The 111,158-nt window shown below is 72.4% G+C and carries 108 protein-coding genes, 4 tRNA genes and 1 pseudogene (1 of these 113 running past the window's edge); 59 read left to right on the top strand and 54 right to left on the bottom strand.

The window, feature by feature from the left end:
- The 5 genes from ACL03H_RS14545 to ACL03H_RS14525 all read right to left on the bottom strand — a co-directional run.
- On the bottom strand, positions 1-60 hold the beginning of the coding sequence (locus ACL03H_RS14545; RefSeq protein WP_412811745.1) for a hypothetical protein. Its footprint begins 294 nt before the window's first position; 60 of the gene's 354 nt are visible here — the first part of the coding sequence; the start codon lies at positions 58-60; its stop codon lies off the left edge, out of view.
- Between the two features lie 226 nt (positions 61-286).
- Positions 287-856 carry a TetR/AcrR family transcriptional regulator gene (locus ACL03H_RS14540; protein WP_412811744.1) on the bottom strand — a complete coding sequence of 190 codons (570 nt, stop codon included), beginning with the start codon at positions 854-856 and terminating at the stop codon, positions 287-289.
- Positions 857-929: 73 nt separating this feature from the next.
- A complete protein-coding gene (locus tag ACL03H_RS14535) occupies positions 930-1,886 on the bottom strand; it encodes a pentapeptide repeat-containing protein (protein WP_412811743.1) in 957 nt (318 codons plus the stop codon).
- On the bottom strand, positions 1,879-3,027 hold the full coding sequence (locus tag ACL03H_RS14530) for a pentapeptide repeat-containing protein (RefSeq protein WP_412811742.1): 1,149 nt from the start codon (positions 3,025-3,027) through the stop codon (positions 1,879-1,881). Before ACL03H_RS14530 ends, ACL03H_RS14535 begins: the two co-directional genes overlap by 8 nt.
- A 122-nt stretch (positions 3,028-3,149) precedes the next feature.
- The gene (locus tag ACL03H_RS14525) at positions 3,150-3,872 is read right to left on the bottom strand and encodes a lysozyme (protein ID WP_412811741.1); all 723 of its coding nucleotides are present in this window, start codon (positions 3,870-3,872) and stop codon (positions 3,150-3,152) included.
- 582 nt (positions 3,873-4,454) lie between these two features.
- Between ACL03H_RS14525 and ACL03H_RS14520 the strand changes: the two genes are divergently transcribed.
- Together ACL03H_RS14520 and ACL03H_RS14515 are read left to right on the top strand one after the other, a co-directional pair.
- Positions 4,455-6,569, top strand: coding sequence for a putative bifunctional diguanylate cyclase/phosphodiesterase (locus tag ACL03H_RS14520; RefSeq protein ID WP_412811740.1), 2,115 nt, complete (start codon positions 4,455-4,457; stop codon positions 6,567-6,569).
- A gap of 134 nt (positions 6,570-6,703) precedes the next feature.
- Positions 6,704-7,330: a DUF4232 domain-containing protein gene (locus ACL03H_RS14515; RefSeq protein ID WP_412811739.1), complete on the top strand. Its 627-nt coding sequence runs from the start codon at positions 6,704-6,706 to the stop codon at positions 7,328-7,330.
- 80 nt (positions 7,331-7,410) lie between these two features.
- Here ACL03H_RS14515 and ACL03H_RS14510 read toward each other — a convergent pair whose 3' ends face one another.
- The 3 genes from ACL03H_RS14510 to ACL03H_RS14500 all read right to left on the bottom strand — a co-directional run bounded on the left by ACL03H_RS14510 (position 7,411) and on the right by ACL03H_RS14500 (position 10,996).
- Positions 7,411-8,454 carry a glucose 1-dehydrogenase gene (locus ACL03H_RS14510; RefSeq protein ID WP_412811738.1) on the bottom strand — a complete coding sequence of 348 codons (1,044 nt, stop codon included), beginning with the start codon at positions 8,452-8,454 and terminating at the stop codon, positions 7,411-7,413.
- Positions 8,451-10,325, bottom strand: coding sequence for a glycoside hydrolase family 15 protein (locus ACL03H_RS14505; RefSeq protein WP_412811737.1), 1,875 nt, complete (start codon positions 10,323-10,325; stop codon positions 8,451-8,453). Before ACL03H_RS14505 ends, ACL03H_RS14510 begins: the two co-directional genes overlap by 4 nt.
- Positions 10,326-10,408: 83 nt before the next feature.
- A complete protein-coding gene (locus ACL03H_RS14500) occupies positions 10,409-10,996 on the bottom strand; it encodes a type VII secretion system-associated protein (protein ID WP_412811736.1) in 588 nt (195 codons plus the stop codon).
- A 287-nt stretch (positions 10,997-11,283) separates the two neighbouring features.
- Between ACL03H_RS14500 and ACL03H_RS14495 the strand changes: the two genes are divergently transcribed.
- From ACL03H_RS14495 to purM, 5 genes are all read left to right on the top strand, one after another.
- A complete protein-coding gene (locus ACL03H_RS14495) occupies positions 11,284-11,721 on the top strand; it encodes a PRC-barrel domain-containing protein (RefSeq protein ID WP_412811735.1) in 438 nt (145 codons plus the stop codon).
- Between the two features lie 377 nt (positions 11,722-12,098).
- Positions 12,099-12,914, top strand: coding sequence for a DNA-binding response regulator (locus tag ACL03H_RS14490; RefSeq protein ID WP_412811734.1), 816 nt, complete (start codon positions 12,099-12,101; stop codon positions 12,912-12,914).
- A gap of 63 nt (positions 12,915-12,977) precedes the next feature.
- Positions 12,978-13,358, top strand: coding sequence for a sterol carrier family protein (locus ACL03H_RS14485; RefSeq protein WP_412811733.1), 381 nt, complete (start codon positions 12,978-12,980; stop codon positions 13,356-13,358).
- A gap of 256 nt (positions 13,359-13,614) precedes the next feature.
- Complete coding sequence (gene purF, locus ACL03H_RS14480; protein WP_412811792.1) at positions 13,615-15,159, top strand: amidophosphoribosyltransferase; 1,545 nt, start codon at positions 13,615-13,617, stop codon at positions 15,157-15,159.
- Positions 15,160-15,403: 244 nt separating this feature from the next.
- The gene (gene purM, locus ACL03H_RS14475) at positions 15,404-16,528 is read left to right on the top strand and encodes a phosphoribosylformylglycinamidine cyclo-ligase (RefSeq protein WP_412811732.1); all 1,125 of its coding nucleotides are present in this window, start codon (positions 15,404-15,406) and stop codon (positions 16,526-16,528) included.
- A gap of 517 nt (positions 16,529-17,045) precedes the next feature.
- On the opposite strand, the gene ACL03H_RS14470 is transcribed toward purM, so the two are convergent.
- Entirely contained in the window at positions 17,046-17,228 is a 183-nt protein-coding gene (locus tag ACL03H_RS14470; protein ID WP_412811731.1) for a DUF3073 domain-containing protein, read from the bottom strand.
- Between the two features lie 254 nt (positions 17,229-17,482).
- Here ACL03H_RS14470 and ACL03H_RS14465 point away from each other — a divergent pair, with 254 nt between their 5' ends.
- Complete coding sequence (locus ACL03H_RS14465) at positions 17,483-18,361, top strand: hypothetical protein (protein WP_412811730.1); 879 nt, start codon at positions 17,483-17,485, stop codon at positions 18,359-18,361.
- A 3-nt stretch (positions 18,362-18,364) separates the two neighbouring features.
- On the opposite strand, the gene ACL03H_RS14460 is transcribed toward ACL03H_RS14465, so the two are convergent.
- The 6 genes from ACL03H_RS14460 to ACL03H_RS14435 form a co-directional block, all read right to left on the bottom strand.
- Positions 18,365-19,156, bottom strand: coding sequence for a methyltransferase domain-containing protein (locus ACL03H_RS14460; protein ID WP_412811729.1), 792 nt, complete (start codon positions 19,154-19,156; stop codon positions 18,365-18,367).
- 71 nt (positions 19,157-19,227) lie between these two features.
- Complete coding sequence (locus ACL03H_RS14455; RefSeq protein ID WP_412811728.1) at positions 19,228-20,187, bottom strand: asparaginase; 960 nt, start codon at positions 20,185-20,187, stop codon at positions 19,228-19,230.
- Entirely contained in the window at positions 20,184-20,744 is a 561-nt protein-coding gene (locus ACL03H_RS14450; RefSeq protein ID WP_412811727.1) for an RsiG family protein, read from the bottom strand. Before ACL03H_RS14450 ends, ACL03H_RS14455 begins: the two co-directional genes overlap by 4 nt.
- Positions 20,745-20,853: 109 nt before the next feature.
- The gene (locus tag ACL03H_RS14445; RefSeq protein WP_412811726.1) at positions 20,854-21,573 is read right to left on the bottom strand and encodes a 3-keto-5-aminohexanoate cleavage protein; all 720 of its coding nucleotides are present in this window, start codon (positions 21,571-21,573) and stop codon (positions 20,854-20,856) included.
- Positions 21,574-21,738: 165 nt separating this feature from the next.
- A complete protein-coding gene (ygfZ, locus tag ACL03H_RS14440) occupies positions 21,739-22,902 on the bottom strand; it encodes a CAF17-like 4Fe-4S cluster assembly/insertion protein YgfZ (protein ID WP_412811725.1) in 1,164 nt (387 codons plus the stop codon).
- A complete protein-coding gene (locus tag ACL03H_RS14435; protein ID WP_412811724.1) occupies positions 22,899-23,360 on the bottom strand; it encodes a Fur family transcriptional regulator in 462 nt (153 codons plus the stop codon). Before ACL03H_RS14435 ends, ygfZ begins: the two co-directional genes overlap by 4 nt.
- A 122-nt stretch (positions 23,361-23,482) precedes the next feature.
- Between ACL03H_RS14435 and ACL03H_RS14430 the strand changes: the two genes are divergently transcribed.
- Positions 23,483-24,331 carry an aminodeoxychorismate lyase gene (locus ACL03H_RS14430; protein WP_412811723.1) on the top strand — a complete coding sequence of 283 codons (849 nt, stop codon included), beginning with the start codon at positions 23,483-23,485 and terminating at the stop codon, positions 24,329-24,331.
- Positions 24,332-24,342: 11 nt separating this feature from the next.
- On the opposite strand, the gene ACL03H_RS14425 is transcribed toward ACL03H_RS14430, so the two are convergent.
- Positions 24,343-24,999, bottom strand: a complete 657-nt coding sequence (locus tag ACL03H_RS14425; RefSeq protein ID WP_412811722.1) for a heme-binding beta-barrel domain-containing protein — start codon at positions 24,997-24,999, stop codon at positions 24,343-24,345.
- 249 nt (positions 25,000-25,248) lie between these two features.
- On the opposite strand from ACL03H_RS14425, the gene ACL03H_RS14420 reads away from it, so the two are divergent.
- Entirely contained in the window at positions 25,249-25,998 is a 750-nt protein-coding gene (locus tag ACL03H_RS14420) for a class I SAM-dependent methyltransferase (RefSeq protein ID WP_412811721.1), read from the top strand.
- Between the two features lie 158 nt (positions 25,999-26,156).
- Here the strand turns inward: ACL03H_RS14420 and ACL03H_RS14415 are convergent, their stop codons facing one another.
- The 6 genes from ACL03H_RS14415 to ACL03H_RS14390 all read right to left on the bottom strand — a co-directional run bounded on the left by ACL03H_RS14415 (position 26,157) and on the right by ACL03H_RS14390 (position 30,332).
- Complete coding sequence (locus ACL03H_RS14415) at positions 26,157-26,462, bottom strand: DUF1416 domain-containing protein (protein WP_412811720.1); 306 nt, start codon at positions 26,460-26,462, stop codon at positions 26,157-26,159.
- A gap of 2 nt (positions 26,463-26,464) precedes the next feature.
- Entirely contained in the window at positions 26,465-27,310 is an 846-nt protein-coding gene (locus ACL03H_RS14410; RefSeq protein WP_412811719.1) for a sulfurtransferase, read from the bottom strand.
- Between the two features lie 46 nt (positions 27,311-27,356).
- Positions 27,357-27,797, bottom strand: coding sequence for a DUF4395 domain-containing protein (locus ACL03H_RS14405; protein ID WP_412811718.1), 441 nt, complete (start codon positions 27,795-27,797; stop codon positions 27,357-27,359).
- 407 nt (positions 27,798-28,204) lie between these two features.
- A complete protein-coding gene (locus ACL03H_RS14400) occupies positions 28,205-28,660 on the bottom strand; it encodes a TlpA family protein disulfide reductase (RefSeq protein ID WP_412811717.1) in 456 nt (151 codons plus the stop codon).
- Positions 28,657-29,463 (bottom strand): LmeA family phospholipid-binding protein, encoded by an 807-nt coding sequence (locus ACL03H_RS14395; protein WP_412811716.1) that lies wholly within the window; start codon positions 29,461-29,463, stop codon positions 28,657-28,659. The genes ACL03H_RS14400 and ACL03H_RS14395 overlap by 4 nt, the downstream gene beginning before the upstream one ends.
- Before the next feature lie 107 nt (positions 29,464-29,570).
- Entirely contained in the window at positions 29,571-30,332 is a 762-nt protein-coding gene (locus ACL03H_RS14390; protein ID WP_412811715.1) for an alpha/beta hydrolase, read from the bottom strand.
- A 192-nt stretch (positions 30,333-30,524) separates the two neighbouring features.
- On the opposite strand from ACL03H_RS14390, the gene ACL03H_RS14385 reads away from it, so the two are divergent.
- The 6 genes from ACL03H_RS14385 to pstB all read left to right on the top strand — a co-directional run bounded on the left by ACL03H_RS14385 (position 30,525) and on the right by pstB (position 36,468).
- A complete protein-coding gene (locus ACL03H_RS14385) occupies positions 30,525-31,268 on the top strand; it encodes a winged helix-turn-helix transcriptional regulator (protein ID WP_412811714.1) in 744 nt (247 codons plus the stop codon).
- 100 nt (positions 31,269-31,368) lie between these two features.
- Positions 31,369-32,319 carry a mycothiol synthase gene (mshD, locus tag ACL03H_RS14380; protein WP_412811713.1) on the top strand — a complete coding sequence of 317 codons (951 nt, stop codon included), beginning with the start codon at positions 31,369-31,371 and terminating at the stop codon, positions 32,317-32,319.
- A gap of 212 nt (positions 32,320-32,531) precedes the next feature.
- Entirely contained in the window at positions 32,532-33,647 is a 1,116-nt protein-coding gene (gene pstS / locus ACL03H_RS14375; RefSeq protein WP_412811791.1) for a phosphate ABC transporter substrate-binding protein PstS, read from the top strand.
- 148 nt (positions 33,648-33,795) lie between these two features.
- Positions 33,796-34,767 carry a phosphate ABC transporter permease subunit PstC gene (pstC, locus tag ACL03H_RS14370; protein WP_412811790.1) on the top strand — a complete coding sequence of 324 codons (972 nt, stop codon included), beginning with the start codon at positions 33,796-33,798 and terminating at the stop codon, positions 34,765-34,767.
- Positions 34,764-35,678, top strand: coding sequence for a phosphate ABC transporter permease PstA (pstA, locus tag ACL03H_RS14365; protein ID WP_412811712.1), 915 nt, complete (start codon positions 34,764-34,766; stop codon positions 35,676-35,678). The genes pstC and pstA overlap by 4 nt, the downstream gene beginning before the upstream one ends.
- 13 nt (positions 35,679-35,691) lie before the next feature.
- Positions 35,692-36,468, top strand: coding sequence for a phosphate ABC transporter ATP-binding protein PstB (gene pstB, locus ACL03H_RS14360; RefSeq protein ID WP_412811711.1), 777 nt, complete (start codon positions 35,692-35,694; stop codon positions 36,466-36,468).
- 151 nt (positions 36,469-36,619) lie between these two features.
- On the opposite strand, the gene ACL03H_RS14355 is transcribed toward pstB, so the two are convergent.
- The 6 genes from ACL03H_RS14355 to dusB all read right to left on the bottom strand — a co-directional run bounded on the left by ACL03H_RS14355 (position 36,620) and on the right by dusB (position 44,435).
- On the bottom strand, positions 36,620-37,477 hold the full coding sequence (locus tag ACL03H_RS14355) for a helix-turn-helix domain-containing protein (RefSeq protein WP_412811710.1): 858 nt from the start codon (positions 37,475-37,477) through the stop codon (positions 36,620-36,622).
- 257 nt (positions 37,478-37,734) lie between these two features.
- Positions 37,735-38,382, bottom strand: a complete 648-nt coding sequence (gene phoU, locus ACL03H_RS14350; RefSeq protein ID WP_412811709.1) for a phosphate signaling complex protein PhoU — start codon at positions 38,380-38,382, stop codon at positions 37,735-37,737.
- A gap of 173 nt (positions 38,383-38,555) precedes the next feature.
- Complete coding sequence (locus ACL03H_RS14345; RefSeq protein WP_412811708.1) at positions 38,556-41,441, bottom strand: LCP family protein; 2,886 nt, start codon at positions 41,439-41,441, stop codon at positions 38,556-38,558.
- 259 nt (positions 41,442-41,700) lie between these two features.
- Positions 41,701-42,591 carry a GGDEF domain-containing protein gene (locus tag ACL03H_RS14340; protein WP_412811707.1) on the bottom strand — a complete coding sequence of 297 codons (891 nt, stop codon included), beginning with the start codon at positions 42,589-42,591 and terminating at the stop codon, positions 41,701-41,703.
- 262 nt (positions 42,592-42,853) lie between these two features.
- Positions 42,854-43,279: a hypothetical protein gene (locus tag ACL03H_RS14335; RefSeq protein ID WP_412811706.1), complete on the bottom strand. Its 426-nt coding sequence runs from the start codon at positions 43,277-43,279 to the stop codon at positions 42,854-42,856.
- Between the two features lie 7 nt (positions 43,280-43,286).
- Positions 43,287-44,435 (bottom strand): tRNA dihydrouridine synthase DusB, encoded by a 1,149-nt coding sequence (gene dusB, locus ACL03H_RS14330; protein ID WP_412811789.1) that lies wholly within the window; start codon positions 44,433-44,435, stop codon positions 43,287-43,289.
- A gap of 126 nt (positions 44,436-44,561) precedes the next feature.
- Here dusB and ACL03H_RS14325 point away from each other — a divergent pair.
- A tRNA-Lys gene (locus ACL03H_RS14325) sits at positions 44,562-44,637 on the top strand.
- Positions 44,638-44,794: 157 nt separating this feature from the next.
- Here the strand turns inward: ACL03H_RS14325 and ACL03H_RS14320 are convergent.
- Positions 44,795-45,031, bottom strand: a complete 237-nt coding sequence (locus ACL03H_RS14320) for a tyrosine-type recombinase/integrase (protein WP_412811705.1) — start codon at positions 45,029-45,031, stop codon at positions 44,795-44,797.
- Positions 45,032-45,404: 373 nt separating this feature from the next.
- Positions 45,405-45,737 (bottom strand): annotated as a pseudogene (locus tag ACL03H_RS14315) (hypothetical protein); the annotation flags it as partial.
- 209 nt (positions 45,738-45,946) lie between these two features.
- Between ACL03H_RS14315 and ACL03H_RS14310 the strand changes: the two are divergent.
- On the top strand, positions 45,947-46,996 hold the full coding sequence (locus ACL03H_RS14310; RefSeq protein ID WP_412811704.1) for a BstXI family restriction endonuclease: 1,050 nt from the start codon (positions 45,947-45,949) through the stop codon (positions 46,994-46,996).
- Here ACL03H_RS14310 and ACL03H_RS14305 read toward each other — a convergent pair.
- Both ACL03H_RS14305 and ACL03H_RS14300 read right to left on the bottom strand, forming a co-directional pair.
- Positions 46,970-48,058 carry a DNA-methyltransferase gene (locus tag ACL03H_RS14305; protein WP_412811703.1) on the bottom strand — a complete coding sequence of 363 codons (1,089 nt, stop codon included), beginning with the start codon at positions 48,056-48,058 and terminating at the stop codon, positions 46,970-46,972. The two genes, ACL03H_RS14310 and ACL03H_RS14305, sit on opposite strands and share 27 nt — an antisense overlap.
- A 1,145-nt stretch (positions 48,059-49,203) precedes the next feature.
- The gene (locus ACL03H_RS14300; RefSeq protein WP_412811702.1) at positions 49,204-49,344 is read right to left on the bottom strand and encodes a hypothetical protein; all 141 of its coding nucleotides are present in this window, start codon (positions 49,342-49,344) and stop codon (positions 49,204-49,206) included.
- 505 nt (positions 49,345-49,849) lie between these two features.
- Between ACL03H_RS14300 and ACL03H_RS14295 the strand changes: the two genes are divergently transcribed.
- Positions 49,850-50,821, top strand: coding sequence for a ferritin-like domain-containing protein (locus ACL03H_RS14295; protein WP_412811701.1), 972 nt, complete (start codon positions 49,850-49,852; stop codon positions 50,819-50,821).
- 248 nt (positions 50,822-51,069) lie between these two features.
- On the opposite strand, the gene ACL03H_RS14290 is transcribed toward ACL03H_RS14295, so the two are convergent.
- Entirely contained in the window at positions 51,070-51,636 is a 567-nt protein-coding gene (locus ACL03H_RS14290; protein WP_412811700.1) for a sugar O-acetyltransferase, read from the bottom strand.
- Between the two features lie 124 nt (positions 51,637-51,760).
- On the opposite strand from ACL03H_RS14290, the gene ACL03H_RS14285 reads away from it, so the two are divergent.
- Positions 51,761-52,192, top strand: a complete 432-nt coding sequence (locus ACL03H_RS14285) for a VOC family protein (RefSeq protein ID WP_412811699.1) — start codon at positions 51,761-51,763, stop codon at positions 52,190-52,192.
- A gap of 363 nt (positions 52,193-52,555) precedes the next feature.
- On the opposite strand, the gene ACL03H_RS14280 is transcribed toward ACL03H_RS14285, so the two are convergent.
- From ACL03H_RS14280 to ACL03H_RS14270, 3 genes are all read right to left on the bottom strand, one after another.
- Complete coding sequence (locus tag ACL03H_RS14280; RefSeq protein ID WP_412811698.1) at positions 52,556-53,329, bottom strand: Crp/Fnr family transcriptional regulator; 774 nt, start codon at positions 53,327-53,329, stop codon at positions 52,556-52,558.
- A gap of 252 nt (positions 53,330-53,581) precedes the next feature.
- Entirely contained in the window at positions 53,582-54,382 is an 801-nt protein-coding gene (locus ACL03H_RS14275) for a Rossmann-fold NAD(P)-binding domain-containing protein (protein ID WP_412811697.1), read from the bottom strand.
- Positions 54,379-54,819 (bottom strand): nuclear transport factor 2 family protein, encoded by a 441-nt coding sequence (locus ACL03H_RS14270; protein WP_412811696.1) that lies wholly within the window; start codon positions 54,817-54,819, stop codon positions 54,379-54,381. The genes ACL03H_RS14275 and ACL03H_RS14270 overlap by 4 nt, the downstream gene beginning before the upstream one ends.
- A gap of 130 nt (positions 54,820-54,949) precedes the next feature.
- Between ACL03H_RS14270 and ACL03H_RS14265 the strand changes: the two genes are divergently transcribed.
- Together ACL03H_RS14265 and ACL03H_RS14260 are read left to right on the top strand one after the other, a co-directional pair.
- A complete protein-coding gene (locus ACL03H_RS14265; protein ID WP_412811695.1) occupies positions 54,950-55,804 on the top strand; it encodes a helix-turn-helix transcriptional regulator in 855 nt (284 codons plus the stop codon).
- Positions 55,805-55,881: 77 nt separating this feature from the next.
- Positions 55,882-56,505 carry a phosphatase PAP2 family protein gene (locus tag ACL03H_RS14260; protein ID WP_412811694.1) on the top strand — a complete coding sequence of 208 codons (624 nt, stop codon included), beginning with the start codon at positions 55,882-55,884 and terminating at the stop codon, positions 56,503-56,505.
- A gap of 3 nt (positions 56,506-56,508) precedes the next feature.
- Here the strand turns inward: ACL03H_RS14260 and ACL03H_RS14255 are convergent, their stop codons facing one another.
- Positions 56,509-57,636 carry a DUF418 domain-containing protein gene (locus ACL03H_RS14255; protein ID WP_412811693.1) on the bottom strand — a complete coding sequence of 376 codons (1,128 nt, stop codon included), beginning with the start codon at positions 57,634-57,636 and terminating at the stop codon, positions 56,509-56,511.
- A 97-nt stretch (positions 57,637-57,733) separates the two neighbouring features.
- Between ACL03H_RS14255 and ACL03H_RS14250 the strand changes: the two genes are divergently transcribed.
- Complete coding sequence (locus ACL03H_RS14250) at positions 57,734-58,333, top strand: TetR/AcrR family transcriptional regulator (protein ID WP_412811692.1); 600 nt, start codon at positions 57,734-57,736, stop codon at positions 58,331-58,333.
- Position 58,334: 1 nt separating this feature from the next.
- Here the strand turns inward: ACL03H_RS14250 and ACL03H_RS14245 are convergent, their stop codons facing one another.
- On the bottom strand, positions 58,335-58,955 hold the full coding sequence (locus tag ACL03H_RS14245; protein WP_412811691.1) for a YigZ family protein: 621 nt from the start codon (positions 58,953-58,955) through the stop codon (positions 58,335-58,337).
- 185 nt (positions 58,956-59,140) lie between these two features.
- Here ACL03H_RS14245 and ACL03H_RS14240 point away from each other — a divergent pair, with 185 nt between their 5' ends.
- Positions 59,141-59,341: a hypothetical protein gene (locus ACL03H_RS14240; RefSeq protein WP_412811690.1), complete on the top strand. Its 201-nt coding sequence runs from the start codon at positions 59,141-59,143 to the stop codon at positions 59,339-59,341.
- A gap of 39 nt (positions 59,342-59,380) precedes the next feature.
- Here ACL03H_RS14240 and ACL03H_RS14235 read toward each other — a convergent pair whose 3' ends face one another.
- Positions 59,381-60,493, bottom strand: a complete 1,113-nt coding sequence (locus ACL03H_RS14235; protein ID WP_412811689.1) for a 5-methyltetrahydropteroyltriglutamate--homocysteine S-methyltransferase — start codon at positions 60,491-60,493, stop codon at positions 59,381-59,383.
- Positions 60,494-60,677: 184 nt separating this feature from the next.
- Between ACL03H_RS14235 and ACL03H_RS14230 the strand changes: the two genes are divergently transcribed.
- Entirely contained in the window at positions 60,678-61,808 is a 1,131-nt protein-coding gene (locus tag ACL03H_RS14230; RefSeq protein ID WP_412811688.1) for an FAD-dependent monooxygenase, read from the top strand.
- Between the two features lie 159 nt (positions 61,809-61,967).
- Here ACL03H_RS14230 and ACL03H_RS14225 read toward each other — a convergent pair whose 3' ends face one another.
- From ACL03H_RS14225 to ACL03H_RS14210, 4 genes are all read right to left on the bottom strand, one after another.
- Positions 61,968-62,798, bottom strand: coding sequence for an aldo/keto reductase (locus tag ACL03H_RS14225; protein ID WP_412811687.1), 831 nt, complete (start codon positions 62,796-62,798; stop codon positions 61,968-61,970).
- Positions 62,799-63,119: 321 nt separating this feature from the next.
- On the bottom strand, positions 63,120-64,334 hold the full coding sequence (locus ACL03H_RS14220) for an MFS transporter (protein WP_412811686.1): 1,215 nt from the start codon (positions 64,332-64,334) through the stop codon (positions 63,120-63,122).
- 389 nt (positions 64,335-64,723) lie between these two features.
- Entirely contained in the window at positions 64,724-66,427 is a 1,704-nt protein-coding gene (gene ctaD, locus ACL03H_RS14215) for an aa3-type cytochrome oxidase subunit I (protein ID WP_412811685.1), read from the bottom strand.
- Positions 66,428-66,574: 147 nt separating this feature from the next.
- Positions 66,575-67,144, bottom strand: coding sequence for an SACE_7040 family transcriptional regulator (locus ACL03H_RS14210; protein ID WP_412811684.1), 570 nt, complete (start codon positions 67,142-67,144; stop codon positions 66,575-66,577).
- A gap of 91 nt (positions 67,145-67,235) precedes the next feature.
- Between ACL03H_RS14210 and ACL03H_RS14205 the strand changes: the two genes are divergently transcribed.
- Genes ACL03H_RS14205 through ACL03H_RS14195 form a run of 3 tightly spaced genes read left to right on the top strand, consistent with a single transcriptional unit; the run spans position 67,236 to position 72,080 of the window.
- Complete coding sequence (locus ACL03H_RS14205; protein WP_412811683.1) at positions 67,236-68,849, top strand: carboxyl transferase domain-containing protein; 1,614 nt, start codon at positions 67,236-67,238, stop codon at positions 68,847-68,849.
- A gap of 7 nt (positions 68,850-68,856) precedes the next feature.
- Positions 68,857-70,926 (top strand): acetyl/propionyl/methylcrotonyl-CoA carboxylase subunit alpha, encoded by a 2,070-nt coding sequence (locus tag ACL03H_RS14200; protein WP_412811682.1) that lies wholly within the window; start codon positions 68,857-68,859, stop codon positions 70,924-70,926.
- Between the two features lie 2 nt (positions 70,927-70,928).
- Complete coding sequence (locus tag ACL03H_RS14195) at positions 70,929-72,080, top strand: acyl-CoA dehydrogenase family protein (RefSeq protein WP_412811681.1); 1,152 nt, start codon at positions 70,929-70,931, stop codon at positions 72,078-72,080.
- 76 nt (positions 72,081-72,156) lie between these two features.
- On the opposite strand, the gene ACL03H_RS14190 is transcribed toward ACL03H_RS14195, so the two are convergent.
- Complete coding sequence (locus tag ACL03H_RS14190; protein WP_412811680.1) at positions 72,157-72,858, bottom strand: hypothetical protein; 702 nt, start codon at positions 72,856-72,858, stop codon at positions 72,157-72,159.
- A 661-nt stretch (positions 72,859-73,519) separates the two neighbouring features.
- On the opposite strand from ACL03H_RS14190, the gene ACL03H_RS14185 reads away from it, so the two are divergent.
- From ACL03H_RS14185 to ACL03H_RS14165, 5 genes are all read left to right on the top strand, one after another.
- Entirely contained in the window at positions 73,520-73,759 is a 240-nt protein-coding gene (locus ACL03H_RS14185; RefSeq protein WP_412811679.1) for a hypothetical protein, read from the top strand.
- Positions 73,760-74,081: 322 nt separating this feature from the next.
- On the top strand, positions 74,082-74,693 hold the full coding sequence (locus tag ACL03H_RS14180) for a TetR family transcriptional regulator (RefSeq protein ID WP_412811678.1): 612 nt from the start codon (positions 74,082-74,084) through the stop codon (positions 74,691-74,693).
- A 305-nt stretch (positions 74,694-74,998) separates the two neighbouring features.
- A tRNA-Glu gene (locus ACL03H_RS14175) sits at positions 74,999-75,071 on the top strand.
- Positions 75,072-75,087: 16 nt separating this feature from the next.
- Positions 75,088-75,164: transfer RNA gene (locus ACL03H_RS14170), tRNA-Asp, on the top strand.
- A 28-nt stretch (positions 75,165-75,192) separates the two neighbouring features.
- Positions 75,193-75,266 (top strand) — tRNA-Phe (locus ACL03H_RS14165).
- Positions 75,267-75,333: 67 nt separating this feature from the next.
- Here ACL03H_RS14165 and ACL03H_RS14160 read toward each other — a convergent pair.
- A complete protein-coding gene (locus ACL03H_RS14160) occupies positions 75,334-75,522 on the bottom strand; it encodes a hypothetical protein (protein WP_412811677.1) in 189 nt (62 codons plus the stop codon).
- 602 nt (positions 75,523-76,124) lie between these two features.
- On the opposite strand from ACL03H_RS14160, the gene ACL03H_RS14155 reads away from it, so the two are divergent.
- Positions 76,125-77,849 carry a CocE/NonD family hydrolase gene (locus tag ACL03H_RS14155; protein ID WP_412811676.1) on the top strand — a complete coding sequence of 575 codons (1,725 nt, stop codon included), beginning with the start codon at positions 76,125-76,127 and terminating at the stop codon, positions 77,847-77,849.
- 63 nt (positions 77,850-77,912) lie between these two features.
- Here the strand turns inward: ACL03H_RS14155 and ACL03H_RS14150 are convergent, their stop codons facing one another.
- The 3 genes from ACL03H_RS14150 to yczE all read right to left on the bottom strand — a co-directional run bounded on the left by ACL03H_RS14150 (position 77,913) and on the right by yczE (position 79,929).
- Positions 77,913-78,131 carry a hypothetical protein gene (locus ACL03H_RS14150; protein ID WP_412811675.1) on the bottom strand — a complete coding sequence of 73 codons (219 nt, stop codon included), beginning with the start codon at positions 78,129-78,131 and terminating at the stop codon, positions 77,913-77,915.
- Positions 78,132-78,388: 257 nt separating this feature from the next.
- Complete coding sequence (locus ACL03H_RS14145) at positions 78,389-79,285, bottom strand: hypothetical protein (RefSeq protein ID WP_412811674.1); 897 nt, start codon at positions 79,283-79,285, stop codon at positions 78,389-78,391.
- A gap of 8 nt (positions 79,286-79,293) precedes the next feature.
- The gene (yczE, locus tag ACL03H_RS14140) at positions 79,294-79,929 is read right to left on the bottom strand and encodes a membrane protein YczE (RefSeq protein ID WP_412811673.1); all 636 of its coding nucleotides are present in this window, start codon (positions 79,927-79,929) and stop codon (positions 79,294-79,296) included.
- A 62-nt stretch (positions 79,930-79,991) separates the two neighbouring features.
- On the opposite strand from yczE, the gene yczR reads away from it, so the two are divergent.
- Positions 79,992-81,428 carry a MocR-like transcription factor YczR gene (gene yczR, locus ACL03H_RS14135; RefSeq protein ID WP_412811672.1) on the top strand — a complete coding sequence of 479 codons (1,437 nt, stop codon included), beginning with the start codon at positions 79,992-79,994 and terminating at the stop codon, positions 81,426-81,428.
- A gap of 234 nt (positions 81,429-81,662) precedes the next feature.
- On the opposite strand, the gene ACL03H_RS14130 is transcribed toward yczR, so the two are convergent.
- The gene (locus ACL03H_RS14130) at positions 81,663-82,442 is read right to left on the bottom strand and encodes a hypothetical protein (protein WP_412811671.1); all 780 of its coding nucleotides are present in this window, start codon (positions 82,440-82,442) and stop codon (positions 81,663-81,665) included.
- Between the two features lie 224 nt (positions 82,443-82,666).
- Between ACL03H_RS14130 and ACL03H_RS14125 the strand changes: the two genes are divergently transcribed.
- The 4 genes from ACL03H_RS14125 (at position 82,667) to ACL03H_RS14110 (ending at position 87,571) form a co-directional block, all read left to right on the top strand.
- The gene (locus tag ACL03H_RS14125; RefSeq protein ID WP_412811670.1) at positions 82,667-83,797 is read left to right on the top strand and encodes a S8 family peptidase; all 1,131 of its coding nucleotides are present in this window, start codon (positions 82,667-82,669) and stop codon (positions 83,795-83,797) included.
- Between the two features lie 74 nt (positions 83,798-83,871).
- Positions 83,872-84,465, top strand: coding sequence for an RNA polymerase sigma factor (locus ACL03H_RS14120; RefSeq protein ID WP_412811669.1), 594 nt, complete (start codon positions 83,872-83,874; stop codon positions 84,463-84,465).
- On the top strand, positions 84,462-84,947 hold the full coding sequence (locus tag ACL03H_RS14115; RefSeq protein WP_412811668.1) for a hypothetical protein: 486 nt from the start codon (positions 84,462-84,464) through the stop codon (positions 84,945-84,947). Before ACL03H_RS14120 ends, ACL03H_RS14115 begins: the two co-directional genes overlap by 4 nt.
- Positions 84,944-87,571 carry a CHAT domain-containing protein gene (locus ACL03H_RS14110; RefSeq protein WP_412811667.1) on the top strand — a complete coding sequence of 876 codons (2,628 nt, stop codon included), beginning with the start codon at positions 84,944-84,946 and terminating at the stop codon, positions 87,569-87,571. Before ACL03H_RS14115 ends, ACL03H_RS14110 begins: the two co-directional genes overlap by 4 nt.
- 26 nt (positions 87,572-87,597) lie before the next feature.
- On the opposite strand, the gene ACL03H_RS14105 is transcribed toward ACL03H_RS14110, so the two are convergent.
- Positions 87,598-88,773, bottom strand: coding sequence for a pyridoxal phosphate-dependent aminotransferase (locus tag ACL03H_RS14105; protein ID WP_412811666.1), 1,176 nt, complete (start codon positions 88,771-88,773; stop codon positions 87,598-87,600).
- 178 nt (positions 88,774-88,951) lie between these two features.
- On the opposite strand from ACL03H_RS14105, the gene ACL03H_RS14100 reads away from it, so the two are divergent.
- A complete protein-coding gene (locus ACL03H_RS14100) occupies positions 88,952-90,160 on the top strand; it encodes a DUF445 domain-containing protein (RefSeq protein WP_412811788.1) in 1,209 nt (402 codons plus the stop codon).
- Between the two features lie 4 nt (positions 90,161-90,164).
- Here ACL03H_RS14100 and ACL03H_RS14095 read toward each other — a convergent pair whose 3' ends face one another.
- Entirely contained in the window at positions 90,165-90,701 is a 537-nt protein-coding gene (locus ACL03H_RS14095; RefSeq protein WP_412811665.1) for a CGNR zinc finger domain-containing protein, read from the bottom strand.
- Between the two features lie 119 nt (positions 90,702-90,820).
- On the opposite strand from ACL03H_RS14095, the gene ACL03H_RS14090 reads away from it, so the two are divergent.
- From ACL03H_RS14090 to ACL03H_RS14065, 6 genes are all read left to right on the top strand, one after another.
- On the top strand, positions 90,821-91,210 hold the full coding sequence (locus ACL03H_RS14090; RefSeq protein ID WP_412811664.1) for a VOC family protein: 390 nt from the start codon (positions 90,821-90,823) through the stop codon (positions 91,208-91,210).
- Between the two features lie 101 nt (positions 91,211-91,311).
- Positions 91,312-91,737, top strand: coding sequence for a helix-turn-helix domain-containing protein (locus tag ACL03H_RS14085; protein ID WP_412811663.1), 426 nt, complete (start codon positions 91,312-91,314; stop codon positions 91,735-91,737).
- A 5-nt stretch (positions 91,738-91,742) separates the two neighbouring features.
- On the top strand, positions 91,743-92,420 hold the full coding sequence (locus ACL03H_RS14080) for a hypothetical protein (protein WP_412811662.1): 678 nt from the start codon (positions 91,743-91,745) through the stop codon (positions 92,418-92,420).
- Between the two features lie 96 nt (positions 92,421-92,516).
- Positions 92,517-92,834, top strand: a complete 318-nt coding sequence (locus ACL03H_RS14075; protein WP_412811661.1) for a DUF2516 family protein — start codon at positions 92,517-92,519, stop codon at positions 92,832-92,834.
- 80 nt (positions 92,835-92,914) lie between these two features.
- On the top strand, positions 92,915-93,616 hold the full coding sequence (locus ACL03H_RS14070; protein WP_412811660.1) for an alpha/beta fold hydrolase: 702 nt from the start codon (positions 92,915-92,917) through the stop codon (positions 93,614-93,616).
- A gap of 33 nt (positions 93,617-93,649) precedes the next feature.
- Positions 93,650-94,222, top strand: coding sequence for a YbaK/EbsC family protein (locus ACL03H_RS14065; RefSeq protein WP_412811659.1), 573 nt, complete (start codon positions 93,650-93,652; stop codon positions 94,220-94,222).
- 13 nt (positions 94,223-94,235) lie between these two features.
- Here the strand turns inward: ACL03H_RS14065 and purU are convergent, their stop codons facing one another.
- From purU to ACL03H_RS14050, 3 genes are read right to left on the bottom strand one after another with little or no spacing between them, the layout of a single operon-like run.
- A complete protein-coding gene (gene purU / locus ACL03H_RS14060) occupies positions 94,236-95,105 on the bottom strand; it encodes a formyltetrahydrofolate deformylase (RefSeq protein ID WP_412811658.1) in 870 nt (289 codons plus the stop codon).
- A gap of 53 nt (positions 95,106-95,158) precedes the next feature.
- Positions 95,159-96,016, bottom strand: a complete 858-nt coding sequence (locus ACL03H_RS14055) for a class I SAM-dependent methyltransferase (RefSeq protein ID WP_412811657.1) — start codon at positions 96,014-96,016, stop codon at positions 95,159-95,161.
- A 49-nt stretch (positions 96,017-96,065) separates the two neighbouring features.
- A complete protein-coding gene (locus ACL03H_RS14050) occupies positions 96,066-96,584 on the bottom strand; it encodes a DUF2505 domain-containing protein (RefSeq protein ID WP_412811656.1) in 519 nt (172 codons plus the stop codon).
- Between the two features lie 37 nt (positions 96,585-96,621).
- Here ACL03H_RS14050 and ACL03H_RS14045 point away from each other — a divergent pair, with 37 nt between their 5' ends.
- From ACL03H_RS14045 to ACL03H_RS13985, 13 genes are all read left to right on the top strand, one after another.
- Positions 96,622-97,713, top strand: coding sequence for a UDP-N-acetylmuramate dehydrogenase (locus tag ACL03H_RS14045; protein WP_412811787.1), 1,092 nt, complete (start codon positions 96,622-96,624; stop codon positions 97,711-97,713).
- A 146-nt stretch (positions 97,714-97,859) separates the two neighbouring features.
- The gene (locus ACL03H_RS14040; protein WP_412811655.1) at positions 97,860-98,873 is read left to right on the top strand and encodes a chymotrypsin family serine protease; all 1,014 of its coding nucleotides are present in this window, start codon (positions 97,860-97,862) and stop codon (positions 98,871-98,873) included.
- A 297-nt stretch (positions 98,874-99,170) separates the two neighbouring features.
- Positions 99,171-100,334 (top strand): L,D-transpeptidase, encoded by a 1,164-nt coding sequence (locus ACL03H_RS14035; protein WP_412811654.1) that lies wholly within the window; start codon positions 99,171-99,173, stop codon positions 100,332-100,334.
- Between the two features lie 276 nt (positions 100,335-100,610).
- On the top strand, positions 100,611-101,900 hold the full coding sequence (gene mshA / locus ACL03H_RS14030) for a D-inositol-3-phosphate glycosyltransferase (protein ID WP_412811653.1): 1,290 nt from the start codon (positions 100,611-100,613) through the stop codon (positions 101,898-101,900).
- Positions 101,897-102,403: a type III secretion system chaperone family protein gene (locus tag ACL03H_RS14025; RefSeq protein WP_412811652.1), complete on the top strand. Its 507-nt coding sequence runs from the start codon at positions 101,897-101,899 to the stop codon at positions 102,401-102,403. Before mshA ends, ACL03H_RS14025 begins: the two co-directional genes overlap by 4 nt.
- An 833-nt stretch (positions 102,404-103,236) precedes the next feature.
- Positions 103,237-103,983, top strand: coding sequence for a phosphoglyceromutase (locus tag ACL03H_RS14020; RefSeq protein WP_412811651.1), 747 nt, complete (start codon positions 103,237-103,239; stop codon positions 103,981-103,983).
- Positions 103,984-104,241: 258 nt separating this feature from the next.
- Positions 104,242-105,540, top strand: coding sequence for a sensor histidine kinase (locus ACL03H_RS14015; RefSeq protein WP_412811650.1), 1,299 nt, complete (start codon positions 104,242-104,244; stop codon positions 105,538-105,540).
- Positions 105,537-106,217: a response regulator gene (locus tag ACL03H_RS14010; RefSeq protein WP_412811649.1), complete on the top strand. Its 681-nt coding sequence runs from the start codon at positions 105,537-105,539 to the stop codon at positions 106,215-106,217. Before ACL03H_RS14015 ends, ACL03H_RS14010 begins: the two co-directional genes overlap by 4 nt.
- Before the next feature lie 197 nt (positions 106,218-106,414).
- Complete coding sequence (locus ACL03H_RS14005; protein WP_412811648.1) at positions 106,415-107,473, top strand: Ppx/GppA family phosphatase; 1,059 nt, start codon at positions 106,415-106,417, stop codon at positions 107,471-107,473.
- The gene (locus ACL03H_RS14000; RefSeq protein ID WP_412811647.1) at positions 107,470-108,792 is read left to right on the top strand and encodes a hypothetical protein; all 1,323 of its coding nucleotides are present in this window, start codon (positions 107,470-107,472) and stop codon (positions 108,790-108,792) included. The genes ACL03H_RS14005 and ACL03H_RS14000 overlap by 4 nt, the downstream gene beginning before the upstream one ends.
- Before the next feature lie 57 nt (positions 108,793-108,849).
- Positions 108,850-109,740, top strand: coding sequence for a sugar phosphate isomerase/epimerase family protein (locus ACL03H_RS13995; RefSeq protein WP_412811646.1), 891 nt, complete (start codon positions 108,850-108,852; stop codon positions 109,738-109,740).
- A gap of 91 nt (positions 109,741-109,831) precedes the next feature.
- Positions 109,832-110,620 carry a thioesterase family protein gene (locus tag ACL03H_RS13990; protein ID WP_412811645.1) on the top strand — a complete coding sequence of 263 codons (789 nt, stop codon included), beginning with the start codon at positions 109,832-109,834 and terminating at the stop codon, positions 110,618-110,620.
- Between the two features lie 220 nt (positions 110,621-110,840).
- Positions 110,841-111,101, top strand: coding sequence for a hypothetical protein (locus ACL03H_RS13985; protein ID WP_412811644.1), 261 nt, complete (start codon positions 110,841-110,843; stop codon positions 111,099-111,101).
- Positions 111,102-111,158: the final 57 nt, after the last annotated feature.

Raw genomic sequence — 111,158 nt, 5'->3', positions numbered from 1 at the left:
CATGCAGGCGGCGGTGCCGGCGGTGGCTCCGGCGATGAGGCGGAATGCCTTCGAGCGCATGAGAGGTCCTCCCAGTTCGAGCCGATCTCGATCGATCGGCCGTGGCGTGTCGGGCGCTCCCTCGGAGCGCCGCTCACCGATGACGCTAGGCAGGGCCGGGACCCGGTATCCAGCCAACAATGAGCACGCCCGCTTCGTGGCCGAAGGCCCAATGTCCGCCAGGGCTCGGAACAATGTGCACAATGCGCTGATCTGGTGCGATGCGCGGTTCCGGGCGGAACCGCGCTCAGGTCCGGCGGAGTCCGTCGACGAGCAGGCCGACCACGTGGCGCGCGTCGTAGCGCGGATCGGTGCCCGCGCCGATGCAGAGGTTCCCGACGCCGCGCATGAGTTCGAGCGCCCGCAGATCGGAGCGGACCTCCCCGGCGGCTTCGGCGGCGGCGATCAGCTCGGCGCAGACCGGCACCAACCGGTCCAGGAAGTACGCGTGCAGCGCGTCGAACCCCGAGTCATCGGACTGCATCGCGTGCGCCAGCCCGTGCTTGGTGATCAGGAAGTCCACGAACTCCGCGATCCACCGGCGCAGCGCCTCGTACGGGGAGGTGCCGCTGGCCAGCAGCTCCGGCCCGGCTTCCGCGCAGGCGTCGACCTGGTGCCGGTAGACGGCGATGATCAGGTCCGACCGGGTCGGGAAGTGGCGGTAGATCGTGCCCAGCCCGACGCCCGCCTCCGCCGCGATGTCGCGCACGGGCGCGTCCACGCCGGAGGCGACGAAGACCTTGGCGGCCGCGTCGAGCAGCGTCCGCTCGTTGCGCCGCGCGTCCGCCCGCTTCGGCCGGGTCGTGTCCTCGTCCACCGCGCCGCTCCCTCCCAGCGCCGCCGGAGCGCTGTTCCGCTTCCCATGGTGGCAGAACCGGGAAGCGCGGCGGCTACCGCGGCGTCGGCCGGTGGGCCGCCGCGCTCAGCAGCGCGTCCAGCTCGGTGCCCTCGACGGTGGCGTCGGCGAACTTCGCCGCGCCCTCGAAGCGGCAGCCCGCGAAGCTCACCTCGGAGTGCAGCGCCGCGCCGTCGAAGTCGGCCACGCCGTGGAACACCGAGCGGTCGAACGCGGCCGGTCCGCCGAACTCGACCCCGGCGAACTGGGCCCGGCCGCGGAACACCGCGTCCCGGCAGCGGAACCGGCCGCCCGCGCGGGTGGACGCCCCGGTCAGCCACGCCGGACCCGTCACCTCGCACCGGCTCAGGTTGTTGTCGTGGAACAGCCGCGCGTGCCTGGCCACCAGGGTCCCGATCCGGCGCCCGGAGAGGTCGAAGTACTCCAGCGCCGCGTTCGTGAAGTCCAGGTCGTAGGCGGGCGAGTCCTCCTCGGCGGGCGGGAGCAGGTCGGTGATGAGCCGCTGCGCGGTCAGCCGCACCTGGAGCTCGCGGTCCGCCGCGTCGCGTTCGTCCCGCTCCCACTCGCCGTGGTCGTGGTGCGGATGCCCGAACGGTCGGCGCAGGTAGGAGCACAGCACGTCCAGCACGGTCTGGGTGTGGCCGGGAGAGCTGCGGGCCAACCCGGCCAAGGCGTGCAGCGCGCCCACCCGCACCTGGTCCGCCTCGTGCCCGAGCAGCTCCACGGCGCGGGCGAAGCGCTCGTCGGCGATGCGCTCCCGGTCGAGCTCGGTGCGCGCCCCCTCCAGCCGCTGCCTGCTCTCGTCGACCCGCCTCCGCCGGTCGTTGAGCCACAGCGCGTAGAGCGCGACCACCGAACCCGCCGCCAGACCGCCGGTGCGCAGCGCGTCCGCGCCGTTCACCCGGCCGTCGAACACCAGCAGCGCCGTGCTGACGCCGAACAAGGCCAGGGCCGCGAGCGTGACGGTCGCGGCCAGGCCGTGCTCACGCATTCGCCTGCTCCTGCCGCGCCCCGACGGAATCCCACTCGGCGGGGAGGGTGGAGCCCTCGGCGACCAGCAGGTCGTCGAGCAGCACCTCGCCCGGCGGAGCGCTCAGCCGCAGGTCGATGCCGCCGGTGAGCCGCGCCGAGCGCAGATCGACCGCACCGCCGAACTCGACGTCCCGGACGAACCACCGGCGCGCGCAGTTCATCCGCTTCAGGTCCGCGTTCCGCGCGAACCGCGCCCGGTCGAAGTCGCACGGCTCGACCGTGCGGATGCCGCGCAGCTCGACGGCGCGGTGAAAGATCGAATCCGTTGCCCGGATCCGGCCCAGGAACACCGAATCCCGGAAGTGCGCGTTGCCGTGGAACAGCGCGCGGCTCAGGTTCGTGGTGTGCCGGAACCGGCAGCGGTAGGCGGCGACTCGCCCGACCACGCGATCCGCCAGGCTAAAGCGCTCCAGCCAGGCGCGGGTCAGGTCGAGGTCGTAGATCGGCGGGTCCGGATCGTCCCGCGTCGGCAGCAGTTCGATGATCAGGCGCTGCGCGGTCTGCCTGGCGTGCCGCTCCCGCTCCAGCTCGGGCGCGATCGAGGGCTGTTCACCCTCGGGCAGCAGCTCGGGAAGCGTCCACTTCGGATGCCCGAACGGTCGGCGCAGGTAGGAGCACAGCACGTCCAGCACGGTCTGCGCGTAGTGCGGGCGGCCGCGCGCCAGCCCCGCGAGCGCGTGCATCGCGCCGACCCGCACCTGGTCCGCCTCGTGCCCGAGCAGCTCCACGGCGCGGGCGAAGCGCTCGTCGTCGGCGCGGTCCCGGTCGTGATCGGTGCGCCGGTCCTCCAGCTCCTGCCGCCTGCGCTCCAGGTCGTAGCGCTCCCGGTCGAGCTCCTGCCGCCGCTGGTCGAGTTCCTGCCGCCGCTCCTCGACGCGGCGCCTGCGGTCGTTGAGCCACAGCGCGTAGAGCGCGACGACCGAGCCCGCAGCCAGCCCGCCCGTGCGCAGCGCGTCCGCGCCGGTGCTGCGCTGGTCGAACAGCAGCAGCCCGGTGCTCGTCGCCGCCAGCACCGCGACGGCGAGCGCGATGGTCAGCACCAGCCCCGCGCGGCGCTCCCGCCGCACCGGTGCCCCGGAGCGCGGATCGACGTCACCCATGCGGATGATCATCGCAGCTCGACCGGCGTCGGCGGCGCGGATCCGGCGAACCGGGGCCCGCACGACGAACGCCCCGCCCGCCCCGGCGCGAGCGGGGCGGGCGGGGCGCGTCCGGGCGGCGATCAGCCGCGGGCGATGGCCTGCAGCTGCGCGTAGCCCCCGTTGAAGGCGTTCTGGTCGATCGGCGTCGAGCTGTACTGCCAGAAGGTGTGGAAGCCCCAGTTGTACGGCAGCGCGCCGACCGAGCCCGCGTACCGGGCGATCCACAGCGGGCTGGTCGAGCTGAAGTCCCCGCGCGCGCACCGGTCCCACCAGCTCGTGCTGGTGTAGATCACCGGGTAGCGGCCGGTGCGGTGGAAGTACGTGTCCGAGAAGTCCTTGATCCACGCGGTCATCGAGTTCGGCGAGTGCCCGTAGCAGGTGTCGCCGTAGGGGTTGTACTCCATGTCCAGCGCCCCCGGCAGCGTCTTGCCGTCCGGCGACCAGCCTCCGCCGTTGTCCACGAAGAAGTTCGCCTGCGCCGCGCCGCTGGAGACGTCCGGCAGCGCGAAGTGGTAGGCGCCGCGGATCATGCCGATGTCGTAGGACCCGTTGTACTGCTGGGCGAAGTACGGGTTCTCGTAGGTGGTGCCCTCGGTCGCCTTGACGAAGGCGAACCGCTTGCCCTGGTTCCAGTGGGCGGGCCAGTCCACGTTGCGCTGGTGGCCGCTGACGTCGATGCCCTCGACGGTCGCCAGCGGCGAGGCCTCGGGAACCGCGCGGGCTTCGCCTTCGCCTTCGCCCTCGTGCTTGCGGATCTGGGACCCCATCGCGTGATCAACGGGTTCGTTCACCTGGGAGCTCATGGCTTGCTCCATTCGGGAGGGAGAGGTGCCTGCGTGCGCGGGCACCGCGAGCAGCGCGCACGCCCAGGTGATCGAGAGTAGGGAGATCAGGCCGCGCCGGCGAGCGCGTCCACTCGAATGCGTCATCGAAGGGGCCCTCTCGGGGATAGGGGCGGGGGAAGCGCGGCAACTGGAACGGAAGTGTGTCGAATGGGGCTCGGGGCGGCACGGCGGAACGGGATGATTAGCCGGAACGGCGCAATCCGGACTGCGTGATCCTCCTGACGACATCTCAGCCCTGGTGAGGGGAATCCGCACTTCGTGCGCGGCCCGGACTCGACCGTCGGGTGAAACGACGTCCCGCCGACCCGCCGCGAGGGGCTGCTGGCCTGCCGGTTCGACGCGAATGGCTACCCTGGGTGGGCGGATGTGCATGGTTCGACCTCCCCTCGGTGCCGGTCGTATGCTCCGAACGACCCGTTCCACCAGGGCGAACCGGACCAGGGGCGAGGGGGCGAGCCGACGACAGACGAGCGGAGGGGCGCCACGCGCATGACGGGGTGGACCACGCCGCTCACCAGCGCTCAGGAGACGGAGCCGGCGGTGAGCAGAGCCGACCGCAGGCGATTCGCGGCCGACTGGGCCCAGGCGCTGATGGGCACCAGCTACGTCCCGATGACCAGCGCCGAGGTCGAGGGCAGGCTGCTCGGCTACACCGACCGCCTGCTCGAAGCGCTGCTGTCCGACCCGTTCGAACCGGGGCCCGCGCACGACGTCGGCGACGACCTCGTCGCCGTGCACTTCACCAGCGCCGATTCGCTGGCCCGCACCGTGGACCTGCTCGGCGACCGCTTCCTGGGCGCGCTGCACCTGACCGAGGACCACGAGCGGCGGCGGCGCATCGCGGCGTTGCAGGGCTCGCTGTGCACCGGGTTCGTGCAGGCCGCCCGCAAACGCACCCTCGACGAGCAGGAAGCCATCCGGCAGGCCGTGCTCGACGCCCGGGACGCGGTGGAGCAGGCGCTGCGCACCAGCGAGGCCCGGTTCCGGGCGATCTTCGCGGAGGCCGCGATCGGCATCTGCATCGCCGACATGGCCGGGCACGTGCTGGAGGTGAACTCCTCGCTGCGGCGCATCCTCGGGCGCGCCAGCGAGGAGCTGCGCCGGATGACCATGCACGACTGGCTGCACCCCGCCGACTCCGAGGGCTTCTGGCGGCTCTACGAGGAGCTGGTGCGCGGCGAGCGCGACCAGTACCGGGTGGAGAAGCAGTTCACCCGGCCGGACGGCACCCGCGCCTGGACCGAGGTCATCGTCTCGCTGGTGCGCGGCGAGGACGGGATGCCGCTCTACCAGGTCGCGATGGTCGAGGACGTCACCGAGCGGAAGCTGCTGCAGGACCGGTTGCGCTACCAGGCCATGCACGACCCGCTCACCGGGCTGCCGAACCGGGCGCTGTTCATGGACCGGCTCACCTCGGCGATGCGCAGCCGCCGGTCCGGCGACCGGGTCGCGCTCTGCTACATGGACCTCGACGGGTTCAAGGTCATCAACGACAGCCTCGGTCACCACGTCGGAGACGACCTGCTCGTCGCCGTGGCCGAGCGCCTCGCGCTCTCGGTGCGGGGCGAGGACCGGATGGTGGCGCGGATGGGCGGCGACGAGTTCGTCATCCTCATCGAGGATTCGACCAGCACCGAGCAGGCCATCGAGATCGCCGACGAGATCCTGGACGCGCTCGTCGAACCCGTCCGCATCGGCGGCCACGAGCTGTCCGTCTCCGCCAGCATCGGCATCGTGGAGCGCCCGGTGCAGGGGCAGAGCGCGGCCGAGCTGATGCGCGACGCCGACGTGACCCTGTACTGGGCGAAGGCCGAGGGCAAGGGGCAGTGGGCGCTGTTCGACCCGGAGCGCAACGCCACCGAGGTCGCCCAATACCGGCTGTCGGCCACCATGCCCGCCGCGCTGGAGCGCGAGGAGTTCTTCGTCGAGTACCAGCCGCTGGTCGGGCTGCGGGAGTTCGGCGTCGTGGGCGTCGAGGCCCTCGCCCGCTGGTGGCACCCCGACCTCGGCAGGCTCGGGCCGGACCGGTTCATCTCGCTCGCCGAGGAGACCGGGCTGATCGTGCCGCTCGGCCGCTGGGTGCTGCGGCAGGCGTGCCGGCAGGCGAAGGAGTGGCAGGACGAGTTCGGCGACGCGGCCCCGTTCGTCAGCGTCAACCTCGCGGTCCGCCAGTCCCGGGACCCGAACCTCGCCTCCGACGTCGAGGCGATCCTGCGCGAGACGCACCTCGATCCCTCCCGGTTGCAGCTGGAGCTCACCGAGAGCGCCGTGATGGGCACCGCCGACGAGCCCATCGAGACGCTGTGGGCGCTGACGAAGATGGGCGTGCGGATCGCGATCGACGACTTCGGCACCGGTTACTCGAACCTCGCCTACCTGCGGCACCTGCCGGTGCACGAGCTCAAGATCGCCGGATCGTTCATGTCCGGGCTGCGCGACCCGGAGAAGGCCGACCCGGTCGACGCCCGCATCGTCGGCACCCTCGTCGACCTCGCGCACACCCTCGGGCTCACCGTCACCGCCGAGGGCGTCGAGACCCACGCGCAGGCCCGGCGGATGGCCGAGATCGGCTGCGAGACCGGCCAGGGCTACTTCTTCGCCCGGCCCTGCTCCCCGGAGCGGATCCGGGCCTTCATCGCCGACCACGTGTCCTGAGCGGACCGCTCCGGTCCACATCGGAATGCCTCGGTGGAATCTTCCGGCCGCGGCGCAACCACTCCGCCGGGCGGACGTCTCACGGACGGAAGCGCGGGGAACACCGGCGCGCACGGCGACGAAAGGCTTGAACGATGGTGAAGCGGACTCGCACGGCAGTTGTCGCGACGGCCCTGGCCGGGGGCGCGCTGCTGCTCGCCGGGTGCGGCGGCCAGGCCGCCACGAACTCCGCGGCGACGCCGGAGACCCCGGGCACCGACGCCGCGACCAGCACCGCGGCCGGCGCGGGAGACCACGCGAGCGGGACCCACGACGACATCTCCGCGTCCAACTGCGCGGCGGAGGACTTCGAGATCACCCTGCAGCCCCAGCCCAACGGCGGCGTGTTCCTGCTGGAGATGAAGAACACCTCGGAGAAGTCCTGCGAGATCGGCGGCTGGGTCGACCTCACCCCGCTGAACATGGCGAACCAGCCGACCGACGCGGAGGGCGAGCGCCTCGACCACCCGGGCCCGCCGCAGGACATCACCCTGGAGCCCGGCCGGTCCGCCTTCTCCGGCGTCAAGGTCGAGCTCAGCGGCCAGGGCGACCCGGACGCGCAGGTCGCCTCCGGCTTCACCGCGGCCCCGTCCGACATGGCGGGCGAGGTGAACGTCGACGTGAAGGACCTCGACGGCGGCGACAGCCCGGTGGAGCTCCCGATCAAGAGCTTCCAGGTCGGCACGCTGCAGCCCTCCCCGCAGGGCGTCGTCGCGTTCTGATCCGGAACGCGGCGGGACGAGCCCGCGCCGGTCTCCGGCGCGGGCTCGCCGCGGCGCACCGCCCGCCGCAGGGAAGGCGATCAGGCCCGCAGATCCACCACGGGCTTCACGTCGGTGTCCTGCCGGGTGAGCACGTCGGTCCAGGAGCTCAGCGGCACCCGGCGGTTGATCAGGTCGCCGAGCCAGGACTGGTCGGCCTCGGCGAGGGCCCGCACCGCCAGCTGGTAGTGCCGCAGGTTCGCGTTGACGCTGCCCACCACCACGTCGTTGTCCAGCACCAGCTCGTCGTTGATCGCCCCGGCGGGGATCGGCAGCGTCCGGTCGTGCCCGGCGATGCCGGTGAGCACCGTGATCGCGTTGCGCGCGGTCCGGCGGAGCACGTCGAACACCACCTCGCCCGCCCCGGTCGCCTCGATCACCACGTCCGGTTCGCAGCCCAGGTCGTCCAGCGAGGTGTGGTAGGTCGCGCCCAGCCGCCGCACCAGCTCCGGCTTCGGGCCCTCGGTCATCCGGTCCAGCACGTGCACGTCCAGCCCGCGCTGCACCCCGAGCAGCGCGCCGAGCAGCCCGATCGCCCCGGCACCGGTGACCAGCGCGTGCCGCGGCGCGTAGTAGGCCCGGCGGCCGATCAGCTCGGCCTGCTCCCAGGCCTTCGCCACCACCGAAGCGGGCTCGGTGAGCACGCCCGCGTCGCCCAGCGACGCCGGGACCTTGATCGCGAAACGGGGTTCGATGGTCCAGCGCTGCGAGCCGAAGCCGTGCAGCTCCTTGATCCCGCACTCGGTGTAGCCGCCGTTGAGGCAGAAGTCCCACTGCCCCGCCGCGCAGGCCGGGCACGGCTCCGGGTCGGGGCGGCGCACCACGCCCACCACGTGATCCCCCTCGGCGAACCCGCTGATCGCGGGGGCGTGGCGCACCCGGCCGAGGGATTCGTGGAACAGCACCAACCGGTCCTGTCCCGGTGGCAGCGCTCCGTGCGAGGCGTGCACCACGTCGTGATCGGTCGCGCAGGAACCGGCCAGCAGGCCGTCCACCAGCAGTTCGCCCGCGTCCGGGCTCGGCTCCGGCAGGTCTGACACCCCCGCCGACTCCGGTCGGCCCGGCACCACCGTCGCCGCCTTCACCGCGACCCCTTCCCGTTGCGCCTGCTGGACTCGTCCCGAGTGTGCCCGCCGTGCAGGACCGCGGCCGAATTGACCAGTCCCAGGTGGCTGAAGGCCTGCGGGAAGTTCCCCGTGAAGCGGCCGGACTCCGCGTCGATCTCCTCGGCGTAGAGGCCGACGTCGTTGGCGAGCGCCACCAGCTCGCCGAACATCTCCTCGGCCTCCTCGCGGCGCCCGCTCAGCGCCAGCGCGTCCACCAGCCAGAACGAGCACGCCAGGAACGAGCCCTCCCGGCCGCTGAGGCCGTCGACCTCGTGGTCGCCCTCGGTGGTGGAGTAGCGGTCCACCAGCGGACCGTGCCGCAGCTCCCGCTCCACCGCTCGGATCGTGCCGAGCACCCGTTCGTCGTCGGCTGGCAGGAAGCCCACCGACGGGATCAGCAGCGTCGCCGCGTCCAGCTCGGTCCCGCCGTAGTACTGGGTGAACGAGCCGAGCTCCGAGTTCCAGCCCTTCTCCAGCACCTCGGCGCGCACGGCGTCGCGGATCTCCCGCCAGCGGTGCACCGGACCCGGCAGGCCGTCCTCCTCGACGGCGCGGATCGCGCGGTCGAAGGCGACCCACACCATCACCCGGGAGTGCGTGAAGTGGCGGTCCGGCCCGCGGACCTCCCACAGCCCCTTGTCCGGCTGCTGCCAGATCGTCTCCAGGTGCTTGAGCATCCCGCGCTGCAACGCCCAGGAGTCGGCGTCCTCGGTCAGGCCGCGCTCCCGGGCCAGGTGCAGCACGTCCATCACCTCGCCGTAGACGTCGAGCTGTCGCTGCCGGTAGGCGCCGTTGCCGACGCGCACCGGCAGCGAGCCCTGGTAGCCGGACAGCCAGTCCAGCTCCCACTCCAGCAGGTGCCGCTCCCCGCCGACCCCGTACATGATCTGCACGTCCGCCGGGTCGCCCGCGACGGCGCGCACCAGCCACCGCCGCCAGGCCGCGGCCTCGTCGGAGCAGCCGAAGTTGTCCAGCGCCAGGAGCACCAGCGTCGCGTCCCGCAGCCAGCAGTAGCGGTAGTCCCAGTTCCGGTCCCCGCCCGGCGACTCCGGGAGCGAGGTGGTGGGGGCGGCGACCATGCCGCCGGTGGGCGCGTAGGTGAGCGCCTTGAGCGTGGCCAGCGAGCGGAACACCGCCTCCCGGTGCGGGCCGTCGTAGTGGATGCGCTCGCTCCACTCGTGCCAGAAGTCCTCGCTGTCCCGGGTCTCCTGCGCGGGGTCCATCGGCGGCGGGATCTCGTCGGGATCGCTGCTCCACTGCATCACCCAGGAGCGGGTCTGGCCCTCGCGGAGCGTGAAGACGAGCTCGTGCGCCCGCTCGTTCGGCACCCGCTGCGGCAGCAGCTCACCGCGCAGCACCACCGCGTGCGGGCCCGCGAGGGCGAGCACGTACTCGTCGCGCTCCGGGCGGGCCTGGCGGACGTGGCTCACCCACGGGACCGAATCGCCGTAGGCGAAGCGCACGATCCAGCGCAGCCGCACGTCCACCTCGCCGGAGACGCCCTCCACGACCCGGACCAGGCTCGGCGGGTCGTGCTGGTTCTTCTCGTGCGGGGGCATGCTGTCGATCAGCCGGAAGACTCCGCCGTCGGTGTGGAAGCAGGTCTCGACCACCAGCGAGTTGTCCCGGTAGCGGCGGTGCACCTCGCGGATCGGCTCGGCCGGGCTGATCTGCCAGTGCCCGTCCCGGTCGTCGCCGAGCAGGCGGCTGAAGCAGGACGGCGAGTCGAACCGCGGCAGGCACAGCCAGTCCACCGATCCGTCGAGGCCGACGAGCGCGGCGGTGCGCAGGTCCGAGAGCAGCGCGTAGTTCTCGATGGGGCCGGCCGGACCGGCGGGGAGATCGCTCACCCCGCCGAGGTTAGGCACTTCGCACCCACCGGGTCAGCTGGGTGCCCCGTTCGCCGCGACCCGGGCGAACGGGGCACCGGTCGTCAGTTCGGGGCGGCGGTGTCGAGGAGGACGTGGTGCGGGATCACGGCGCGCACCGCGTCGTCCAGGTTCAGCCCCAGGTCCAGCCCGTCCAGCAGCTCCGGGAGCATCGCCCCGGGGACCCGGCGCGAGCCCGGCCAGCTCTCCGGCACCCGCTCCGGCGAGGTGCACGCCGGAACCAGCTGGGAGCCGTCGTCGAGCTCGGCGACGTAGACCGCGGGCTCGCCCGCGCCGTCCTCCGGGTCGTAGAGCAGCACGTCGGCGGCGAGCACGGCGGGCGCGAGCTCGGTGTCCGGAGCCTCGCCGGTGGCGATCCGGTGCAGCACCCGCTCCAGCTCGTTGACCGGCTCCGGCAGCGCGAAGGTGAGGTCCGAGGGTTCGTACTCGTCGTTGTACTGGAACTCCGGATCGATCTCGCCCTCGGCGTCGATGTGGTAGGCGCCGACGACGCCCTCCGGCGGGACGTCGTCGCCGGAATCCTGGTAACCGGGGTCGACGATGTAGAGCCAGCTGTTCGGAGTCTGCCTGGCCTGCTCCCGCATCTCGTCGGTGATCGGCGGCGGTCCGGGGCGGTCGGGTTGCTCTGACATGGGGCTGACGTCCTTCATCGCTGGGGTGGAGCGCTCGGTCCGGGTGGGCGGCCTGCCGCCGCTCGTGCACCCGTCGAGCGTGCCCAGTTCTACCGGCCGCCGCCGGGCGGAGGGCGCGCCGGGTCCGTCCATCCCGGCCGGACGCGCCGGATTCGCCTCCACCGCAACGGGTTCGCGCGCCGGGTCGAGACCACTCGTGCTGGTCGCGCATCCACCTTTCCGAGGTGCCGCCGCTACCGCCGCCGGGGCAGACTGGGCGGGCGGCGAGTTCGGGGAGGCGGTCGAGCATGATCGGTCAGCGGGAAGCACTGCACCTGTTCGGGTGCGAGGTCTTCGATCCGGCGGGGCACCGGGTCGGCATCGTCGGGCAGCTGTTCCTGGACGAGGACACCGAGCAGCCCGCCTGGATCACCGTGCAGACCGGCCTGTTCGGCACCAACGAGAGCTTCGTGCCGCTGGACGGCGCCGCCTTCGACGGGGACACGCTGACCGTCTCGGTGCTCAAGGACACGGTGCGCGGCGCGCCGCACGTCGCGCTCGACGACGGCGATCTGCTCCGCGAGCAGGAGCACGCGCTCTACCTCTACTACGGCCTGGAGTACGGCGTGACGCCCGTGGAGCCGGCCCCGGACGTCCCGGCGGCCCGGGACGAGCCGGCCGAACTGCCCGCCGAGTACGTGGAGGCCGTCCGGCTCAAGCTCCGCCGCTGGGTCGCCGCGACCTGATCGGCGGCACGCCGGTCCCCGCCCGGGGAGTCCCCGCCGGACCGGCGAACGCTCCCGGCTCCGGGCTCGCCGCGTTCGTCGACCGCTCCGGGAACCGGTCGACGACCGGTTCCGGCACGCCGGTCCCCGCGCGGTCCACCGCCGACCGGGCCGGGATCCGGCCCCTCGGGCGTTCGGCGCAGCACGGGGCGCCGCCGAATGGCGCTCCACAAAGGTTGACCTGCCCCCTACGGCAAAAGTGGGTTCCCGGAACGATCTCGGGATGGTTACGTTCGTGATCGAGGGGGCCGCTCGCTGCCTCTCGCAGAACTGGTCCAGACCAAGATCCGCTCGCGGTCCGACTGAGCCTGTGAAGGCACGTCACGAAGGGGTGTGCCGTGTTATCCGGATACACCGAGGCGCCTGAGCGCGCACAGCCGATCTCCCCGGACGGGGCCGTTCCCGCCCGGGCCGCTACCGACGCGGAACGCGCCGTCCGCTCCCCGGCGGAGGCGCGGGAGGCGGTCGAGTCCGTCGCCCGCGCCGCCAAGGCGCAGGCCGGCGCGGGCGGTGTCCTGCAGGTCGTGCACGGCGCGCGCCGCGTCGGCTGGGCCGCCTACGAGCTGCAACGCAGCGCCACCGAACTGGTGCAGGGCGTGGCCAAGCCGCCGTACGCCGCGACCGGCTCGCTGGATTCGCTGGAGGCCCGCAAGCTCGCCGAGGGCGTCGAGTACCAGGTGCTCTACGACCGATCGGCGCTGGCCCGCTCCCCCCAGCTGGAGCTGACCTCGCGGCTGGTGGCGCTCGGCGAGCAGGCCCGCGTGGTCCACGCGGCGCCGACGAAGATGATCGTGGTGGACGGCGAGGTGGCGCTGCTGCCGCTGACCGCCAGCGAGCAGACCGTGGAGAGCGCGGTCGTGATCCGCAGCTCGGCCATGCTCGTCGCGGTAACGCGGATCTTCGAGGACCTGTGGCGGTTCGCCGCCCCCTTCACCTGCGAGCGGGAACATCTCGCGGGCGACGACCAGCCTTCGGAGGAGGAGCGCTGGATCCTGTCGCTGCTGGCCTCCGGCGCCACCGACGACACCATCGGCAGACTGATGGGCTTCAGCGCCCGCACCGCTCACCGCCGGGTGCGGGAGCTGGTCGCGCGGCTCGGCGTCGAGACCCGCTTCCAGGCCGGGATGCAGGCGGTCAAGCTCGGCTGGCTCTAGACCGTCGCGGCCCGGCCGGGATCGAGGCCCGGGCCCGGCGGGGCGGATGAGAAGCTGCGGGGCATGGCTCGGCGGCGGGTGGACCCGCACGAACTGCGCGCGGCGATCGACGCGATCGGCCCGTGGCTGGCGGACGAGGAGGCGCGGCCGGCGCGGCCCGCGATCGCGGCCGCGGTCCGGCTCAGCCTGCGCACGCTGGAGGCGCTCGCGCCCGGCCGCTCGGTCGAGGTGCGGGTGCCGCCGTTCGCGGCCGTGCAGTGCGTCGCGGGCCCCGAGCACACCCGGGGGACCCCGCCGAACGTGATCGAGACCGATCCCCGGACCTGGCTGCTGCTGGCCACCGGGCGGCTGGGCTTCGCGAGCGCGGTCGCCGCCGGTGCCGTCAGCGCCTCCGGTTCCCGGGCCGACCTGGACCCCTGGCTCCCGCTGGTGCGCACCGGCTGACCGACACCGCCCGGCACCGACCGAGCACCCGTAGTGAGCGCCCGGAACGATGACCGGGGTCACAACGGCGCCGTCACGGCGGTGAAGGACCTGGTGGAGCGGGACGCGCGGGGCGTTCCGGAGAGGCGGGCGGTCATCGGGGCTTCGCGACCCGTTTACACTGAGGTGTAACTTCCGCCTCCGTCCTAGGGAGTTCCCGGTGGTCTTCGACCGGACAGACGGCAGTGCCTCCCCCGCGTCGGGCTCGGCGCCTCACATCGACCCGTTCGAGCAGGACGTCCCGCACGAGGAGTGCGGCGTCTTCGGCGTCTGGGCGCCTGGCGAGGAAGTCGCCAAGCTCTCGTTCTACGGCCTGTTCGCACTCCAGCACCGCGGCCAGGAGGCCGCGGGCATCGCCGTGGGCGACGGCTCGCAGGTGCTGGTCTACAAGGACCTGGGCCTCGTCAGCCAGGTGTTCGACGAGCAGGTGCTCGCCTCGTTGCGCGGTCACGTCGCCGTGGGGCACAACCGCTACTCCACGACCGGCGGCGCGAGCTGGGAGAACGCCCAGCCCACGTTCCGCACCACCGCCTCCGGCAGCGGCCTGGCGCTGGGGCACAACGGCAACCTGGTGAACACCGCGGAGCTGCGGGAGCGGATCGTCGCCGAGGGCGTCGACACCGTCTCCGCGAACAGCTCCTCGCCCGCCTCCGCGTGCGACCGGGCCACCACGGACTCCGACCTGGTGTGCGGGCTGCTGGCCGCGCGCGCCGCGGACAAGGGCATCGAACAGGCCGCGATGGAGCTGTTCCCCACCGTGCAGGGCGCGTTCTCGATGGTGTTCTCCGACGAGTCCACCCTGTACGCGGCCCGGGACCCGCAGGGCGTGCGGCCGCTCGTGCTGGGCAGGCTGGAGCGCGGCTGGGTGGTGGCCAGCGAGACCGCCGCCCTCGACATCGTCGGCGCCTCCTTCGTCCGCGAGGTCGAGCCGGGCGAACTGCTCGCGATCGACGCCGACGGGCTGCGCTCCCAGCACTTCGCGCACCCGAAGCCGAAGGGCTGCATCTTCGAGTACGTCTACCTGGCCCGGCCCGACACGGCGATCTCCGGGCGCTCGGTCAACAGCACCCGGGTGGAGATCGGCCGCAAGCTCGCCCGCGAGCACCCCGTCGAGGCCGACCTGGTCATCCCGGTGCCCGAGTCCGGCACGCCCGCCGCGATCGGCTACGCGCAGGCCTCCGGCATCGACTACGCGAACGGGCTGGTGAAGAACTCCTACGTGGGGCGCACCTTCATCCAGCCCTCGCAGACCATCCGCCAGCTGGGCATCCGGCTCAAGCTGAACCCGCTGCGCGAGGTCATCCGCGGCAAGCGGCTCGTCGTCGTGGACGACTCGATCGTGCGCGGCAACACGCAGCGCGCCCTGGTGCGGATGCTGCGCGAGGCGGGCGCGATCGAGGTGCACGTGCGGATCGCCTCGCCGCCGGTGAAGTGGCCGTGCTTCTACGGCATCGACTTCGCCTCCCGCGCCGAGCTCATCGCCAACGGCACCGACAACGACGGGATCCGCCGCTCCATCGGTGCGGACAGCCTCGGCTACGTCTCGCTGGACGGCCTGATCTCGGCCACCGAGCAGCCCCGCACCCGGTTGTGCGCGGCGTGCTTCGACGGGCACTACCCGATCCCGCTGCCGGAGGAGACCCAGCTCGGCAAGTACCTGCTCGAAGGCGTGCCCGGCGGGCAGGAGAAGGGCGTCGCGGGGCCGGCCGAGCCGGTCCTCAGCAGCGGCTACGGCGGCGCGGACGCGCTGCGCAGGCCCTGAACGACCGGTCGGTGCGGCGCGCCGCGTAGCGTGGTGCCGCCGTCCGGCCGACCCGGGCTCGGCCGTCGGCGCGTCGAGTCGGCGCTCACCGGGAATCCGCGCAGCGGAGCGGGGATCGGCGGGTGCGCCTGTGGTAGGCAGGGGTTCGGGGCCAGTGCGGGAAGCCCCACGTCGCCGGGGGCCGGGAGGCTCACCACCGCCGGGGCCGCGAGGACCGCGCGCCCACCAACAGCAAACGCACATCATGGAGTCAGTCGTGTCCGAAGACCTGCTCGCAGGTTCCAGAGCCACCGGGTCGGAGAAGGCCACCTACGCGAGCGCGGGGGTGAGCATCGAAGCGGGCGACGAGGCAGTGCAGCGGATGCTTCCCTGGGCGAAGCGGGCGAGCAGGCCGGAGGTGCTGGGGTCGCTGGGCGGCTTCGCGGGCCTGTTCCAGCTCAAGCTGGACCGCTGGACCGAACCGGTGCTGGCCTCGTCCACCGACGGCGTCGGTACCAAGCTCGCGGTGGCCCAGGCCCTCGACAAGCACGACACGGTCGGCATCGACCTGGTCGCGATGGTCGTGGACGACCTGGTCGTCTGCGGCGCCGAGCCGCTGTTCCTGCAGGACTACATCGCTGTCGGCCAGGTCGTGCCGGAGCGGATCGCCGACCTGGTCAAGGGCGTCTCCGAGGGCTGCGTGCAGGCCGGCTGCGCCCTGCTGGGCGGGGAGACCGCCGAGCACCCCGGCATGATGGCGCCCGGCGAGTACGACATCTCCGCGACCGGCGTCGGCGTCGTCGAGGCGAACGCGATGCTCGGACCGGACCGGGTCCGGCCCGGTGACGTCGTCATCGGAATGGGTTCCTCGGGCCTGCACTCCAACGGCTACTCGCTGGCCAGGCACGTGCTGCTGGAGCTGGCCCGGATGCCGCTGACCGGCCACGTGGAGGAGTTCGGCCGCACCCTCGGCGAGCAGCTGCTCGAACCCACCAGGATCTACGCCAAGGACTGCCTGGCGCTGGCCGCCGAGACGGAGGTGCGGACCTTCGCCCACGTCACCGGCGGCGGCCTCGCGGCGAACCTGGCGCGGGTCGTCCCGCCCGGGCTCACGGCCGTGCTCGATCGCGGGAGCTGGACCCCGGACCCGGTGTTCCGCCTGATCGCCCAGCGCGGCCGGGTCGAGACCGAGGAGATGGAGCGGACGTTCAACATGGGCGTCGGCATGGTCGCCGTGGTCACCGCCGAGGACGTGGACCGCGCGCTCGCGGTGCTCACCGCCCGGCACGTGCCCGCCTGGGTGCTCGGCGAGGTCGCCAAGCAGCCCTCGGTGGAGGAGGCCGACGAGGACCAGCGGGTCGTCCTCCGCGGCAACCACCCGCGCTTCTGACGCACTCGCTCTCCGGGACGGGCCGCGACCGCTGGTCGCGGCCCGTCCGCGCGTCGTGCGCCGGAATCAGGAGCGAGCGGGAATGCCGGGCGGGCTCGGCCCGTTGCAGGGATTGGTCGGTGTGCGCGTGCCCCCGGGCTCCAACTACCGCCTGCAGGGAATACCGCTCGGCTGGAGCCCTGCAGTGCCACCCGCCGAGAGGCGGCCCGCACACCGGCCCCTGCTTCTCCCGGGGCCGGGCTCGATCCGAGGTACCGGGAACGACATCGCGGTGAACGACCGGTGATTTCGCGCGCAACGCGCGCGGGGGATTGGCGAGATCATCGGCCTGCGGTGCCCGCGCGGTGCTCGCCCGGGATGAGATCACCCCGGATGGGTACCGCGCGGGCCTGTTTCGACAGGACCCACCAGCTGTTGCGTCTCGCCCTGCGGAGACGACGGGAAGGCTACGACGCCTACCGGCGACACAAGAGCACCGAGTGGACATCGTTCACGTCCACTCGGTGCGCACGTGTCGTCAACGCCGGTAGTCGTCGTACCCGTCGTCGTATGTGCCGTCGCGGTCCTCCTCGGACCAGTTGCCGCCAGGCGGCTCCGTGGACAGCTCCCGCTGCAATGCATCGACGTCCATGGTGGGCGAGCTGTACTTCAGCTCGCGGGCCACCTTCGTCTGCTTGGCCTTAGCCCGGCCGCGCCCCATGGCTCGACCCCCTCGCGCAGGGTGTGCGGGGCGGCCAGGGGAACGGCGGCCCCGCATGATCTCGACAACTTTTCCTGTAACTACCGTACCGTGCCGATGCGGTTCTACGCGACGTGGTCTCGTGGAGAGTGTCCGTGTCGCGCGTGACCTTCCCCCCAGATCGCGGATCGGCGGCCCGCGATCGTCGGGTGCTGGGCTCGCCGTGCTACGCGGGTAGCCGGAGGGACCAGCGGGGCGCATGGGACGATACTCCCGTGCCAGAACCGTTCGTCGCCTACCTGAGGGTCTACGAACCCCTGTCGTCGATCGATTCCCCGTTGCGCGAGCACCTCGCGGCCGTCGTGGAGCAGGGCGCGCTGAAGCCGTCCGTGGCCCCCACCCGGGAGCAGGACCGGTGGTTGCGGACCCAGGTGACGGCGCCGCCCCGGCTGCTGCCGGGCGAGAGCGCCGACGGTGCGGCCGAACCGCCCGCGGACGTGCTCACCCTCGATCCCGGGTCCGTGCCGAGCGGCCCGGCCGCGACGGTGGGCCCCGGCCCGCTGGTGTGCCCGCTGGACCTGCGCGGCCGCTCCGCCGCCGCGCTCGTCGGGTTCCTCGGCGCCGCCGAGGTGCCGCTGCGCTCGGCGGTGCTGGCGCTGCCGGTGGAGAAGGCGAAGAACCAGGCCAGCGCCGTGGTCAGCGAGCTCGCCGAGAGCGCGGTGCACGTGCTGTCGTCCACCTGGACCGTCCCGCTGCCGTGGTTCGTGCTGGTGGACCCGGTGGAGCGCGAGGTCGAGACCGGGGACGCGGGGCGCCGGGTGTGCTGGCGGGTCGCGATGGCCGACGCCCGCCGCCGGGTCGCGCGGGCGCACGCGGTGGCGCGGGACTCCATCGGGGACGGCGGGCCGACCAAGATCCTGCGCGAGACCGGCCGCTGGCTGGAGCGGTTCCACCCGCACTCGGCGGTCGAGCTCGACTACGGCGGCCTGGTGCAGATGATGAGCGAGGCCGACGTCGACGCCGACACCTCGGCCGAGGACGTGCACGCGATCGTCGACGCGATGGAGGCCGGGGACACCGTCGAGGTCGGTGAGCGCTACGAGGCGCTGCGGGACTTCTGGTCCGAGTTCGCGGCCCGCGAGCGCTACAACTGATCTTCAGCGGCGGCAGCGGATCTCGCCGTTGAGGACGGCGAACCAGGCGGCCTCGGACCGGGCCCACTCCCGCCAGGCCGCCGCCATCCGGTCCAGTTCGGCCTCGGTCGCCAGCTCGCGCGCGAGCGCCTGGTCCGCGAACCCGGACTCGCGGACCCGGTCCGCCCACAGGCCGCCCCACCACTCCCGCTCCGGTCCGGTGGCGAAGCACCAGGCGGTCGCGGAGCACGCCACGTCCGCGAAACCGGCTTCCCGCGCCCAGGCCAGCAGGTGCCGCCCCGCGTCCGGCTCGGCCCCGTTGCTCCGCGCGACCCGCTCGTAGAGGTCGAGCCAGTCCGCCAGCGCGGGGGAGCGCGGGTACCAGGTCATCGCGGCGTAGTCGGCGTCCCGCGCGGCGACGATCCCGCCCGGCCGGCAGACCCGGCGCATCTCGCGCAGCGCCGCCACCGGGTCGGTCAGGTGCTGGAGCACCTGGTGGGCGTGCACCACGTCGAAGGAACCGTCCGGGAACGGCAGCGCGTACACGTCCGCGACCCGGAACTCCGCGTTCGCGGGCGCCTCGGCGCTCGCCCCCGCCACGACCGCCGCCGCGTTGTCCACGCCGGTGACGCGGCCCGGGGAGACTCGCGCGGCGAAGTCGCGGGTGATGGTGCCGGGGCCGCAGCCGACGTCGAGCACGCTCGTGCCCGGTGCGAGATCGGCGAGCAGGTACGCCGCCGAGTTCTCCGCGGTCCGCCAGCGGTGCGAGCGCAGCACGCTCTCGTGATGCCCGTGCGTGTAGACGTCCTGAGCCACGAGTCCTCCCGGTGCGTGGAAACGATGTTCCGGTCCTGCTCCCCGGACCGCGGGACGGACCGGGGCGAGGTTCAGCCCAGGGCGCCTGGGACCACCCGGAGCACGCCGACCGGCTCGCCGCCGCCGAGCACCGGCTGCTCGGCGATCGCTCGGAGCTCCGGGCTCGCGGTGTCCTCGCCGAAGGCGCGCAGCACCTCGACCGCCACCGGGCCCCGCGCGCGGGAGGCCCCGTCGCTGATCTTCACCGCCGCCGCCCGGCCGTCCGGCAGGGCCATCGCCAGCACGCCCTCGGCGCCGATCTTCGACAGCAGTCCGGGGATCGCCGTCATCAGCGCGGTGTCGTCCCGGTCGGTCCCGGCGACCAGCCAGGGGTGCTCCCGCATCGCGTCCGCGACCCGGCGCGCCTGGCCGTCCGCCGTCACCAGGCCGCGGAACAACCGGGCCAGCCCGAGCAGCGAGATCGCGAACAGGGGCGCCCCGCAGCCGTCCACGGTGGTCAGCTCGACGCGGTCCCCGGACAGCTCCGCGACCACCTCCCGCGCGCCGCGTTGCAGCGGGTGCTCCGGGTCGAGGTAGTCGGCGGTGGACCAGCCGAGCTGCCGGCAGGTCGCGAGCATCGCCGCGTGCTTGCCCGAGCAGTTCATCGCCAGCCTGCCCGGCCCGGCGCCGCCCGCGAGCCAGCTCTCGCGGGACGGTTCGTGCATCGGCAGGTCCGGCGGGCAGCGCAGCGCGTCCTCGTCGAGCCCGTGCCGCGCCAGCACGGCGGCCGCGCGGGCCACGTGCCCGGGCTCGCCGTTGTGCGAGGACGCGCCCAACGCGAGGTCCGCGTCATCGGGCAGCTCCAGGCCCGCGCGCAGCATCGCCAGCGCCTGCGCCGGTTTCACCGTGGAGCGCGGGAACATCGGGGAGCGCGCGTCCCCGATCTCGGTCCGCACCGAGCCGTCGGCCTCGAGCAGCACCGCGGAGCCGAAGTGCACGCCCTCGCGCAGCCCGCCGCGCACCAGTTCGACCAGCGGAGCCGGAGCGTTCACCTGCGGTCCCGCTCGGCGGCCAGCAGGTCGTCCACGGAAGCGGCGCCCTCGCGGTAGCGGCGGGCGATCTCGGCGTTGAACCGGTCCACCACCGCCTGCACCTCGCGGCGGCGACCCGAGACCGAGTCCTCCTCGGAGGTGTAGGCGGCCAGCGCGGTGTCCAGCTTCGCGTCGGTCAGCGAGGTCACGTTCGACAGATCCACATCGGACACCAGCGCCTCGACGTGCCTGCGGTGCGCCTCGGCCCGCGAGGGCTCGGTGCTCTGGTAGCGACCGGAGCCTGCGGCGGGGCCGACGGCGTTGTCCGAGAGGATGCCGACCAGCTGGTCCACCACCGAGGTCGAGCCGTTCTCGGCGCGCCTGCGCTGCTCCGCGCGCACGATGTCGATCCGCGCGTGCAGCATCCGGCGCAGGTACGACAGGTCGGTCTCCTCCTGGGCCGCCTCGTCGCGCAGCTCGCGGACGTCTCCCAGCGGGCGCTCCTCGATCCCGTCGGCGTAGGCGGGGTCGAGCACCCGGTCGATCCGGCGGCGCCCACCGGGGCGGACTTCGATCACGTGCCCATCCTCCGTCGATCGTGCCTGCCGACGCTCGATGCCCCGGCGGCATCGCGGCGCCCGGCTCGGCTGGTGCGTCCAGTGTGCATGTCCTGCAAGTGCCCTCGCATCACGTCTTGATCCCGAGTGCGGCGGCGGCCCGCTCCGGCGGGAGCGGTGGCCGCTGCGCGATCTTCGCGACGCCCGCCGCCCGCGCGACCAGCTGCGCGTCGTCCCGAGCGGGCGTTCCCGGGGCGTAGTCCGGGGTGTCGGCCCGGCCGATCCGGACGTGCGCCCCGGCGGCGAGCGCCGTGAGCAGCACCGGCACCCCGGCCGCTCCGACGCCCGCAGCGGTCAGTCCGGTTCCCGCCGGGACCAGCTCCATCGCGGACGCGAACGCGGGCACGGTGCCGGGCAGGCCCTCCGGGGTCCCGAGCAGCAGCAGCACGTGCGCCGGGGCGGGGAGTTCCCGGAGCCGCGCCAGCTCGGCGGCCGTGCGGGCCAGCAGGTGCGGCGCCGCGCCGCGGTCCCGCGCCCCGTCGCGCACCTCGCGCAGCACCTCGGCGGGCGCGTCCAGCGAGCAGCACAGCGCGTCCGCACCGCAGTCCGACAGCTCCGCCGCCGAGTCGGCGGTGGCCCGCACCAGCAGGCCCGTCCGCTCCCGCACGGCGGCGACCAGCGCGGACAGCGGCACTCCTGGGAGCGGGCTCACGTCCACCAGTGCCGCCCCGACGCGGGCGCACCCGGCCGCGGAGCGCACCACTCCCTCGATCGCGTCCGGACCGGACACCGCGCCCGGATCCGGTGCGACGGCGAGGATCGTGCCCGTCGGTTCCGGCGACAGCGTCATGGGGTGATCTTGACACATCGCGGCGGCGGCGCGGTGATTCCGATCGGTTGCCCACCCATCGGACGGGTGAGGGAATCCCGCCGCGACCCGCACCGCGCGTCGTCGCCCGTGACGCGGCCGATCGCCGGGGCGCCGGCCACGCGGTCGGCAGCGCGCGGGCGCGCGTCAGCGCCCCCGCAGGCCCTGAGCGGCGATCCGCCCCGGCGGCTCGCCGGTGTCCGGGGGCACCGAGTCCGGGTCGACGGCGGCGGCGACCGCGCGGCCCTCCTCCGGATCACCCGCGAGCAGCTCCGCATCCACCGGCGCGGTCCGCTTCAGCAGCGCCAGCGCCACCGGGCCGAGCTCGTGGTGCAGCACCACCGACCCCACCCGGCCGACCTTGCGCTCCCCGTGCCGCACCGGATCGCCGACCTCCGGGCGGATCTCCACCGAGCCGTCGAGGTGCAGCAGTACCATCCGCCGCGGCGGCTTGCCCACGTTGTGCACCTTGGCGACGGTCTCCTGACCCCGGTAGCAGCCCTTGGCCACGTGCGCGGCGGTGTGGATCCAGCCCATCTCGTGCGGGATGGCGCGCTCGTCGGTGTCCAGCCCGACCCGGGGGCGCAGCGCTTCCACGCGCAGCGCCTCGTAGGCCATCGTGCCCGCCGGGCGGATGCCCACGTCGGTGAGCCGGACCCACCAGTCCACCAGGGACTCGCGCGGCACCACCAGGTCCACCGTGGGCAGCCCGCGGAACGGGACCGCCCGCGCGAATCCGCCGCCGGGCAGCCCGGTCACCTCGTACGGGCGGGTCGGCGCCGCGCCCGCGCCCGCCTTCGCCAGGAGCTCCGCCGCGTCCGGGCCGAGGACGCTGAGCAGCGCGAACTCCTCGCTGGCCTCGCGGGGCTCGACCTTCGACCAGAACCGCATGGCCTCCAGGTAGTCGAACAGCGGCTGCCGGCCGTCGACGCCCATCGAGGGCAACGCGCTGGAAGCCCGCGCGTCCGCCTCGGTGTCCAGGTAGACCACGCCCTCGTGGTGCGCGACGAGCACGTGGCAGTCGACGTGGCCCTGGCTGTCGAGCACCAGCGCCTCGGTCCCCGCGCCCTCGGGCAGCTCGGTGAGGTGCTGGGAGAGCACCAGGTGCAGCCAGCTCAGCCGCTCCTCGCCGGGGACCGCGATGATCCGGCGGTTCGAGCGGTCGACCACAACCGCCGCCCGCGTCGCGGACCGCTGCTCGGCGAACGGATCGCCGAAGTGCCACGCCACCCCCGCGTCGAGCGAGGTGTCCAGCGAGGCCTCCTCCGGAGCCGCGACGGCTCCGGGCAGCTCCAGCAGGGGTGAGTTCATGATGTCTCCTCGACCGCGCGGTCCGGGTGTTCCACGTCATCGGAGGCGCCGCAGGCGCGGCACGTCCCCGACAACGCCAGGTGCGTGGCATCCAGCTCGAACCCGCGCCGCTCGCGCAGCCGCGCCGCGAGGTCGCCCAGCAGCTCGCACGGCACCTCGTCGATCTCCCCGCACCGGTGGCAGACGAGGTGCACGTGCTCGTGCTCGTCGGCGGAGTACGTCGGCGCGCCGTGCCCGAGGTGGGTGTGGCGGACCAGCCCGATCTCCTCCAGCACGTCCAGGGCGCGGTAGATCGTGGTGATGTTCACCGTCTGCGCGGTGCCCTGCACCCGGCGGCGGACCTGCTCGGGCGTGGCGTGGCCGAGCTCGCGCACGGCGTCGAGCACCAGCTGGCGCTGCGGGGTCACCCGCAGCCCGTGCCGGTGCAGTGTGGTGCGCAGCGATCCCTTCTCACCCACTGCTGGCTCCTGAGCTCGACGGTGCTGGGTTGCCTCCCCGATCGTATGCCCCTCACCCGACCCGGGGGTGCACCCGCACCGCCTCCGGGAACGGGAGGCGAACCGGCGATTAAGCTGCGGGTATGCGTGTACTGGCTCTGTTGGACGGGACGTTGGCCGATCCGGAGGCGCCACTGCTGCGCGCGGACGACCTGGCGGTCACCCGCGGCGACGGCATGTTCGAAACGATCTTGGTGGTGGACCGCGAGCCCCGGGAGCTGGGGCCGCACCTCGACCGCCTGGAGCGCTCCGGGGAGCTGCTGGAGATCCCGCCGCCGCCCCGCGCCGCCTGGGAGCGCGCCGTCCGGGCCGTCGTCGACGCCTGGCCGTGGGAGTCCGAGCGGGAACTCGCCCTCAAGCTGGTGTGCAGCCGGGGGATCGACGGCGGCGACGGCACGCCCACCGGCTTCGCCCTCGGCACCCCGGTCGGCGCGGACGCGCTGCGCAAGCGCCGCGAGGGGATCTCGGCGATCACCCTGGACCGCGGCTACGCCCCGGACCTCAAGGACCGGGCGCCCTGGTTGCTGCTGTCCGCGAAGACGCTGTCCTACGCGGTGAACATGGCCGCGCTGCGGGAGGCGGAGCGGCGCGGCGCGGACGAGGTCGTGTTCACCGCGACCGACGGCTCGGTGCTGGAGGGCCCGACCTCCACCGTGGTCGTCGCGCGCGGCCGGACCCTGCGGACCCCGCCGCCGAACGCGGGCATCCTGCCGGGCACCACCCAGGGCGCGCTGTTCCGCGCGGCGGAGAAGGCGGGCTGGGAGACCTCGGTGGAGCCGATCGACCGCGCGGAGCTGTTCGAGGCGGACGGCGTGTGGATGGCCTCCAGCGTCCGGCTGATCACGCAGGTGCGCTCGATCGACGGCACCGAGATCAAGGCCACCGCCGAACTCCAGCAGGAGCTCGGCGACCTCTACGAGTCCCAGTACTGACGCGCGGCGCGTCAGCCGACGATGCGATCCAGCTTCGCGGACAGCCGGGGCTGCAGCTCGTGCTCGGAGGTGGCCCGCTCCTCCACGTAGGCCAGCGAGCCCTCGACGACGCCGTAGAGGCGGCTCGCGGCCGTCGCGTCCTCGGCGGTCGGGGTGCGGATCACCGCGTCCGTGGAGAGCTCCCAGGTGGTCTGGTTGCGCGGGCGGCCGAAGAACATCTCCGAGACGCCGGTGCTGTGCACCAGCAGCAGCTCGATCGTCTCGTCCTCCTGCGGACGCCACCAGCCGACCTCGCGGAACGCGGGGCCGACCACCGATCCGCCCTCGCCGTCGAGGCGCCAGGCGCGGCTCTCGTAGAACAGGAACGGCCGCCCGTCGTGGGCGAAGGTCACCTGCTGGAGGAACCGGTAGCTCTCGTCCAGGGACGGGTGCGCCGCCTCGCCCTCCCCGCGCCACACGCCGATCAGCGGCAGCAGGGGGTGGCAGGCCTGGTGCAGGTCCGGGCCCTCGCGCAGGTTCGCGGTGTCGCCGACACCGGGCAGGTCGTCGAAGAACGGCACGTTGCGGGAGCGGGTCTGCTCGGCGCGCTCGGCCGCGGCCTGCACGGCCGCGTCGCCGCTGCCGCGCTGCGGCCCGCCGGACTCCGGTTGATCAGGCGTCGTGGTCATCGGGTCCAGATTACCCGCGCCACCAGCGGTGCGAGCCTCGCGGGTCAGTCGTTGTAGAGCCGGAACAGCACGTACCCGGCGAACCACAGGACCGCGATCGTGGCGATCGCGAGCAGCGTGACGAGGCCGTAGTGCACGAAAGGTATGAGGTCCACGCGCAAAGGATAACCACCGGGAGCTCCCCGCGGGGTGTGGCGTCGGGCATGATTCGCAGGCAGCAGACCGCCAGAACAGGGGGAACCGGCCACCATGACCGACTTCGACGCGCTGCGCGACCGCGCGCTGGCCTTCCGCGAGGACCTGCTCGCGCGCAAGGAGAAGATCGCGCCCGCCGAGTTCGAGTGGTACCCGTACGACACGATGGCGAACGTCTTCCACCTGGACCGCCTGCTGTCCGGGGAGAACCGCTCGGTGTTCGGCTCGCTGGCCGGCAGCCGGATCGCGGACATCGGGGCGGCGGACGGGGACTTCGGCTTCTTCCTGGAGCAGGACCTGGGCTGCCGGGTCGACGTGATCGACAACGCGCCGACGAACTTCAACGGGCTGCGCGGCGCGCGGCGCCTGGTCGAGGAGCTCTCCTCCTCGGTCCGGGTGCACGAGATCGACCTGGACTCGCAGTTCGAGCTGCCCGCCGAGCGCTACGGCGCGGTGTTCTTCCTGGGGCTGCTCTACCACCTGAAGAACCCGTTCTACGTGCTGGAGGCGCTCGCGAAGCGGGCCGACCGGTGCTTCCTGTCCACCCGCGTCGCCCGCCAGGCGCCGGACGGCACGCCGCTGCGCGAGCAGCCGGTCGCGTACCTGCTGGACTCGGCGGAGGCGAACGACGACGCCACCAACTTCTGGATCTTCTCCGAGGCCGGGCTGAAGCGGTTGTTCGACCGCACCGGCTGGGAGGTCGTCGAGTTCGTCACCGTCGGCTGCCAGGAGGGCTCCGAGCCCGGCCGCGCCGACCGCGACGAGCGCGCCTTCGCCCTGCTGCGCTCGCGCACCGCCGCCTGACGCGCGGAACGGCCCACCCCCGCTCGGTGGCGGACGGGTGGGCCGTTCCCGCTCGGAGCCGACTGCTCGCCGGGTGTCCGGGTTCGCGGCTCCGCCGCCGCCCGGTGGGCGACGACACCGCCGGCGCCCGCCCCCGCGCGGGGGCGGGACGCTCCGGCTCAGGCCACCGCGATGTCGACGGGGTGCACGCCCGGGCCGGAGGCGGACACGTCCGACTGACCCTTGCCGTCGCGGTGCAGCGCGCGCACCGTCCACGAACCGGGCGCGGCGTAGAACCGGAAGTCGCCCTCCGGCGAGGACACGACCTCGGCGGTGAACTCACCGGTCGCGTCCAGCAACCGCACGAAGGCACCGCCGACCGGCGCCGCGCCGGAGCGCACCTTGCCGCTGACGACGACCTGGTCGGTGTCCTCGGCCACGGCGGTCGACGTCTGCTGCGGGGCTCCGCATCCGTCCAGGCTCATGCTCACGCTCCCTGCTGGCTGGGGTTCTCGACCGGCACGCCCACGAGCGAGCCGTACTCGGTCCAGGAACCGTCGTAGTTCTTGACGTTGGCGTGCCCGAGCAGCTCCCGGAGCACGAACCAGGTGTGCGAGGACCGCTCGCCGATGCGGCAGTAGGCGATGGTGTCCTTGGCCTCGTCCAGGCCGGCCTCGCCGTAGACCTTGACGAGCTCCTCGTCGGACTTGAAGGTGCCGTCCTCGTTCGCCGCCTTGCTCCACGGCACGTTGATCGCCTGCGGGATGTGCCCGCCGCGCTGCGCGGACTCCTGCGGCAGGTGCGCCGGGGCGAGCAGCTTGCCGGCGAACTCGTCGGGGGAGCGCACGTCCACCAGGTTCTTAGTGCCGATCGCGTCGACGACCTCGTCGCGGAACGCGCGGATCGAGGTGTCGGGCTCCTGCGCCTGGTAGCTGGTGGCGGCGCGGTTCGGCTCGTCCTTGACCAGCTCGCGCCCGTCGAGCTCCCACTTCTTGCGGCCGCCGTCGATCAGCTTCACGTTCGAGTGGCCGTAGAGCTTGAAGTACCAGTAGGCGTAGGCGGCGAACCAGTTGTTGTTGCCGCCGTAGAGGATCACGGTGTCGTCGTTCGAGATGCCCTTGGCGGAGAGCAGCTTCTCGAAGCCCTCCCGGCTGACGAAGTCGCGGCGCACGTGATCCTGCAGGTCGTTGCGCCAGTCCAGCTTGATGGCGCCGGGGATGTGGCCGCCGTCGTAGGCGGTCGTGTCCTCGTCCACCTCCGCGAACACCACGCCGTCGGTGTTCAGGTTCTTCTCGGCCCACTCGGTGGAGACCAGGACCTCTGCACGGCTCATCGAGCGACTCCTTCTCGTTCTCGTTCCTTGCACGTGTGTTGCGGACTCATCCGGTGGGGGCCCGGTTCGCCGGGGAGAACCGGCGCAGCACCAGGTACAGCTGGCAGCCCATGCAGTAGCCGAACGCCGCGTTGAGCAGCGCGGCCACCAGCGCGAGCGCGTTGGCCACCACGCCCACGGCCGTCCACTCCAGCGCGTAGCCGACGGTGGCCACCAGGGCGAAGGCGAACCCGACCCCCTGCGCGAAGCGCGCCGGTGCCGGGGCCTCCCGCTCGGATTCGGAGACCTCGGGCAGCCTCGGCGCCACGGTCGAGCGGTACACCGCGCCCCACGGGTTGAGGCCCATGCCGACGAAGGCGCACAGCGCGAACAGAACCGTCTGCGCGCCGAGCACGCGCCAGCTCCCGGTGACCAGGCCGACGGCCAGGATCACGGTCGTGACGGCGGCCGTGAAGCGGACTCCGCGCGGGTCGAGGGTGGCGGGCATGGGTGTCCTCCGTAGCGGTGCCGACTGGGATGGACCGGATCTCGGGGACCGGCGGATCGCCTGGTCGCCCCGGTGGTGCGGAGCGCGGGTCGCTGCGCGGGAGATCGCTCCCGGAGCGCCGCGGGCCGCCGCGCTACCGCCCGGTCAGCGGCTCGGACACAGGCTGCTGCCGACGCGGCAGAAGTCCACCGCGCGCCGTCGGGTCAGCAGTACGCGCACGCTTCGCAGGTTACCCGTCCCGGCCGATCGGCGGGAAGATCGTTCACTGGGTGAGACGCGGCGGTCGCTCCGGCGTGCGGCGAAGGCGGACCGAACCCGCAGCGCACGAGGAGCGTCCGGCCGTCGTCGAGGACGCTCCGGCGCGGGGCCGGTGCTCGCGCCGGGACGTCGTCCCAGCATTCGGGCGATCACGGCAGGTGCGGCCGGAGAGCGGCGGCGAGCTCCTCGCGGCGCGGCACACCGCCCACCCGGAACAGCTCGCGGCCGGCGCCGTCCAGCGCCAGCGTGGTGGGCGTGCGGTGCACCCGCAGCGGGGTGGACCACTCGGGGTGGTCGGTGAGGTCGACCTCCACGTGCCGCACCCCCTCGGTGCGCTCCGCGAGGTGCGACAGCAGCAGGCGGGTGTGGCGGCACGGCGCGCAGAACGCCGAGGACAGCTGCAGCAGCGTCACCCCGGCCCCGTCGCCGGGAGGACCGAGCCGGTCGCGCAGGCCGTCGGGCAGGTGATCGGGCACGGCCGGTGCAACGCCCGCCGCCGCGCCGTTCTTCCCGGCCGGGCGCACCCGACCCTCCCGGGACCGCCAGAACAGCCCGTAGCCGAGCGCCGCGGCCACCGCGACCAGCAGCGCGATCCAGCCGGTCATCCGGTGGTCACCCCGTCCGAACCGATCGTCACGTCGTTCGCGGTGCCCGCCATGACCAGCGCGCCGCGCTCCACCCGGACCGCGGTGGGGGTGACCTCGAAGGGCAGCGCGCCCGGGTCGATGGTGGTGGTGAACTGCTGGAGGATCGACTTCTCGAACACGTCCCCCAGCGGGATTTCTTCGAGAGCCTGGTCGGCGATGTCCAGCTTCTTCGGCTCGATGGTGAGCTGGCCGTTGAGCAGCGACAGCACGGCGGTCACCTTGACCCGCACGTCGTTGCCCGCGATGTCCAGCGAGCCGTCCAGCGCGACCGCGGCCCGGCTCTGGTCGCTCGTCCCGCCCTCGGGAGCGCTGCCGGAGCCCTCGTTGCCGTCCACCGGCTCGTCCAGCGCGCTCTTCGGCGCCGGGTTGATCGTGAGGTCGGTGATGCCGATGAAGCGGCCCACGTCGGAGGACTTCAGCTTCACCCGCCCGACCAGCTCGTCCACCCGGATCTCGTCGGCCGTCCCGGCGATGACGTCACCGAGCCCGATCCGCGCGTGGTGCAGGTTGGCCTCCACGCCGAGCTCGCTGAGCTGGCCGACCCGCACCGCCTTCGCCTCCAGCTCCACGTCCCGGTAGTCCCCGGCGACGGCCTGGGTGAGGAACGGGAAGCCGTGCACCCGCACCGACGGGTCCTCCTCCAGGTCCAGCTGCTCGCGGACCCGCTGCGAGACCTGGTACTCGGCCACCGAAGCCGCGCCGTAGTCGGCGACGATCAGCAGTCCGAGGGCGAGCACGAGGGTGACGACGAGCTTCTTCACCGCGAGCGGTCCGTTCTGTCGAGATCTCGGATCGGGTTGATCCCGTTCACCTTCGCACCCGCCGGGCCACCACCGACAGGTGCGCTGGGCAACAACGTCCCGGGAGCTCACCCGGCGCCGGTCGCGGGGACCCGGCTACCGACCCAGGCGGCGATCCGGTCCAGCAGCTCGGGGGAGGCGGCGCTCTCGGCGTGCCGCATCCCCTCCTCCAGCCACAGCTCGCCGCCCGCGGCGGCGTGCAGCGCCTCGGCGTCGGCCACCGGGAAGTAGTGGTCCGCGGTGCCGTGCACCAGCAGCGACGGGGTCGGTGCGAGGCGCCCGGCGAGCTCGATCGGCGAGGCCGGGACCTCCGCCCACTCCGCGCCGAGCCGCACCCCGAGCAGCCGCGCCGCCCACCGGCCGTGCGGCTGCTCCAGCAGCCAGTGCACCCGGCGCATCGCCGGGGTGTCGCGCACCCACCAGCGCGCGGGGCCGCTCACCGAGACCATCGCGTCCGGCCGGTCCGCCGGCGCGGCCAGCGCCGCCTGCCGCAGGGCGACCGAACCGCCCAGCGAGAACCCGATGCTCGCCACCCGCCGGTAGCCGAGGGCGCGCAACCGGGTCAGCGCGGCCGTCATGTCCTGCACCTCGGCCGGGCCGACCGAGCTGAAGCCGGCCGAGAGCCCGTGGCCCCGGAAGTCCACGGCGAGCACCGAGCCGTGCGCGGCGAGTCGCCGCAGCACGCGCCGGACGGCCGGTTTGCCGGTGTGGTTGGTGAACCCGTGTCCCACGGCGAACGCCAGGTCACAGCCCGGCGGGCCGTCCTGGAGCAGCCCGTGCAGCCGCACGCCGTCGGCGGCGGCGAGCGTGACCGGGCGCGGCCGAAACATCGGCGCAACACGGGGTCGCGGGGGATTCACAATTGTGACGCGGTCGGTTTCACCTGGGGTTATCGCACTCATCGGGGTTATTCTGCTTGGCATCCACAGGCAACGAAGCCGGGTCTACCCGGTCGCACGCGCAGGCCGGGAGACCCCCGCGAGCCCGACGCTTCGGTGCTGGGCCTGGGACGGGAGGCGCCCATGAGTTCCGAACTGCTGCTGTTGACCGGCGACCAGAACGGCGAAGCCGCGCTGCCCGCGCTGGCCCTGCTGCCGCACCGGGTTCGCGTGCTCCCCCCCGAGCCCGGCGCGATCCTCTCCGCGGGCACCCACGACGTCGTGCTGGTCGACGCGCGCCACGACCTCGCCGGGGCGCGGGACCTGTGCCGGGTCCTGTCCGCCGGGGACGCGCCGGTGATCGCCGTGGTGAACGAGGGCGGCCTCGTCACGATCAGCGCCGAGTGGGGCGTGGACGACATCCTGCTGCCGAGCTCGGGCCCGGCCGAGGTGGACGCGCGGATGCGCCTGCTGACCACCCGCCGCAGCAGCGAGGGCGCCCACTCCGACGGTTCGCTCGCGGTCGGCGACCTCGTGATCGAGGAGGCCACCTACACCGCGCGCCTCAAGGGCCGCGCGCTGGAGCTCACCTACAAGGAGTTCGAGCTGCTCAAGTACCTGGCGCAGCACGCGGGCCGGGTGTTCACCCGGGCGCAGCTGCTGCAGGAGGTCTGGGGCTACGACTTCTTCGGCGGCACCCGCACGGTCGACGTGCACGTCCGGCGGCTGCGCGCGAAGCTCGGCGCCGAGTACGACTCGATGATCGGCACGGTCCGCAACGTGGGCTACAAGTTCGTCCGCCCGGCCCGGTCCGGCCAGCAGGTCCCGGCGGTCAGCGGTTCCGCCGCGGTGACCGAGGCCGAGGCCATCATCGCCTCGCACGCCTGACCACGACCGCACCCCGCACCGCCCCCGCGCCGCTCGGCCCGGGGGCGGCGGTGCGTTCGCGCCGTGTGCGGCGGGGCCCGCGATGGGTAACGTCGGTGCCGTGCAGCTGACGTGGCGGAACGGACTGGACGAGGACGAGGTGGCCGAGGTGGTCGCGCTGCTCGGCGCGGCCGAGGAGGCCGACGGGGTGGCCCCGGCCGGTGAGCACGTGCTCATGCGGTTGCGGGCGCACCGGGACGTGATGCAGCAGATCGAGCCGGTGCAGGCCGACGTGCGCTCGGAGCACTTCGTGGTGCGCGACGCGGCGGGCGCGCTGACGGGTTACGCCCACCTGGACACCGAGCAGGAGGGCTCGGGGCCCCTGGTGGCCGAGCTCGCGGTGCATCCCGGGCACCGGCGCGCCGGGGTCGGCACCCGGCTGGTCGAGGCGCTGCTGGAGCGCGCGGACCTCGCCGCGGACGCGGCGGGGGATTCCGGCCGCCTGCGGATCTGGTCGCACGGCGAGCATCCCGGAGCGGTTCGGCTGGCGGAGCGGTTCGGCTTCGCGCGGCCCCGCGAGCTGTGGCGGATGGGCGTGGACCTGACCGTCCACGAGCCGCCGGTGGTGCCGCTGCCGGAGTCGGTGTCGATCCGGTCGTTCCGCCCCGGCGAGGACGAGGCCGCCGTGGTGCGGGTGAACCACCGCGCGTTCCGCTGGCATCCGGAGCAGGGCGGGATGACCGAGGCGGACCTGCGCGAGAAGGAGGGCGAGGACTGGTTCGACGCGGCCGGGTTCCTGCTCGCGGTGGACGGGCAGGACGCGCTGCTCGGCTTCCACTGGACCAAGGTGCACCCGGACGGCGCGGGTGAGGTGTACGTCGTCGGAGTCGACCCGGACACGCAGGGCAGCGGCCTCGGCAAGGCGCTGACCTCGGCCGGGCTGCGCCACCTGCGTGAGCTGGGCTGTTCCCGGGTGTTGCTCTACGTCGAGGGGGACAACGCTCCGGCCATCAAGGTCTACCAGCGGCTCGGTTTCGAGCGGACCGACCTGGACGTGCAGTTCGGGAGGTGATCCGTCCGTGCCGTCCCGATCACTGGTTGCGAACGACCGGATCGCAGGACGGTGGGTGATCACCCGTTGGAACGTGGCGCTGCTTACTAAGCGTGCCATGTTCACCTCTCGTTCACTTCCTGCATGACGCGCATCCACCCCCGCTGCTTAGCGTTCCCCTGAGCGCGGCGGCGTGCCGCGTCCACGGTGTTTCCTTGAGCTGGAGGAACGAAGTGAAGATCAAGCGGCACAGTGCTGCGCTCGGCTTCCTCGCGGCGGGCACGCTCGTGCTGTCCGCCTGCGGTACCGACCAGAACGTTCCCCAGGGCGGGGGAAACCCGGCCCTGGCGAACCTCGACGTCGAGTGCGGCACCAAGCCCGTCTCCGCGGAGGGATCCTCGGCGCAGAAGAACGCCATGGACGTGTTCGCCCGGGACTACGGGATGGCCTGCCAGGGCCAGCAGCTCAACTACACGAAGTCCGGTTCCGGCAAGGGCGTGGCCGCCTTCACCGCCGGGCAGATCGACTTCGGCGGCTCGGACTCGCCGCTGGACGAGGCGGACGGCGAGGTCGCCAAGGCGGCCGAGCGCTGCCAGGGCAACCAGGCGTGGAACATCCCGATGGTCTTCGGCCCGATCGCGATCTCCTACAACGTCGAGGGCGCCGACGACCTGGCGCTCAACGCCGACGTGATCGCCAAGATGTACCAGGGCCAGATCACCAAGTGGAACGACCCGGCGGTCGCCGCGCTGAACCCGGGCAAGCAGCTGCCCGACCTCGACGTGGTCCCCTTCTTCCGCTCCGACGAGTCCGGGACCTCGGACAACTTCCAGAAGTACCTGAGCACCGCCACCGGCGGTGCCTGGAAGGGCGAGGGCAAGCAGTTCCAGGCCGGCCCCGGCATCGGCCAGGGCCGCGAGGGCAGCGACCAGGTCGCCCAGTCGGTGAAGGCGACCCCCGGCGCGATCACCTACGTCGAGTGGTCCTTCCCGAAGAACCTCGGCCTGAGCATCGCCAAGATCGACAGTGGCGCGGGCCCGGTCGACCTGAACACCGCGAACGTCGGCAAGGCCATCGACGGCGCGCAGATCGAGGGCGAGGGCAACGACCTCCGCGTGAACCTCGACTCGATCTACGGCAACGACCAGCCCGGCGTCTACCCGATCGTGCTGAACACCTACGAGATCGTGTGCTCGAAGGGCTACGACCCGGAGACCGCCAAGGCCGTCAAGGCCGTGCTGACGGTGGCGGCCAACGCCGACGCCGCGCAGCTGGAGAAGGCCGGGTACGTCCCGCTGCCCGAGGCGTTCAAGCAGAAGGTGCTGGGCGCCGTCAACGCCATCGCGTGACGGTCGCCCTGAAATCGGCCCACCACGAGGTGAGAGGCTGCGCGTAGCAGTGAACGACTCGACCAGAGCCGATCAGGGCCCGGCGGGCACCGGAGGAACCGGTGCCCGCACGGGCGTTTCGGCGTCCCGTTCCGGACCGGAGGCCGTCATTTCCGCTCCCGAAGCGCCCGTCGCGGACGAACCGAAGAAGGTCGTCCGCATCGGTGATCGCGTATTCCAATCCCTGGCCACCGGATCCGGGGTCTTCGTCGTCGCGCTGATCGCGGCGATCGGGATCTTCCTGCTGGTCCGCGCGGTGCCGTCCCTCCAGGCGGACCAGGTCAACTTCCTGTTCAGCCGGGTGTGGAACACCTCCGACCCGGAGAACCTCCAGTTCGGCATCGCCGACCTGGCCTGGGTGACCGTGGCGAGCTCGCTCGTCGCGCTGGTGCTCGCGATGCCGGTCGCCTGCGGGATCGCCCTGTTCCTGACCCAGTACGCGCCCCGGTCGCTGGCGCGGCCGTTCGCCTACGTCGTCGACCTGCTCGCCGCCGTCCCCTCGGTGATCTACGGCCTGTGGGGCGTGCTGGTGCTGGGCCCGGTGCTCAAGCCGCTGGCGACCTGGCTGAACACCCACCTCGGCTGGGTGCCGGTCTTCGCCGACGGCAACGCGCCGGCGAACAGCGGCGCGAACGTCTTCACCGCGGGCATCGTCCTCGCCGTGATGATCCTGCCGACCATCACCGGCGTGAGCCGGGAGGTCTTCCAGCGGACCCCCAACGCGCACGTCGAGGGCGCGCTGGCGCTGGGCGCGACCCGCTGGGAGGTCGTGCGCACGACGGTGTGGCCCTTCGGGCGCAACGGCTTCATCGGCGGTTCGATGCTCGGCCTGGGGCGTGCGCTCGGGGAGACCGTGGCGCTGACCGTCATCCTCAGCTCGGTCAACAGCGGCCCGTCGTACAGCATCTTCGACGCGGGGGCGACCTTCGCCTCCAAGATCGCGCTCGGCTCCGGCGAGTTCAACAACAACATGCAGGTCGGCGCCTACATCTCGGCGGGCCTGGTGCTGTTCATCATCACCTTCGCGGTCAACGCGCTCGCCCGGTGGATCGAGAGCGCCAGCGGTAAGGGGAAAGCATGACAACGGGCTTGGCCGACGTCGAGCGGCCCGCGGCCACGCCGGCGTTCCAGCACCTCAGCTTCGGGCGCAAGTTCCGGAACCACCTCGCGACCTCGGTGTTCACCCTCGCGTTCGTGATCGCGGTGATCCCGCTGCTGTGGGTCCTGGCGACCCTGCTCCAGCGCGGTCTGGCCCCGGTGCTCAGCGCCGAGTGGTGGAGCCACTCCTTCAACGGGTTGCTCCCCACCGACTTCGGCGGCGGCATCAACCACGCGCTCGCGGGCACCCTGCTCGAAGGGCTGGTGTGCGCGCTGATCTCGGTCCCGCTCGGCGTGCTGGTCGCGATCTACCTGATCGAGTACGGGCGGAACTCGCGGTTCGCCAAGGCCGCCACCTTCACCGTGGACATCCTCAGCGGGTTGCCGTCGATCGTGGCCGGCCTGTTCATCTACGCGCTGTGGATCACGACGTTCGGCCTCAACCGGAGTGGTTTCGCGGTGGCCCTCGCGCTGGTGCTGCTCATGGTGCCGGTGGTCGTCCGGGTCACCGAGACGATGCTCCTGATCGTCCCGGACGAGCTGCGCGAGGCGTCCTACGCGCTGGGCGTGCCGAAGTGGAAGACCATCGTCAAGGTGGTGCTGCCGACCGCGCTCTCCGGCATCCTCACCGGCATCATGCTCGGCCTCGCCCGGGTGCTGGGCGAGACCGCGCCCCTGCTGATCCTGGTCGGCTACTCCAGCTCGATCAGCTACAACATGTTCGGCGGAGAGCTCGCTTCGCTGCCGCTGACCATCTACATGGAGCGCGGGACCGGCACGCCCGCCGGGGACGCCCGGATGTGGGGCGCCGCGCTCACCCTCGTTCTCGTCATCATGCTGATCAACCTCGTCGCCACGCTGCTGTCGCGGTTGTTCGCAGTCAAGACCAAGTAGGGGCGGATCCCACATGGCCAAGCGTCTCGACATCAAGGACCTCAACCTGTACTACGGCAAGTTCCACGCCGTGCAGGACGTGACCTTGCAGGTTCCGGCCCGCAGCGTCACCGCGTTCATCGGCCCCTCCGGTTGCGGCAAGTCGACCGTGCTGCGGTCGCTGAACCGGATGCACGAGGTCGTGCCGGGCGCCCGCGTCGAGGGCAAGGTGCTCCTCGACGGCGAGGACATCTACGGCGCCCAGGTCGACCCGGTGCAGGTGCGCCGCACCATCGGCATGGTGTTCCAGCGGCCGAACCCGTTCCCCACCATGTCCATCCGGGACAACGTGGTGGCCGGACTGAAGCTGTCCGGGGAGAAGAACAAGAAGCACCTCGACGAGGTCGCCGAGCGCGCGCTGCGCGGCGCGAACCTCTGGGAGGAGGTCAAGGACCGGCTGGGCAAGCCCGGCGGCGGTCTCTCCGGTGGTCAGCAGCAGCGGCTCTGCATCGCGCGGGCCATCGCCGTGCGGCCGGACGTGCTGCTCATGGACGAGCCCTGCTCGGCGCTGGACCCGATCTCCACGCTGGCGATCGAGGACCTGATCGCCACGCTGAAGCAGGAGTACACGATCGTCATCGTGACCCACAACATGCAGCAGGCGGCGCGGGTCAGCGACCAGACCGCGTTCTTCAACCTGCGCGCCGTGGGCGAGCCCGGGCAGCTCGTGGAGATCGACGAGACCGGCCGGATCTTCTCGAACCCCAGCCAGAAGGCGACCGAGGACTACATCTCCGGCCGCTTCGGCTGAGGTCGCCCGCGCCCGCGAACCGGCCGCGGCGGCGGTGCGAGGCGGCCGGGCCGCTCTCCGCTGCGCCGCTGCCGGGCGGCGGCACCAGCCCCGCCCGGCAGCCCGATCCCGGCGCCCGCCTCCCCGCGGAGGCGGGCGCCGTCGCGTGCGGTCAGCTCTTCCAGTCGTCGGCGATGGCCGAGATGAACGCGCTGGACTCCTTCGGGGGCAGCGCGATGCCGCACACCTTCTCGAACGCGGTCAGGTAGTCGCCGGTGTCGGCGGGTTTGTCCAGGAAGCGCGAGCCCGCGGTGTCGCCGACGTGCACCACCTGCGGGTCGGCATCGGAGGGGAACGAGAACACCGCGATCCGCTCGCCCATCAGCGGGTGCCCGCCGTGGCCGAAGGGCAGCACCTGGATCGTCACGTTGCGCCGGTAGCCGAGCAGCACCAGGTGTTCGAGCTGCTGGCGCATCACCACCGGGCCGCCGACGCCGCGGCGCAGCGCGGCCTCGTCCAGCACCGCCCACAGCTCGAGCGGCTCGGCCCCGAGCAGCCGCTGCTGGCGGGTGGTCGTGACGGTGAGACGTTCCTGGCGGTCCGGCTCGGCGGGCGGGCGCAGCTCGGCGCCGAACAGCGCGGTGCCGTACTCCGCGGTCTGCAGCAGCTCCGGGACGGGATCGGCGCCGAAGCAGCTCACCGCCTTCGCCGCGGTCTCCAGCCCCAGGTGCGTCTCGAAGCCGGGGCGCTGCGCCGTCGTCGGGTACCGCTGCCACCAGCCGCGCTCCTTGGAGCCCTGGGCCAGCTCGACGAGCTCGGTGATCCGCTCGCCGCTGATGCCGTAGAACTCGGCCATCAGCCGCACGTCGGAGGTGCGCACCGGCACGCGGCCCAGCTCGATCTGGCTGATCTTGCCCTGCGAGCAGTCCAGGTGGGCGGCGACCTCGCGGTGCGTGCGGCCCGCGGTCTCCCGGAGCTTGCGGAGCTCTCCGCCCAGGCGGCGGCGGTGCACGGTCGGACTGTTATGCACCCTCGGCCTCCGCTGCGACGGGGACGGGGGGCGAGACGTCGGTGCTGGTCACGGCACGACGATCGCACACGGCATTCGGCCCAAACGACTGGCGAGACCGAGTATTAATACGTCGTTTGCCGTTTCGGATCCTGTTCGCGCAGTTCAGCGGCCCTCCGGACAGGGGCGGACACAGCCGGTGACCCGACCGCGCGGAAAAGCCCGCCGAACTTCCCTCGAAAGAAGGACGGCTCGGCGGGCCTGGTCGGTGCGGTGGCTCAGCTGGTCGGCATGCTCCCGGTGACGGTGAACACGACCCGGCGCCCCACGGCGACCGCGTGGTCGGCGAACCGCTCGTAGAACCGGCCGAGCAGGGTCACGTCCACGGCGGCCGCCACCCCGTGCGACCAGTCGGGCCGCATCATCACGGTGAACAGGTGCTGGTGCAGGTCGTCCACCGCGTCGTCGGCGTCCTCCAGCGCGCGGGCGGCCTCGATGTCGCGGGAGCGGATGACCTCGGCGGCGCGCCCCGAGAGCTCCACGGCCACGCGGCCCATCTCCGCGAAGTAATCGCGCACCTGCTCCGGCAGCACCGGCTGCGGATGGCGGCGGCGGGCGGCCTTCGCGACGTGCAGCGCCAGGTCACCCATGCGCTCCAGGTCCTCCGCCGCGTGGATGGTGGCGATGACGGTGCGCAGATCGCCGGCCACGGGCGCCTGCAAGGCCAGCAAGCCGAACGCCTGCTCCTCGGCGCGGGCCCGCGCCTCGTCGACGTGCACGTCCTCCTCGATGACCTGTTCGGCCAGGGAGAGATCGGCCTCCAGCAGTGCCCTCGTGGCCCGCTCCATCGCCGTTCCGACCATGGTCGACATCGAGGCGAGCTCCTCGGCGAGATCGCCGAGCTGTTCCTGGTAGACCTCACGCATGTCGGTCACCCTACTTCCGCGAAGAATCGGACAAGACGCTCGCTGGTGAACCACCGGTGAACGGACGATGATGGCGCCGTTCGGGCGGTTCCGCCGGGCTCACCATTCGAGCAGACGACTACCTGCGACAACAAGGCGGGAACGGAGCAAAACGGACACCGCCGGACGGGGTCTCAGCCGCACACGTCAGCGCCCGCGTTGACCGTGGAGAGGTCCGCGGGAGGAGTCGGTTCGACCGGCCCCGGCGCCCGCACCCCGCCCTGGAACGAGGTGCCCAGCTCCAGCACCAGCTCGTTCCCGGCCGCCGGGTCCTGCTCCGTCGTGGCCCCGGGGACCGAGGACGCCAGCAGCTTCGCCGCGGCGGCGTTCGCCGCGCCGTGCCGGACCACGGTCCGCTCGCTCGTCGCGTCCCGCGTCCCCGAGCCGGTCACCACGAAGCCCGCTCCGCCCAGCTCCTCCGAGGTGCGACCGGCGAGCCCGTCCCGACCGGAGGCGTTGACCACCCGCACCGGCACGTCCGAGGGCTTCGCGGTCAGCCCCGGTCCGAACGCGGCCGGCGCGGTCGCGGCCGGCCCGGCGCCGCCCGCTGCACCCGGCGCTCCTCCCGGGGGCGAGATCGGGGCGTCCTCGATGATGGCCCGGAACAGCCCGGCCGCGTCGGCCTGGTCGAGCTCCTCCATGCCCTCGTCGTTCGCGTAGCCGGTGGTGGGCACCGTGATGAAGGTGATCTTGCCGGCGTCGATGCCCTGCATCGAGCGACCGAGTTCGATCAGCTGGTCGGTGCCCACGTTCTCCCCGAACGTGTTCGCCGCCACCGCGTCCACGAAACCGCCCAGCTTCGCCGGGTCCATCAGCACCTGGCCGGACATCGCCTTGCGCAGCAGCGAGGACAGGAACAGCTGCTGGCGCTGCATCCGGCCGTAGTCCGAGGTCGGGTCGCCCTCCACGTAGCGGGCGCGCACGTAGTTCAGCGCCTGCGTCCCGGTCAGCGTCTGCGGTCCCGCCTCCGGCAGCACCACGCCGAGCTTGCGGTCCACGATCGGGATCGTGGAGCAGATCTCCACCCCGTGCATCGCGTCCACCATGGACTTGAAGCCCTGGAAGTCGATGCCCAGGAAGTTCGTCACCGACAGCCCGGACAGCTGCTGCACGACCTTGGTGGTGCACTTCGGGCCGCCGACCGCGTAGGCCTCGTTCAGCCTCGTCGCGGGGCGCGGCGCGACCTGCTCGCCGGTGTACTCGCCGGTCTCCGGGTTCCAGCGCTCGCAGGCCGGGATGTCGACCTGGAGGTCGCGCGGGAACGAGACCACCAGCACCCGGCTCCGGTCCGCCGGGATGTGCGCGATCATCGTCGAGTCGGCGCGGGCACCGGGCTCGTCGGTGGTGTTGCCGACGCCGTCGGCCTCGGTCGACCCGGCGCGGGTGTCCGAGCCCAGCAGCAGGAAGTTGCGGTCACCGGACTGCTTCGAGATGTCCTTGATGGACGAGGAGTTCGGGTCGAGCGCGGCGATGTCCTTGAACTTCGCGTCCACCCACGCCTTCGCGCTCCAGCCGATGCCGGTCGCGACGAAGATCGTCAGCGCGGCGGCGACGGCGAGCGCCTTGAGGATGCGGATGGTGCGGCGCTTGCGCTGCTCCTTCTTCCAGTCCATCCGGGAGGAGCCGGCCTCGCGGCCCTCCACGAAGTCGAACGGCATGTCGCGGCCCAGCTCGGGCTCCTTGCGCATCCCGAACAGCCACGAGTACTTCTTGCGCCGCGCGTCCTCCTCGATGGCGATCTCGTCGTGCACGGCGGAGAACCGGGCCAGCGTCGCGTCGATCTGCCGGATCTCGTCGCTGTCGCCCGCACCGTCGACCGGGGCGACGATCGCGGTCTCCTCGGCCGCCGCCGGGTCGTCCGGCTTCTGCTCGGGCTTCGCTCGCCCCGGCTTCTTGCGCTCCGGGGGCGTGGCCGGGACGCGGGCGACCTTGGTCTCCTCCGCGGCCGGTGCCTCGGGCTCGGCCGGGACGGCGGGGACCACCGCCGTCGCCTCGGGGTCGGCGGCCGGTGCCGCGCGTCCCGGGCGACCCGGCCGGGCCGGCCGGGCCTGCGGCTGCTCGGCCGGGGCCTCCGGCCGCTGTCGCGGCGCCTCGGACTCGTCGCCGGAGAGGGCTTGGGAGATCTTGGTGGGCTCGGCCTGCCCGGCGGCGCCGAGCGCGCTCGCCGCGGCCTGCTGCGGGCTCGGCCTGCCGGTCGGGCGCTGCGGCGGCCGCTGCGCGCGGCCGGGAGCGCGCTGCCTGCCGGTCTGCGGGTGGCCGGGCCGGGAACGACCCTCGGCCTGCTCCGCGGGCGGCTCGGAACCGCGGTGCCCGCCGGGGCGGGGCTCCTGCGGCGCCTGCGCCCGGTCCTGCGGGCGAGCGGGGGCCGACCACTCCGACGCCGACTGGTCCTGCTGCGGCTGAGCGGGTTGCTGCGGCCCCTGCGGCGGCGCGGCGGGGGCCGAGGCGGCGGGAGGCTGCGACGCGGGCTGCTGCGGGCGCTGGGGAGCCTGCCGGTTCGGCGGGGGCTGCTGCTGGCCGCGCGGCTCGGAGTGCCTGCCCTCGTTCGGGCGGCCCGGCGCCGCGGAGCGGGTGCGCCCGGCCGGCGGCCGGGAGGCCGATTCCGGCGGGGTCCAGTCCGAGCGGCGCTCCGGAGGCGGGCCGCCGCGACCCGGGCGCCGGGGCGGGGTCTGCGCGGGAGCCTGCTGCGCGTGCGAGCCGGGCTGGGGACCGGACTGCGAGCCGGGCTGGGGCGCTTGCTGCGATTGCTGGGCCGGTGGCTGCTGCGGAGGACGCGCCCGGCGGCCGCCGCTCTCCGGCGCTTCGGGCTCAGCGGCCCTGCGGTGCGAACCGGTGGCCGCGCCGGGCGACTTGCCGTGCTTGGAGAGCAGGTCGAACACCCGCGTACCGCCGGTGCCGTCGTCGCCTAACGCGCGTCGGCGGCGCCCGGACTGCTGGTCGGGGGCGTTGTCCTCGTCCGGGCCCCCGTCTTGGTGGGGACTGTGGTGCCCGTGCTGGCCGTGCCGGGGGTCCTGCGGCACCCGTGGTCCCTCCCCACCGTCGAAGTCGATGGTGTCGTCGTTCGGTACTGGGCGTCAGCGGTCGACTCCCCGAAGTCCTATCGCTCAACGCTTCCGAGATAGTACGGCCGGACGCCCGAACTGACGATAGTGGGCGACAATTTCTTCACAATCAGTGCACGATTCCCTGTGAATGCCTGCATCAGCGGCCAGCCGTGTGACATGGACTGACCGGCGCATACACCGTCAGTAGGCACTTCACGTTCGAATGCGATCGCCGTCAGTAACCGAGCAACCTGGCTCCGGTCCGGCGTTCCTCGCCCAGGCCCGCGATGCGGACCTCGCTCGCCGAGCGGTACGCGACGGCGTTGCGCCCGGACTGCTTCGCCGCGTACAGCAGCGCGTCCGCCCCGATCAGCTGCTGCTCGGCCGTCGCGGCCGGGGAGGCGTGCTGGCCGGTCCCCGTCTCGTGCGCCATGCCGATGCTCACGGTCACCCGCAGCCCCGGGGCGAGCTGGGTCCACGGGTACCGCTCGATGCGGATGCGGGCCGCCTCGCACACCGCGACCGCCCGGGCGGCGTCGATGGTCGGCAGCACGAGCACGAACTCCTCGCCGCCGTAGCGCGCGCAGAACGAACCGGAGGGCAGCGCCTCCTGCAGCAGCTCCACGACCCGCTGCAGCACCCGGTCCCCCAGCAGGTGCCCGTAGGTGTCGTTGACCTGCTTGAACCAGTCCAGGTCGACCAGCCCGACGGCGAGTCCGCCGGTGCCGTCCACGGCCAGCAGGTCGGCGAGGCGCTCGTCCAGGTAGCGGCGGTTGTAGCTGGCGGTGAGGCTGTCCCGCAGGCTCTGCTCGCGCGCCTCGGCGTGCTCGCGGCGCAGCCGGTTCACCTCGTGCCGCAGCTGCTCCGGGACTCGCGGCGTGTCCTCGGTGGAGAGGAGGTCCAGGGCGGAGCGCAGGTGGTGGTAGGCCTGTCGCCACTGGCCGCGGGAGGCGAGCAGTGCGGCGATCGACTCGTGCAGCTCCACCATCCCGCCCTCGTTGGCGAGGTCGTGGCGCGTGCGCCGGGGGCCGAGGTCCGGTGGTGGTGCCGGCGCGGGGCACAGCGAGCGCGCGACGTCTTCGCGCAGCGGTTCGGGTCCGGCGACACCGTCGCGCAATCCGGTCATCGCTGTCACCTCCCGTCCGTGGTGTCGTCGGCTCCGGCGGGTCGCTTGAGGCGCCGGGACGCGCGTACTCGGGAATTCGCTCATCCGGCTTACCAGCCTTTGCTCCGAATTGGTGAGTGCGTCTCACGTAGCCGGGCTGTCTTGGTGTGTACCGGGCCAGGAGATCGGGTGGAAGCGAAACGGTGCCTCCCCACCCGCACGGACGAACAGGTGGGGGCGTGTTCCCGGTCACGGCTGCGCACGTCGTGGTTCTCCGTCCGGGTCATGGGGCCTCGCCGGGGCAGGGCGCGAACCCGTGCACCCGCCCGTCGAGCAGCACCAGGTGCTGCGTTCCGATCTGCCTGCCGATGATCGCGCCCCGCTCGCGGACCGTTACTTCCACGCCCACCGCCCAGATCTCGCCGCGCGGGGGCCCGGTGCGGTCCGGGGCGAAGCCGGGATCGCGGCGCAGCGTGCTCAGCGCCGGGTCCAGCTCCACGGTGAGCCCGTCGAGTTCGCACGTGAGGTCCCGGTAGTCGGGGTGCTGGGTGCGGGCGAAGAAGTCCTGCTGCCGCGAGGCCCCCGCCCGCGCCGCGGCGTTGTTCGCGTCGAAGTGCGCGCGGACCTGCTGCGGCCACGTCGGCGCTTGCGGCGCGCTGGCACAACTCGCCAGCGCGCACGCCGCGAGGCACAGGAGTGCGCTGCGCATCCCCGCGTCAGCCGCCGCTGTGGTCGACCTCGGCGCCGGCGGGGACGCAGCGGTCTTCGGGGTCGTCGAGCCAGCCCTCCGGCAGCACGACCTTGCCCGCGGATCCCTGCCGCCCGCGAGGGCCTTCGGCTTCGGAGGGGAACGGCACGTCCGGGTCCAGGTCGGCCAGCAGGTCGTCGAGCTCCGCGAGGGTGGACACCATCCCGAACCGCTGCCGCAGGTCGGAGCCGACGGGGAAGCCGCGCAGGTACTGCGCCATGTGCTTGCGCAGGTCGCGAACGCCCTTCTGCTCGCCCATGTGCTCGCTCAGCAGTTCGCCGTGCCGGCGCAGCACCCGGCAGACCTCGCCGAGGTTCGGGCCCGGCGGGATCTCGCGACCCGCGAACGCGGCCTGCAGGTCGCGGAACAGCCACGGCCGTCCCAGGCAGCCGCGGCCGACGACGACGCCGTCGCATCCGGTCTCGGCACGCATCCGCAAGGCGTCGTCGGCGCTGAAGATGTCGCCGTTGCCCAGCACCGGGATGCTGCGGACGGTCTCCTTCAAGCGGGTGATCGTCGACCAGTCGGCGGTCCCCGAGTAGCGCTGCGCCGCGGTCCGCGCGTGCAGCGCCACCGCCGCCGCCCCCGAGGCCTCCGCGATCCGGCCCGCGTCCAGGTAGGTGAGGTGCTCGTCGTCGATGCCGATGCGGAACTTCACGGTCACCGGGATGCCCGCGGGCTCGGCGGCGCGCACGGCAGCGGTGACGATGTCCTCGAACAGCCGCCGCTTGTAGGGCAGCGCGGAGCCCCCGCCCTTCCGGGTGACCTTCGGCACCGGGCAGCCGAAGTTCATGTCCACGTGATCGGCCAGGTCCTCGTCCACGATCATCCGGACGGCCTGCCCCATCGTCACCGGATCGACCCCGTACAGCTGCATCGACCGGGGCCGCTCATCGGCGTCGAACGTGATCATCTGCATGGTCTGCGGATGCCGCTCCACCAGCGCCCGGCTGGTGATCATCTCGCAGACGTAGAGCCCGGCGCCGTACTCCCGGCACAACCGGCGGAACGCCACGTTCGTGATCCCGGCCATCGGCGCGAGCACCACCGGCGGATCCACCGCGTGCGGCCCGATCCGCAACGAGGTCTGCGGCGGGCGTCCAGCGGTCGGCACCATCGAATCGAGCACGGTCACTCCGTCATTGTCCCTGATGCCGCACCCCCGCTCGCCGTCCCCGTGCCCCCGCACCGGCCTGAGCCCGGCGTCGCACGAGATCACCGCGCCCTTGTACGCTGACTCGGCGGGGCGTTAGCTCAACTGGCAGAGCAACGGACTTTTAATCCGTGGGTTCTGGGTTCGATCCCCAGGCGCCCCACCAACACCGCAGGTCAGAGTGTCGTTCGGTTCTCGGATCAAGATCGCATCCACACAGAACCCACATGAAACTACTGTGACTCTTTAGCGAAGGCGGCTTCGAGCGCGGTCGCCGCGTCTCGGCTGACCGTCTTCCGAGCCATGTAGACGTCCTGGGTGAGCTACGGCCGCGAGTGGCCGAGCTGGTCGGCAACGAGCCGCGGAGTCAGCCCCGCTTCGTCCAGGATGGTCGCCGCGGTCTTCCGGAACACGTGTGAGGTCACCCACGCGAATCCTTCGCTTCCGCGGGCGTCGCGGAGATCGCGAAGAGTGTTCGACGGGTCGCGGAGTCCGCCGATGCTGTCCGGGAAGATCGGCCCGTCTTTGTCCTCGGCGAGGTAGTAGCGCCGCCGGAGCATGTCGACGGCCCAAGAGGGGCAGCGTCCGTTCCCCCGCGCTGGTTTTGGTGGGCTTGCGAATCAACCCCTTCCCCCTCCGCCGAGCCACGGTGAAGTTCACCGCGACCGTTCCGGCCGTCAGGTCGAGATCGGGCCAGCACGCGGCCAGCGCCTCACCGATGCGGACTCCGGTGGCGAGCATGAAGCGGGACAGGTCCGGCAGATCTTTCCGAGAAGCGACCTCATCGGCTTCGAGCTGGGCCAGCCAAAGCTGACGTTCCTCCAAGGTCAGCGCACGCGGAGTCTTTCGCCGACCACCCTCGATCCGTGTCGTTTCGCGGGTCGGGTTGGCACCCAAAGCGCCATGCCGGACGGCCAGGCCCAACACGTTGGAGACGATCGTTCGAGCGGTCTTCGCGGTAGCCGTGCCCGTGTTCTGGCGGAGTGTGATCAAGAAGGCGTCAACGCGGGGCACCGTGACCTCCCGAACGCGGAGTTCCGCGAGTGCGGGAAGCACGTGGCGGTCAAGGGCGGCCCCTGCGGGGCCGCCTGCCGCGGTATGCGAGCTCGGGCCAGGTCGGCCGCCGGCCGGGCGTGCGGCCTGGCGGCCGGTCCCGGCGCGTCGCCCGACGACCTGAGCGCGAAGCGGAAGGCAGGCGGCCAGGAACCAGCGGAGGGCCGCCGAGAAGTCGAAGGACGTGAATAGCAACCAGGCCCCGTCGGACATGTTCGCTCCTGGGCGAGCCTTGATAAACAGTGCTGGGCGCGTTGCCGAGCCGGTCACCTTCAGTGGTCCGGCTGGCGAGCCCCCATCGGCACCAAGGTGGTCGCCTGCTTGTGGCTGGGGCATAGCTACTCAGACTACCGAGTCGACAGCAGACGCTAAGTGATGACACTGTCGATTACCGTGCGACTATCAATGGATACTATTGGAGCATGTCGCCTTCACGGCCCGCGAAAGTAAAGTTGCCGCACCTCCCGCAACTCGTACGTAGCAAATTGGACAAAGTCAACTACACCAGAGGGGCAAGTAACCGCGAACTTTTCCAGAATCGAGTCAGCAGAAATAACCGGGTGCTAATCAACTGGGAATCATGGAGTCTCTGCAAGTTTCCGGACGATGAAACTGAAGAGTACGAAAAGGGGTTCTGTGTACTAGTTAGCCCATCGTGGTATTTCGAGAACCCCAATGCAGACGAAGAACTCGCGGCCGAGGGCATCGAAATCGGAACTAATGCCGTGATCTTTTTTCAACGTAGACAGGACTGGGAGGTTTATAGTCCCAAAGGAGGAGTACTTTCGAACGGAAAAGAGTTCACCCCGGCAAACTCGCGAGAGAATCCCGTGGGGGGAACCTATTGCGCCCGGATTCACGCTACAGTCTCGGATGGTGCTACTTCTATAGAAGAGGGCTTCAATAGTAACAAAACTCGCGGCGCAGGAATTCGGGTTTACGAGTATGCTTCGTCGCAGACAATGGCTGACGCAGAGTTACAGTTAGAGGCCATGCTCTGGCATTGTTACGATGCCGAAGAAGTAATGATTGACGAGAACATGTCACCAATCGATGTCAGCTTGCGGAAAGGGCATCAATTAGAAGAAGCCCGACAGCGGGGTCTTCTCAACATTGAACGACTACAGACCGTTCGAATGATAGACCGAGAGTCGAACACCGTCTGTCCACTGTGCCTGGAGAGGATCTCCGCAACCGATTTCTTCAAACGATCAAAGCAGGCAGATGGTCGCGAAACATACGACCTCACAACCACCGAAATCAGCCTATTTCACATTCAGGAACTCCGAGTTGGAAATTTGCTCCATAAATCGTACAATCTCGGCTGGGGGCATCATTTCTGCAATGTTGTTGCTAAAGACGCTGGTATTATTCCCACTCTCAAATGGATGAAGAGCGTGCTCGACAATCAACCGCAAGACGAAACTATGGATGAAGCGAAGCATTCAGTCGAACAAGCTGTCGAGGGCTAGTTCTCGTTTGCTCATGTGGTGTATGCGGCGCGGCTCTTGGTACTGATCGTCGATCTTGGCATTGGTGATCTCGTGAGCCGCCCGCTTCACCCAGTCCTCGTCGAGTTCCATACACACAGAGCGCCTTCCTAGACGCACAGCCGCAACACCGGTCGATCCCGAACCGGCGAAGCAATCAAGCACAATATCGCCGGGATAACTCGAAGATCGGATCATATGCATCAACATATCTTGAGGTTTCTCCGCAGGATGTTTTCCGGCGAACGGGCGGACGCTCATAAAATCCCAGACATCGGTGAACTCAACGTCTTTGTTTACTTGCATAGGACGAACTAAATCCTCATAGTCGAGCATCTTTCCGACTTTTCCCGTCGCTTCCAGTGCTGTTGCGAGTTTGGTGTACTGTTCTGGGCTAGGGATGTTCCGTCCAGCTTCCCAGTTTGCGACGGCGCCACCACGGTTTACTCGACCGTACTCGCCAATCAGTTCGGTCAGATGAATCATCGACATTCCCGCGTTTTTCCTGCACTCCAGAAGATACTCCCCGAGTGGCGAACGACGGTATGCTTCCCATGATCCGTACGCGCCGTGTTCGAGCATGATAATTCGTTCAGAATGTGGGTACCACGTGCGAAGCGCTTCCTTTTTCATCTTCCCTTTCCAGCCGTCGTATCCAGGCTCATTTGGTTTTGTCCAGGTAATTTGTGCAATGGGGCGGAAATATTTCGAAAGGAGAACTTCAAGACGTGCCGACATCTGGGACGAGCAGAATACGTATACCGTTCCGCTCATCTTAAGTACGCGCTTCCATTCGGAAGCGAACTTCTCTATCCACTCGAGGAAGTTTTCGTCTTCTTCAAACGAACGGTCGCCGCGGATGTTGGCCTTCTTGGTGGAGTGGTAAGGAGGATCCGTAAGGATGAGCGAAACCGAGGAATCGGGTAGGAATTTTAGCTGATCAAGACTGTCGCCCTGGGTGATGATTGCATTATTGTTTTCGTCCGCGATCGCGAAATCTAACGCCTGGCGAATCTTGGCTAGATCGGCGGCCCTGTTTGTCATCCACGTTCGCCTTCTGCTTCGAGGAACATTTGATTCAACTTGCTTCAAGCTTAGCACTCTGGATTAGGTGTCCTGTATCGGGCTTGCGGATAGATCTGATGTAGCTTTCCTTGAAGTGTGAAAGTCGGCTAGGTATATGCGTGGTGCACGAAAGCGAGTAATACACGAGTGCTGTGACGGCGAGGTCCCTCGACATCCGAATTTGAGGCGATCTCACCCGATCCGGTGAGTCGGCCAGCCACCGATGTCATGGGTGCGCATATGCCGGGGCCCGAGTCCCAAGGATGTGCGCGCTTCGGAGCTTCGCCTCCGGGGACTCGGCGGCTGCCCGAACTGACAGCTCTGTGTCGGGTGGAACCCGGGGCACTTAGGTCCACCAAACGACGTCAAACGACAGCGGACGAAGATTGACGCCGAGCGTTTGTATGAGCGAACGGCACGGTGCTATCGCCGTTGTCGGGCGACCGCAGGCGTCACATCGATTCCGTGGGTTGAGGGTTCGTGAACGTATCTCGGTGCAGACCCGAGATTGCCACTTATGGACCTCAACCGACGTCAGACGGTGACAACCGTTAAGGCCTATTTTTTTCCGATGTCCGTGCTGCAAGTGAGGGCAGGTAATAGCCGGACGACGGCAAGCGTTGATGATCTTACATACGGGATCAGCGGGTTCTCGGGTCGCCGAGGGCGTTCCTCCTGCCTGTGCCCGCAGTCCAGGGGTCCGGGGCACATGAGGCCCGCAGGCGACTCAAGACGACGACAACTGACCGATGCTTCGCGGCTGGCTACCGCGCTGGTGACCAACCGTGCCGCAGGTAGGCACCGCGACCGGAACGCTCTCCGGAGGCAGGGTTCAGCCGTGAGGGGCAAGATTCTGGTTCGCTAGGTGATCTTGAGGCCCACACCTTACCCGCACCAAACAATGAAAAAGGACGCGATAAGACGGCTTTGGTGTGCATGTGCGTTTGCAACCCCGCCTGGTAGTGGGGAACTTCGGCGGACAGCGTCAGGTGTCGGCAAACGCCGATTGGTAATCCGTGACCGCTGGGTTCGATCCCCAGGCGCCCCACCATTCCGCCTGGTCAGGCGGCCCGCGGATCTCCTCGTCTCGGGTGGTTGCCACTCGATTGCCAACCGGTCGTGAGCTACTCGCCGGAGTCCAAGAACATCAGCCCGTCCGCGCTCGTCCGAGACTGCTGGCCGCGGCCGAAGTGGACGTCCTGAGCCATCGAGACCAGCGAGTGCCCGAGCGGCTCGGCCGTGCGGCGCGCGGTGAGCCGCCGCATCGAGCAGCGTCGCCATCGTCCTGCGTGCCCCTGGCGTTCGGGAGGCGCTTCGCGCGGTCGACGTCACCCCGAGCTGGTCCGGCCGCCTGACGGCATCCGCGCGGTCGAGTCCGGCAACGCGATGTCCCGTGCGCCGCCGCTCTCATCGTGCTCGTGGCGGAGGTGCGCTGCGGACGTGCGCGGCCTCGAATCGAAGGTGTGCCGGGTACCGGCGAGAGGAACCGGACAACGGCCCCCGACCCCTTGAACGGGTGTCGCAGGTGGAGTCCTGCTGCGGGGCGGGACCGCCGATGAGAAGCCCGAGCGATCGGCCAGTTCAAGGCCGCCCCGCGGAGCCCGAGCGGCCAGCGTCACGTCGTCTGTCCGCTCTTCGGCGTGTTCCCTCCGTCGAGGCGGACCAAGCCTCGGGCTGATCCGCGACGAACCCGGTGGTCAGTCGAGATGACCATTCGGGTGGTGGCCGGGTGAGCGCGGTCGAATCCGCCGGAATGGGGGAAGGAACCACGTGTTCGGTCGGAACCAAGTCGTCAACATGATCAACCGGAGTGCGGAGAACCAGAGCGATCGGCGCCGCTTCCTGCGCAGTGCCGGGTTGGGGGGTCTCGGCGTGGTCGGGGCCGCCACCATGTCCTCAGGCGCGTTCGCTCCGGTAGCCGCCGCCGAGGAGGCGCCGAGCGATGGGGCGATCCTCAACTTCGCCCTCAACCTGGAGTACCTGGAGGCGCAGTTCTACTCCTATGCCGTGACCGGTGCGGGCCTCCCGGACAAGCTCACCGGCGGTGCGGGTGCGCGCGGTGGTGTCACGGGAGGCCGTTCCGTGCGCTTCGAGAGCAAGATGGTGCGTCAGTACGCGCAGGAGATCGCGTCGGACGAGCGGGCGCACGTGGAGTTCTTGCGCAGCGCGCTCGGGTCGGCCGCGGTGGCGCAGCCGGAGATCGACCTGCAGAACAGCTTCACCGCCGCGGCCCAGGCCGCCGGCCTCGTCCGGGACGGCGAAGCGTTCGACCCCTTCGCCAACGAGGACAACTTCCTGCTGGCTGCTTACCTGTTCGAAGATGTCGGGGTGAGCGCTTACAAGGGTGCCGCACCGCTGGTGTCGAACAAGACTTACTTGGAGGCTGCCGCTGGGATCCTCGCGGCCGAGGCCTACCACGCGGCGAACATCCGCAGCGCGCTGTACTCGAAGGACACCGGCCTGCTCGGGACGGGCCTGCTCGGCCGCGATCTCAAGGAGGCCTCGGTCAAGCTCTCGGACGCCCGCGACTCCTTGGACGGTGCCGACGACCTCGATCAGGGCGTCGTGGACGAGAACGGGCGGGCCAACATCGTGCCCACCGACCAGTTCGGCGTCACCTACAGCCGCAGCGCTGGCCAGGTGCTCAACATCGTGTACCTGACCAACAAGGAGGCGACCTCGGGAGGATTCTTCCCGCGCGGGGTCAACGGTGAGATCAACACCAGCGCCGCCAGCGGCTGACCAGTTGCCTGCAGGTCCGGTCCGGCGCAACTCGCCGGGCCGGACGTGCTGGCGAGCATCGTGGGACGGATGACCGCACGATCGCACGGCTCGGTGGGAAACTTTCGTGCGCTTGTCGTGCGCTCTTCAAGTTGGTGTTGTCGTCGGCGCTTGCTCGCGCACGTCCGCCGTGTCGCGCGGTGGGCCGCTCGCTTGGCCGCTCTCCGAGGCAGGGGCTCGCCCGCGCGGTGGCGGCTGGTGACGATCGATCATCGAGGTGGTCGGAGTGCTCGGACGGTCCGGGCCGGGTTTCCGGCGGCGAAGATCTGGGGCGGGACGTCGCGGGTGACGACGCTGCCCGCGCCGATCACGGTGTTCTCGCCGATGGTGATCCCCGGGCAGACGATCACGCCACCGCCGAGCCAGGTGTTGTCGCCGATCGTGATCGGGGCCGGGCGCTCCCAGCCCGCGCGGCGGAGTTCGTGATCGTCGAGCGGGTGCAGGGCGGTGAGCAGCTGCGCGCGGGGGCCGATCCGCACGTCCTCGCCGATCGTGATCGGGGCGTCGTCCATGAACAGCGCGTCGTGGTTGACGAAGCTGCGGGCGCCGATGCGGGTGAGGTGGCCGTAGCTGCACTGGAAGCGGGGCAGGACCGAGGCACCGGGGCCGAAGTCGCCGAGCAGGTCGCGGAGGATCTCCGCCCGCTCCGCGTCGTCGTCGGCGGCCGTCGCGTTGAACAGGTCGAGGGAGCGCTGGCAGCGGCGGCGATCCGCGGCCAAATCGGGTTCGTCGAGGTACCACTCGCCGCGCAGCATCCGTTCCTTCTGCTCACCCATGCGGAATGATCATGCCACGGTCGTGGGTGTTCCGGGTGGTGTGGAGCCAGTTCGCTCCGCCACCCGGGGGAACGTCCGCTCGTCGCGGCCGCTCCGCGCCGGTGCCGCTGGTTATCCTCCGCCGATGGAGCAGCGGATCAGCCTGATCACCCTCGGCGTCGCGGACCTCGGCCGGGCGAAGGAGTTCTACGAGAGCCTCGGCTGGCGCGGCCAAGAGCTCGAGCGGACGGTGTTCTTCCAGGCCGGTGGCAGCGCGTTCGTCCTCTGGGGCCGCGAGGAGCTCGCCGCGGACTGCGGCCTCCCGGCCGGGCGTGCCGATGCGTTCGGCGGTGTCTGCCTCGCGCACAACGTCCGCTCCCGCGCGGAGGTCGACGAGCTCATCGCGGCGGCGGCCCGGGCCGGGGCGACGATCACCAAACCCGCCGGGGAGACCTTCTACGGCGGCTACGCGGGCGTGTTCACCGACCCCGACGGCCATCCCTGGGAGATCGCCCACAACCCCGGTTTCACCCTCGCCGCGGACGGCACGCTCACCCTTCCCGACTTCACCGCCTGACGGAGCCCGGCCCCGCTGCCCGCGAACACCGCGGGCGAGGACGCCGGAGTTTAGGGATCGGGGCCGCGGCGACGGCACGACAGAGGTGGTTGCTTCCGCGACCGGGCGGCGTGCGCGCGTTGCCGCCGCTGCCCGGAGGGCGCGTTGCCCGAGCCGACCCCGATTCGACTCGGGCAACGCGCGGGTCACCGCGGCCCCCGGCGCGGTGACGATTCCGGGAATTCGCGCATCACCGCGGATGGGAACCCCTCACGCGGAAGTCCGGATCGCACCGCCCCGTTCGGTGCGAGTCGCGAACACCCGTCGTCGTGCGAGTCTCACTCTGCCGAGAAAAGCGGGAAGAGAAAACGCGCGCGTGCGGGTTCAGGAGGAATAATCTGCGATTTCTCGCAGCTTCGGCAGATCCCGCACCACGATCCGCCGGTACTGCCGCTGCACGACCCCCTGCTTGTCGAGTTCGCTGAGCGCCTTCTCGACGGTGCGCAGCCGCACCCCGGCCAGCGTCGCGAGCTCGTCGTGCTTGAGCGCCGGCCCGATCCGCCAGCAGCCGTCGGGATCCCGCTCGCCGTAGGTGTCGACGACCTCCAGCAGCACCCGGGGCACCCGCTGAGTCGCCGACAGGTTCGCGTTGTCGATCCGGCGCCGGTTCGCCCAGCGCAGCCGGGCGTTCACCATCAGGATCATCGCGATCGCCGCGTCCGAGCGCTCGCGCAGGAAGCGGTGGAAGTCCGCGGACTTGATCAGTCGTGCCCGGGTCAGCGTGCCCGCCGTGATCGTCGCGGACCTGGTCCGCCGCTCCAGGGCCGCCATCTCACCGACGAGGTCGCCGCCGAACCGGATGCCCAGCAGCGTCGCCGCTCCCGACTCCGACAGCGCCTGCACCTTCGCCGACCCGCTCAGGAGCAGCACGACGTGCGTGCTGTCATCCCCCTGGCGCAGGATCGGCTGCTCCACCTCGAAGATCACTTCGGAGCCCAGCTCGAGCAGCGCCTGCCGGGTCTCCCGGCGCAGCCGGGCGAGCAGGCTGAACTCCGGCCAGGGCGCCTGGAATGCTTCCGCGATGACCGCTCCTCCTCGATCGGCGCGAGGTTCGGTGACCGTGCGGTCGCTCTCGAATTCGGCCGGAGCGCGGTGCACTGGCGGTCGCCGGGCGACTCCCGTTCCGGGGCCGGAACCGCTCACCGCTGGCCGGGTGATCGGTGCGATCCGGCGGAAGTCCGTCACCCCCGCGGGTTTCGATTCGGCGCAGATCTTCACGAATCCGCGGAGTGCGATGGGGCATTCCGCTGAGAAGTCACTCTTTCGGACTAGGAAATGGAGAGGAATGGCGCATTCCTCTCCATTTCCCGCTGCGGGGCGGCGACCGCCGGACAGCGGCCGCCAACCGGCTCAGGCCAGGTGCGCGCGGACGAACTCCCGAAGCGAGCGCGGCGGACGTCCGGTGATCTCCTCGACCGCGCCGGTCACCAGGTCCTCCGCGCCGTCCGCGATGGCGCCGTAGATCTCCGCGAGCCGCCCCGCGAAGGCCGGCGGCAGCCCGGTCGCCCCGAACATCGCGGCCTGCTCCGCCACGCTCACCGGCCGGTGCCGCACCGGGCGCCCGGTCAGCCCGGTGATGAGCTCGGCGACCTCCCCGTAGGACAGCGCGCCCGGCCCGGTCAACAGGTGCTCGCCCGCTGGCGCGGGGCCGGTGAGCAGCCGTGCGGCCACGGCCGCGATGTCCTCCGCGTCGATCCAGCCGACCTTGCCGTCACCGGTGGCGCCGACCAGCTCGCCGCGCTCCCGCAGGCCCGCCGCCAGCGGGTGCTCGCCGAGCAGGTTCTGCATGAACCCGGAGGGGCGCAGCACCGCCGATTCCGGCATCTCGCGCACGGCCCGGAACAGCTCGTCCACCCCGGGCGCCGCGTCGAACGCGGAGAGGGCGCCGAGCAGCACCACCCGCCGCACCCCGGCGGCGGTGGCCTCCTCGAAGAACGGCGCGGCCAGCCGCATCGGCTCCAGGTCGGCCGGCGGCGGCACCAGGTACACCGCCCGCACGCCCGCCAAGGCGGGCCGGAAGGTCGCCGGGTCCGCCCAGTCGAACCGGACCCGCCCGGGACCGGGCTGGCGGGAGGCGACCCGGGCCTCGGGCAGCAGGCGGGACAACGGGCGGCCGGTGGTGCCGGTCCCCCCGAGCAGCAGCACGCTCACGAGTCCTCCCCCAGGTGCTCGACGAGGACGGCCAGCTCCCCGGCGGCCTTCGCCGCCAGCACCGGGCTCCAGTAGTCCCGGTAGTGCGCGATCAACCCGTCGCGCACGGTCAGCACCGCGATGTAGGGCATGACGTAGGGCTCGCCGGTGCGCACGGTCCGGCCTTCGGCGGTGAACTCGGCGATCACCGTCGCCGGATCGGCGGTCCGGTGCACGGCGTAGGCGGGGAAGCCGGTGATGTCGACGCGGTCGGGGTAGTCGGCGAGGTACTCGCGCATCCCCTCCCGCCCGTCCACGCGGGCGGGGGTGCCCGCGGCGAACGGGGCCTCGAACACGACGTCGGGGGCCAGCAGGTCGATCGCGCCGGCCATGTCCTTGGCCAGCAGCAGGGCGGTGAACCGGTCGATCACGTCGGCCGGTGCGGTCGGGGTGGACAACGGAGCTCTCCTTCGGTCGGGTGCTCGCTGCTCACTACGGTCGGCCGGACGGCGCGGCGCGGGCAGGTCCGGCTCATCCCCGGACCAGCGGTCCGTGGAGGGCGCGCCCGGGGCGTGCCAGGCTGGGCGGGTGACCAAGCGGGATCTCGGCGACTTCCTGCGCAGCAGGCGCGAGCTGCGCACCCCTGCGGCGGCGGGCCTGCCCAGCGGCCGCCACCGCCGCACCCCCGGGCTGCGGCGCGAGGAGGTCGCGGCGCTGGCCGGGGTGTCGGTGAACTACTACGAGCGGCTGGAGCAGGCCCGCGGCCCGCACCCGTCGCCGCAGGTGGTGGACGCGCTGGCGACCGCGCTCGGGTTGTCCGCGGCGGAGCGCGAACACCTGTCCCGGCTCGCCGAGCACGCCCCGAGCGGCCCCGCGCCCTCGGACGAGGTGCCGGAACCGGTGCGGCTGCTGCTGGAGCGGATCGGGCCGGTGCCCGCCTACGTGCTCAACGCCCGGCACGACGTGCTCGCCTGGAACCCGGCCGCCGCCGCGCTGCTGCTGGACTTCGCCGCGCTGCCCCCCTCCGAGCGCAACATCCTCCGGTTGTCGATGAGCGGCGGACCGCTGTGCTGCGAATCGACCGGGGACGGGTTCACCCGGCACGTCGCCTCGGAGCTGCGGCAGGCGGTGGGGCGCCATCCAGCGGACGAGCGGCTGCGCGAGCTGGTGCGGGACCTGGCCGCGCACAGCGCGGAGTTCGCGGCGCACTGGCGAGAGCAGGAGCTCGGCCCCGCGAGCGTGGTGCACAAGCGGCTCCGGCACCCGGAGCTGGGTCTGGTGGAGGTCGACCTCCAGGAGCTGCGGACGGCCGGGCACGATCACCGGGTGGTGCTGGTGACCGCCGAGCCCGGTTCCGCCTCGGCGGCGAAGCTCGCGGCGCTGCTGCCTGCGGACCCGCGTCCGGAGCCCGGGGCGCGGCCGCACCTGCGCGCCGTCCGGTGAGCGGTCGCCGCCGCCCCCTCCTCGGGTGATCATGGTGTTGCCGGGCCGGTCCGGCGGGGAGCCGAGGGGGAGTCGCAGTGGCCGACGTCGACACCAGGACGGGCGCGGAGCCCGGAACGCGGACCGCGGATCGGGTCGCCCGGGTCCTCACCGAGGTGTGCTCGCCCGCGGTGATCGTGCTGCTGCTGCCGATCGCGGTGGCCTGGAGCGCGACGCGCTCCCCGGGGAGCGCGCTGGGTTGGGGGGTGCTGGTGGCGCTGACCAGCAGCGTGCTGCCGATGGCCGGCATCGTGGCGGGAGCCCGGATGGGCTGGTGGGACGGCCACCACGTGCGCAATCGGGAGGGCCGGTTGATCCCGTTCGCGCTGCTGATCGTGCTCAGCGCGCTGGGCGTGGTGGTGCTGGCGAGGGCCGGAGCGCCCCGGCTCGTGCTGGCGCTGGACGTCGCGATGCTCTCCGCGCTGCTCGTGGTCGGCCTCATCACCGTGTGGTGGAAGGTCTCGGTGCACACCGCCGTCGCGGCGGGCGCGGTGGCGATCCTGGCGGTGGTGTACTCGGCGTGGCTGCTGCTGCTGTGGCTGCCGACGCTGGCCGTGGGGTGGTCCCGGGTGCGCCTCGGCGACCACACCCCGGCGCAGGCCCTGGTGGGGGCGTTCGTGGGCGTGATCGCGGGTGGGGCCGGCTACCTGCTGGTGGTGTGATCGTCAGGACCGCTGCGGGGCGAGGTGGGCCCGGTGCCAGACCAGCTCCAGCGGCCCCCGGTCGAAGCGGCGCAGCCACCACGTCGAGCCCAGCACCAGCGCACCCGACACGGCCGCCCACAGCCCGACCGGCCACCACGGCCGGTGCTCGTCGAGCAGCGCGGCCAGCCCGAACCCCCAGCCGTAGCAGAGCACCGCGCCGAGCAGGTTCTGCCCGACGTAGCAGGACAGCGCGGTGCGCCCGACGGCCGTGAGCCCGGCCTGCACCCGTCCGCCCGAGGGGCGGCGCACCACGATCGTGCAGATCAGCCCGAGCAGCCCGAGTCCGACGAACGGCGGCAGCGCGTAGCGGTCCACCAGGAACCACTGCGGCCCGGAGAGGGCGCTGAGCAGGTTCAGCGGCAGCGCGACGCCGAATCCGCCCGCCATCAGCCGGTTCCGCAGCCGCTGCCCGCGCGCGTCGGCGTCGAAGGCGCCCGCGCGGCGCAGCCGCGAGCCGACCAGGAACATCGCGATCGACATCGGGATGATGAACACGACCTCCAGCCGGTACTCCGCGAAGCCGTGCAGGCGCGCGCCGACCTGCTCCAGGTACCCGCCGTCGGTGAACAGCGCCGAGCCGGGGCCGGTCGGCGAGGCTCCCGAGCTCAGCAGCAGCGCGGTGCCCAGCCCCACGAGCAGCAGGTGCGCGGCGGCGCAGCCCGCGATCCACGCGCGCACCGCGCGATCGTCGCGCCCGACGAGGTGGGCGACGATCACGGCGGTCACCGCGTAGCTCATCAGGACGTCGAACTCGAAGATCAGCACGTAGTGCAGCAGCCCCTCGACCAGCAGCAGCGCGGAGCGCCACAGGTACCAACCCGGCCAGCGCCGCCCCCGGCGCAGCGCGGAGCGGTGCTGCAACTCCAGTCCCACGCCGAACACGAGGGTGAGCAGCGCCAGGAACTTCCCGTTCGCCAGGAACAGCAGCAGCGAGCCGACGGGACCGTCGCCCCCGAGCGCCCCGGTCGGGCCGGCGGGATCGCTGAAGATCCAGACGTTGGAGCCGAAGGTGCCGAGGACGGCGACCCCGCGCACCACGTCGAGGGTGTCGATCCGGTGGCCCGCCGGCGCGAGCGGTGTGGTCGCCATGCTGTTCCCCCAGGGCAGAGCTTTTACAATGCAGATGCACGATAAACAGTTGCCCGGGGCTGTTGCAATGCAGCTGCATGAAAAAGAGGGGTGAGGCGTGCCCAAGCAGGTCGACCACGAGCAGCGGCGCAGGCAGATCGCCGAGGCGCTGCTGCGGCTGGCGGGCAGCGGCGGCGTGGAGGCGGTCACCCTGCGCGACGTCGCCGCCGAGGCCGGGATCTCGATGGGCTCCGTGCAGCACTACTTCCGCGGCAAGGAGCAGATGCTGCACTTCGCGGTCCAGCACGTGAACGACCGCGCCGCCGCCCGCGTGCGCGCCCGCCTCGATGCCGACCCCGGCGGCGGATCCGCCCGCACCGCGGTGCGGGCGGTCCTGGTGGAGATGCTCGCGCTGTCCCCGGAGAGCCGGGAGGAGTACCTGGTCTCGGTCGCGTTCTTCCTGCGCGCGCTGGCCGAACCCGACCTCGCCGCGCTGTACCGCCGGTGGTGGCCGCAGCTGGAGGAGTGGATCGTCGAGCTGCTCGGCGCCGCCCAGCGGAGCGGGGAGATCGGGCCGGACCGGGACCTGGCGAAGGAGGCCCGGATCCTGCTCGCCGTGCCCGACGGCCTCTCCGTCGGGCTGCTGCTCGGACACCACTCGCCCGAGGGCTCGGTGGAGCTGCTCGACTACGCGCTGGACCGGCTGTTCGAGTCGTGAGTCAGAGCGGGACCTCGGCGTGCACCAGCTCCCCGCGCACGGGCTCCGCCGCGCCGCCGGTGGTCTCGGCCAGCCACCGCTCGAACGCGCCGACCTCGGCCTCCGGGATCCGCAGCACGAACCGGACCCGCTCCCCGTAGTCCACATCGGACACCGAGAAGCCCTGCGACCGCAGGTCGTTCTCCAGCCTGCCCGCCAGCGAGTGCTCCGCCGTGGTCGACACCAGGCGCATCGGCCGCAGCTCCGCGAGCCCCACGTGCTCCAGGGCCGCCGAGACCGCGCCGCCGTAGGCCCGGACCAGGCCACCCGCGCCGAGCAGCGTGCCGCCGAAGTAGCGGGAGACGACCGCGACCGCGCCGGTGATCTCGTGGTGCCGCAGCACCTCCAGCATCGGCGCCCCGGCGGTGCCCGCGGGCTCCCCGTCGTCGTTGGAGCGCTGGGTGCGGCCGTCGGCGTCGAGCACGTAGGCCGAGCAGTGGTGCCGCGCGTCGTGGTGCAGCCGCCGCCGCTGCGCGATGAACTCCCGGGCCCCCTCCTCCGAGTCGGCGCGGGACAGCGCGCACAGGAACCGGGACCGCTTGATCTCCAGCTCGAACTCCCCTGATCGCCGGATGGTGCGCACCCGCGGCTCCTTCCCGTTCGCAACGCTTCTACCTGCGACAACAGTGACGTCAATCACCTGGAACGGGCCCGTGGGCCGGTTCCGGTCCCGCCGCCGGATCCGATACCGCAGGTCACGGTCTTCACCGCCACGTCACTCGGACGCGGTTTTCCGTTCCGCTCCGGAGGCACGTAACGTCCACCCCCATGGAGCAGTCATCGAGTCCGCTGGAGCCTGGCACCCGGGTGCGTGCCTCGTTCGGCCGGTTCCGCGATCAGGTCGGCACGGTGGTGGAGACGGCGTCGGGTCTTCCCGAGGTCTTCGACGGCCCAGTGCTGTGGGTCCGGTTCGACGGCGACGAGGAGCCGGGGCTGGTCGCGGGCCGCTTCCTCGAAGCAGCCGCCTGATCATCGCGGGCGCGCCGCGCCCGCACGCATCGGGGGCGGTCAGCCCCACACCTGCTGCGCGGTCCGCACGACCAGCCGCAGCTTCGCCACCTGCTGCTCGTAGCTCAGCGCGTTCCCCTCCCGGGTGGAGGCGAAACCGCACTGCGGCGACAGGCACAGCTGGTCCAGGTCGACGTACCGCGCGGCCTCGTCGATTCGTCGCCGGAGGTCGTCGGAGGACTCCAGCTCGCCGCTCTTGGTGGTCACCAGCCCCAGCACGACGAGCTTGCCCTTCGGCACGAAGCGCAGCGGCTCGAAGCCGCCGGAGCGCTCGTCGTCGAACTCCAGGAAGAACCCGTCCACCTCGAGCCCGCCGAACACCGCCTCGGCGACGTGCTCGTAGCCGCCCTTGGCCATCCAGGACGAGCGGTAGTTGCCCCGGCACAGGTGCGTGGTCACCGCCATCGAGGCGGGCCGCTCCCGGATCGAGTCGTTGATCAGCTCGACGGTCCGCTCGTGCTCGTGCGCGGGGTCCCCGCCGGCCGCCGCGATCCGCTCGCGCTGCGCCGGGTCGTTCAGGTAGGCGAGGCCGGTGTCGTCGAGCTGCAGGTAGTGGCAGCCGAGCCCGGCCAGCCCGCGCACCTGGTCGCGGTAGGCGGCCGCGAGGTCGGCCCGGAACTCGGCGAGGTCCGGGTAGACCTCCCGGTCCACCTCCGCCCGGCCCCGCAGCATTCCCGGGGACGGGATGGTGATCTTCGGCGTCGCGGTGCTGACGCGGTCGGCCAGCGCGGTGAACGCCTCCTCGAAGATCGTGCGTTCCAGGCCGATCCGGCCGTCGACCCGCAGCTGCGGGGCGTGGAACTCGACGTCCCCGCCTTCGTTCCGGAAGCGCATGGTCAGCTCGCCGTCCTGGGCCGGGGTGACGCCCCGCAGCTCGCGCAGGAAGTCGAGGTGCCACGAATCGCGGCGGAACTCGCCGTCGGTGGCGCTGAAGAGGCCGACCTCCTCCTGCATGGCGACCACGTCGGTGATCGCCTCGTCCTCGATCCGGGTGAGTTCGGCGGTGTCGAGGCGGCCCGCGGCGTGCTCGTCGCGGGCGGCGAGCAGGTGGGGCGGGCGGAGCAGGCTGCCGACGTGATCGGCGCGGAAGGGCGGGGCTACGCGGGGGCTCATGCCCCCGCAACCTACTTCCTCCGTGGGAAGCGGGTGGCTACCCGCTGCCGCTCAGCGGATCAACCGCCGCCATTACTCCATTCGGGAGACGTTCATCACTGTATGTGAGGAGCGACAAGTCGGAATCGCCGGACGGTTGGCTAAAATCGCCGAGCCAGCCAGCTTCGCAGGACGGATGGATACGATGCGCGTTCTCGTCATCGGAGCCGGAGTCGGTGGCCTCGCGGTGGCCAAGGGCCTCATCGACGCCGGTCACGACGTCGCGGTCTTCGAGCACGCGGACGGCCTGCGCGACGGTGGCGCCGCGGTGACCATCTGGAGCAACGGCACCGCCGCGCTCGGCCACCTGGGGATCACCCTGGAGGACGTCGGGCGCGTCCTGCACAGCCTGAAGTCGATCACGGAGTCCGGTCGGCTGCTCTGGGAGGCCGACCTCGCCGACGTCACCGAACGCCTCGGCCACCCCACCATCGAGACCCCGCGTCGCCTGCTCACCGGCAAGATCGCCGCCGCACTGCCCGCGCACGTGCTGCACTTCGGCCGCCGCTGCATCGCCGTCACCGAGACCGCGGACTCGGTCGTCGTCGACTTCGCCGACGGCACCAGCGCCGAGGGCGACCTGGTGATCGGTGCCGACGGCCAGCGGTCAGTGGTGCGCCGGGAGGTGCTGGGCGGCGGCCCGGCGCGGCTCACCGGTTGGGCCAGCTGGCAGGGCCTCACGATCAGCGATCAGCCCATCGCGCACGGGCACCAGACGGTCAACATCGCCGGGCGGGACGCGCACTGCGGCTTCATCCCCGCCGGGAACGGCCTGCTGCACTGGTGGTTCGACATGCCGTGGCGCGAGGGCGACGCCCCGCTGTCGGTGCGGGACCTGCGGCGGATGTTCACCGGCTGGCCGGACCCGGTGCGGGGGCTGCTGGCGGAGATCGGACCGGACGACCTCGGCTTCTTCCCGCACATCCGGCACGTCGTCCCCCGGGTCTGGGGCGGCGGGCGCAGCACGCTGCTCGGCGACGCCGTGCACGCGATGCCGCCCGCGGTGGCCCAGGCCGCGAACCAGACCTTGGAGGACGCCTGGCTGCTGTCGCACCGGCTCGCCGAGGTGGAGGGCCCGCCGGAGCGGGCGCTGCGCGCCTACGAGCAGCAGCGGCGCTCCCGGGTGCTCAAGGTCTCGCGGACCGCGGCGTTCACCTCCGCTCAGCGCAGGACGCCGCTGCAACGGGTCGGGCGGCTGCCGAAGTGGATCGCCACCCGCAGCCAGGTCGCGTCCCTGCGCTCCGGCAGCACCGTGCTGCGGCCCGTTCCCGCCTGAACCGGCTCTGCGGTCCCACGACCCGCTGGCGGCTCCGCCTCGCGGGCTATCCGGGGGCTCCGGCTCCCGCTGCCCGGCGGCCGCTCCGCTGACGGGATCGCCCGCCCGACGCGCCGGAGGCCCGCCCGGGCGTACCGGGCGGGCCTCCGACGGACTCGGTCAGGAGCCCATGACGTCCGGGTCGGCACCGCCGCGCTGCCCGGTCTCCAGGCCCGCGATCACCGCCATGTCGTCCTCGGCGAGCTCGAAGTCGAACACCTCGACGTTCTGCCGGATCCGGGACGGCGTCGCCGACTTCGGGATCACCACGTTTCCCAGCTGCAGGTGCCAGCGGAGCACGATCTGCGCCGGGGTCTTGCCGTACTTCTCCGCCAGCGAGGACAGGGTGGGCTCGTCGAGCAGCCCCTTGCCCTGGCCGAGCGGGCCCCACGCCTCGGTGTGGATGCCGTGCTCCTGGTGGAACGCGCGCAGGTCGCCCTGCTGGAAGTGCGGGTGCAGCTCGATCTGGTTCAGCGCGGGAACCACGCCGGTCTCCTCGAAGAGCCTGCGCAGGTGCGGGATCTGGAAGTTCGACACCCCGATGGCCTTCGCGCGGCCCTCGGCGTGCAGCTTCTCGAACGCCTTCCAGGTCTCGACGTAGCGATCCTTCGCCGCGACCGGCCAGTGGATCAGGTACAGGTCCACGTAGTCGAGGCCGAGCTTGGTGAGGCTCTCGTCGAAGGCCTCGAAGGTGCTGTCGTAGCCCTGCCGGTCGTTCCACAGCTTGGTCGTGACGAACAGGTCCTCTCGCGGCACCCCCGACTCGGCGATCGCCTTGCCGACGCCCTCCTCGTTGCCGTAGACGGCGGCGGTGTCGATGCTGCGGTAACCGGCCTCGATCGCCGCGAGCACCGGCTCGACCACCTGGTCCGGTGGCACCTGGAAGACGCCGAACCCGAGCTGCGGCATCTGCGCACCGGTGTTGAGCGTGACGTTGGGAACCCGGGTCATCTGGTCTCGTTCCTCCCACAGGTCGGACGTTGCCGGGTCGTCTCCGCGACCCGGCGGATCACCACCCAGGTGCAACCCGCTGGCCCGGCTCGCGGATTCCCGGCCCAGGGCGTCTTCCATCACAGCACGCGCCCCCGGCCGAAGCTATCCGGCGACCAGCGCTTCCCACCTGGACTCGTGGCACTCGCCGTGCCCAGGCTTTCCCCGGTCGGGGGGAGCCAAACCCGGCCAGATGATCACGGTGGGTCACGCCCGGGCCACCCGGACGGCGCAACGAGAACGGGCCGACCACCGAGGTGATCGGCCCGTTCGGGTGTCGCGTCAGCGCGCGGCCGCGGGGGCCCCCGCGCGTTCCGCCTCGGCGCGGTGCGAGGCGACGAGCTCGCCGGAGCGCGGCGACCGGTCCAGCCAGCCCGAGAGCAGCGCGAAGCCGAGCCCGACCAGGGCCAGCAGCGCACCGACCCAGCTGGGCGCGGTCAGCCCGAACCCGCCGGCGATGACCAGGCCGCCCAGGTAGGCGCCGAGCGAGTTAGCGATGTTGAAGGTGGACTGGATGCTCGCCGAGCCCAGCGCCGGGGCCTCCTTCGCCTGGTCCAGGATCCGGGCCTGGATGCTCGGGATGGCGGCGAACCCGGCGAGGCCGACCGCGAACACGTTGATCGCGGTGAGCACCATGCTCTGCGCGGTGAACAGGAACATCGCCAACGTCACCGCGAGCAGCCCGAGGAAGACGTACAGCGTCCGCATCGGCGCCTTGTCCGCGAGCCGTCCGCCGAGCACGGTGCCCGCGGTCATGCCCAGGCCGAACAGCGCCAGCAGCGCGGTCGCGGCGGTGGGGCTGAAGCCGGTGACGTCGGTGAGCAGCGGCTTGATGTAGCTGTAGAACGAGAACGTGGCGGCGAAGCCGAACACCACCACGGCGAACGCGAGCCACACCTGCGGGCGGCGGAACGCGACGAGCTCGCCGCGCAGGCTCACGTCGGTGGGCTTGGGCTGCTGCGGGACCAGCGCCGCGACCGCGATCAGGGCGATCACGCCGATGACCGCGACGACGCCGAAGGTGAACCGCCACCCGAGCGACTGCCCGAGCAGGGTGCCCAGCGGCACGCCGACGATGTTGGCGACGGTGAGGCCGATGAACATCATCGAGATGGCCTGGGCGCGCTTGTCCCGGGCGACCAGCCCGGCGGCGACGACCGCGCCGACGCCGAAGAAGGTCCCGTGCGGCAGCCCGGCGATGAACCGGGCGGCCAGCAGCGTCCCGTGGGTGGGGGCGAGCGCGGAGGCCAGGTTCCCCACCACGAACAGGGCCATCATGCTGATCAGGACGGTCTTGCGGCGCAGCCGCATCCCACCGGCGGTGAGCAGCGGTGCGCCGATGACGACGCCGAGCGCGTACAGCGAGATGTAGCCGCTGGCGTCGGGCAGCGACACGTGCAGGTTCGAGGCCACTTCGGGCAGCAGCCCCATCATCACGAACTCGGTGGTTCCAATGCCGAAAGCTGCGATGGCGAGTGCCAACAGGGCAATGGGCAAGGACGTCTCCTGGGTGCGAAAGGTGCCGGCCGGGTCTGTGCCCCGCACCGCCGCCCGCCGGGGACGTGCGCCGTCCCCGCGTGCTTCGCGCGGTCGTCGGTGATCGGGGCTTTCGCAGGAAGTCCGGCTGTCGCTGGCGGCTCCCCGAGCGCGTTCAACACTAGGGCCCGCGGGCGGTGTTCCCGGCGGGACTATGAAGCGGACCACTGCCTCCCGGGCCGGTTTCCACTCGTTCGGTTCAGTGCGAACGCGCCGTGGTGTGCATCGGCCACAGTAGAGCTCGCGTTACCCGATCGACCCCGTTGTGAAACGATTTGTGCGAGGTCAGCAAATCGGTCCCGGTGGGTTGTGCGGACCGCCCAACCGCGGCTCGTCCGTCCTGTGTGGACTCAGGAGGGCGCGTGCGAGCCGTGCACGTGGGCCTCCGCCGCCAGCCGGGCGTGCATGTGCGGGTAGTGCAGCTCGAAGGCGGGCCGGAACGAGCGGATCCGCGGCAGCTCGGTGAAGTTGTGCCTCGGCGGCGGGCAGGAGGTCGCCCACTCCAGCGAGTTGCCGTGCCCCCACGGATCGTCCACGTCAACCGGAGTCCCGAACCGGTAGCTCATGGCCACGTTCCACAGGAACGGCAGCATCGAGGTGCCGAGGATGAAGGAGCCGACCGTCGAGGCCACGTTCATCCCGGTGAAGCCGTCCGAGGCCAGGTAGTCGGCGTAGCGCCGCGGCATCCCCGCCCCGCCCAGCCAGTGCTGCACCAGGAAGGTGGTGTGGAAGCCGATGAAGGTCAGCCAGAAGTGCACCTTCCCCAGCCGCTCGTCCATCATCCGGCCCGTGATCTTGGGGAACCAGAAGTACATCCCGGCGAACACCGCGAACACGATCGTCCCGAACAGCACGTAGTGGAAGTGCGCCACCACGAAGTACGTGTCGTGCACGTGGAAGTCCAGCGGAGGTGCCGCCAGCAGCACCCCGGTGAGCCCGCCGAGCAGGAAGGTCGCCAGGAAGCCGAGGGAGAACAGCATCGGGCTCTCGAAGGTCAGCTGCCCGCGCCACAGGGTGCCGAGCCAGTTGAAGAACTTCACCCCCGTCGGCACCGCGATGAGGAAGGTGGCGAACGAGAAGAACGGCAGCAGCACCGCGCCGGTGGCGAACATGTGGTGCGCCCACACGACCACCGAGAGCCCGCCGATCAGCAGCGTCGCGAACACCAGCCCGGTGTAGCCGAACACGGGCTTCCGGCTGAACACCGGGAAGATCTCGGTGACGATGCCGAAGAACGGCAGCGCCACGATGTAGACCTCCGGGTGCCCGAAGAACCAGAACAGGTGCTGGTAGGCGATGGCCCCGCCGGTGGCCGGGTCGAACACGTGCGAGCCGAAGTGCCGGTCGGCCAGCAGGCCGAACAGCGCGGCGGTCAGCAGCGGGAACGCGATCAGCACCAGCACGCTGGTGACCAGGACGTTCCAGGTGAAGATGGGCATCCGCCACAGCGTCATCCCCGGCGCTCGCAGGCACACCGTCGTCGTGATCATGTTGACCGCGCCGAGGATGGTGCCCAGCCCGCTCACCACCAGGCCGGTGATCCACACGTCGCCGCCGATGCCCGCGGTGTAGATCGAGCGCGACAGCGGTGCGTAGGCGGTCCAGCCGAAGTCCGCCGCCCCGGCGGGCAGCAGGAACCCGCTGACCACGAGCAGCCCGCCGAACAGGAACAGCCAGTAGCTGAACGCGTTCAGCCGGGGGAACGCCACGTCCGGTGCGCCGATCTGCAACGGCAGCACGATGTTGGAGAACCCGAACACGATCGGCGTCGCGAACAGCAGCAGCATGATCGTGCCGTGCATGGTGAACAGCTGGTTGTACTGCTCCTGGGAGAGGAACTGGAGGCCCGGCTGAGCCAGCTCACCCCGGATCAGCAGCGCCATCGCGCCGCCGGCCAGGAAGAACCCGAAGGCCGTGACCAGGTAGAGCTTCCCGATCACCTTCGGGTCGGTGGTGCGCACCAGGGCGGCGAGCGCCGATCCCTTCCCGGGGCGGGGCGCGGTGGTGCGCTCGCGGGTGGGGATCGCGGTCGGCCAGGGCTGCGTGGTGGCCATGCCTGCTCCTTCGGGTGCGGGATCGCGGCCGAGCGTGCTGAGCTGGGCGGATGCCGCCCAAGCGGAGTTTCCGGCCGTGCCGGGGCCGCTGCAATCCGGTGCGCCCGAACGGGCGGGTGATCTCCGGCCCGCGCGCCGGGAGAGGTTTCAGCCGAGCAGCGCCGCCATCGCCATCCGGTGCAGCAACCCGGTCATGGCGGTGGTGTCCAGGTGCTTGCTGTACGGCGTGGAGTTGATCAGCCCGAGCACCGCGTGCACCGAGGCCCGCGCGGTGGGCGCGTCGAGCTCGGGCCGGGCCCGCACCAGCACCTCCACCCACACCTCCACGTAGCCGCGCTGCGCCTCCCGCACCCGTTGCCGCTCCTCGGCCGCGAGGCTGTCCAGGTCCCGCAGGTGCACCGAGATCAGCGCCGGGTTGGTGAGGGCGAACTCGACGTGCCTGCGCACCAGCGCGTCCAGCGCGCGCAACGGCTCGGCGGTGGCGGCCGCCCGGCTCCGCCCGGCGTCGAGGAGCTGGTCGCTGATGCCGGTCAGCATCTCCGCCAGCATCGCGTCCTTCCCCCGGAAGTGCCGGTAGAGCGCGGGCCCGGAGATGCCGACGGCGCGGCCGATGTCGTCGATCCCGACGCCGTGGAAGCCGTAGCGCGCGAACAGCCGCGCCGCGGCGTCCAGGATCTGCTCGCGGCGGCTCGGTCGTGCGCTGGCCGGTTCGTTCATCGGAGGAGATGCTAGACGCCGGGGTTAGTCACCGTTAACGTTAACGATGACTAACGTCGTCCCGGGAGACGCCGGATCGGGAGGAAACTCGGTGGATGCACCCGTCCTGACCAGCACGCTCGACCCGGAGGCGGAGCGGCCCTCGCGGTTCGCCGCCGAGCACGCCGCCCTGGTCGACGACCTCAACGCCCGCCTCGCGCAGGCCCGCCTCGGCGGGCCGGAGAAGTCCCGCCGCCGCCACGTGGAGCGCGGCAAGCTGCTGCCCCGCGACCGGGTGGACGCCCTGCTGGACCGCGGCTCCCCCTTCCTGGAGCTCTCCCCGCTGGCCGCGCACGGTCTCTACGACGGGGACGCGCCCTCCGCCGGGATCATCACCGGCATCGGCCGCGTCTCCGGGCGCGAGTGCGTGATCGTCGCCAACGACGCCACCGTCAAGGGCGGCACCTACTACCCGCTGACGGTCAAGAAGCACCTGCGCGCCCAGGAGGTCGCGCTGCACAACAACCTCCCCTGCCTGTACCTGGTGGACTCGGGGGGTGCGTTCCTGCCCAGGCAGGACGACGTCTTCCCGGACCGCGAGCACTTCGGGCGGATCTTCTACAACCAGGCCACGCTGTCCGCGCGCGGCGTCCCGCAGCTCGCCGCCGTGCTCGGCTCCTGCACGGCGGGCGGCGCCTACGTCCCGGCGATGAGCGACGAAGCGGTGATCGTGCGCGAGCAGGGGACGATCTTCCTCGGTGGCCCGCCGCTGGTGAAGGCAGCCACCGGGGCCGAGGTCACCGCCGAGGAGCTCGGCGGCGGCGACCTGCACGCCCGCACCTCCGGGGTCACCGACCACCTCGCCGAGGACGACGCGGACGCGCTGCGGATCCTGCGCTCCATCGTCGCCACCCTCGGCCCCCGCGCGCCGCGGCCCTGGGACGTGCTGCCGGCCGAGGAACCGCTGGTGCCGCCCGAGGAGCTCTGCGCGGCCGTGCCGACCGACAGCCGCACCCCCTACGACGTGCACGAGGTGATCGCCCGGATCGTCGACGGCAGCCGCTTCCAGGAGTTCAAGCGCGACTACGGCACGACGCTGGTCACCGGCTTCGCCAGGCTGCACGGCCACCCGGTGGGGATCGTGGCCAACAACGGCATCCTGTTCGGCGAGTCCGCGCTCAAGGGCGCGCACTTCATCGAGCTCTGCGACAAGCGCTCGATCCCGCTGGTGTTCCTGCAGAACATCTCCGGCTTCATGGTCGGCCAGGAGTACGAGGCGGGCGGCATCGCCAAGCACGGCGCGAAGATGGTCACCGCCGTCGCCTGCGCCCGGGTGCCGAAGTTCACCGTGGTCATCGGCGGCTCCTTCGGCGCGGGCAACTACTCGATGTGCGGGCGGGCGTACTCGCCGCGGTTCCTGTGGATGTGGCCGAACGCGCGGATCTCCGTGATGGGCGGCGAGCAGGCCGCCTCCGTGCTGGCCACCGTCCGCCGCGATCAGTTCGACGCGCGCGGCGAGGAGTGGTCCGCCGAGGCCGAGGACGAGTTCAAGCAGCCGATCCGCGACCAGTACGAGCAGCAGGGGCACCCGTACTACTCGACGGCCCGGTTGTGGGACGACGGCGTCATCGACCCGAGGCAGACCCGCTCCGTGCTCGGCCTGGCGTTGTCGGCCGCCGCGAACGCGCCGCTGGAGCCGGTCGGCTACGGCGTCTTCCGGATGTGAGCGCGCGATGAGCGGCACCGGAACCGATCTCCCAGCAGAACCCAGAGCGGAACGAGGTGAGCAGGTGGCCGAGCAGGTCGCACCGCGCCGGATCGACGCGGTGCTGGTGGCCAACCGCGGTGAGATCGCGGTCCGGGTGATCCGCACGCTGCGCGCGATGGGCGTCCGCTCCATCGCCGTGCACAGCGACGCCGACCGCGACGCCCGGCACGTCGCCGAGGCCGACACCGCCATCCGCATCGGACCGAGCAGCGCCTCGCTCAGCTACCTGTCGGTCCCCCGGGTCGTGGCCGCCGCGGTGGAGGCTGGGGCGCAGGCCGTGCACCCCGGCTACGGCTTCCTCTCCGAGAACGCGGAGTTCGCGCGGGCCTGCGCCGAGGCGGGCCTGCTGTTCATCGGTCCGCCCGCCGCCGCCATCGAGGCGATGGGCGACAAGATCCGAGCCAAGGCCACCGTCACCGCCGCCGGGGTCCCGGTCGTGCCGGGCCGCAGCGAGCCGGGCATGACCGACGCGGACCTGGTCGCGGCCGCCGCCGAGGTCGGCTACCCGGTGCTGCTCAAGCCCTCGGCCGGGGGCGGTGGCAAGGGCATGAGACTCGTCGCGAATCCGGCGGAGCTGCCTCCGCAGATCGCCTCGGCCCGGCGCGAGGCGGCCGCCGCCTTCGGCGACGACACCCTGTTCCTGGAGCGCTTCGTCGCCCGCCCCCGGCACGTCGAGGTGCAGGTCCTCGCCGACGAGCACGGCGGGGTGGTGCACCTGGGGGAGCGCGAGTGCAGCCTCCAGCGGCGCCACCAGAAGATCATCGAGGAGGCGCCCTCGCCGCTGCTGGACGAGCCGACCCGGCAGCGCATCGGGGCCGCCGCCGTCGCCGTGGCGCGCTCCGTCGGCTACGTCGGAGCGGGAACCGTCGAGTTCATCGTCTCCGCCGACGAGCCCGGCGAGTTCTTCTTCATGGAGATGAACACCCGGCTCCAGGTGGAGCACCCGGTCACCGAGCTCGTCACCGCGATCGGCGACCGGCGCGGCGTCGACCTCGTCGAGCAGCAGGTCCGGATCGCCGCGGGCGAGCCGTTGCCGTTCGCCCAGCACGACCTGCTGATGGAGGGCCACGCCGTCGAGGCGCGCGTCTACGCCGAGGACCCCGCCCGCGGTTTCCTGCCCAGCGGCGGCCGGGTGCTCGCGGTGCACGAACCCACCGGGGTGCGGGTCGACTCCGGCATCGACGCGGGCAGCACCGTGGGCTCCGACTACGACCCGATGCTGGCCAAGGTGATCGCCTGGGGACCGGACCGCGCCGCCGCGCTGCGCAGGCTGGACGCCGCCCTCGCCGAGACGGCGGTGCTCGGGGTGACCACCAACGTCGCCTTCCTGCGCGCGCTGCTCGCTCACCCCGAGGTGCGCGCCGGGGAGCTCGACACCGGACTCATCGAGCGCGACCTCGCTCAGCTCACCGCCGACCCGATGCCGCCGGAGGTGACGGTCGCCGCCGCGCTCGCCGACCTCGCCGCAGCGGAGCCGGGACCGGGCGCGGACCCGTGGGACGTCCCCGGCGGCTGGCGGCTCGGCGAACCCGCGTGGAGCACCTGGCGCTTCGCCGACGGCGAAGTCCGGGTGCGCGGCCGCGCGGGGGAGGCGGAGGTGCTCGTCGACGGCGAGGCCCTCCCGGCACGCGCGGTGCTCGACGGTGAGCTGCTCACCGTCACCTACCGATCCCGCACCCGCCGCTACCGCTGCGCCCGCGAGGGCGACACGACCTGGCTGGCCGCCGAGGGCCGCACCTGGGCGATCGCCGAGCACCGGCTGCTCGCCGAGCGCGCCGACGCCGGGGCCGGTTCGGACGGTTCGGTCCGCAGCCCGATGCCGGGAACGGTGCTCGCCGTCGAGGTCGTCGAGGGTCGGCGGGTGCGCCGCGGGCAGACCCTGTTCGTCGTCGAGGCCATGAAGATGGAGCACACCGTCACGGCCCCCGTGGACGGCCTCGCGGCCGAGGTCCTCGCCCGGGCCGGGCAGTCCGTCGCCCTCGACCAGCCCCTCGCCACGATCGTTGACCGCTCCACCGAGGATGAGGACTCCTGACCATGATCGACCACCGGATCGGCGCCGACCTCGAAGCGCTCCAGGAATCCGTGCGCGCCTTCGCCACCAAGGAGGTCGCCCCCGTCATCGGCGACTACTACGAGCGCGAGGCCTTCCCCTACCCGCTCGTGCGCTCGATGGGCTCGATGGGCCTGTTCGGACTGCCCGTCGAGGAGGAGCACGGCGGCATGGGCGGCGACTACTTCGCGCTGTGCCTGGCGCTGGAGGAGCTCGCCCGGGTCGACTCCTCGGTGGCCATCACCCTCGAGGCGGGCGTCTCGCTCGGCACCATGCCGATCCGCCGCTTCGGCAACGCCGAGCAGCAGCGGGAGTGGCTGCCCCGGCTGTGCGCCGGAGAGGCCCTCGGCGCGTTCGGGCTCACCGAGCCCGGCGGCGGATCGGACGCCGGGGCCACCCGCACCACCGCCGTGCTGGACGGCGACGAGTGGGTGATCAACGGGTCGAAGTCGTTCATCACGAACTCGGGCACCGAGATCACCGCCTTCGTCACCGTCACCGCCGTGACCGGCACCAAGCCCGACGGCGGCAAGGAGATCTCCACGATCATCGTGCCCTCGGGCACGCCCGGGTTCACCGTCGCGCCGAAGTACTCCAAGGTCGGCTGGAACGCCTCCGACACCCACGAGCTGTCCTTCGACGACTGCCGGGTGCCCGCCGCGAACCTGCTCGGGCAGCGCGGCCGGGGCTACGCGCAGTTCCTGTCCATCCTCAGCGAGGGCCGCATCGCGATCGCCGCGCTGGGCACCGGGCTGGCGCAGGGCTGCGTGGACGAGTGCCTGCGCTACGCGGGCGAGCGCGAGGCCTTCGGCAGGCACATCGGCGAGTACCAGGCGATCCAGTTCAAGATCGCGGACATGGAGCTGCGCGCGCACAACTCGCGGCTGGCCTACTACGACGCGGCCTCCCGGATGCTGCGCGGAGAGCCGTTCCGCAAGCACGCGGCACTGGCCAAGCTCACCTCGTCCAACGCCGCGATGGACAACGCCCGGGACGCCACGCAGATCTTCGGCGGCTACGGGTTCATGAACGAGACGCCCGTCGGGCGCTTCTACCGGGACGCCAAGATCCTGGAGATCGGCGAGGGCACCAGCGAGGTGCAGCGGATGCTGATCGCTCGCGAACTGGGCCTGTGACGACGACGCCGGTGGAGGCGCGGGGCCTCCACCGGCGGGGTTCGGGGGTCGGTCGGGGGACTGCTCCGGTCCGCGCTCAGCGCAGACGGCGGGGGATCGTGATCTCGGCGTCGGTCTCGTCGCCGTAGGCGTAGGCGTACGGGTCGTACTCGGGCTGCTGCCCGTAGCCCGGGGCCTGCTGCTGGTAGCCGGGGCCCGGCGGAAATCCGGGGTCCTGCGGCGGGTATCCGGGGCGCTGCTCGTACCCGGGGTTCGGAGCGCGGTGGGGGTCGTACGCGCGGTTCGGGTCGTATCCGGCGTTCGGGTCGTACCCGCTGTTGGGGTCGTACCCCGGGTTCGGTTCGTACCCCGCGTTCGGGTCGTACCCCGCGTTCGGGTCGTACCCGGGGTCTTGGCCGGGCGCGACCTCCTGCTGCGGCCAGGCCGGAGCCTGGTCCGGCGCCGGGCCGCGCGGCGGTTCGGGGGCCGCCGAGGCCGGCTCGGCGAGCTCCGACAGGTGTTGCAGCACCCAGTCCCGAGCCAGCGCACCCGGGGAGGTGCCCTGCCGGGCCGCGAGTTCCTTCAGCTTCTCGTTCGCCATCAGCGGCAGCCGCAACTGGTAGACCTCCGCGCCGCCGAACCCGCGGCCCGTGCCGGTGGTTTCGAGGTCCTCACCCGGGGCCAGGGCCGCGAGGTACGAGTCGAGCTCGTGATCCGGCTCCGCTGACTGTTGCTGGTCCGCGGACTTGCTCCGCTGTTCCTGCTGCCGGCGTCCGGCCTTGATTCGTCCTAGAGCCACCCGCACACGATAACGGTTCTGTTGCGAAAGCTGGAGCGCCCGCGCCCGCGAACTTCGCGAACCTCTCAGGACTGGGCCGAACGGTGGCCGGAGGGACACCCGGGCAGCGGAGGACCCCCACGCCAGGGGGAGGAGCGCGGGGGTCCGGAGGGGATCTCCACAGTCGCTGACCGGGGGTGGGTCAGCTCCACGATTGTGGCACGGCACCCCCGGTTTGGGGAGGCCTGAGCGGCGGAAGGCGCTACCTTTCGTCACCTTTACCAGCACATTTCACCCTTTAGAGATAAGGAACTGGCGGATTGGTGACGCGGCGTCGTCAGGTGCAGACCGCGATCATGCGTACCCGCGCGAGCCACTCGGAGGAACCAATCCCGCTGGCCGCCCGCTCCACCGCGCCGCCCGTCGGCACGGCGGCGGACCCGTCGATCGCCGTTCTCCGCGCGCGGCCGACCGGCGTCCACCGGCCCCGGGAGCGGCGGCGGAGCCAGCAGCGCTCCACAGTGGAGAGCCGCTCGGTCGGGGGTGGACGGACCCCGGATCCGCAGTGGAGCGATCCCCGCACTTGATTACGCAAAGTCTTGAGCGAATCACTCTGCAGGGGGCTGCGACTGTGCAGAAGCTGTGGATAACCTGCGCCGGAAACCCGAGCCGGGGAGGCCTCATGTACGGGTCGCTGGACGTACGGAAGTTCCTGTCGCAACAGGAAGAAGTCGCTAGCCGAGGTGCCTCGGTGGTGCCCGCGCCGCGCAGCGGCGAGCCCGCCGGGATCACCACCGAGCAGGTCCACCGGGCGAGGGTCGCGGTGGCCCGGGGTTCGGAGGGCGCGGAGGACTGCCGGCTGCTGCTCGACATGCTCGGACTGGTGCCGGACGAGGACGGCGAGCCGCCCGTGGTCCGCTGAGCGGAGTCCCGCACGGGTCGCGGAGGGATGTCTTCCCACGAGGCGGGCACCCCCCGGTGGCTCGCCTCGCGGGAAGACGGTGGACCGCATCGGGTCCGGGAAAAACATACCGTGCGGTCTTTTCCGCGTTCCGCCCAGGTCACCACTGGATACCGGGAAGATCACCGGCGGGACACGGGAACGGCGGATGGTTGCGCGAGGGGTGGGCGCGGTAACTTCGCGTGGCGTAGTTGATCATCCGTTCGTGGGCCTTGTCACCGGATCAAGTTAACGAGCGTTCTCGCTCCGGTCGGGGTCGACGTTGCAGCCCCGGAGCCGTCCCATGCCCCAGCAGCGTCGGGCGCAAGTCACCCGCCGTGCCATCGTCATCGCTGCTGCCGAGGAATTCGACCGCGCCGGTTTCGACGCCACCCCGCTGAGCGCGATCTTGCGTCGCGGCGGTGTCACGAAGGGCGCCTTCTACTTCCACTTCCCCTCCAAGGAGGCCGTGGCGACGGCTCTGATCCGCTTCCAGGGCCAGGTCTGGTCGAAGATCTGGCAGCGCTGGAACGCCCGCGGCCTGGATCCGCTGCGGACCGCCGTCGAGCTCGTCGACGAGGTGGTCCGCATCCTGGAGCGGGACGTCGTGGTCCGCGCCGGGGCGCAGCTCGCGATGCGGGACGAGGAGACGGTCGCCCGCTGGGAACGCCTCCTGGCGAGCCTGTTGCACCGGTCCGCCGAGCTCGAGCTGCTGCGCCCCGAGATCGATCCCGTCGCCGCCACGCGCGTCCTCTGCGCCGCCCTGGTCGGTGGCCGGGTGCTGAGCCGCACCCGTCCGCGTCCCGCCGCCCAGCAGACGGGCGATCTCTGGCGCGTCGTCCTCGCCGGCATCGCCGCTCCCGACTGGCTCCGCGAGAACCCCTCGGCCCCCACGTCCGCCCCGCGCCCGAGCTGAGACCGCGATCACAGAAATCGGTCCGGGCCCGTTTTCGCCCCCCGGGGCCTGTCGCGGCCGGTGCTCCGGCCGCTGCCCGCTCGTTCGGGTGAGCGGAGCGTGGGATGAAATCGCCTGGTCAGGCCGCTACCCTGGTCGGCGGTGGCGCTCGCGCGGGTGGTCTCGGCGGGGCGCTGAACGACTTAGGCACCCCCCGGTGCGACCCCCCTTGAGGCGTGTCGTAAGCTTTCATCACTGCCAACGGGGCGCACCCGAAAGGGAAAAGCCGGTTGGAGGCAAGGCCGGGTCGGTTTCGAATCGGCCAAGCCCCCATCGTCTAGCGGCCTAGGACGCCGCCCTTTCAAGGCGGTAGCGCGGGTTCGAATCCCGTTGGGGGTACGCAACAACAGAACATGGCCCAGTGGCGCAGTTGGTTAGCGCGCCGCCCTGTCACGGCGGAGGTCGCGGGTTCAAGTCCCGTCTGGGTCGCCAGAGCGATCGGCTGAGCGCCGGGCGCCATGGCCAGGTAGCTCAGTTGGTACGAGCGTCCGCCTGAAAAGCGGAAGGTCGGCGGTTCGACCCCGCCCCTGGCCACGCTCATGAGCTGCGAGAACAAGCCCCACCGGTTTCCGGTGGGGCTTGCTTCGTTTGAGCAGGGGTCTCAGTCGTCGTTCCGGAGCAGCGCGGTGAGCTGCTGGGCCAGGTCCCGCCGGATCTCGTCGGTCCCCTGCTTCTTCGTCGGGGGAGTCGACCGGACCATCAGGCCCACCGCCGTTCGGTCCGGTACGCGGAGGATCGGCAGCGCGGTGGCGGCGGTGTGCCGCGCGCCGTGCCGCCGAGCTTCCCGCACGCCGGCTCCGATCAGCAGCTCCCTCCGCTAGTCGAGGTCGTGCCGGGGGTCGGCTCAAGCCGCGGACCAGCTCGTCCGAGCTGCCGGGAACGCCCTCCGCCGCCTGCCCGGCGGCGCGGTCGGCCGCGTCTCGCGGTTCGGCCCGGTCTGTCCGGGGAGGATTTTCCCGCGGGCACAGGTGAAGCGGGGCAATCGTTCAGCGTCCGCGTCCGCTTCATCTGCTCGCGCTTCATCCGGAGAAGGCGAACGCCAACCCGTTTCGGCTCGATCCGACGCACGAGGCGTCGGTCGGGTCAGCGCGCCGAATTCGGGATTCGTCGTCGGGATCCTTGCGCTGCCGGTGCGCCCATTCGCGCGGTGCTTCGGTGAGAACCCGGTAGTCGTCGGCGTGCGGTTCGGGAGTTCTTCGGTCCTCGTCCGCGGCCTCCGCGAGCGCTGCTGCGGGGTGCGGTGAGACGACCACCGGCCGCTGGTGGCAGCCCGGCTCGTCGGGTGTGACGCGGAACACGCGAGGTTCGCGCTTGAGTGTGCCGCTGCGGCTGGGTGTCTGCTCCTCCTCAGACGCGATCACACCCGGTCACACCGGCGCTCTGGAGGAACCCGTGAACAGATCGACGAAGGCGGCCTCGGCCGCAGCGGCACTCGCGCTGACGCTCACCGGCGCACTCGGTGACGTGGCGATCGCCCAACCGGCGACCGGTGCCGTGGCCACCGCCGAGGGCGGGGTCACGCACGAGGAGAACGACCGGGTCCCGGAGGGCGCGGTCTGGACCCAGCACTACTTCCCGTCCTCGGACGGCTCGGGCACCGAGCTGCACGCCGACGTGCTGCTGCCCGAGAACCTCCCCGAGGGGCAGCAGGCGCCCGTGATCCTCTCGGCGGGCCCGTACTTCGGCCACTCCGGGGAGACCGGTGTCGAGGGCCTGGAGCACACCGGGCCGTCGGGTCGCTTCACCGACTTCGTGGAGGGCACCGACCTGTTCGAGCGCGGTTACGCCTTCGTCATGGTGGACACGCGCGGCTTCGGCGGCTCCACGGGATGCCTCGACTTCGCCGGCCCGGGTGAGCAGGCGGACGTCCGGGCCGCGCTCGACTGGTCCGCGAGCCAGCCCTGGTCGACGGGATCGGTGGGGATGTACGGCAAGTCCTACGACGCGATCACCGGCCTGATCGGCAACAACCTGAACCACGACGCGCTCAAGGCGGTCGTCGCCCAGGAACCGATCTGGGACATGCGGCGCAACATCCACTCCAACGGCGTGCCGCGCACCACCGCCGTCACCGTCGGCTCCACCTACAACGCGATCGCCTCGTCGCCGCAGATGCCGGACGACGACCCCCGGTACACGGCGAACGCGAAGTACGAGGAAGCCCACCCGGAGTGCCTGATCGACAACCTCGCCGGGTACCAGACGGGCGACGAGCAGGCCGAGTACTGGAAGGACCGCGACCTCGCGTCGCAGGCGAAGGGCACCGACACACCGCTGTTCGTCACCCAGGGGTTCCTGGAGTGGAACACCGAGGCCGAGGCGTTCCAGGAGTTCCTCGACAACCACCAGGGCCCGGAGCGCGGCTGGCTCGGTCAGTGGGACCACAAGCGCGGTAACCAGCGCACCCCGGACGGCCGCCTGGAGATGGGCCGGGAGGGCTGGTTCGAGGAGACGATGTCGTTCTACGACCAGCACCTCAAGGGCATCGACCCGGCGGTGAGCTACCCGAACTTCTCGATCCAGGACAGCACCGGTGCGTGGCGCGCCCAGGACCAGTGGCCCGCCCCGGAGCACTCCACGACGCTCGAGCTCGGCGGCGGTTCCTACCTGGACGACGGTGCCGAGAGCGGCCGCACGCCGGAGAACACCTTCACCTCCTGGTCCGAGCCCGTCGAGCGGGACACCCGCATCACGGGCACGCCGCGGGTCTCGCTGAACGCCGAGGGGCGCGGGAACGTGATGGTGCAGCTCTACGACGTCGCCCCGGACGGCACGGCCGTCATGTTCGACGAGCAGGTGTCGGTGCTCAAGCAGCGGGAGCTGAGCTTCGACCTCAAGTCGACGGATTGGACCCTGCCCGCGGGCCACTCCCTCGCGGTCGGCTTCGGGACCATCCAGCCCAGCGGGATCACGGCGCCGTTCCGGGACTGGATCGACTCGCCGTCCCGGGACACCGTCGAGGTGAGCGACGCCCGGATCGAGCTGGACCTGGACGACCCGGCCCGCGACGTGGCCACCGAGGGGGCCCGGGCTCCGTACCTTGATACCTACCTGGAGCTGAACACGACGAAGCTGCCGGTCGGTGAGCCGGAGTTCACCGTCGCGCCCCAGTCCTGACCGGCACCACCGCATCGGCCCCGCGCTCCCCGAGAGCCGCGGGGCCGGTCGTCGTTCGCTGCGTCACTGCGCGGACTGACGCACCGCCGCGCCGAGCGTGTACTTGTAGATCCAGACCCCGTGCGGGCGCTGGTGGTCCTTCACGTAGGCCGCGGCCGGGTCCTCACCGTCGCGGGGGACCGGGAGCGGGGACAGCGGCCCGCCCGCCGCTCCGCTGGGCAGGGTGATCTCCCGACCGTCTTCCGGACCACCGAACAGTTCGATCCGAGTGTGCAGGTCCACGGATGATCCCTCCCCACGTTTCCGGAGTCGTGCGTGCGCGCCGTCTCCTACGACCGCCGGCAGCTCCGATCAGTTCCCTTGCCCACTCAAACGAGTGAAGGATCAGCCGGTTGCGCGGGAAAGCAGATTGCACCCGAACGTAGGACGCCCCCGCGCTCAACCGGCCTGGGGGTCACCGGGAGTGCGGGGGCGTTGGAGTCCACCCCTGGGGGTCAGGTGGACACTTCTGAGGTTACTTGGTGGTATGCGGATTGTCTCTAGGTGCAGAGATCTTTTTTGCCGAGACCGGACCCCGAGGTCCCGCCGGGAGGCGGCCGTTCGGCGAGCCGCACCAGCGCCATCGCCTGGTCGTCGTGCCGCTTCGACCGGGGCCAGCGGACCCCGTCCGGATCCGACTCCTCCGCGGCCCTGACCTCGTCCAGCACGGCCTGCGGACCGTCGCGCACGGCCGCCGCCAGCATCGCCGGGAAGTCCGGGTAGATCCCGTAGTCCCGCACCCCGCAGGACACGCCGTCGGTCATCACCAGCGCGGCGGTCACCTCCGCGCGCGGCACCCGGGCGCGGACGGCGTGCTCGGCGGCCTCCGGCACGGCTTCGGCGACCCAGAACCCGCCCTCGACGTTGCGCCACCGCGAGGTCCGGTCCATCGCCGAGTTCAGCGCCGCGCGGTGCCCCGCCCCGAAGCCGCCGCCGGAGCGCAACCGGTCCCGGTAGCCCCCCGCTCCGGCTCTCGGGGCCCCGGCGCGCAGCGCGTCCAGCTGCTCGTCGACGACCGCCACCGGCCCGCCCACCGCGTCCAGCACGATCGGGCTGTCCGCCAGCACCAGCGCTTCCACCTGCTCGTCGTCCCAGCGCAGCAGGGACGCCGTGCTGGACGGCGACGAACCGGGGTGCAGGTCGAACTCGGCGGCCACCGCCGCGATCGACTCCGCGAGCAGCGCCGCGAGGTCCGCCTCCGGCCGGGCCAGCCGGGGCTCCAGCGCTGCCGCGAGCCGCGCCGCGTACCAGCCGCCGGTGCGGGCGCCGGGCCGCAGCGAGGTCGCGCCGTCCAGCACGGCCACCGCGTTCGGCAGCACCAGCACCACGTCCTCGCTCCCCGTCGCGGACCCGCTCAGCCGGTCACCGGCCCGCTCGGCCACCGTCACGTCCGACATGGCGGCCATCATCGCCGACCGGGCACCGTCGTCCACGGCAGGAAGAACTGCGTGATCGCTCCGATCGACACCGCGTAGAGCACGGTGCCCAGGCCCGCGGAGCCGCCGAGGAACCAGCCGACGACGAGCACGCCCACCTCGATCCCGCTCCGCACCAGGCGCACCGACCAGCCGGTCCGCGCGTGCAGCCCGGTCATGAGCCCGTCCCGCGGGCCGGGGCCGAGCCGGGCACCCACGTAGATGGCGGTGGCCAGGCCGTTCAGCACGACCCCGGAGATGATCAAGGTGAGCTGCCAGGGGAGCGCGTGCGCGGGTGGCAGCACGCCGAGCACCAGATCGACCGACAGCGCGATCACCACCACGTTCGCCACCGTCCCGATACCCGGCCGCTGCCGCAGCGGTACCCACAGGGCCAGGACGAGCACGCTGGTCAGCGCGGTGATCGCGCCGAAGCTCCAGTCCAGCCGCTGGGTCATGCCGTCGTGCAGCACGTCCCACGGGGACAGCCCGATCTCGGCGCGCACCATCAGCGCCATGCTCGTCCCGTACAGCGCGAGACCGGCGAACAGCTGCGCCAGCCGGGCGGCCGGACGCACGGTCACCGGGACCGGGGAGAGATCCACCTTGGTGGCTGTCGAAGTCATGTACTCGTTGGTACTGGCTCATTGGCTCCTGTTTCGAGAGCCAATCTGGAACTATTGGACTCATGCCCCGCGTAGTTGGACGAATCGGTGCCCGCGGTATCGCGGAACTGCTCGGCGCCTGGCACCCCGGCCGGGCCACCTCCACGGCGCTGCACCGAGCGGTGCGGCGGCTCGTGCTCGACGGGCGACTCGCGCCCGGCACCCGGCTGCCCGCCGAGCGCGAGTTCGCCGAGGCGCTGGGGGTCAGCCGCACCCTGGTGGTGCGGGCGCTGGAACGGCTTCGGGAGGACGGCTTCGCGGAGAGCAGGCAGGGCTCGGGTTCCTGGGTGCGGCTCCCGGGTGACCGGGCGGTCGCCGACACCGGTGGCTGGCCGCCCGCCACCCCGGATCTGATCAACCTGGCGCAGGCCACCCTGCCCGCGCCGCCGGAACTCACCACCGCGCTGGACCGCGCCCGGCTGCGGTTCCCCGCGCACCTGGCCGGGCACGGCTACCAGGCGCTCGGCCTGCCGGAGCTGCGGGAGCGGATCGCCGAGACCCACACCCGGCGCGGGTTGCCCACCTCGCCGGGGCAGATCCTGGTCACCAACGGTGCCCAGCACGGGTTCGCCCTAGTCCTGCGGGCGCTGATCTCCCCCGGTGAACGGGTGCTGGTGGAGCACCCCACCTATCCGAACCCGCTGCAGGCGATCCGCGGGGTGGGGGCGGAGGCGGTCGCGGTACCGATGCTCGCGGACGGCTGGGACCTGGAGCTGATGGCGGCGACCCTGCAGCAGGCGACCCCGAAGCTCGCCTACCTCATCCCCGACTTCCAGAACCCCACCGGACTGCGGATGAGCGCGGCGGACCGGGAGCGGCTGGTCGCGGTGCTGCGCCGGACCAGGACCACGGCCGTCGTCGACGAGACGCTGGTCGACCTGGACCTGACCGGCGAAACCCCGCCTCCTCCCGCGGCCGCGTTCGACGAGGAACGGGTGATCACGCTGGGCTCGGCGGGGAAGTCGTTCTGGGGCGGTCTGCGGTTGGGCTGGGTGCGCGCGCCGGAGGACCTGGTGCGGCGCCTGCTGCTGGACCGGGCGGCCGTGGACCTCGGGAGCCCGATCCTGGAGCAGCTGCTGTTCACCGAGCTGCTCGCGGACGCGGGACCGATGCTGGAGCGCCGCCGCGCGCACATCGCCGACCTGCGTTCCGCGCTGATCGCGGAGCTCGCCGAGCAGCTGCCCGGCTGGACGTTCCGGGTCCCGGACGGCGGCCTCGCGCTGTGGTGCGATCTGGGCGCTCCGGTGAGCAGCAGGCTCGCGGTCGAGGCCGAGCAGCACGGGCTGCGGCTGGTGCCCGGTTCCCGCTTCGCGGTGCGCGGGACGCTGGAGCGCTACCTGCGGCTGCCCTACACGCTGCCTCCCGGTCAGCAGGGGGAGGTGGTGCGGCGGCTGGCCCGGGCGGCGGCCCGGTTCGAGGGTGCGCCCGACCCCGGCCCGCTGGACGTGCCGATCAGTTGACGAGCCGCCTTCCGGCACGGCCCCTCGTCGTGCCGGAAGGCGATCTCGGAGTGGTCCCGGTGCCGCAGGGGCAGTGCGGCACCGGGACCGGGGCGCTCGGGCGGTGATCAGGACAGGTCAGGGTTCCTGGGCACGTGCCGAGAATCGCCCCCGACACCGGTCCCGCCGGGCGCAGTCGGCCGGACCGGAGATCTCGGTGGCGTCGTCGCACCGCGGCGGTGCGATCGGGGCGGATCAGTCGGGCGCGGCGGACGGCTCGATCAGCGCGACGCCGCGCGAGGTCGCCGCGTCGGCGTGGCCGCCAGCGGCGCGCTCGGCGGCGGGCAGCCGCGGTTCCGGCGGCAGCACGGCGTGCGACCAGCGCAGGCCGTGGCCGGGACTCGTGTTCGCGGACAGGACCGTCGCGGTGGGAGCCGGCGGCGGCATCGTCGGCACCGGGTGCGAATCCGGTGCCGGCTCCTCCTCCGCGAGATCCGGAGGGACCTCGCGGTGGGTCGGCGCGGGGTGCCGCGCGGGCGGGTCCGGCGTGCGGTCCGCGGCCTGCTCGCTCACCGCCGGCGGTGGCGGCGGGAGCTCCGCGCGCGGGGCCGGTGCCGGCTCGGGAGCGCGCGGTGCGTCGGTGGGCTCCGCGCCGTCGGGCTCCGGCTCCGGCTGCTCCGTCTCGCGGGCCGGGGCGGGCTCGACGAGCTCGGCCGCGGTGGTGCCGTCCAGCCGTTCCCGCACGTCCGAGCTGATGTCGGTGGCGAGGTCGGCGATCTCGAGCTGCTCGGCGGGATCCGCGCCGGTGGCCGGGTCCTCGTCCGCGGCGGCCGCGAGCAGCTCCGGGTCGATCGACGGCACGACCTCCACGGCGAACTGCTCGCCGCCGACCGCGCGCCCGGGTTCCGGGGAGGCGGCCGCGATGCCCGCGCCGAGCAGCCACGCGCTCCCGACGATCCCGGCCGTGGCGAGCGCGCGGCGGGTCCAGGCGCGCAGACGGGGCCAGTGCGTGCGCTGCGCGCAGCTACCGGTCACCCTCACCACCGCCCGTCGGTCGGGTTCGCGCGGAACATCGGAATCGTCCCGCACGCTCTAGGATGGGTGGCAGCCCTTCTCGGTATCAACCACCCGGACAGGCGGTGTCTTGCCACCGATTGCGGCGAACTTCCGCGCGATGACACCACCGGGTCGCCACCGGTTTTCACCCGGCAGAATGCCCCAAGTGGACGATCGCGGTGACCGATCGCACAGTGTCCGTTGTGGATTCCCCAGCTGGCGAGAGCCTGACGGTAGCGGAACTCGGTGCGCACTGGGCCCGGTACGGGCACGACCTGCTGGTGCACGACCCCGGTGGTCCGGGGGAGTGCCTGGTCCGGAGGGGTGAGCTCCTCGTCTCCCGCGAGTCGCTGGACCCGGCGCTGTCCCGGCTGCGCCGCTGGGTGGACGACGTCGAGCACGACGAGGACCTGGCGTTCGCCCGGCTCCGGCTGCGCGGCGCCGAGCGGGACCGCTGCGTGGACATCGCGGGCGAGGATCCCGGCGTCAGCGCTAACCACGTTCACCTCGGATCGGCGACGATGTTCGGCACTCCCGTCCTGTTCGGCACCGGTGCGGATCCCGGGCCGGCCGAGGCCGTGGCCGAGCCCGCCCAGCAGCGCTGGGGCGTCGCGGTCGCGGTCCTCGACACCGGGTGCGATCCGCACCCGTGGTTCGCCGGGCGGGACTGGTTCGAGGCGGTGCCGGAGGTGCTGGACGCGGACGACGACTCCGAGCAGGACCGGCAGGCGGGACACGGCACCTTCGTCGCGGGCGTGCTGCTCCAGCACGCGCCTGGGGTGCGGATCAGCGCGCACCGGGTGCTGTCCTCGCTCGGCTTCACCGACGACCTCACCGTCGTCGCCGGGTTGCGCGCGCTGCGCCGGAAGTCCGCGGCGCGGGGCGAGCCGGTGGACGTGGTGCTGCTGACGGCCGGGTGCCACACCGCCGGGGACCGCTGCCCGCCCGCGCTGCGGGCCGAGCTGGCGCGGTTCGGGGACGCGGTCGTGGTGGCCGCCGCGGGCAACCACGCCTCCACCCGCCCGTTCTGGCCGGCGGCCCTGCCCGAGGTGCTGGGGGTGGCGGCGTCCGGCCGGGGCGGAGGGCTGGCGGAGTTCTCCAACTCCGGCGGCTGGGTCGATGCGTGCGCGCCCGGCGAGGACGTGGTCAGCAGCCACGTCCGGCTGCTGCCCGGCAGCGGTGGTGCGCGCCGGTACGGCTTCGCCCGCTGGAGCGGGACGTCCTTCGCGGCGCCGCAGGTCGCGGCGGCCGTGGCGATCGCCTTGCGGGACGGTGGCGACCGGGCGGAAGCGGCCCGGGCGGCGGTGCGCCGTCATCCCTCGTTCGGGGGGTAATCGGCTCGGCGTGAATCTGCGCGGGGTGCTCGCTCCTCTTACTCGTGAACGTCGAGGAGCGAGGGAGAAGCGAGATGCATGCCGTGCAGGAGATCGCCGGGCCGAACGGTGCGCCGGATGTGCTGGAGCGCGCCGCGGCCGGGGAGGCGGCGGCCTGGCGGGAGCTGGTGGACCGCAACACTCCGGTGGTGTGGGCGGCGGCCCGGGCCTACTCGCCGTCGCGAGCCGATGCCGAGGACGTCTGCCAGGTGACCTGGTTGTTGCTGGCGGAGAACCTCGGGAACCTGCGAGATCCGCGGGCGCTGCCGGGATGGCTGGCGACGACGGCACGCCGCGAGGCGATCCGCTCGGCCAAGGCGCGCCACCGGGAATCGCCGGTGGGCTGGAACACCGGGGTGCTGGACGTACCTGATCAGGGCGATGGGCCGGAGGGGCACGCGCTGCGCTCGGTCGCGGTCACGCGGATGTGGCAGGCCTTCGCGCAGCTCTCGTGGCGCTGCCAGCAACTGCTGCGGGTCGTGGCGGTGGCTCCGGACACCAGCTACGCGCAGGTCAGCCAGGCCCTCGGGATGCCGAGGGGGAGCATCGGGCCGAAGAAGGGCCGCTGCCTCGCCACGCTGCGGGAGCGGCTGGCGCACGGCGGTTCCACCGAGGAGGCCGCCGGATGAGCCCTCGGATTCCCGCCGAGCTGCGCGTGCTGCGCGACCTGTTCCACCTCAGCGATCCGGCGCCCGGGCACGTGCGGGACGCCGGCTACGCCGCGGCCGGGCTGGCGCGCGGCCGCTCCGGCGCGGCGACCCTGGAGCTGGTCGGGGATTCGGCCGAGGAACCCGCCCCGGTGCGCGCGGGGAACGCGACGGCGATCGCCGAACCCCGGGTGCTCACCTTCCTGATGCCGGGCCGGATCGTCGAGCTCGACCTGGTGCCGCAGGTCGAGGGCCTGTTCCGCGCCTCCGGCATGGTGGTCAGCCGGTCCGGCCAGGGGAGGCCGCAAGGCGAGGTTGTGCTGCGGCATCCGGCGGGCCGGTGCGTCGCGGAGCTGGACTCCTTCGGCGCGTTCCACGTCTCCGACGTGCCGGCCGGGCCGCTGGGCCTGGTGCTCCGGGCCGCGGGCTCCGCGCCCGCCGTCGCGGATTGGCTGCTCTGTTGAGCGCCGGGACGGTCCTCGCGCCCGCCGATCCGATCGCGGAGGCGTTGTGGTGGCGGGACGAGGCGGGAGCGGACCCGGACGGAGCGGCGCGGGCGGCGGACGAGTGGCTGGCCCGCTCCGCCGATCCGGAGCTGCGGGTGCTCGCCCGGCACGTCCGGGCGCTCGTGGCGGTGGAGCGGGGGCGGTTCTCCGAGGCGCGTCAGCACGCGCGGCTCGCGCTGGTCTCCGCGCGGCGGGCGCGGCTCGGGGAGCGGGCGGCGCAGGTGCTGCTGACCTCGGCGTGGATCGAGCTGGAGCGGGCCGATCCGGACACCGCGTGGCGGCAGCTGGAGGCCGCGGCCGAGCAGCTCACCGGAAAGGAGGCCGTGCGCGCCGACTGCCTGCGCGGAGTGCTGCTGTTCCACCAGGACCGCCGCGAGGAGGCGGCTGCGGTCCTCTCGACCGCGCTGCCCCGACTGACCGACCGGCGGGATCACCAGTGGGCCGCGAACGCCCACGTCGCGCGCGGCCTGGCGCACCTGTACCGGAATCGCCTCGCGGAAGCGGAGGCCGATCTCGCCGCCGCGGAGCGGCGATTCGCCTCGGCGGGGCGTGCCGGCCGGGCCGCGCTGTGCAGGCACAACCGGGGCTGCGTGGCCCTGCGGGCCGGGGATCTGCCCCGGGCGTTGCGGATGTTCGACGAGGCGCGCGCGGCGGGGGCGGATCCCGCCCGGCACCCGGAGATCCGCATCGACCGCGCCGAGGCTCTCACCGAGGCCGGGCTGCACGAGCAGGCGAAGGGGGAACTGCACAGCGCCGCCGAGCGGCTGCGACGCCTCGGGCGGGACGCGCGGCTGGCGGACACCTGGCTGGCGCTGGCTCGCTGCGCGCTGCGCGCCGGTGACCCGGCATCGGCCCTCGATCCGGCGCGGGGCGCGGCGAGGCTGTTCCGCGCGCAGCGGCGGCAGGCGTGGGCGGCGCTGGCCGTGGCGACCGAGTGGCAGGCCCGGCTGCGGATGGGCCCGGTGTCGCGGTTCTCGTTGCCAGCGGTGAAGCGCGCGGGCCGCGCCTGCGCGGCGCACGGCTGGACGACCGCGGCGGCCGAGCTCTGGCTCGAAGCGGGGCGCGAGGCGGCCCGGCGCGGCAGGCGGGGCACCGCGCGCGCCCTGCTCGGGCTGGCGACCGCCGTGCGGGACGAGCAACCGGGGTCCACCCGGCAGCGGACCGCGGGCTGGCTGGGGGAGGCGCTGCTGGCGGAGGACGAGGGGGACCAGCGCAGGTTGTTCGAGGCCTGTCGGCGGGGGCTGCGAGAGGTCGAGGGCTACGCGAGGGGGATCGCCGCCTGGGAGCCCCGGGTCGAGGCCTTCGGCCTCGCCGAGGAACTGGGCTCGGTGGCCGTCGGTGCCGCCCTGCGCGCCGGCGATCCGAGGCTGGCGCTGCGCTGGTCGGAGCGGCACCGCCTCGGCGCCGCGCACCGCCGCCCGGTGCGTCCGCCCGAGGATCCGCGGCTCGGCTCGGCGCTGGTGCGGCTCCGCTCGGCCGTCTCCGGTGCGGCGGCGGCCGACGGCACCCGGTTGCGCACCGCGCTGTCGGAGATCGGCGCCCGGGAGCGCGCGGTGCGCGATCGGGCGCTGCTGGTCACCGAGGACGGCCCGGCCTCGCCGCTCGGTGCGGCGCGGGCGGACGTGGACGAGGTGCTGGCCGCGCTCGGCGAGGACGTGCTGCTGAGCCTGTTCGCGCACGAGGGCCGGCTGCACGCGGTGTCCGTCGTGGACGGGCGGGTCCGACTGCACGAGCTCGGTCGGGAAGCGGCCGCGGTGCACGAGACCCAGCGGCTGCGCTACCTGCTGGCCCGGCAGGCCGAATCCGGTGACCAGCGGGTCGGCGCGGTGTACGCGAGCGGTGCCGCCGAGGCGGCCGAGGCGGTGCAGCGCCAGCTGCTCGCTCCGGTCGAGTCGGCGTTGCCCGCGGGCAGGCGGCTGGTCGTGGTGCCGACCGGTTCGCTGCACGCGGTGCCCTGGGCGGCGCTGCCCGCTTGCCGCGGCCGTCCAGTGACCGCGTCCCCGTCGCTGCGGACCTGGCTGCGCGGCCGGGCGGACGCCGCGGAGTGCTCCGGGGGCGCCTCGGTCTGGGTCTCCGGGCCAGGTCTGGAGCACGCCGAGCGGGAAGTCGGGGCGCTGCACGCCGCTGGCGGCGGGCGGCTGCTGCGAGGTGCCGAGTCCGGTGCCGAGCAGGTGCTCGAAGCGCTGGACGGGGCGAGGATCGCGCACATCGCCGCGCACGGCCGGTTCCGGGACGATCAGCCGCTGCTGTCCTGCCTGGATCTGGCCGACGGGCCGCTCTACGGCTACGACCTGGACCGGTTGCGGCGCGGGCCCCGGACCGTGGTGCTCTCGGCCTGCGAGGCGGGGCGCTCGGTCGTCGGGCGCGCCGGGCAGCTCACCGGGCTCGCCGCGACCCTGCTCGGGCGGGGAACGGCGACCGTGATCGCCAGCGTGGTCCCGGTGCCCGACGAGCGGACCGCGCACCTGATGATCGCGCTGCACTCGTTGCTCCGGCACGGCGTCGCCCCGGCGGAAGCCCTCGCCGCGGCCCAGGCCGCGCACGGCGAATCGGGCTTCCTCTGCCTGGGGTTCGGAGGGTGATCGTGATCGGACCGAATCGGCCGAGCTCAGGACCCGGCGAGACCGCCCAGCCGCCGGATCGCCTCGTCCAGGACCTCGTCCCGCTTGCAGAAGGCGAAGCGGACCAGGTGGCGGACCGGATCCGGGTCGTCGCAGAACACCTGCACCGGGATCGCGGCGACGCCGACCCGCTCCGGCAGCTCCCGGCACAGCTGCGCGCCGTCGGTGAAGCCGAGCGGACGCACGTCGGCGCAGATGAAGTAGGTGCCCTCGGAGGCGAGCACGTCCAGCCCGGCTTCGGTGAGCCCCTCGGCGAGCCGATCGCGCTTGCGCTGCAGGCCGTCCCGCAGCTCGCGCACCCACGCCAGCTCGTGACGCAGGGCGTGCGCGACGGCGGGTTGGAACGGGGCGCCGCCGACGAAGGTGAGGAACTGCTTCGCCGCGCGCACCGCGCCGATCAGCTCGGCGGGCCCGCAGGCCCAGCCGATCTTCCAGCCCGTCGCGCTGAAGCTCTTGCCGACGCTGGAGATCGCGATCGTGCGCTCGGCCATGCCCGGCAGCGAGGCCAGCGAGGTGTGCGTCCGGCCGTCGTAGAGCAGGTGCTCGTAGACCTCGTCGGTGATCGCGATCAGGTCGTGCTCGCGGCACACCTCGGCGATCGCCGCGAGTTCCGGGCCGGTGAGCACCGTGCCCGTCGGGTTGTGCGGCGAGTTGAGCACCAGCGCGCGGGTGCGCGGGCCGACGGCGGCGCGCAGCGCGTCGAGGTCCAGCTCGAAGCGGTGGTCCGGTCCCTGCCGCAGGCCCACCGCGCGGCGGACCCCGCCGGCGAGGGCCACCGCGACCGGGTACGAGTCGTAGTACGGCTCGATCAGCACCACCTCGTCGCCCGGCTCGACCAACGCGAGCATCGCCGCCGTGATCGCCTCGGTGGCTCCCACGGTGACGAGCACCTCACCGTCCGGGTCGTACCCGACGCCGCAGTGCGCCTCGCGGTGTTCGGAGATCGCGGCGCGCAGTTCGGGATCGCCGGGGCCCGGCGGGTACTGGTTCACCCCGTCGGCGATCGCCTGCTGCGCGACCCGCAGCATCCCCGCGGGGCCGTCGGTGTCCGGGAAGCCCTGGCCGAGGTTGACGGCTCCGGTCCTGCGGGCAAGCTCGGTGATCTCGGCGAAGATCGTCGAGGTGAACGGGCGCAACCGGGAGATGAGGGCGGGAGTACGCACGGTTCCGAACCCTACTGCCCGCCGCGACCCCCGTGCCCCGGCGCGGGCGGATGCGGGCATCGGATGAGTTCTCGGGCACGAGTCGCCCGGACCACCCCTCCGCTGCTGCGACAATCGAGTCGTGGCAGAGACAGCGGCAGCCGATTCGGACCAGCTCAAGCGCCGGGCGTTGCGCCGGATGAAGGGCGTGGCGGGCGGCCTGCTGCTCGCCGCCACCGTGATCTACGTGATCGCCCGGTGGCAGGAGAACGCGGGCGCCGCGGCCTGGGTCGGCTACGTGCGGGCCGCGGCGGAGGCGGGCATGGTGGGCGCGCTGGCGGACTGGTTCGCGGTGACCGCGCTGTTCCGGCGCCCGCTCGGGCTGCCGATCCCGCACACCGCGATCATCCCCACCCGCAAGGACGCGCTCGGTCACAACCTCGGGCACTTCGTCGGCGAGAACTTCCTGTCCGAGCCGGTGGTGCGGGACAAGCTGGGACGCGCCCGGATCGGAGCGCGGGTCGGCTCCTGGCTGGACGACGAGGCCCACGCCGAGCGGGTGACCTCCGAGCTCGCCACCGCGGTGCGGGGTGCCGTGCAGGTGTTGCGGGACGAGGACGTGCAGGCGGTGCTGGAGCACTCCGTGCTGCGCAAGGTCGTCGAACAGCAGTGGGGCCCGCCGCTGGGCCGGATCCTGTCCCAGGTCTTCGCCGACGGCACCCACCACCGGCTGGTGGACCTGATCTGCGACCGCGCCTACGACTGGGCGCGGGACAACCACGCCACCGTGCTGCGCGTGGTATCCCAGCGCGCGCCCTCCTGGTCGCCCCGGTTCTTCGACGGCATGGTCGCGGACAAGATCTACGCCGAGGTGCTGTCCTTCGCCTGGGCGGTCAAGACCGATCCGGACCATCCGATGCGCAAGGCCGTGGACCGGTTCCTGGTGGACTTCGCGCAGGACCTCCAGCACGACCCGAGGACGATGGAGCGGGCCGAGCAGATCAAGCAGCAGATCATCGAGCACCCGGAGGTGCAGCACCTGGTCGCCTCCGCGTGGAGCACCGCGAAGCGGATGCTGCTCGACGCCGCCGAAGACCCGTCGAGCGAGCTGCGGGTCCGGGTGCGCGACGGCCTGCGCGGACTCGGGAAGCGGCTGGTCGCCGAGCCCGAGCTGCGCGCGAAGGTCGACGGCTGGCTGGAGGGCGCGGCCGTCTACGTGGTCTCGCACTACCGCGCCGAGATCACCGCGCTCATCACCGACACGGTCGAGCGCTGGGACGCCGAGGAGACCTCGCGCAAGATCGAGCTCCAGGTCGGCCGCGACCTGCAGTTCATCCGGATCAACGGCACGGTCGTGGGCGCGCTGGCCGGGTTGGCGATCTACGCGCTCTCCCAGTTGCTGCTGTGATCCGCTAGCCCGCCGCGGTGTGCCGCTCCCGCCAGGAGCGGGCCTTCTCGCGGTTGCCGCACACCCGCATCGAGCACCACGTCCGGGACTTGTTGCGCGAGCGGTCGTAGAACGCCCACAGGCAGTCCTCGGCCGGGCAGATCTTGATCCGGTCCCAGTGGCCGGTGTGCACCAGGTGCACCGAGGCCGCGAGCACCCGGCTCAGCGCGTCGTGCCCGCCGAGCACCGGAACGCCCTCGCGCAGGACGACCGGAACCGGCAGGCTGATCTGCTCGGGTTCCGCGGCGCTGGCGCAGGAGACGGCGTCGCGCATGGCCCGGCGGACGCGCCGGGCCCGGCCCTGGTCACCCGCCTCGCCCAGCCCGCGCGCGGCGGACCACTCCCGCCACCGGTCGGCGGACTCCAGGGCGTCGGTGTCGGCTTCGACATCGCAGGTGTTGAGGAAGGCCAGCACCAGCTCGACGTCGCGTTCGGCGTCCAGGTCCGCGGAGAGGTTCGCAGGAACTCGGTCAGCGACGGCTCTGCTGTTCACGAACACCATCGTAGGCGATTAGCCGGTTGCAGCCCGCGTTGATAACCCGCACAATCCGAACACCAGTTATCCGATGATCGCGAATCCCGCGGTGCCGCGCGCCCGCGGGTCGGCCGGGAGGTTCCGCCATGTCCACGACTCCGCTGTCGCTCACGGCCTTCGCCATCGACACCCCCGATCCGCGCGGGCTCGCCGAGTTCTACGGGCGTCTGCTCGGCTGGGAGATCGACGAGGCCGAGACCGGCCACGACTGGGTGGAGCTCGCCGACCCGGCGGGCGGTGCGCCGCTGGCCTTCCAGCTCGATCCGGGGTACGTGCCGCCGACCTGGCCGGAATCGGCCCGGCCGCAGCGGATGCACCTCGACATCCGGGTGGAGACCGTGGCGGAGGGGCGGGAGCGGGCGCTCGGCGCCGGGGCGCGAGAGCTGCCGCAGCCCGCCGACCAGCAGGACGCGCTGTTCCGGGTCTACGCGGATCCGGAGGGTCGCCCGTTCTGCATGTGCGCCCGGCGGCCCTGATCGCGGTGGTGCGGCTCTCGCCCGAAGGGTGCAAGCTGAGCGCTTGCAAGAGTTAGCACTCGTGGCTACCGTGGAGGTCGAGCCGGAGGGAGCGGGGATCAGTGGAGCGGGTGGACAAGACCGTCAACAAGGCCGTGAACCAGGCGGTCAGCGACCTCGGCGGTTACATCCGCGCCCAGCGCGGCAACGCCCAGATCTCCCTGCGCGAACTCGCCAGGAGCGCGGGGGTCTCGAACCCCTACCTGAGCCAGATCGAACGCGGCCTGCGCAAGCCCAGCGCGGAGATCCTCCAGCAGATCGCCAAGGCGCTGCGGATCTCCGCCGAGGCGCTCTACGTGCAGGCCGGGATCCTGGAACAGCGCGAGGGCGGCCTGGTGGTGGACGCGATCCTCGCCGACCCCGACCTCGGGGAACGGCAGAAGCAGGTCCTGCTCGACATCTACGCCTCGTTCCGCCGCGAGCACGACGGAGAGGCCGCCGCGCCGGAGCGGCACCGCAACGAGTCTTCCGATCCCGCTGAGGAGTGAGCACCATGCCGACGTCCGAGAACAGCACCGAGAACCAGTCCGGACCCGCCCTGAACGAGGCCGCCGAACAGGCCCGCACCCCGCTGCTGGCCGCGCTCGGCGCGGGGGACCTCGCCGCGCAGACCATCGCCGACACGCTCGCCAAGCTGCGCACCCGCCTGAACGACAGCGCCAGCGGCGTCAGCGAGCTGCCGCACGACCTCAAGGAGCGCTTCGACCCCGCCGAGCTGCGCAAGCGGGTCGACGCCTACACCCAGTCCGCGGTGCAGCTCTACGGATACCTCGCCGAGCGCGGCGAGACCACCTTCGAGCGCCTCCAGTCGCAGCCCCAGGTTCAGCAGGCCTGGAGCCAGCTCGACTCCGCCGTCGGCGATGCCCGGGGGCTGGCCGACGACGTGCTGGGGAAGGTCACCCGCACCACCCGCTCCTGGGGCGAGAAGGCCGCCGAGACCACCCAGCACGCCAGCACCGCGGCCGCAGGCAAGGTCCGCGAGACCGCGGCCGACGTCGCCGACACCGTCGAGCAGGCCGGGGGCGAGGCGGCCACCGCCACCCGCAGCACCTCCCGCAAGGCCGCGAACCGCACGGCCGCCGCGAAGAGCACCGCCGCCAAGCCCAAGACCGGCGGCACCGCCGCCAAGGGCGCGGCCAAGCCGAAGAGCACCGGCGGCGCGGAGAGCTGACCTTCCCGCGGACCGGGCGCGCGACCCGGTCCGCGGCGCCGACAGGGGACCCCGGGACTGCTGTTCCGGGGTCCCGCTCGCACGTAGGGTGGAGTGGTGGAGTTGTCATTCAACGGTCCGCCGGAGTTGCTGCTGCAGTTCTGGATTCTGAAGGTGATCTGGCTGGCCGGATTGCCGCTCGGCCTGTACGCCTTCGGGCACGCCCTGATGCAGCGCGCGGACGCGTTCACCGCGGTCGGCAAGCTGTCCAAGCCCGCGTGGCTGGGCATCACCGGCGCGGGCATGGTGATGCTCGCGGTGTTCACCAGCGGGCCGATCACGATCATCTGGCTGGCCGGGCTCGTCGCCGTGCTGGTCTACCTGCTCGACGTGCGCCCGAAGGTCACCGAGGTGCAGCGGGGCAGCTCCTGGTAGCCGACACCGCGCGCCCCGCCGGGGTCCTGCCGTCCGGCGCGCGCTGGAACCGCCACGGCCGCGGCGATCCGGTGACGCTGGTGGCGCACGGCCTCGGCGCGACCGAGGGCGAGGCGCGCATTCCCGCTTCCGGCCTGCCGGGCACCCGCGTCGTGCTGACCTTCGCGGGGCACGGGCAGGCCGCCGATCCCGCTCCCGGGTACTGGGACTACGGCGTGCTCGCCGAGGACGTGCTGGCCGCCGCCGACGCCACCGGTGCCTCGCAGGCCGTGGGCGTCTCGCTCGGCAGCGGGGCGCTGGTCCGCGCCGCCGCTACCCGGCCGGAGCGGTTCGCCCGGCTCGCGCTGCTGCTGCCCGCCGCGCTGGACGCCGGTCGGAGCGTTCCCGCCGCCTGGGCGCTGGAGCGGCTCGCCGAGGCGGTGGACGCGGCCGGGACCGACGGCGGCGCGGCGCTGCGGGAGCGGGTCGCGGACGAGTTCCCCGCCGGGGCCGAGCTCGGCGAACACCTGGAGCGGCGGGTGGCCGCGCTGCGCAGGCTCGGCCCGGCGTTGCGGTCGCTGGCGGAGCGCTCGGTGCTGGACGACGCCGCCGCGCTGCGCGCCGTGCGGGCGGACGCGCTCGTCGTGACGGGCACCGACGATCCGCTGCACCCGCTCGCCGCCGGGCGGGCCACCGCCGCCGCGCTGCCCGGCGCCCGGCTGGAGGTGCTGCCCTCGATGGCTCCGATGTTCACCCACCGCCGCGAGCTGCGGGCGCTGCTGACGGGTTTCCTGGGCCGCTGATCCCGGCCGGCGCCGCGCTCGTATCGTCGGCGGATGGCTGTTGACTGGTCGCCCGCCGCCGGAACCCTCGCCGTCGTGCCCGCGCTGGAGCGACCCGAGCTGCTGGCCGGCCCGGTGCGCGCGGCCGTGGCGGAGCTGCCCGCGGCCGAGGCCGCGCGGGTCGGGGTCGCCGAGATCGACCCGGAGCTCGCCGACACCGCCGCCTTCTGCGCCGAGCACGCCTCCCCGCTGGAGCTGTCCGCGAACTGCGTGGTCGTGGCGGGCAAGCGCGGAGGCGAGCAGCGCCACGCGGCCTGCTTGGTGCTCGCCACCACGCGCGCCGACGTCAACGGCGTGGTCAAGCGGCGCCTCGACGTGCGGAAGGCCTCGTTCGCGCCGATGGAGGACGCCGTGGCGCTGACCGCGATGGAGTACGGCGGGATCACCCCGTTCGGGTTGCCCGGGGGCTGGCCGCTGCTGGTGGACACCGCGGTGGCGGAGGCCCCGGCGGTGGTGATCGGCAGCGGGCTGCGGCGCGGCAAGCTGATCGCTCCCGGCGCGGTGCTGGCCCGGCTGCCCGGCGCCGAGGTCCTCGACGGCCTGGCCCGCACGGGCGCCTCCGGCTAGCGCACCACCCCGGTCAGAACACCACCGTCCGCCGGGCGTGCACCAGGACCCTGTCCTCCAGGTGCGCGCGCAGCCCGCGGGCCAGCACCACCTTCTCGATGTCCCGCCCCTTGCGGACCATGTCGGCGGCCGAGTCGGTGTGATCGACCCGGATCACGTCCTGCTCGACGATCGGCCCCGCGTCCAGCTCCGGCGTGACGTAGTGGCACGTCGCCCCCACCAGCTTCACCCCGCGCTCGTGGGCCTGGTGGTACGGGCGCGCCCCCGCGAACGAGGGCAGGAAGCTGTGGTGGATGTTCAGCGCCCGGCCCGCCCACTCCTCGCACGCGGCGGGCGGCACGATCTGCATGAACCGCGCCAGCACGATCGCGTGCGGGTCGTGGCGGTCGACCAGCGCCCGCACCTCGTGGAACGCGCTCTCCTTGGCAGCCGGATCGCCCCCGGCGGGAAACGGCACGTGGTGGAACGGGACCCCGTGCGCCTCGGTGATCGCGCGCAGCCGCGGGTGGTTGCCGATGACGGCGCGCAGGTCCACGTCCAGCTCCCCGGAGGAGACCCGCCCGAGCAGGTCGTGCAGGCAGTGCCCTTCGCGCGAGACCAGCAGCACGACCCGGCGCCGCTCGGCCGTGTCGGTCACCCGCCAGTTCGTCGTGCCCAGCTCCGCCGCGATGCGGCCGAAGCGCTCGCGCAGCTCGTCCGGGGCGAAGGGCAGCGAGTCCGCCCGCACCTCCTGGCGGGTGAAGAACCACCCCGTCTCGGCATCGGTGTGATATCCGGCCTCCACGATCCAACCGCCGTGGTCGGCGAGGAACGAGGCGATGCGCGCCACGATGCCCGTGCGGTCCGGGCAGCCGAGGGTGAGGACGTAACGACGAGTGGACACGGTCGGGAAGTATCGCACCGCATCCGCCGGCGCGTCCGGCGACTCGCCCCAGCTCAGCCGCCATCCGGCAACGGGGCGACCGCCGCCCAGTCCACGGTCAGCTCGCCGAGCCGCCAGCGCTTCGGCCGGTCCCGCACCGGCCAGCCGAGGCCGGCGAGCGACCGGACCGACTCCGCCCAGCGCGCCCGCGGCCCGAACGGGGTCGCCGCGCGCGCCCAGCAGGCGTCCAGGTCGGTGAACAGCGCGTGCACCCGCTCGCCGGGGACGTTGCGGTGGATGAGCGTCTTCGGCAGCCGCTCCGCGAGGTCGGAGGGGCGCTCCAGGTTCGAGGGCAGGCAGGACAGCGTCAGCGTTCGCGGCCCGGAGCGGTCCAGCGCGACCCAGCAGCAGCGCCGCCCGATCTCGTCGCAGGTCCCCTCGACGAGCAGTCCCTCCGGGGCGAGCCTGCCGCGCAGCTCCTCCCAGGCCTTCCACGCCTCCTGCTCGGTGTACTGGCGCAGCACGTTGAGCGCGCGCACCAGCGCCGGCCCGTCCGCGCCGCCGATGCCCGCCGCCAGCCCGGCGAGCTCGAAGCCGCCGCGGCGGAACTCCAGCGCGGGCGGGTCGGCGACGGCTCTGCCCGCGGCCACCCGATCGGCGTCGATCTCCAGCCCGAACACGCGCGCGTCGGCGCGCACCGGGCGCAGCCGGGCCGCCAGCTCGACGGTGGTGATCGGGGTCGCGCCGTAGCCGAGGTCGATGACCAGCGGATCCGCCGCTCCCGTCAGCGCCCGCGCGACCCAGGGGGTGCCCGCGATCCAGCGGTCCACCCGGCGCAGCCGGTTCGGGTTCGTGGTCCCCCTGGTGGGCACGCCCAGCGCGCGCGCCCGGCCTGCCGCGAGCCGGGGCGCCCGCTTGCGCGGCGCGTTCACCCGCGCGGCCCGGACGTGCCAGTCGTCCCGGTGGTGCGGCGCATCGGGTTCAGGACCGCTCGCGGGCGAGCCACTCGGTCGTGAAGCGCTCCTCGGCCGCCAGCAGCTTCTGGACCTGATCGGCGACGAGGTCCTCCAGCTTCCCGCCGACGAAGGGGACGTTCACCCGCACCTGGCCCTCGACGACCAGCTCGCTCGCACCGGCCACGCCGTCGAGGTCGCGCAGCCACATCGAGCCCGCGATGGTGCAGGGAGCCCCGGCCACCTCGGCCGCGATCTCCCCGGAGTAGACCCCGTCCTGCTCGCACCGCCACGACTCGCTTCGATCGATCACGAGGTCGCCGGCCCCGGCCACGGTCCGCGCCACCGGCGGCAGCGAGCTCCTGCGCACGCCCTGGCGGACCTGGAACCGCACCGCCGAACCGTCCACGGCGTGCTCGACGAGCTCGTGGCGGCTCCCGCCGAGCTCGGCCAGCCGTTCCCGCAGATAGGCGATGTCGATGAGCGCCGCATGCACCTGCGATGCGGGCCACTCGGAGGTGCTGCGGTGCTCGATGCGGCGTCCCATGGGCGGAAGGTTACCTTTGGCAATCGTGAACCCCTCGATGTCCGGCACCGAAGGAACCCGCGACGGCGCGTCGGCGCCGCGACCCCTGTCCGGCCACACCACGCTGCGGCTGGGCGGGCCCGCGACCGAGTTCGTCTCGGCCGAACACCCCGATCAGCTCGCGGAGCTGGTCCGGGAGTCCGACGCGACCGGGCAGCGGGTCCTCGTCCTCGGCGGCGGGTCCAACCTCGTCGTCGCCGACGAGGGCTTCGACGGCCGGGTGGTGCGGATCGCCACCCGAGGCCGGCGCTACGACATCGTCGACGGGTTCGTGCAGCTGACCGTCGAAGCCGGTGAGGACTGGGACGTCGTCGTCGCCGACACCGTCCACCAGGGACTCGGGAACCTGGAGTGCCTCTCCGGCATCCCCGGGCTCACCGGGGCCACCCCGGTGCAGAACGTCGGCGCCTACGGCGTGGAGATCTCCGAGATGCTGGTCTCGGTGGACCTGCTGGACCGGCACTCCGGGCGGATCCGCACCGTGCTGGCGGACGATCTCGGGCTGGTCTACCGGGGCAGCGTCCTCAAGCACACCGCGGACGCGGTGGTGCTGCGCGCCCGCTACCTGCTGCGCGACGGCGGGCAGTCCGCGCCGATCCGGTACGCGGAACTCGCGCGGGAGCTCGGCGTGCAGCCGGGGGCGCGGGTGGACGTGGCCGAGGTCCGCGAGGCCGTGCTGCGCTTACGGCGCGCGAAGGGCATGGTGCTCGACCCCGAGGACCACGACACCTGGAGCGCGGGTTCCTTCTTCACCAACCCCGTCGTCGACGCCGACGAGCTCCCCGGGGTGCTGGAGCTGATCGCGGCGCACGCGGGGCCGGACGTGAAGGTTCCGCAGTACCCGGCCGCCGGTGGGCGCACCAAGCTGTCCGCTGCCTGGTTGATCGACCGCGCGGGCTTCGGAAAGGGGCACTCCGGCCCGGGCGGGCGCACCGCGCTGTCCGGCAAGCACACCCTGGCGCTGACGAACCGGGGAGCGGCGAGCACGGAAGACCTGCTGGCGCTGGCGCGCGAAGTGCGCGATGGTGTGAGTTCGACGTTCGGCGTGTCGCTGGCGCCGGAGCCGGTCCTGGTGGACTGTTCGCTCTGAGCCCCGCTCCTCGGCTCGCGCTACTCGAATCCGGCTCGTCCGGCGATGTCCGCGCCGGGACCACCCGCGGCCGTCCGGCCGGAAGGGTGACTCTTCGTGACTATTACTTAACCCTGAGTGTTAAATGGTAGCTGGAGGGGGCCGCCATGCTCAGCATCAGGGAACTTCGGGACAGAGCGGTCATCAGGCCGATCAAGCGCGCCGTGGAGGACCAGCTGCTGGACCTCCCGGGAGTCACGGCTGTCGACATCGGAGGCAAGCGCACCAACGGGCGCTTCACCGGTGAGCAGGCAATCGTCGTCTCGGTCGCGCGCAAACGTCCCCCGGACCGGGTCTGGCCCGGCACCCACATCCCAACGGACGTGCTCGGCATTCCGACCGACGTGGTGGAGGAGAAGCCCCTGCTGCAGCACGTGCACACCGGCGCCGAGGAGTCGGTGGCGTTGCGCGGCCGCGGTTTCGAGCACGTCGGCGCGGTGGCAGGCGGCGACGGGCTCTCGCCCTGCCGGTCGGTCCAGCTCGCGCCGCCGGACGCCCGGTACCCGGGCCGCTACCGGCGGACCGGAACGCTCGGCGCGCTCGTCGTCGGGCATCCGCCGACGGTCGCGACGATGGGGCTGACGACGTTCGACGTGGCCTGCCTGGACGACGGCTGGGCGGTCGGCGACCGGATGGTCGACCCGGACACCGGGCACGTCTACGCGGATCTGGCCCGGGGCGCGCTCTCCGGCCGGGTGGACGCGGCGGCCGTGACGCTGGGGCGCGGCGTCGCGCACTCCCCGGTGATCCCGGGCATCGGACCGGTGACGGGGCAGTGCGCCGCCTACCCGGGTGAACAGGTCCGCAAGCGCGGCTACGGCAGCGGCGTGACGAGCGGGGTGGTGACCTCGGTGGACGCCACGCTGCGGATCGATCACGGGGCCGCGCTCGGCATCCGGGTGCTGCGCGAGCAGATCCGCATCGACAGCCCCGCCGCCGATGGCGCCTTCCTGCGGTTCGGGGACGCCGGTGGCGCGGTGGTCAACCACGACGGGCGGATCGTGGGGCTGCTGTTCGCGGGCACCCGCAGCGGGATGACCGGCTTCGCCAGCCCCATCGCGGACGTGCTCGCCGAGCTCGACGTGGAGCTGTGCGTGGTGCACCGCCAACTCCAGGTGTGATCGCGGAGGTGCGGTGAGTTGCCCCACGGTCGCGGGACGCGCTGCGGGCGATCCGCGCGCGGTCCGGCGGCGGGCGGCGGCCGCTCCTCGCTCGATCCGGCGCTTCGCGCTGGTCACGGCCGCGTGCACCGATCTCGACCCGCTCGATCGTGCTCTCCCGGCAGGCCGGGGGCACCTGCGGCGAAGATGCTGTGACACGACACACTGTCGAGCGGCGACATCTTTTCGGGGTGCCGCACGTCTTCGGGTAGCGAGAACACGTCGGAACGGGATCGAGGTCAAGGAGTGCTGAGCAGGGTGAGTCGGTCGCGGGTACGGCTGCTGTGGACTGCGTTGGCGGCAGCGCTGGCGGCCGTGCTGCTGGTGTCGGGGTGCGGATCGCAGCCCTCGGGTGGTGGCGGGGCCGGTGCCCAGGCGCAGGCCCCGAAGGCCAAGGTGCACCTGGAACCCGGCGGCGGCTCCGACGTGAACCCCGCGGCTCCGATCAAGGCCACCGTGGAGGGCGGTGAGCTCGAGGAGGTCGCGCTCACCAACGGCGACGGCAAGGAGGTCGAGGGCGAGCTGGCCCCCGACGGCCGCAGCTGGACGGCCGGGGAGCAGCTCGGCTACGGCAAGACCTACACCTGGTCCGGGGAGGCCACCGGCACCGACGGCAAGAGCGTCCCGGTGCAGGGCAGCTTCACCACCGTTTCCCCGGAGCGGACCGTTCGCGCCACGATCAACCCGACCGACCACAGCGAGGTCGGCATCGCGATGCCGGTCAGCGTCAAGTTCGACTCCGCGGTCACCGACAGGGCCGCCGCCGAGCGCGCCCTGGAGGTGCGCACCTCCGTGCCGGTCGAGGGCGCCTGGGCGTGGCTCTCGGACACCCAGGTGGACTGGCGGCCCAAGGAGTACTGGCCCGCGAACACGCAGGTCGAGGTGGACGCGAACCTGTACGGCGTGGACTACGGCGAGGGCGAGTACGGCCGTTCCGACCTGACCACGAAGTTCTCCATCGGCCGCGCGCAGATCGTCAAGGCGGACGCCTCCACGCACCAGATGGTCGTCGAGCGGAAGGGTCAGCAGGTCGCCAGCTACGCGGCGAGCTACGGCAAGGACCACGACCCGGAGCTGAACACGCCGAACGGCACGTACATGGTGATGGAGATGAACCCCGTCGAGATCATGGACAACCCGCGCTACGGCTACACGGACGTGGAGAAGAAGTGGGCCGTGCGGATGTCCAACCACGGCGAGTTCATCCACGAGAACGAGGAGAACCGCGCCAACCTCGGCAAGGTCAACACCTCGCACGGCTGCATCAACCTGAGCGAGGCCGATGCGAAGGCCTACTTCGACAGCGCGATGATCGGTGACCCGATCGAGGTCACCGGTGCGGTGACCACGATGGAACCCCGCTACGACGTCTACGACTGGATGCTCGACTGGCAGCAGTGGACGCAGAAGTCCGCTCTGTGACCCGCCTCCGGTGCACCCGTCCCGCTCGAAGGGGCTGGTGATCCGGCGCTGATCCGGGATTCGAGGGCCCGCGCGGTGCGACCGCGCGGGCCCTCGTGCTCGTGTGAAGACCATCACCCGCGCTTCGTCATCGGTGCTGTTCAGCGCGTTGCTCGGGTAGCGTCTCGTCGCCGCGCGCCGGTGCCCAGGAATGTTCTCCCCCGTCCGGGCGTCGGATCCACAGCGTCCGAAACGGATCGGGGTCGCCCCCGACAAGGCTTGCGATAGGGCTAGTCGATGACTTCTGGCACCGCCCGGATGCGGCCCCGCCGCGCCGCAGTGTTCTCGTTGCACACCTCGCCGCTGGAGCAGCCCGGGACCGGTGACGCGGGCGGCATGAACGTCTACATCGCGCAGACCTCGACCCGGCTGGCCGAGCGCGGGGTCGAGGTGGAGATCTTCACCCGCGCCACCTCCTCCGAGGTCCCCCCGGTCGCGGAGCTGGCCCCGGGCGTCACCGTGCGGCACGTGGTGGCCGGCCCGTTCGAGGGGTTGGACAAGAACGAGCTCCCGGCGCAGCTGTGCGCGTTCGCCGCGGGCGCGCTGCGCGCGGAAGCGCGGCACGAGCCCGGCTTCTACGACCTGGTCCACTCGCACTACTGGCTGTCCGGCCAGGTCGGCTGGCTCGCCCGGGAGCGCTGGGGCGTGCCGCTGGTGCACACCGCGCACACGCTGGCGAAGGTGAAGAACGCCTCGCTGGCCGCCGGGGACGCCCCGGAGCCCCGGGTGCGGGTCCTGGGCGAGGAGCAGGTGGTCGCCGAGGCGGATCGGCTCGTGGCGAACACCGAGGTCGAGGCGCAGGACCTGATCCGGCTCTACGACGCGGACCCCGGGGAGATCGCGACCATCCCGCCGGGAGTGGACCTGCGCCGGTTCGCGCCGGGCGACGCCGCGGCGGCCCGCGCGCGCTTCGGGGTGGCCGACGACGCGCTGGTGCTCGCCTTCGTCGGCCGCATCCAGCCGTTGAAGGCGCCGGACGTGCTGCTGCGCGCGACCGCCGAGCTGCTGGTGCGCCGGCCGGGACTGCGCTCCCGGCTGGAGGTGCTGGTGGTGGGCGGACCTTCGGGGACCGGGCTGGAACGCCCCGAGGCGCTGCGGGAGCTGGCCCGGGAGCTCGGCATCGGCGACGTGGTGCGCTTCCTGCCACCGCAGGGCGGTGCGGCGCTGGCCGACGTCTACCGCGCGGCGGACGTGGTGGCGGTGCCCAGCTACAACGAGTCCTTCGGCCTGGTGGCGCTGGAGGCGCAGGCCTGCGGTACTCCCGTGGTCGCGGCGGCGGTCGGCGGGCTCCCGGTCGCGGTGGCCGACGGGCGCTCCGGGCTGCTCGTCGACGGGCACCGCACCGGGCAGTGGGCGGCGGCGCTGGAGGCGGTGGCCGAGACCGGGCTGCGGGAGCGGCTGCGGGCCGGAACCACGGCGCACGCCGAGGCGTTCTCCTGGGAGCGCACCACCGACGCGCTGCTGGAGACCTACGCGCGGGCGCGGCGAGCGTTCCACTCGCAGTTCAACACGGAGGAGACGGCGTGAGCGCAGCGGAGACGATCAGGGCCGCGCTGGACGCGGCCGAGCTGGACTACCGGCGGGAGTCCGACGGCCGGTTCTTCGTGACGTTGCCGGGGACGAAGAAGTTGCAGACCAACTGCTGGTTGATCGTCGCAGAGCACGCGCTGGTCGTGGAGGCCTTCGTGTGCAGGCAGCCGGACGAGGCGCACGAGGAGGTCTACCGGTACCTGCTGCGCCGCAACTCCCGGCTCTACGGCGTGCACTACACGATCGATTCCAGCGGCGACGTCTACCTGGTGGGCCGGGTCGGCCTGCACGCGGTGACCGCCGAGGAGGTGGACCGGCTGCTGGGGCAGGTGCTGGAGGCGGCGGACGGGGACTTCAACACCCTGCTCGAACTGGGCTTCAGCACCGCGATCCGGCGGGAGTGGGGCTGGCGCGAGTCGCGCGGCGAGTCCCTGGCCAACCTGCGCCCCTTCGAGCAGCTGGTGAGCCGGGAGGGCGCGCTGCCTCCGGCGGACGCCTGACGTCGGTCGTTCGCCGGTGCGGTCGGGCACCCCGATCTGCGGCGCTCTCCGCGTCCTCGCGAGGAAGTCCACCCGCCGCCGGTCGTTCGGAGCTGGCCCCCGGTCGCGCGGATCCGCGGGCGGCGCCCGGGAGCGGTTCCCGGCGGGGCCGGGGGAGACGCGGGGGGCGGTTCGGGAGAGAGGGGGAGTCGCGAGCTCGAACCGCCCCACGCGCGTGAGGTTCCCGCCAGCGGGCCCAGTGGGCGGGGGGCACCCGGGGCCCGGCGGGGCGTGGTTCGACGGGGGAGACGAACCACGCTCTTCATCTCGCTCCCGCATGGATCGGGGAGTGCGTGGGAGCCGATCCGCGAGAGCAGTGTCAACTTCGCAGAGTCACGCACTGGCCACAAGTCCGAACCTTTACTCCATACGAGTGATCTTACTCACCGGCGGTAACGTGGTGGATTATTCCCGTCGGTATAGCGCCCCCAAATGTGAGCGACGACACTTTAGTGTCACAACGCCACGGTGAATACATAACCGTCGGGTGACGACCACAACCGATTCGCGGGGCCGCTGCCAGCAACGAGGCTCACCCGAAGATCATCACCCGAAACGGTGGCGTGCTGCTCTGAGTGATCTACGTGCGGGGTCCAGCGGCGCCGCGCAGCCGGACGGCCCTCGCTCGAGCCGAGCCGAGGCCCCGGTGCGGGGCGGTCCGGATGCGTCCGTTCGGCGCAGCACTGGTCCGGTCGTGCCGGACGCCTCCGGCGGCCCGGCGGAACGGCCCGGACCGCCGCCGCGGCCCGGGCGGTGGGCCGCGTCGCCCGGAGCGGCTCGCATAGCCTGAGCCCATGACTGTCGGGACTCTGGTATTGCTGCGACACGGCGAGAGCACCTGGAACGCCGAGAACCTGTTCACCGGCTGGGTCGACGTGCCCCTCTCGGACAAGGGCGCGGACGAGGCGCGGCGCGGTGGCGACCTGCTGCGCGAGTCCGGGGTGCTGCCCGACGTGCTGCACACCTCCCTGCTGCGCCGGGCCATCACCACCGCCAACCTCGCGCTGGACGGGGCCGACCGGCACTGGATCCCGGTCCGCCGGGACTGGCGGCTCAACGAGCGGCACTACGGCGCGCTGCAGGGCAAGAACAAGAAGCAGACCCTGGAGGCCTACGGCAAGGAGCAGTTCATGCTCTGGCGCCGCTCCTACGACACCCCGCCGCCGGAGATCGACCCGGCGGACGAGTACAGCCAGGAGGGCGACCCGCGCTACGCGGACCTGGGCGCCGAGATGCCGCGCACCGAGTGCCTCAAGGACGTGGTGGCCCGGCTGCTGCCGTACTGGGAGAGCGCGATCGTGCCGGACCTGCGGGCGGGGCGGACGGTGCTGGTCGCCGCGCACGGCAACTCGCTGCGCGCGCTGGTGAAGCACCTCGACGGGATCTCCGACGCCGACATCGCGGGCCTGAACATCCCGACCGGCATCCCGCTGCGCTACGACCTCGACGAGCAGCTCTCCCCGGTGAACCCGGGCGGCACCTACCTGGACCCGGACGCCGCCGCGGCGGCCGCGGCCGCGGTGGCCAACCAGGGCCGCTGATCGGCCCGGCCGCGCTCGCCCCGCTCCCGGCCGCCCGGGGGCGGGGCGTCGTCGTCCGGGGGTCACCTGGAAGTAGGCCCCGGCTCGTTCGGAGTCGCCGCCGCCGGCACGTCCGTGGGCTCCGGCGGTTCCGCAGCTGAACCAGGCCACACTTCCGGGTGAATCGAGGGTGAAGAACCGCCCGATTCATGTCGCGGGTGTCACGGATCGCGCTCGCGGACTGGTCCTCCCCCGCGTCTCCCTGCTTACGATGCAGACGTGACCGCATTGGGCTATAGCGCCCTGATCATCGGGTTGCTGGCGATCGGTGGAGCGGCCGGGTACCTGGCCGCCCGGACGGCGCGGCACCGCGAGCTGAAGCGACCCGCCGGGCCGACCGTCGCGGAACTGCTGCAACGCCTCGTGCACAGCACCAACAACGGCATCGTCGTGCTCAACCGCTTCGGCGACGTGGTGCTGCACAACCCGCGCGCCGACGAACTCGGCTTCGTCCGGGACAGCCGGGCCGACCACCGCGCCCGCGCCGCCGCCGAGCGGGCCCTGGACACCGGCGAGCCGACTCCCGTGGACCTCTCGCCGCCGGCGCGCACCGCGCTGCGCGGGCGCGGCCCGTCGGCCGTGCTGGGCGAGGTGCGCCCGCTCGGGGACGGCTTCGCCGTCGTCGACGCGGGCGACGAGTCGGACGCGGTCCGGCTGGAGGCGACCCGGCGGGACTTCGTCGCCAACGTCTCGCACGAGCTCAAGACCCCGGTGGGGGCCCTGGCGCTGCTGGCCGAGGCGGTGATCGACGCCTCCGACGACGCCGAGGAGGTGCGCCGCTTCTCCGGCAAGATCCTGCACGAGTCCACCCGGCTGGGGACGCTGGTCTCCGAGCTCATCGCGCTGTCCCGGCTCCAGGGCGCCGAGCGCCTGCCGGAGCTGAACACCGTCGAGGTCGACGCGGTCGTGGAGGAGGCGCTCGGGCGCTCCGGCATCGCGGCCGAGTCCGCGGGCATCGAGATCGCGCTCGACGAGCCCAGCGGGCTGCTGCTCGACGGGGACCGCACGCTGCTCGTGACGGCCCTGAGCAACCTCATCGACAACGCGGTGTCCTACTCCCCGCCCGGCTCCCCGGTCTCGGTGAGCCGCCGGATGGTCGGCGACTTCGTGGAGATCGCGGTGACGGACCGGGGCATCGGCATCGACCCGCAGCACCAGCAGCGGGTGTTCGAGCGGTTCTTCCGCGTCGACCCGGCCCGCTCCAGGGCCACCGGCGGGACCGGGCTCGGGCTGGCCATCGTCAAGCACGTCGCCGCCAACCACGGCGGTGAGGTGAAGCTGTGGAGCAGGCTCGGCACCGGCTCCACGTTCACCCTCCGGGTACCGCGGCACGGCTCCGATTCCGAGGGCGCTGACGCGGGATCCGGTGCCGAGGGCACCGCGCGGGGCGAGCCGGAGCGCACCGCTTCCGGCCGGGCCGGGGGCGACGCGGGGGCTGAGCGGGGCCGGGACCAGACCCGGCCCGGGATCGACAGGGCGGACGGGGTCGCAACCGTCGAAACGGGAGGAGTCCGGTGACCAGGGTGCTGATCGTGGAGGACGAGGAGTCCTTCGCAGACCCGTTGGCGTTCCTGCTGCGCAAGGAGGGGTTCACCGCCGCGGTCGCGACGACCGGTCAGGACGCGCTGGACGAGTTCGACCGCAACGGCGCGGACATCGTGCTGCTGGACCTGATGCTTCCCGGGATGAGCGGCACCGACGTGTGCAAGCAGCTGCGGCAGCGCTCCGCCGTTCCCGTGATCATGGTGACGGCGCGCGACAGCGAGATCGACAAGGTGGTCGGGCTCGAGCTCGGCGCCGACGACTACGTCACCAAGCCCTACTCGGCGCGGGAGCTGATCGCGCGGGTGCGCGCGGTGCTGCGCCGGGGCGGAGAGGCCGAGGACGCGCAGCCGCAGGTGCTGGAGGCGGGCCCGGTGCGGATGGACGTGGAGCGGCACGTGGTGACCGTCTCCGGCGCCGAGATCAGCCTGCCGCTGAAGGAGTTCGACCTGCTGGAGTACCTGCTGCGCAACGTGGGCCGGGTGCTCACCCGCGGCCAGCTGATCGACCGGGTGTGGGGCGCCGACTACGTCGGCGACACCAAGACCCTCGACGTCCACGTGAAGCGGCTGCGCTCCAAGTTGGAGCCGGACCCCGCGGAGCCGCAGTACCTCGTGACCGTCCGGGGTCTCGGTTACAAGTTCGAGGTCTGACCACCTGCCCCGGCCCCGCCCCGCGCGGGGCCGGGTGGCGGAACCCGCGCCGCCCGTCCGCGAGCGCGGATCACGGCGCCCGACCCGGCCGCGCGGCCGGGCGCGAGCACGGGCGACGGGGGACCGCCCGACCGCGGGCCGCTTCCCGGCACCCACCCACCCCGGGGGTCCGGTCGCGGCCGGTAACGTTGTCGGCCATGCGCCTAGGGGTGCTCGACGTCGGATCCAACACCGTCCACCTGCTCGTGGTGGACGCGCATCGTGGTGCCCATCCGACCCCGATGACATCGGAGAAGTCCGTGCTGCGGCTGGCCGAGCGGATCGGTGCCGACGGCCTGCTCGCCGACCGCGACGCCGACGCGCTCGTCGGCACGGTCGCCGGGGTGGCGCAGGCCGCCGAGCAGTCCGGTTGCGAGGAGCTGCTGGCCTTCGCGACCTCCGCGATTCGCGAGGCCGACAACGCGGCCGAGGTGCTCGCGCGCGTGCGCGAGGAGACGGGCGTGGAGCTGCGGGTGCTCTCCGGCGAGCAGGAAGCGCGGTTGACCTTCCTGGCCGCCCGCCGCTGGTACGGGTGGTCCGCGGGCAGGTTGCTGCTGCTCGACATCGGCGGCGGCTCGCTGGAGCTGGCGCTGGGCATCGACGAGCAGCCCGACCTCGCGGCCTCGCTCCCGCTGGGCGCCGGGCGCGTCGCCCGCACCAGGCTGCCCCAGGACCCGCCGAGCAAGCGGCAGGTGGCCGAGCTGAGGGAGTGGCTGGACGAGCAGCTCGCGCCGACGGCGAAGCGGTTCCGCAAGAGCGGCGGACCGGATCGCGCCGTGGCCACCTCCAAGACCTTCCGCTCGCTGGCGCGGCTGACCGGTGCTTCACCCGCCTCGGCCGGCCCCCGGGTGCGGCGCACCCTCACCGAAACGGGGTTGCGGCAGCTGCTGTCGTTCATCACCCGGATGTCCGCGGCCGACCTGGCCGGGCTGGACGGGGTGAGCAGCGCGCGCTCGCACCAGCTGATCAGCGGGGCGCTCGTCGCGGAGGCGGTGATGCGGGCGCTGGGGGTCGCTGAACTGGACATCTGCCCGTGGGCGCTGCGGGAAGGAGTCATCCTCCGGCGGCTGGACCACGCCAACGGAGAGGACCACACTGCCATGCGGACCCGCACCGAACCCGGGTCGTCCGACGCGGAGCCGCCGTCCGCGAACGGGTTGGACGCGGACCGGGGAACTGGACTGCAAGCCCACGACGGGGCACGGTGGAATCGATGAGTCGGGACAGCGGGTCCGAGCACCCGAGCCAGCGCACCGTCGCGGAGCTGCTCGCCGAGTACGGCGGTGGCTCCCAGCGCAGCGCGCACAGGCGACGCAGGCGAGCCGAGGACCCGAGCGAAACCGCTCCGCAGGCGATCATCGACCGGGTGCTCTCGGACAGCGGCACCATGCGCGCGATCAAGCCGGAGGAGGCCGAGGACACCGCCGGGCAGGCCCCGCAGGGCACCGGCCCGCAGCCCGCGGCCTCGCCGCCGCCCGCCGCGCAGCCTCCGGCCGCCCAAACGCCGGCCGCCCAGACGCCGGCCGCGCAGCCTCCTGCCGGGCAGCCTCCTGCCGCCCAGTCGCCCGCGGGTCCGCCGCCGGCCGCGCAGCCGCCGGCCGCGTACGGCGGTCCGCCGACCGCGGGTCCGCAGCGGCCGGCGCCGCACGCGCCGCCCGCGGCGGGGCCGCCGCCCGGCGCTCCGCAGCCGGTCGAACCGGAGGACGAGCAGCCCGCCGAGCCGGAGCGCGGCCAGGGGGCGGGCTTCTGGGCCCGCCGCTTCGCCGCGGCCGGCGCCCCGCCGCGCGCCACCGCGCCGCCCGAGCCCGCCGACGCGGGCCCCTCGGACGCGGAGATGACCGTCCAGCAGCCCGCCCTGCCCGCCAGGGCCCCCGCACCGCCCCCGGACCCGGCGACCCGCTCGATCCCGCTGGAGGGCGCGACCGAGCAGTTGCCCCGGGTAGAGGCCGAGGCCAAGAGCGCGGCCGCCGAGAGCACCGCGATGATGGCCTACCCGGGCGCGCCGGAGGCCCCGCAGCGCTCGGGCGACCCGTACGACTTCGACGACTACGACGACTACGGCCAGCAGGACGGCGGCTACCCGGCGGCCGAGGACTACGACGACTACCCCGAGGACGCCGGGGCCGGGCAGTACCGCGAGGGCTACGACGCGGATGACGTCTACGACGCCGACGACGTCTACGACGAGTACGACGAGGCGCTGCCCGCCGGGTTGGACGCCGACGACTACCGGGCCGGGGACGCCGACGAGGACGAGGACGAGTCCCGGCCGACCACCGGCAAGGAGTGGTTGGTGCTGGCGCTGCAGGGCGGCGCCGGGCTGGTGTGCGGTGGCGCCGTGTGGTTCGCGTTCCGCTGGCTGTGGATGGCGATCCCGATCGCCGCGCTGGTCGCCGCGTTGGCGATCACCGGTGCCCTCGTGTTCATCGCGCGGAAGTTCTTGCGCACGGACGATCTGCAGACGATCCTGCTCGCGGTGCTGGTCGGGCTGATCTGCACCGTGTCACCCGTCGCGCTGCTGCTGATCGGGCAGTGAGGCCGGGCCCGCCGGGGTGACATCAGGTGGTGAGCGCGCGAGACGCTGGGGCAGCACATGACACCGCAACCGCAGACGAGGTCGACCGAGCCGTCCGGAGTTGAGATCCCGGTCGGCCTCTCCAGCGCGTCGGTGTGGCCCCAGCCCGCCCGCGCGGCGTTCGAGATGGCCGCCGACCTGGGCTTCGACGGGGTCGAGGTGATGGTCTGGGCGGACGCGGTCAGCCAGGACGTCCCCGCGCTGCACCGGCTCTCCCGCGAGCACGGGGTGCCGATCCTGGCGGTGCACGCGCCCTGCCTGCTCATCACGCAGCGGGTGTGGTCCCCGGAGCCCGAGGAGCGGTTGCGCCGGGCCGTGGTGGCGGCCAGCGACCTGGGCGCCTCGACCGTGGTGGTGCACCCGCCGTTCCGCTGGCAGCGCCGCTACGCCGACGGTTTCGGCGAGCTGGTGGGTGAGCTGGAGGAGACCAGCGGCATCCGGGTCGCGGTGGAGAACATGTTCCCGATCCGGCCGCCGAACAGGTTGAACCGGTTGCGGGGAGGGCGGGCGAGCGGGCTCTCGGCGTTCCGGCCCTCGCCGGACCCGACCGAGGTCGGTTACCCCAGCTACACCCTGGACCTCTCGCACGCCGCCGCCGCGCACGAGGACGCGGTGGAGCTCTACAAGCGGATGCAGGACCGGCTGGCGCACGTGCACCTGGCCGACGGGACCGGGGTGCCCCGTGATGAACATCTCGTGCCGGGGCACGGGACCCAGCCGTGCGCGGAGATCTGCGAGCTGCTGGCCGCCGACGGCTTCGGCGGTTCGGTGGTGCTGGAGGTGAACAGCCGCAAGGCTCGCAACCAGCAGGAACGCGCCGCGCTGCTCGCGGAGTCGCTCGTGTTCGCCCGCCTGCACCTGCGCGGGCCCGGGAGCTCCGACGAGCCGGAGCCGCGCCCCGGGTCGTGATCAACTTCGGGCGCGTTACGTAAGATCGAAGTATGAGTACGATTCGCGCTTCGCTCGCTCAGGAGCGACGCCGGCACTGCGCGGGTCGCGCGTGAACGACACCCCCTTCCTCGACACCCTCACCGTCCGCCCGCTCGGCGACGGCACCTACGTCGCCGACCTGCACCCGGACTGGGCCGTGGGCGACCGCCCGCACGGCGGTCACCTGCTGGCGCTGCTCAGCCGGGCGGCCGTGGGCGAGACCTCGCTGGAGCCGCTGTCGGTCAGCGCGCAGTTCCTGCGCCCGCCGAAGGTGGGCCCGGTGCTGCTGCGCACCGAGCGGCTCAAGGTGGGCCGGACCGTCACCGCGGTCCGGGCCGTGCTGGAGCAGGCGGGCCAGCCCTGCGTGGACGCCACGCTCACGCTCGGCACCGTGCCGGACGAGCAACCGGCCTGGTCCGACCTGCCCGACATGCCGGTGAACCCGCCGCCGGACGCGGTGGACCTCGCCAGCGCCGACTCCGGTCAGCCCGGTGGCCTCGCCAAGGCCTGCGACATGCGGCTCGATCCGCGCGGCGCCGGATTCCTGCACGGCAGCACCGAGGGGCCGCTGCGGCTCCGGATGTGGGCGCGGCCGCACCAGGGCCAGCCGGACCTGCTGTTCGCGCTGGTCGCCGGGGACCTGACGATGCCCGTCACGTTCAACCTGGGCCGGTTCGGCTGGTCGCCGACCGTGCAGCTCACGGCCCTGCTGCGGGCGAGGCCCGCGAACGGCTGGCTGCGGCTGGTCGTCGAGTCCAAGGCCGTGCACGGCCAGTGGTTCGACGAGGACACCCTCGTCATCGACTCCACCGGCAGGCTCGTCTGCCAGGCCCGCCAACTGGCGCTGAGCACTCCCTGAGCGTCCGCACCCGGGACCCCGGCGGTGCCGCGCGGGTGCGGACGGTTCCCCACGAGGCCCTCGTGGGGAGCCGCTGGGCCTCGCGGCGGTGCCGCCCGGACCCGCCCCGCGCGTCCCGGACCGGCACCGGGCCGAGCCGTCGTCGCCTGCCCGGTCCGGGCGGCGCGCGGGGTTAGGGTGGCGGCTCCGGAACGGACCGCCGAACCCCAGGGAGACCGCCGTGCCGACCGTGCGCATCCACCCCGTGCAGCTCGACTACCAGCACTCCGGCGGCACCCAGGCGTGCTCGCTGTGCGGGGCGCAGGAGAAGTGGGACTCGGCGGCGCAGCCGACGGTGCAGGGCGCGGCCTACGACCGCTCGCTGCACCTGGCGCACCTGGTCCGCGAGCACCTCACCGAGGTCCAGGACACCTTCTCCACCGCCGAGCGGACCAAGGAGAAGACGATCGACGACGCCGCCGAGGTCCCGGAAGCCGAGTGAGGCCCGGGGGGGGGGGGGGGGGGGGGGGGGGGGGGGGGGGGGGGGGGGGGGGGGGGG

The sequence above is a fragment of the Saccharopolyspora antibiotica genome (assembly GCF_047200635.1).
Classification (GTDB): domain Bacteria; phylum Actinomycetota; class Actinomycetes; order Mycobacteriales; family Pseudonocardiaceae; genus Saccharopolyspora_C.
Note: the sequence above shows the minus strand (reverse complement) of the source record. Positions and strands in the feature narration are given on the sequence as shown.

What these genes read in the sequence shown, in the direction of transcription:
- ACL03H_RS14410 (WP_412811719.1), bottom strand. Translation starts at nt 27,310, where the DNA reads ATGAGCCGTGCAGAGGTCCTGGTCTCCACCGAGTGGGCCGAGAAGAAC.
- ygfZ (WP_412811725.1), bottom strand. Translation starts at nt 22,902, where the DNA reads ATGAACTCACCCCTGCTGGAGCTGCCCGGAGCCGTCGCGGCTCCGGAG.
- ACL03H_RS14335 (WP_412811706.1), bottom strand. Translation starts at nt 43,279, where the DNA reads ATGCGCAGCGCACTCCTGTGCCTCGCGGCGTGCGCGCTGGCGAGTTGT.
- ACL03H_RS14310 (WP_412811704.1), top strand. Translation starts at nt 45,947, where the DNA reads ATGTCGCCTTCACGGCCCGCGAAAGTAAAGTTGCCGCACCTCCCGCAA.
- ACL03H_RS14065 (WP_412811659.1), top strand. Translation starts at nt 93,650, where the DNA reads ATGGCTGTTGACTGGTCGCCCGCCGCCGGAACCCTCGCCGTCGTGCCC.
- pstA (WP_412811712.1), top strand. Translation starts at nt 34,764, where the DNA reads ATGACAACGGGCTTGGCCGACGTCGAGCGGCCCGCGGCCACGCCGGCG.
- ACL03H_RS14000 (WP_412811647.1), top strand. Translation starts at nt 107,470, where the DNA reads ATGAGTCGGGACAGCGGGTCCGAGCACCCGAGCCAGCGCACCGTCGCG.
- ACL03H_RS14470 (WP_412811731.1), bottom strand. Translation starts at nt 17,228, where the DNA reads ATGGGGCGCGGCCGGGCTAAGGCCAAGCAGACGAAGGTGGCCCGCGAG.
- ACL03H_RS14530 (WP_412811742.1), bottom strand. Translation starts at nt 3,027, where the DNA reads ATGGGTGACGTCGATCCGCGCTCCGGGGCACCGGTGCGGCGGGAGCGC.
- ACL03H_RS14090 (WP_412811664.1), top strand. Translation starts at nt 90,821, where the DNA reads ATGTCCACGACTCCGCTGTCGCTCACGGCCTTCGCCATCGACACCCCC.
- ACL03H_RS14415 (WP_412811720.1), bottom strand. Translation starts at nt 26,462, where the DNA reads ATGAGCCTGGACGGATGCGGAGCCCCGCAGCAGACGTCGACCGCCGTG.
- ACL03H_RS14485 (WP_412811733.1), top strand. Translation starts at nt 12,978, where the DNA reads ATGGCTCGGCGGCGGGTGGACCCGCACGAACTGCGCGCGGCGATCGAC.
- ACL03H_RS14040 (WP_412811655.1), top strand. Translation starts at nt 97,860, where the DNA reads ATGCTCAGCATCAGGGAACTTCGGGACAGAGCGGTCATCAGGCCGATC.
- ACL03H_RS14225 (WP_412811687.1), bottom strand. Translation starts at nt 62,798, where the DNA reads ATGACCCGGGTTCCCAACGTCACGCTCAACACCGGTGCGCAGATGCCG.
- ACL03H_RS14120 (WP_412811669.1), top strand. Translation starts at nt 83,872, where the DNA reads ATGCATGCCGTGCAGGAGATCGCCGGGCCGAACGGTGCGCCGGATGTG.
- yczR (WP_412811672.1), top strand. Translation starts at nt 79,992, where the DNA reads ATGCCCCGCGTAGTTGGACGAATCGGTGCCCGCGGTATCGCGGAACTG.
- ACL03H_RS14100 (WP_412811788.1), top strand. Translation starts at nt 88,952, where the DNA reads ATGAAGGGCGTGGCGGGCGGCCTGCTGCTCGCCGCCACCGTGATCTAC.
- ACL03H_RS14515 (WP_412811739.1), top strand. Translation starts at nt 6,704, where the DNA reads ATGGTGAAGCGGACTCGCACGGCAGTTGTCGCGACGGCCCTGGCCGGG.
- ctaD (WP_412811685.1), bottom strand. Translation starts at nt 66,427, where the DNA reads ATGGCCACCACGCAGCCCTGGCCGACCGCGATCCCCACCCGCGAGCGC.
- ACL03H_RS14420 (WP_412811721.1), top strand. Translation starts at nt 25,249, where the DNA reads ATGACCGACTTCGACGCGCTGCGCGACCGCGCGCTGGCCTTCCGCGAG.
- ACL03H_RS14400 (WP_412811717.1), bottom strand. Translation starts at nt 28,660, where the DNA reads ATGACCGGCTGGATCGCGCTGCTGGTCGCGGTGGCCGCGGCGCTCGGC.
- ACL03H_RS14005 (WP_412811648.1), top strand. Translation starts at nt 106,415, where the DNA reads ATGCGCCTAGGGGTGCTCGACGTCGGATCCAACACCGTCCACCTGCTC.
- pstB (WP_412811711.1), top strand. Translation starts at nt 35,692, where the DNA reads ATGGCCAAGCGTCTCGACATCAAGGACCTCAACCTGTACTACGGCAAG.
- ACL03H_RS14210 (WP_412811684.1), bottom strand. Translation starts at nt 67,144, where the DNA reads ATGAACGAACCGGCCAGCGCACGACCGAGCCGCCGCGAGCAGATCCTG.
- phoU (WP_412811709.1), bottom strand. Translation starts at nt 38,382, where the DNA reads ATGCGTGAGGTCTACCAGGAACAGCTCGGCGATCTCGCCGAGGAGCTC.
- ACL03H_RS14500 (WP_412811736.1), bottom strand. Translation starts at nt 10,996, where the DNA reads ATGTCAGAGCAACCCGACCGCCCCGGACCGCCGCCGATCACCGACGAG.
- ACL03H_RS14240 (WP_412811690.1), top strand. Translation starts at nt 59,141, where the DNA reads ATGGAGCAGTCATCGAGTCCGCTGGAGCCTGGCACCCGGGTGCGTGCC.
- ACL03H_RS14290 (WP_412811700.1), bottom strand. Translation starts at nt 51,636, where the DNA reads ATGGGTGAGCAGAAGGAACGGATGCTGCGCGGCGAGTGGTACCTCGAC.
- ACL03H_RS14095 (WP_412811665.1), bottom strand. Translation starts at nt 90,701, where the DNA reads ATGGTGTTCGTGAACAGCAGAGCCGTCGCTGACCGAGTTCCTGCGAAC.
- ACL03H_RS14200 (WP_412811682.1), top strand. Translation starts at nt 68,857, where the DNA reads ATGAGCGGCACCGGAACCGATCTCCCAGCAGAACCCAGAGCGGAACGA.
- ACL03H_RS14385 (WP_412811714.1), top strand. Translation starts at nt 30,525, where the DNA reads ATGAGTTCCGAACTGCTGCTGTTGACCGGCGACCAGAACGGCGAAGCC.
- ACL03H_RS14080 (WP_412811662.1), top strand. Translation starts at nt 91,743, where the DNA reads ATGCCGACGTCCGAGAACAGCACCGAGAACCAGTCCGGACCCGCCCTG.
- ACL03H_RS14405 (WP_412811718.1), bottom strand. Translation starts at nt 27,797, where the DNA reads ATGCCCGCCACCCTCGACCCGCGCGGAGTCCGCTTCACGGCCGCCGTC.
- ACL03H_RS14020 (WP_412811651.1), top strand. Translation starts at nt 103,237, where the DNA reads ATGACTGTCGGGACTCTGGTATTGCTGCGACACGGCGAGAGCACCTGG.
- ACL03H_RS14045 (WP_412811787.1), top strand. Translation starts at nt 96,622, where the DNA reads ATGTCCGGCACCGAAGGAACCCGCGACGGCGCGTCGGCGCCGCGACCC.
- ACL03H_RS14535 (WP_412811743.1), bottom strand. Translation starts at nt 1,886, where the DNA reads ATGCGTGAGCACGGCCTGGCCGCGACCGTCACGCTCGCGGCCCTGGCC.
- ACL03H_RS14525 (WP_412811741.1), bottom strand. Translation starts at nt 3,872, where the DNA reads ATGAGCTCCCAGGTGAACGAACCCGTTGATCACGCGATGGGGTCCCAG.
- yczE (WP_412811673.1), bottom strand. Translation starts at nt 79,929, where the DNA reads ATGACTTCGACAGCCACCAAGGTGGATCTCTCCCCGGTCCCGGTGACC.
- ACL03H_RS14495 (WP_412811735.1), top strand. Translation starts at nt 11,284, where the DNA reads ATGATCGGTCAGCGGGAAGCACTGCACCTGTTCGGGTGCGAGGTCTTC.
- ACL03H_RS14195 (WP_412811681.1), top strand. Translation starts at nt 70,929, where the DNA reads ATGATCGACCACCGGATCGGCGCCGACCTCGAAGCGCTCCAGGAATCC.
- ACL03H_RS14115 (WP_412811668.1), top strand. Translation starts at nt 84,462, where the DNA reads ATGAGCCCTCGGATTCCCGCCGAGCTGCGCGTGCTGCGCGACCTGTTC.
- ACL03H_RS14445 (WP_412811726.1), bottom strand. Translation starts at nt 21,573, where the DNA reads ATGACGCTGTCGCCGGAACCGACGGGCACGATCCTCGCCGTCGCACCG.
- purM (WP_412811732.1), top strand. Translation starts at nt 15,404, where the DNA reads ATGGAGTCAGTCGTGTCCGAAGACCTGCTCGCAGGTTCCAGAGCCACC.
- ACL03H_RS14300 (WP_412811702.1), bottom strand. Translation starts at nt 49,344, where the DNA reads ATGCGGCGGCTCACCGCGCGCCGCACGGCCGAGCCGCTCGGGCACTCG.
- ACL03H_RS14180 (WP_412811678.1), top strand. Translation starts at nt 74,082, where the DNA reads ATGCCCCAGCAGCGTCGGGCGCAAGTCACCCGCCGTGCCATCGTCATC.
- ACL03H_RS14255 (WP_412811693.1), bottom strand. Translation starts at nt 57,636, where the DNA reads ATGGCGACCACACCGCTCGCGCCGGCGGGCCACCGGATCGACACCCTC.
- ACL03H_RS14430 (WP_412811723.1), top strand. Translation starts at nt 23,483, where the DNA reads ATGCGTGTACTGGCTCTGTTGGACGGGACGTTGGCCGATCCGGAGGCG.
- ACL03H_RS13995 (WP_412811646.1), top strand. Translation starts at nt 108,850, where the DNA reads ATGACACCGCAACCGCAGACGAGGTCGACCGAGCCGTCCGGAGTTGAG.
- ACL03H_RS14230 (WP_412811688.1), top strand. Translation starts at nt 60,678, where the DNA reads ATGCGCGTTCTCGTCATCGGAGCCGGAGTCGGTGGCCTCGCGGTGGCC.
- ACL03H_RS14425 (WP_412811722.1), bottom strand. Translation starts at nt 24,999, where the DNA reads ATGACCACGACGCCTGATCAACCGGAGTCCGGCGGGCCGCAGCGCGGC.
- ACL03H_RS14305 (WP_412811703.1), bottom strand. Translation starts at nt 48,058, where the DNA reads ATGACAAACAGGGCCGCCGATCTAGCCAAGATTCGCCAGGCGTTAGAT.
- mshA (WP_412811653.1), top strand. Translation starts at nt 100,611, where the DNA reads ATGACTTCTGGCACCGCCCGGATGCGGCCCCGCCGCGCCGCAGTGTTC.
- ACL03H_RS14235 (WP_412811689.1), bottom strand. Translation starts at nt 60,493, where the DNA reads ATGAGCCCCCGCGTAGCCCCGCCCTTCCGCGCCGATCACGTCGGCAGC.
- ACL03H_RS14340 (WP_412811707.1), bottom strand. Translation starts at nt 42,591, where the DNA reads ATGACCGGATTGCGCGACGGTGTCGCCGGACCCGAACCGCTGCGCGAA.
- ACL03H_RS14050 (WP_412811656.1), bottom strand. Translation starts at nt 96,584, where the DNA reads ATGGGACGCCGCATCGAGCACCGCAGCACCTCCGAGTGGCCCGCATCG.
- ACL03H_RS14285 (WP_412811699.1), top strand. Translation starts at nt 51,761, where the DNA reads ATGGAGCAGCGGATCAGCCTGATCACCCTCGGCGTCGCGGACCTCGGC.
- ACL03H_RS14320 (WP_412811705.1), bottom strand. Translation starts at nt 45,031, where the DNA reads ATGCTCCGGCGGCGCTACTACCTCGCCGAGGACAAAGACGGGCCGATC.
- ACL03H_RS14390 (WP_412811715.1), bottom strand. Translation starts at nt 30,332, where the DNA reads ATGTTTCGGCCGCGCCCGGTCACGCTCGCCGCCGCCGACGGCGTGCGG.
- ACL03H_RS14185 (WP_412811679.1), top strand. Translation starts at nt 73,520, where the DNA reads ATGTACGGGTCGCTGGACGTACGGAAGTTCCTGTCGCAACAGGAAGAA.
- dusB (WP_412811789.1), bottom strand. Translation starts at nt 44,435, where the DNA reads ATGGTGCCGACCGCTGGACGCCCGCCGCAGACCTCGTTGCGGATCGGG.
- ACL03H_RS14145 (WP_412811674.1), bottom strand. Translation starts at nt 79,285, where the DNA reads ATGTCGGACGTGACGGTGGCCGAGCGGGCCGGTGACCGGCTGAGCGGG.